Source organism: Paenibacillus sp. J22FR5 (assembly GCF_059691975.1).
Window position 1 is genome coordinate 57,202 of record NZ_JCAUAN010000005.1, and the last position, 115,343, is coordinate 172,544.

At 44.8% G+C, this 115,343-nt stretch carries 104 protein-coding genes, 1 pseudogene and 2 other annotated features (3 of these 107 cut by a window edge); of the genes and pseudogenes, 62 read left to right on the plus strand and 43 right to left on the minus strand.

The features are described from left to right. Positions 1-4: the end of a cache domain-containing sensor histidine kinase gene (locus AC58P7_RS09650; RefSeq protein WP_497342176.1), read on the plus strand. The gene continues 1,715 nt to the left of window position 1, outside the view; 4 of the gene's 1,719 nt are visible here — the last part of the coding sequence; the start codon falls outside the window, past its left edge; it ends in the stop codon at positions 2-4. After that, on the plus strand, positions 1-1,565 hold the 3' portion of the coding sequence (locus tag AC58P7_RS09655; protein WP_497342178.1) for a response regulator. 4 nt of this gene lie to the left of the window's left edge; only the last 1,565 of its 1,569 coding nucleotides appear in the window; the start codon falls outside the window, past its left edge; the stop codon is at positions 1,563-1,565. The genes AC58P7_RS09650 and AC58P7_RS09655 overlap by 8 nt, the downstream gene beginning before the upstream one ends. Positions 1,566-1,771: 206 nt before the next feature. Next, positions 1,772-4,522: a CBM96 family carbohydrate-binding protein gene (locus AC58P7_RS09660; RefSeq protein WP_497342180.1), complete on the plus strand. Its 2,751-nt coding sequence runs from the start codon at positions 1,772-1,774 to the stop codon at positions 4,520-4,522. 248 nt (positions 4,523-4,770) lie between these two features. After that, positions 4,771-6,111: an ABC transporter substrate-binding protein gene (locus AC58P7_RS09665; RefSeq protein ID WP_497342182.1), complete on the plus strand. Its 1,341-nt coding sequence runs from the start codon at positions 4,771-4,773 to the stop codon at positions 6,109-6,111. Between the two features lie 83 nt (positions 6,112-6,194). After that, positions 6,195-7,100 (plus strand): carbohydrate ABC transporter permease, encoded by a 906-nt coding sequence (locus AC58P7_RS09670; RefSeq protein ID WP_497342184.1) that lies wholly within the window; start codon positions 6,195-6,197, stop codon positions 7,098-7,100. A gap of 1 nt (position 7,101) precedes the next feature. Beyond that, positions 7,102-7,950, plus strand: coding sequence for a carbohydrate ABC transporter permease (locus tag AC58P7_RS09675; protein ID WP_497342186.1), 849 nt, complete (start codon positions 7,102-7,104; stop codon positions 7,948-7,950). Between the two features lie 44 nt (positions 7,951-7,994). Further along, positions 7,995-10,796, plus strand: a complete 2,802-nt coding sequence (locus AC58P7_RS09680) for a DUF8487 domain-containing protein (RefSeq protein ID WP_497342188.1) — start codon at positions 7,995-7,997, stop codon at positions 10,794-10,796. A 689-nt stretch (positions 10,797-11,485) separates the two neighbouring features. On the opposite strand, the gene AC58P7_RS09685 is transcribed toward AC58P7_RS09680, so the two are convergent. Genes AC58P7_RS09685 through AC58P7_RS09695 form a run of 3 tightly spaced genes read right to left on the minus strand, consistent with a single transcriptional unit; the run spans position 11,486 to position 14,361 of the window. Next, the gene (locus AC58P7_RS09685; protein WP_497342190.1) at positions 11,486-12,163 is read right to left on the minus strand and encodes a TIGR00266 family protein; all 678 of its coding nucleotides are present in this window, start codon (positions 12,161-12,163) and stop codon (positions 11,486-11,488) included. A 48-nt stretch (positions 12,164-12,211) separates the two neighbouring features. After that, positions 12,212-13,411, minus strand: a complete 1,200-nt coding sequence (locus AC58P7_RS09690) for an MFS transporter (protein WP_497342192.1) — start codon at positions 13,409-13,411, stop codon at positions 12,212-12,214. A gap of 59 nt (positions 13,412-13,470) precedes the next feature. Next, positions 13,471-14,361, minus strand: a complete 891-nt coding sequence (locus AC58P7_RS09695) for a helix-turn-helix transcriptional regulator (protein ID WP_497342194.1) — start codon at positions 14,359-14,361, stop codon at positions 13,471-13,473. Positions 14,362-14,520: 159 nt separating this feature from the next. On the opposite strand from AC58P7_RS09695, the gene AC58P7_RS09700 reads away from it, so the two are divergent. Beyond that, entirely contained in the window at positions 14,521-15,918 is a 1,398-nt protein-coding gene (locus AC58P7_RS09700) for an MATE family efflux transporter (RefSeq protein ID WP_497342196.1), read from the plus strand. Positions 15,919-15,993: 75 nt separating this feature from the next. Continuing rightward, positions 15,994-16,506 (plus strand): DUF1003 domain-containing protein, encoded by a 513-nt coding sequence (locus AC58P7_RS09705; RefSeq protein ID WP_497342198.1) that lies wholly within the window; start codon positions 15,994-15,996, stop codon positions 16,504-16,506. 65 nt (positions 16,507-16,571) lie between these two features. Here AC58P7_RS09705 and AC58P7_RS09710 read toward each other — a convergent pair whose 3' ends face one another. Continuing rightward, positions 16,572-17,477 carry an ArsR/SmtB family transcription factor gene (locus tag AC58P7_RS09710; protein ID WP_497342200.1) on the minus strand — a complete coding sequence of 302 codons (906 nt, stop codon included), beginning with the start codon at positions 17,475-17,477 and terminating at the stop codon, positions 16,572-16,574. A 168-nt stretch (positions 17,478-17,645) separates the two neighbouring features. Between AC58P7_RS09710 and arfA the strand changes: the two genes are divergently transcribed. From arfA to AC58P7_RS09780, 14 genes are all read left to right on the plus strand, one after another. Beyond that, positions 17,646-19,157: an arabinosylfuranosidase ArfA gene (gene arfA / locus AC58P7_RS09715; protein WP_497342202.1), complete on the plus strand. Its 1,512-nt coding sequence runs from the start codon at positions 17,646-17,648 to the stop codon at positions 19,155-19,157. A gap of 219 nt (positions 19,158-19,376) precedes the next feature. Next, the gene (locus AC58P7_RS09720) at positions 19,377-19,709 is read left to right on the plus strand and encodes a c-type cytochrome (RefSeq protein WP_497342204.1); all 333 of its coding nucleotides are present in this window, start codon (positions 19,377-19,379) and stop codon (positions 19,707-19,709) included. A 98-nt stretch (positions 19,710-19,807) separates the two neighbouring features. Beyond that, complete coding sequence (locus AC58P7_RS09725) at positions 19,808-21,814, plus strand: LTA synthase family protein (protein ID WP_497342206.1); 2,007 nt, start codon at positions 19,808-19,810, stop codon at positions 21,812-21,814. 190 nt (positions 21,815-22,004) lie between these two features. Next, a complete protein-coding gene (locus AC58P7_RS09730) occupies positions 22,005-22,781 on the plus strand; it encodes an ABC transporter permease (protein WP_497342208.1) in 777 nt (258 codons plus the stop codon). Further along, the gene (locus tag AC58P7_RS09735) at positions 22,778-23,569 is read left to right on the plus strand and encodes an ABC transporter permease (protein ID WP_497342210.1); all 792 of its coding nucleotides are present in this window, start codon (positions 22,778-22,780) and stop codon (positions 23,567-23,569) included. The genes AC58P7_RS09730 and AC58P7_RS09735 overlap by 4 nt, the downstream gene beginning before the upstream one ends. A gap of 32 nt (positions 23,570-23,601) precedes the next feature. After that, the gene (locus AC58P7_RS09740; protein WP_497342212.1) at positions 23,602-24,642 is read left to right on the plus strand and encodes an ABC transporter ATP-binding protein; all 1,041 of its coding nucleotides are present in this window, start codon (positions 23,602-23,604) and stop codon (positions 24,640-24,642) included. A 4-nt stretch (positions 24,643-24,646) separates the two neighbouring features. After that, entirely contained in the window at positions 24,647-26,995 is a 2,349-nt protein-coding gene (gene helD / locus AC58P7_RS09745) for an RNA polymerase recycling motor HelD (protein ID WP_497342214.1), read from the plus strand. 403 nt (positions 26,996-27,398) lie between these two features. Continuing rightward, the gene (locus AC58P7_RS09750) at positions 27,399-28,334 is read left to right on the plus strand and encodes a hypothetical protein (protein ID WP_497342216.1); all 936 of its coding nucleotides are present in this window, start codon (positions 27,399-27,401) and stop codon (positions 28,332-28,334) included. An 83-nt stretch (positions 28,335-28,417) separates the two neighbouring features. Further along, on the plus strand, positions 28,418-29,155 hold the full coding sequence (locus AC58P7_RS09755; RefSeq protein WP_497342218.1) for an ABC transporter ATP-binding protein: 738 nt from the start codon (positions 28,418-28,420) through the stop codon (positions 29,153-29,155). After that, the gene (locus AC58P7_RS09760) at positions 29,148-29,903 is read left to right on the plus strand and encodes a DUF2705 family protein (protein ID WP_497342220.1); all 756 of its coding nucleotides are present in this window, start codon (positions 29,148-29,150) and stop codon (positions 29,901-29,903) included. Before AC58P7_RS09755 ends, AC58P7_RS09760 begins: the two co-directional genes overlap by 8 nt. Positions 29,904-30,060: 157 nt before the next feature. Beyond that, positions 30,061-31,164, plus strand: coding sequence for an IS200/IS605 family element RNA-guided endonuclease TnpB (gene tnpB / locus AC58P7_RS09765; protein ID WP_497342222.1), 1,104 nt, complete (start codon positions 30,061-30,063; stop codon positions 31,162-31,164). A 91-nt stretch (positions 31,165-31,255) separates the two neighbouring features. Next, positions 31,256-32,764, plus strand: coding sequence for a sensor histidine kinase (locus AC58P7_RS09770; RefSeq protein WP_497342224.1), 1,509 nt, complete (start codon positions 31,256-31,258; stop codon positions 32,762-32,764). Beyond that, positions 32,761-33,450 carry a response regulator transcription factor gene (locus AC58P7_RS09775; RefSeq protein WP_497342226.1) on the plus strand — a complete coding sequence of 230 codons (690 nt, stop codon included), beginning with the start codon at positions 32,761-32,763 and terminating at the stop codon, positions 33,448-33,450. Before AC58P7_RS09770 ends, AC58P7_RS09775 begins: the two co-directional genes overlap by 4 nt. A gap of 144 nt (positions 33,451-33,594) precedes the next feature. Then, a complete protein-coding gene (locus AC58P7_RS09780) occupies positions 33,595-34,281 on the plus strand; it encodes an MgtC/SapB family protein (RefSeq protein ID WP_497342228.1) in 687 nt (228 codons plus the stop codon). A 92-nt stretch (positions 34,282-34,373) separates the two neighbouring features. Here the strand turns inward: AC58P7_RS09780 and AC58P7_RS09785 are convergent, their stop codons facing one another. Continuing rightward, positions 34,374-34,817, minus strand: a complete 444-nt coding sequence (locus tag AC58P7_RS09785) for a flavodoxin (protein ID WP_497342230.1) — start codon at positions 34,815-34,817, stop codon at positions 34,374-34,376. Between the two features lie 296 nt (positions 34,818-35,113). Here AC58P7_RS09785 and AC58P7_RS09790 point away from each other — a divergent pair, with 296 nt between their 5' ends. The 6 genes from AC58P7_RS09790 to AC58P7_RS09815 all read left to right on the plus strand — a co-directional run bounded on the left by AC58P7_RS09790 (position 35,114) and on the right by AC58P7_RS09815 (position 40,993). Continuing rightward, a complete protein-coding gene (locus tag AC58P7_RS09790) occupies positions 35,114-36,100 on the plus strand; it encodes a TrmB family transcriptional regulator (protein ID WP_497342232.1) in 987 nt (328 codons plus the stop codon). 56 nt (positions 36,101-36,156) lie between these two features. After that, positions 36,157-36,849, plus strand: a complete 693-nt coding sequence (locus AC58P7_RS09795; RefSeq protein ID WP_497342234.1) for an HD domain-containing protein — start codon at positions 36,157-36,159, stop codon at positions 36,847-36,849. A gap of 162 nt (positions 36,850-37,011) precedes the next feature. Next, on the plus strand, positions 37,012-38,304 hold the full coding sequence (locus tag AC58P7_RS09800) for a DUF445 domain-containing protein (protein ID WP_497342236.1): 1,293 nt from the start codon (positions 37,012-37,014) through the stop codon (positions 38,302-38,304). Between the two features lie 112 nt (positions 38,305-38,416). Continuing rightward, positions 38,417-39,256, plus strand: coding sequence for an ABC transporter ATP-binding protein (locus AC58P7_RS09805; protein ID WP_497342238.1), 840 nt, complete (start codon positions 38,417-38,419; stop codon positions 39,254-39,256). Next, on the plus strand, positions 39,189-39,953 hold the full coding sequence (locus AC58P7_RS09810) for an ABC transporter permease (RefSeq protein ID WP_497342240.1): 765 nt from the start codon (positions 39,189-39,191) through the stop codon (positions 39,951-39,953). Before AC58P7_RS09805 ends, AC58P7_RS09810 begins: the two co-directional genes overlap by 68 nt. A 14-nt stretch (positions 39,954-39,967) precedes the next feature. Beyond that, complete coding sequence (locus AC58P7_RS09815; RefSeq protein ID WP_497342242.1) at positions 39,968-40,993, plus strand: ABC transporter substrate-binding protein; 1,026 nt, start codon at positions 39,968-39,970, stop codon at positions 40,991-40,993. A 181-nt stretch (positions 40,994-41,174) separates the two neighbouring features. Here AC58P7_RS09815 and AC58P7_RS09820 read toward each other — a convergent pair whose 3' ends face one another. Beyond that, entirely contained in the window at positions 41,175-41,609 is a 435-nt protein-coding gene (locus AC58P7_RS09820) for a bactofilin family protein (protein WP_497342244.1), read from the minus strand. Between the two features lie 14 nt (positions 41,610-41,623). Further along, positions 41,624-42,640: a peptidoglycan DD-metalloendopeptidase family protein gene (locus AC58P7_RS09825; protein WP_497342246.1), complete on the minus strand. Its 1,017-nt coding sequence runs from the start codon at positions 42,638-42,640 to the stop codon at positions 41,624-41,626. 184 nt (positions 42,641-42,824) lie between these two features. Between AC58P7_RS09825 and AC58P7_RS09830 the strand changes: the two genes are divergently transcribed. Continuing rightward, on the plus strand, positions 42,825-44,009 hold the full coding sequence (locus tag AC58P7_RS09830) for a WD40/YVTN/BNR-like repeat-containing protein (protein WP_497342248.1): 1,185 nt from the start codon (positions 42,825-42,827) through the stop codon (positions 44,007-44,009). Positions 44,010-44,196: 187 nt separating this feature from the next. On the opposite strand, the gene AC58P7_RS09835 is transcribed toward AC58P7_RS09830, so the two are convergent. The 4 genes from AC58P7_RS09835 to AC58P7_RS09850 form a co-directional block, all read right to left on the minus strand. Further along, positions 44,197-44,697, minus strand: coding sequence for a hypothetical protein (locus AC58P7_RS09835; RefSeq protein WP_497342249.1), 501 nt, complete (start codon positions 44,695-44,697; stop codon positions 44,197-44,199). A 27-nt stretch (positions 44,698-44,724) separates the two neighbouring features. Further along, positions 44,725-45,903 carry an MGDG synthase family glycosyltransferase gene (locus AC58P7_RS09840; RefSeq protein ID WP_497342251.1) on the minus strand — a complete coding sequence of 393 codons (1,179 nt, stop codon included), beginning with the start codon at positions 45,901-45,903 and terminating at the stop codon, positions 44,725-44,727. A gap of 84 nt (positions 45,904-45,987) precedes the next feature. Next, positions 45,988-46,563, minus strand: coding sequence for a thymidine kinase (locus AC58P7_RS09845; protein ID WP_497342253.1), 576 nt, complete (start codon positions 46,561-46,563; stop codon positions 45,988-45,990). Positions 46,564-46,631: 68 nt separating this feature from the next. Beyond that, a complete protein-coding gene (locus AC58P7_RS09850) occupies positions 46,632-47,612 on the minus strand; it encodes an HD domain-containing protein (protein WP_497342255.1) in 981 nt (326 codons plus the stop codon). A gap of 418 nt (positions 47,613-48,030) precedes the next feature. Here AC58P7_RS09850 and gltB point away from each other — a divergent pair, with 418 nt between their 5' ends. The 6 genes from gltB (at position 48,031) to AC58P7_RS09880 (ending at position 58,956) form a co-directional block, all read left to right on the plus strand. Further along, on the plus strand, positions 48,031-52,623 hold the full coding sequence (gene gltB, locus AC58P7_RS09855) for a glutamate synthase large subunit (protein ID WP_497342257.1): 4,593 nt from the start codon (positions 48,031-48,033) through the stop codon (positions 52,621-52,623). A gap of 26 nt (positions 52,624-52,649) precedes the next feature. Further along, a complete protein-coding gene (locus tag AC58P7_RS09860; RefSeq protein WP_497342259.1) occupies positions 52,650-54,134 on the plus strand; it encodes a glutamate synthase subunit beta in 1,485 nt (494 codons plus the stop codon). 169 nt (positions 54,135-54,303) lie between these two features. Continuing rightward, entirely contained in the window at positions 54,304-55,821 is a 1,518-nt protein-coding gene (locus AC58P7_RS09865) for a S41 family peptidase (RefSeq protein ID WP_497342261.1), read from the plus strand. Between the two features lie 5 nt (positions 55,822-55,826). Continuing rightward, the gene (locus tag AC58P7_RS09870) at positions 55,827-56,993 is read left to right on the plus strand and encodes a copper amine oxidase N-terminal domain-containing protein (RefSeq protein ID WP_497342263.1); all 1,167 of its coding nucleotides are present in this window, start codon (positions 55,827-55,829) and stop codon (positions 56,991-56,993) included. A gap of 282 nt (positions 56,994-57,275) precedes the next feature. Then, positions 57,276-58,097, plus strand: coding sequence for a helix-turn-helix transcriptional regulator (locus AC58P7_RS09875; RefSeq protein ID WP_497342265.1), 822 nt, complete (start codon positions 57,276-57,278; stop codon positions 58,095-58,097). A gap of 391 nt (positions 58,098-58,488) precedes the next feature. Then, positions 58,489-58,956, plus strand: a complete 468-nt coding sequence (locus AC58P7_RS09880; RefSeq protein ID WP_497342267.1) for a hypothetical protein — start codon at positions 58,489-58,491, stop codon at positions 58,954-58,956. Between the two features lie 439 nt (positions 58,957-59,395). Here the strand turns inward: AC58P7_RS09880 and AC58P7_RS09885 are convergent, their stop codons facing one another. Further along, positions 59,396-60,085, minus strand: a complete 690-nt coding sequence (locus AC58P7_RS09885) for a response regulator transcription factor (protein ID WP_497342269.1) — start codon at positions 60,083-60,085, stop codon at positions 59,396-59,398. A gap of 21 nt (positions 60,086-60,106) precedes the next feature. Beyond that, on the minus strand, positions 60,107-61,309 hold the full coding sequence (locus AC58P7_RS09890) for a sensor histidine kinase (protein WP_497342271.1): 1,203 nt from the start codon (positions 61,307-61,309) through the stop codon (positions 60,107-60,109). 156 nt (positions 61,310-61,465) lie between these two features. Here AC58P7_RS09890 and AC58P7_RS09895 point away from each other — a divergent pair, with 156 nt between their 5' ends. Beyond that, on the plus strand, positions 61,466-62,401 hold the full coding sequence (locus AC58P7_RS09895) for an ABC transporter ATP-binding protein (RefSeq protein WP_497342273.1): 936 nt from the start codon (positions 61,466-61,468) through the stop codon (positions 62,399-62,401). Between the two features lie 19 nt (positions 62,402-62,420). Then, a complete protein-coding gene (locus AC58P7_RS09900) occupies positions 62,421-63,329 on the plus strand; it encodes an ABC transporter permease (protein ID WP_497342275.1) in 909 nt (302 codons plus the stop codon). A gap of 47 nt (positions 63,330-63,376) precedes the next feature. Here AC58P7_RS09900 and AC58P7_RS09905 read toward each other — a convergent pair whose 3' ends face one another. The 3 genes from AC58P7_RS09905 to AC58P7_RS09915 all read right to left on the minus strand — a co-directional run bounded on the left by AC58P7_RS09905 (position 63,377) and on the right by AC58P7_RS09915 (position 65,689). Next, positions 63,377-64,111, minus strand: a complete 735-nt coding sequence (locus AC58P7_RS09905; RefSeq protein WP_497342277.1) for an HAD family hydrolase — start codon at positions 64,109-64,111, stop codon at positions 63,377-63,379. A gap of 83 nt (positions 64,112-64,194) precedes the next feature. After that, positions 64,195-64,647: a bactofilin family protein gene (locus AC58P7_RS09910; RefSeq protein ID WP_497342279.1), complete on the minus strand. Its 453-nt coding sequence runs from the start codon at positions 64,645-64,647 to the stop codon at positions 64,195-64,197. A 1-nt stretch (position 64,648) separates the two neighbouring features. Next, a complete protein-coding gene (locus AC58P7_RS09915; protein ID WP_497342281.1) occupies positions 64,649-65,689 on the minus strand; it encodes a M23 family metallopeptidase in 1,041 nt (346 codons plus the stop codon). A 195-nt stretch (positions 65,690-65,884) separates the two neighbouring features. On the opposite strand from AC58P7_RS09915, the gene AC58P7_RS09920 reads away from it, so the two are divergent. Next, positions 65,885-66,976, plus strand: coding sequence for a ParM/StbA family protein (locus tag AC58P7_RS09920; RefSeq protein ID WP_497342282.1), 1,092 nt, complete (start codon positions 65,885-65,887; stop codon positions 66,974-66,976). An 86-nt stretch (positions 66,977-67,062) separates the two neighbouring features. Here AC58P7_RS09920 and AC58P7_RS09925 read toward each other — a convergent pair whose 3' ends face one another. Genes AC58P7_RS09925 through AC58P7_RS09940 form a run of 4 tightly spaced genes read right to left on the minus strand, consistent with a single transcriptional unit; the run spans position 67,063 to position 71,354 of the window. Beyond that, positions 67,063-68,511 (minus strand): GerAB/ArcD/ProY family transporter, encoded by a 1,449-nt coding sequence (locus AC58P7_RS09925; RefSeq protein ID WP_497342563.1) that lies wholly within the window; start codon positions 68,509-68,511, stop codon positions 67,063-67,065. After that, complete coding sequence (locus tag AC58P7_RS09930) at positions 68,459-68,689, minus strand: hypothetical protein (protein ID WP_497342284.1); 231 nt, start codon at positions 68,687-68,689, stop codon at positions 68,459-68,461. Before AC58P7_RS09930 ends, AC58P7_RS09925 begins: the two co-directional genes overlap by 53 nt. 3 nt (positions 68,690-68,692) lie before the next feature. Then, positions 68,693-69,871, minus strand: coding sequence for a Ger(x)C family spore germination protein (locus AC58P7_RS09935; protein ID WP_497342286.1), 1,179 nt, complete (start codon positions 69,869-69,871; stop codon positions 68,693-68,695). Then, the gene (locus AC58P7_RS09940; RefSeq protein WP_497342565.1) at positions 69,858-71,354 is read right to left on the minus strand and encodes a spore germination protein; all 1,497 of its coding nucleotides are present in this window, start codon (positions 71,352-71,354) and stop codon (positions 69,858-69,860) included. Before AC58P7_RS09940 ends, AC58P7_RS09935 begins: the two co-directional genes overlap by 14 nt. A 378-nt stretch (positions 71,355-71,732) precedes the next feature. Between AC58P7_RS09940 and cls the strand changes: the two genes are divergently transcribed. Beyond that, positions 71,733-73,160, plus strand: coding sequence for a cardiolipin synthase (cls, locus tag AC58P7_RS09945; RefSeq protein WP_497342288.1), 1,428 nt, complete (start codon positions 71,733-71,735; stop codon positions 73,158-73,160). A gap of 28 nt (positions 73,161-73,188) precedes the next feature. Here cls and ligD read toward each other — a convergent pair whose 3' ends face one another. Next, on the minus strand, positions 73,189-74,079 hold the full coding sequence (ligD, locus tag AC58P7_RS09950) for a non-homologous end-joining DNA ligase (protein WP_497342290.1): 891 nt from the start codon (positions 74,077-74,079) through the stop codon (positions 73,189-73,191). Positions 74,080-74,226: 147 nt separating this feature from the next. On the opposite strand from ligD, the gene AC58P7_RS09955 reads away from it, so the two are divergent. The 3 genes from AC58P7_RS09955 (at position 74,227) to AC58P7_RS09965 (ending at position 77,462) form a co-directional block, all read left to right on the plus strand. Then, a complete protein-coding gene (locus AC58P7_RS09955; RefSeq protein WP_497342292.1) occupies positions 74,227-76,026 on the plus strand; it encodes a hypothetical protein in 1,800 nt (599 codons plus the stop codon). 142 nt (positions 76,027-76,168) lie between these two features. Next, positions 76,169-76,735, plus strand: a complete 567-nt coding sequence (locus AC58P7_RS09960) for a sigma-70 family RNA polymerase sigma factor (protein ID WP_497342294.1) — start codon at positions 76,169-76,171, stop codon at positions 76,733-76,735. A gap of 4 nt (positions 76,736-76,739) precedes the next feature. After that, entirely contained in the window at positions 76,740-77,462 is a 723-nt protein-coding gene (locus AC58P7_RS09965; RefSeq protein WP_497342296.1) for an anti-sigma factor domain-containing protein, read from the plus strand. Between the two features lie 13 nt (positions 77,463-77,475). On the opposite strand, the gene AC58P7_RS09970 is transcribed toward AC58P7_RS09965, so the two are convergent. Continuing rightward, positions 77,476-78,768 (minus strand): arsenic transporter, encoded by a 1,293-nt coding sequence (locus tag AC58P7_RS09970; protein ID WP_497342298.1) that lies wholly within the window; start codon positions 78,766-78,768, stop codon positions 77,476-77,478. Between the two features lie 673 nt (positions 78,769-79,441). On the opposite strand from AC58P7_RS09970, the gene AC58P7_RS09975 reads away from it, so the two are divergent. Further along, on the plus strand, positions 79,442-80,017 hold the full coding sequence (locus AC58P7_RS09975; RefSeq protein WP_497342300.1) for a hypothetical protein: 576 nt from the start codon (positions 79,442-79,444) through the stop codon (positions 80,015-80,017). Positions 80,018-80,020: 3 nt separating this feature from the next. Beyond that, complete coding sequence (locus AC58P7_RS09980) at positions 80,021-80,605, plus strand: hypothetical protein (protein ID WP_497342302.1); 585 nt, start codon at positions 80,021-80,023, stop codon at positions 80,603-80,605. A gap of 202 nt (positions 80,606-80,807) precedes the next feature. Here AC58P7_RS09980 and AC58P7_RS09985 read toward each other — a convergent pair whose 3' ends face one another. From AC58P7_RS09985 to AC58P7_RS10025, 9 genes are all read right to left on the minus strand, one after another. Next, positions 80,808-80,972 (minus strand): hypothetical protein, encoded by a 165-nt coding sequence (locus AC58P7_RS09985; RefSeq protein WP_497342304.1) that lies wholly within the window; start codon positions 80,970-80,972, stop codon positions 80,808-80,810. A gap of 199 nt (positions 80,973-81,171) precedes the next feature. Beyond that, a complete protein-coding gene (locus tag AC58P7_RS09990; protein WP_497342306.1) occupies positions 81,172-81,360 on the minus strand; it encodes a hypothetical protein in 189 nt (62 codons plus the stop codon). Positions 81,361-81,445: 85 nt separating this feature from the next. After that, positions 81,446-81,976 carry an RNA polymerase sigma factor SigZ gene (gene sigZ / locus AC58P7_RS09995; protein WP_497342308.1) on the minus strand — a complete coding sequence of 177 codons (531 nt, stop codon included), beginning with the start codon at positions 81,974-81,976 and terminating at the stop codon, positions 81,446-81,448. A gap of 141 nt (positions 81,977-82,117) precedes the next feature. Then, entirely contained in the window at positions 82,118-82,552 is a 435-nt protein-coding gene (locus AC58P7_RS10000) for a protein-tyrosine phosphatase family protein (protein ID WP_497342310.1), read from the minus strand. A gap of 10 nt (positions 82,553-82,562) precedes the next feature. Next, positions 82,563-83,039, minus strand: a complete 477-nt coding sequence (locus tag AC58P7_RS10005; protein ID WP_057304221.1) for an ArsI/CadI family heavy metal resistance metalloenzyme — start codon at positions 83,037-83,039, stop codon at positions 82,563-82,565. A 1-nt stretch (position 83,040) separates the two neighbouring features. After that, on the minus strand, positions 83,041-83,463 hold the full coding sequence (gene arsC, locus AC58P7_RS10010; RefSeq protein WP_497342312.1) for an arsenate reductase (thioredoxin): 423 nt from the start codon (positions 83,461-83,463) through the stop codon (positions 83,041-83,043). A 14-nt stretch (positions 83,464-83,477) separates the two neighbouring features. Then, a complete protein-coding gene (locus AC58P7_RS10015) occupies positions 83,478-84,119 on the minus strand; it encodes an MIP/aquaporin family protein (RefSeq protein WP_497342314.1) in 642 nt (213 codons plus the stop codon). A gap of 12 nt (positions 84,120-84,131) precedes the next feature. Further along, positions 84,132-84,455 (minus strand): ArsR/SmtB family transcription factor, encoded by a 324-nt coding sequence (locus AC58P7_RS10020; RefSeq protein WP_057304224.1) that lies wholly within the window; start codon positions 84,453-84,455, stop codon positions 84,132-84,134. A gap of 11 nt (positions 84,456-84,466) precedes the next feature. Next, positions 84,467-84,889 (minus strand): arsenate reductase ArsC, encoded by a 423-nt coding sequence (locus AC58P7_RS10025; protein ID WP_497342317.1) that lies wholly within the window; start codon positions 84,887-84,889, stop codon positions 84,467-84,469. A gap of 450 nt (positions 84,890-85,339) precedes the next feature. Between AC58P7_RS10025 and AC58P7_RS10030 the strand changes: the two are divergent. Then, a pseudogene (locus AC58P7_RS10030) lies at positions 85,340-85,641 on the plus strand (IS5/IS1182 family transposase); the annotation flags it as partial. Positions 85,642-85,656: 15 nt separating this feature from the next. On the opposite strand, the gene AC58P7_RS10035 reads toward AC58P7_RS10030, so the two are convergent. The 3 genes from AC58P7_RS10035 to AC58P7_RS10045 form a co-directional block, all read right to left on the minus strand. Next, positions 85,657-86,748, minus strand: coding sequence for a GerAB/ArcD/ProY family transporter (locus AC58P7_RS10035; RefSeq protein WP_497342319.1), 1,092 nt, complete (start codon positions 86,746-86,748; stop codon positions 85,657-85,659). A gap of 249 nt (positions 86,749-86,997) precedes the next feature. Next, positions 86,998-88,152, minus strand: a complete 1,155-nt coding sequence (locus AC58P7_RS10040) for a Ger(x)C family spore germination protein (protein ID WP_497342321.1) — start codon at positions 88,150-88,152, stop codon at positions 86,998-87,000. Next, complete coding sequence (locus AC58P7_RS10045) at positions 88,139-89,620, minus strand: spore germination protein (RefSeq protein ID WP_497342323.1); 1,482 nt, start codon at positions 89,618-89,620, stop codon at positions 88,139-88,141. The genes AC58P7_RS10040 and AC58P7_RS10045 overlap by 14 nt, the downstream gene beginning before the upstream one ends. 472 nt (positions 89,621-90,092) lie before the next feature. Between AC58P7_RS10045 and AC58P7_RS10050 the strand changes: the two genes are divergently transcribed. The 5 genes from AC58P7_RS10050 (at position 90,093) to AC58P7_RS10070 (ending at position 95,688) form a co-directional block, all read left to right on the plus strand. Beyond that, positions 90,093-90,434: an ArsR/SmtB family transcription factor gene (locus AC58P7_RS10050; protein WP_497342325.1), complete on the plus strand. Its 342-nt coding sequence runs from the start codon at positions 90,093-90,095 to the stop codon at positions 90,432-90,434. Positions 90,435-90,769: 335 nt separating this feature from the next. Next, positions 90,770-93,454, plus strand: coding sequence for an MFS transporter (locus AC58P7_RS10055; protein WP_497342327.1), 2,685 nt, complete (start codon positions 90,770-90,772; stop codon positions 93,452-93,454). A 48-nt stretch (positions 93,455-93,502) separates the two neighbouring features. Then, positions 93,503-93,958, plus strand: coding sequence for a MarR family winged helix-turn-helix transcriptional regulator (locus AC58P7_RS10060; protein WP_497342329.1), 456 nt, complete (start codon positions 93,503-93,505; stop codon positions 93,956-93,958). A 159-nt stretch (positions 93,959-94,117) separates the two neighbouring features. Then, positions 94,118-94,603, plus strand: a complete 486-nt coding sequence (locus tag AC58P7_RS10065; RefSeq protein ID WP_497342331.1) for an arsinothricin resistance N-acetyltransferase ArsN1 family A — start codon at positions 94,118-94,120, stop codon at positions 94,601-94,603. A gap of 44 nt (positions 94,604-94,647) precedes the next feature. Then, a complete protein-coding gene (locus AC58P7_RS10070) occupies positions 94,648-95,688 on the plus strand; it encodes a flavin-containing monooxygenase (RefSeq protein WP_497342333.1) in 1,041 nt (346 codons plus the stop codon). Positions 95,689-95,820: 132 nt separating this feature from the next. Here the strand turns inward: AC58P7_RS10070 and AC58P7_RS10075 are convergent, their stop codons facing one another. The 3 genes from AC58P7_RS10075 to AC58P7_RS10085 all read right to left on the minus strand — a co-directional run bounded on the left by AC58P7_RS10075 (position 95,821) and on the right by AC58P7_RS10085 (position 98,129). Further along, positions 95,821-96,477, minus strand: coding sequence for a hypothetical protein (locus tag AC58P7_RS10075; protein ID WP_497342334.1), 657 nt, complete (start codon positions 96,475-96,477; stop codon positions 95,821-95,823). A gap of 275 nt (positions 96,478-96,752) precedes the next feature. Beyond that, positions 96,753-97,697 (minus strand): ATP-dependent DNA ligase, encoded by a 945-nt coding sequence (locus AC58P7_RS10080; RefSeq protein WP_497342336.1) that lies wholly within the window; start codon positions 97,695-97,697, stop codon positions 96,753-96,755. An 84-nt stretch (positions 97,698-97,781) separates the two neighbouring features. Further along, positions 97,782-98,129 carry a helix-turn-helix domain-containing protein gene (locus AC58P7_RS10085; protein WP_497342338.1) on the minus strand — a complete coding sequence of 116 codons (348 nt, stop codon included), beginning with the start codon at positions 98,127-98,129 and terminating at the stop codon, positions 97,782-97,784. Between the two features lie 139 nt (positions 98,130-98,268). Here AC58P7_RS10085 and AC58P7_RS10090 point away from each other — a divergent pair, with 139 nt between their 5' ends. Continuing rightward, positions 98,269-99,261, plus strand: a complete 993-nt coding sequence (locus AC58P7_RS10090; protein ID WP_497342340.1) for a DGQHR domain-containing protein — start codon at positions 98,269-98,271, stop codon at positions 99,259-99,261. A gap of 219 nt (positions 99,262-99,480) precedes the next feature. On the opposite strand, the gene AC58P7_RS10095 is transcribed toward AC58P7_RS10090, so the two are convergent. From AC58P7_RS10095 to AC58P7_RS10110, 4 genes are read right to left on the minus strand one after another with little or no spacing between them, the layout of a single operon-like run. Beyond that, a complete protein-coding gene (locus AC58P7_RS10095; protein ID WP_497342342.1) occupies positions 99,481-99,867 on the minus strand; it encodes a DUF6262 family protein in 387 nt (128 codons plus the stop codon). A gap of 58 nt (positions 99,868-99,925) precedes the next feature. Further along, positions 99,926-101,719, minus strand: a complete 1,794-nt coding sequence (locus AC58P7_RS10100) for a tyrosine-type recombinase/integrase (RefSeq protein WP_497342344.1) — start codon at positions 101,717-101,719, stop codon at positions 99,926-99,928. A 13-nt stretch (positions 101,720-101,732) separates the two neighbouring features. Continuing rightward, positions 101,733-103,607 carry a tyrosine-type recombinase/integrase gene (locus tag AC58P7_RS10105; RefSeq protein ID WP_497342346.1) on the minus strand — a complete coding sequence of 625 codons (1,875 nt, stop codon included), beginning with the start codon at positions 103,605-103,607 and terminating at the stop codon, positions 101,733-101,735. Then, complete coding sequence (locus tag AC58P7_RS10110) at positions 103,604-104,692, minus strand: tyrosine-type recombinase/integrase (RefSeq protein ID WP_497342348.1); 1,089 nt, start codon at positions 104,690-104,692, stop codon at positions 103,604-103,606. The genes AC58P7_RS10105 and AC58P7_RS10110 overlap by 4 nt, the downstream gene beginning before the upstream one ends. 127 nt (positions 104,693-104,819) lie before the next feature. On the opposite strand from AC58P7_RS10110, the gene AC58P7_RS10115 reads away from it, so the two are divergent. After that, positions 104,820-105,704, plus strand: coding sequence for an ATP-dependent DNA ligase (locus AC58P7_RS10115; RefSeq protein WP_497342567.1), 885 nt, complete (start codon positions 104,820-104,822; stop codon positions 105,702-105,704). 102 nt (positions 105,705-105,806) lie between these two features. Here AC58P7_RS10115 and ku read toward each other — a convergent pair whose 3' ends face one another. Continuing rightward, the gene (gene ku / locus AC58P7_RS10120; RefSeq protein ID WP_497342350.1) at positions 105,807-106,688 is read right to left on the minus strand and encodes a non-homologous end joining protein Ku; all 882 of its coding nucleotides are present in this window, start codon (positions 106,686-106,688) and stop codon (positions 105,807-105,809) included. A 159-nt stretch (positions 106,689-106,847) separates the two neighbouring features. Between ku and AC58P7_RS10125 the strand changes: the two genes are divergently transcribed. The 7 genes from AC58P7_RS10125 (at position 106,848) to AC58P7_RS10155 (ending at position 112,749) form a co-directional block, all read left to right on the plus strand. After that, the gene (locus AC58P7_RS10125) at positions 106,848-107,033 is read left to right on the plus strand and encodes a hypothetical protein (RefSeq protein WP_497342352.1); all 186 of its coding nucleotides are present in this window, start codon (positions 106,848-106,850) and stop codon (positions 107,031-107,033) included. Next, positions 107,030-107,212 (plus strand): small, acid-soluble spore protein, H family, encoded by a 183-nt coding sequence (locus tag AC58P7_RS10130; RefSeq protein ID WP_497342353.1) that lies wholly within the window; start codon positions 107,030-107,032, stop codon positions 107,210-107,212. The genes AC58P7_RS10125 and AC58P7_RS10130 overlap by 4 nt, the downstream gene beginning before the upstream one ends. A 157-nt stretch (positions 107,213-107,369) precedes the next feature. Next, entirely contained in the window at positions 107,370-107,876 is a 507-nt protein-coding gene (tsaE, locus tag AC58P7_RS10135; protein WP_497342355.1) for a tRNA (adenosine(37)-N6)-threonylcarbamoyltransferase complex ATPase subunit type 1 TsaE, read from the plus strand. Then, positions 107,857-108,666, plus strand: a complete 810-nt coding sequence (tsaB, locus tag AC58P7_RS10140) for a tRNA (adenosine(37)-N6)-threonylcarbamoyltransferase complex dimerization subunit type 1 TsaB (protein WP_497342357.1) — start codon at positions 107,857-107,859, stop codon at positions 108,664-108,666. The genes tsaE and tsaB overlap by 20 nt, the downstream gene beginning before the upstream one ends. Before the next feature lie 2 nt (positions 108,667-108,668). After that, complete coding sequence (gene rimI, locus AC58P7_RS10145) at positions 108,669-109,172, plus strand: ribosomal protein S18-alanine N-acetyltransferase (protein WP_497342359.1); 504 nt, start codon at positions 108,669-108,671, stop codon at positions 109,170-109,172. A gap of 64 nt (positions 109,173-109,236) precedes the next feature. After that, positions 109,237-110,283 carry a tRNA (adenosine(37)-N6)-threonylcarbamoyltransferase complex transferase subunit TsaD gene (gene tsaD, locus AC58P7_RS10150; RefSeq protein ID WP_497342569.1) on the plus strand — a complete coding sequence of 349 codons (1,047 nt, stop codon included), beginning with the start codon at positions 109,237-109,239 and terminating at the stop codon, positions 110,281-110,283. A gap of 73 nt (positions 110,284-110,356) precedes the next feature. After that, positions 110,357-110,608 (plus strand) — a binding site (T-box leader). 61 nt (positions 110,609-110,669) lie between these two features. Next, positions 110,670-110,930 (plus strand) — a binding site (T-box leader). A gap of 241 nt (positions 110,931-111,171) precedes the next feature. Further along, positions 111,172-112,749, plus strand: coding sequence for a 2-isopropylmalate synthase (locus tag AC58P7_RS10155; RefSeq protein ID WP_497342361.1), 1,578 nt, complete (start codon positions 111,172-111,174; stop codon positions 112,747-112,749). 541 nt (positions 112,750-113,290) lie between these two features. Here AC58P7_RS10155 and AC58P7_RS10160 read toward each other — a convergent pair. Next, complete coding sequence (locus tag AC58P7_RS10160) at positions 113,291-113,911, minus strand: GntR family transcriptional regulator (RefSeq protein ID WP_497342363.1); 621 nt, start codon at positions 113,909-113,911, stop codon at positions 113,291-113,293. A gap of 310 nt (positions 113,912-114,221) precedes the next feature. Here AC58P7_RS10160 and garR point away from each other — a divergent pair, with 310 nt between their 5' ends. Continuing rightward, positions 114,222-115,115 carry a 2-hydroxy-3-oxopropionate reductase gene (garR, locus tag AC58P7_RS10165; protein WP_497342365.1) on the plus strand — a complete coding sequence of 298 codons (894 nt, stop codon included), beginning with the start codon at positions 114,222-114,224 and terminating at the stop codon, positions 115,113-115,115. 3 nt (positions 115,116-115,118) lie between these two features. Next, positions 115,119-115,343: the 5' end (the start) of a four-carbon acid sugar kinase family protein gene (locus tag AC58P7_RS10170; protein WP_497342367.1), read on the plus strand. Its footprint extends 1,206 nt past the window's final position; 225 of the gene's 1,431 nt are visible here — the first part of the coding sequence; its start codon is at positions 115,119-115,121; its stop codon lies beyond the right edge, outside the window.

Sequence of the window (115,343 nt, forward strand, 5' to 3'; positions counted from 1 at the left end):
ATAAGGTTCTATTAGTAGACGACGAGAAGTTATCTAGAGACAGTATAGCGAGTTTAGTCGAATGGGATCAACACGAACTTCAATTAATCGGAGCAGCTAAGAACGGGTTCGAAGCGTTGGATTTGGTGGATAAAGAGATGCCGGATATCGTGATTACAGACATCAAAATGCCTGTTATGAATGGTCTTGAACTCATTGGGAAGATCAAAGAAAAAAGAAGCGATATCGTAGTTGTCGTCCTTTCTGGCTATGACGAGTACGAGTATATGAGCGAAGCCATGCGTTACGGCATCAAGCATTACCTGCTTAAGCCATGTAATGAGCTTCAAATTATCGAGGTTTTGAACGAAATTAAACAGGAAATCGCTAGTATGAGTAGGGAACGCGAGTTCTTCACGAAGTTGAATAGCAATTTTAATCGGGTGCTGCCTCATGTGAAGGAACAGTTCCTAAGGGATATTGCGCTAACAGGCACCTATAATCAACGTGATTTTGAAGAGTTTATGGCGATGTTTCAAATCCATGTTCAGTCGTTTCAGCTTGTTTCTGTTCAGTTTGGTGAGAACTGCGGTTACTTAGGGAAGTTCGCTTTGAAAAACATTGCCGAAGATTTGTTTACTTCAGAGAAGCTTTATCTAAGCACAGTTGTTGAAGAAAGTGTACTGCTACTCGTGCAAGGCATGGAATTTCGGGAGCTAACTCAGATTTTAAATGAAGTCCGGGATATCTATAAGTCCTTTTACCGGATGGAACTTTTTATGGGTGTCAGCGGAGTCGGAGGCTTCAAGGATATTCGGAGTATGTATAAAGAAGTAAATGACGTCCTGCGCTATCGTTTCTATTTTACAGAAGGCTGTATTCTCACCCGTGATGATGTCCAGGTGAGCACAAAGGCAGCTTGGCAAGTCGATTTTAAAGTGCTCTTCGAAGACATCGCTGCATCCGTTAAAGCAGGAGATATGCAGGATCTGTCCCATCAATTCCAGACTCTCTTCGACATTTTTGAGCATCATCGGATGGAGATCAACGAGGTCAAATCGCATTGTATGGAATTGTACATGATGGTTATACGCCAAGGACAGCAACCACCTTCGTCAGAAAAGATGTTCCAAGTCGTCAAATTTCAAGAATTAGATACACTGCATGCGGCTTTTGAGTTCCTGCGTTCGATATCGGAAGAAGTGGCCTTATCCAATTATCAAGAATCGTCTACCAGTCAGAACAAGATGATCTCGTCCGTAGTACGAATTGTTGATGAGCATCTAAGCAACCCCGAGCTATCATTAACTTGGATCGGGAAAGAACTTCTTTATATGAATGTGGACTATTTGGGACGATTATTTTCCAAAGAGACCGGGGTTAAGTTTTCGCAATATGTCCTGGAACGCAGAATGGAGCAGGCGATCCGTTTGATTGAGCAATCGGTTGATTTAAAAGTATACGAAATATCCAAATTAACCGGCTTCAGAGAAGACACGCAATATTTCAGCAAAGTGTTTAAAAAATATACGGGGTTCACGCCATCTGAGTACAAACGGAATTTTGATGAAGGTATGCGAACGTAGTTGTCGGACAAGTGGAGGAAGTAGAATTTTTGTATAGAGGTCATCGAGTTATTGCATTGTTCCCTGTGTTTTACAATGGTACGCTTCGGATGTAGCAGGTCGGTTGGCATTTAATCCCAAGGGCCCGGGATAGCATTCATTTGCCGATGTGTCTGCTACTAAAGAGACTTATCCTTGCTAGGCCAAAACGATGGGAGGCAAAAATAATGTTTAACCGTATTCGTAAAAAAATAGGGTTGATTCTAGGCGTGGTGATTCTGCAAACAACCTTGTTGTCAATTCCTGCGCAGGTGAATGGGGCAACACCGATTTCCACCATAGACAGCTCAATGTCCACCTATGACAAAACGGTCATGAAGGTTAATGGAAATCCCTTTTTCTTTAATGGCATCCAGATTAGGGACGATAAAATCGCGCAAAGGTTTCATTACACCGATGCTCAGTTACAAAACGTATACCAATTGGCCGCAGACAATGGCTTTACTGCTGTAAACTCTCAGATACTTTGGTCGATGATTCAGCCGGACCAGATTTTCCCGACAACTGAAACGACCTATATCTCCGGCGGCAGCAATGCCAATACGAATTTCTCGTCCAGCAGTTCCATGAAGGCCAAGTATGATTCGACAGATGCTAGCAATCAAGCGTTAACTTACATGAAATTTGATTTTTCTAGTATTTCTGGTACATCTGCCGATGCTGCAAAAATAAGAATCTATGTCAATAATATGGATAGCGGAACCGCTAATCTACATCTCTATGGCATTGCTAACGACACATGGAATGCTTCCACAATGACTTGGAATACGGGTGCACCTAACCATAGTGGTTACAATCTGAACGGGACCTTGGGTGTCGATTATTTTGATTTAGGCGTAACGCCTTCTTACGACCCTGTGAATCAGGTAGCAGCGTATGACTTTGATGTGACGGATTTTATCAAAAATCATGCATTTGGGGACGGGAAGAAAGCGAGTTTCATCTTAAGTACAGATACGATCAATAACATTGGCGTTACAATGGATGGGGCATCGGGAACGACATTTTCGCCAAAGCTTGTCATTTCCAGAGCGAATGTGTGGGACTATTCCTGGGTTGACAAGGTCATCGGTTGGGCAGAAGCGGCAAATCTAAAAATGGATTTGCTATGGTTTGGGACGGATACCACAAAACAGACGAACGATCACAGAGTACCGTACTACGTGATCAGAAATTACGAAAAGATGCAGACGGTTACGGGCAACGTACTAATCGGCAAAGCAACGGGCATCACAAGCTTAACAGATGAGGCTTTGTATACTTTCCGTATGTCCAAAGACGACCCCAACCTGAGGAGTCTGGAGTATACGGCCTTGAAAAATATGTTTGATCATATTGCCGTCTATAACAGTACGCATGGTGATAAGAAAACAGTAATTGGATGCGATATCAGTAATGAACCAACGAATGAAATTGGTAATGACCGCTCACACTCTCCGTATAGCGAAGCGGCCTATACTGCAGGTGGATTTACATCAGCTACCAGATTCGAATGGGATTCTTACTGGCAGTGGGCCCAAAATCTGGGTGCCGCTGTGAAACAGTCCAACTATCCGGTATGGACTCGAATCAATTTTCATAGTGAGCAGTTCAACTTTGTTTACAGGAACGAGGAAACGAAGGCTAGTGGGGGTACCACCAATGTTGATTTTGTAGGTTATGACCCCTATATCGGAGATACCGATGAAGGCTTCCGTTATGGGCAGGGACTTTGGAATGAGTCAGAATATGTCCCTTATAGCTACGGAAAAAATCTTCCCATGATTATGGAAACTTCCGCCTCACGCTCCACGTCAGACTACCTGGATATTGCGACGATTGCAGGAGGAGCCATCTATAATCTTTATAATATGATGGCAAACGATGGCAACGATATGTATAACAATGGTGCGGGTAATGTTCCGGTAGCCAACAATACGAACATTGCCGGCATTAAAAGTACGAACCTCTGGCTAAGCACACTTGGGTATGATTTGGCAACCAAAATGCCGGATGGTGCTGGTGGCACCAAGCTCAAGTTCTTTAACGAGCATGGGGATGCTGCGGCTACTATCACAATGAAAATACGCAGTCTCGATGTCAACTACAACACCAGTAATAAAGGTGTCGGAATCGCTGTAGAGGAAAGTGATAAATCCATTGCGATCGCGAGTAAAACAGCCTCTACATTTACGCTGAAGGGTCTGCTTTCCTATGGTACGATTACCATGACTACGGGGTCTTTTGATGCCAGCAACAATTGGGTGTCGACGGGGAGCAAATCTTTTACTAGCAGCGGAAGTGATGCAATCGTCAATATGAATGCGTATGAGACGGTAAGGGTGATGGCGACCACTTCCATTCCTGCTCTGAGTACAACTTATGCCATTAACGATGATTACAACAGCCAAACCACGGGAAGTGCGCCTTCGGGATGGACGACGACCGGTACTACCGGAGGAACCGTTAATATTACAGAGAAACCTGGTCTATTGGATAAAAGTCTTCGAATCAATCGGACGGCTACCACGACTGGGAAGTCCTATGCCGAAAAATCGTTCACACCACTTAGCGGTATTGTAAAGCTGGAGACCAGAGTGCGGAAAGATACGATAACAGAATGGTTTGGTGCGCCTTATATATATGACAGCTTGGGAAATGCTGTAATTAGATTGGCTTTTGATGGTACCGGCAATATTGTCTTTAAAAACGCCAGCGGTACTTGGATTACGTTACAGACCTATACAGCCAAGACTTTCTATAAGCTAGAGCTCGAAGCCAATACAAGCACAGATACCTTTGATCTCTATATTAATGGGATTAAGAGATTGAGCCAGCAGCCATTCACTGTTGCAGCATCGAATATTGCAAAGGTACAGTTTTATACCGAGAATGTACCCGGTGCAGCGGATTTTGATAACGTAAAAGTGTATCAATAGTTCACGACTAGCTCTTTCTTTTAAGGCTAAGCAAGATCGCCTCCTATCCTGCCATCTTGGCGAATAGGTAGGCGATCTTCTTTCTACTAAAACAAACAGGGAAGTAGACTTTTTACCCGTAAGTTCTCGAGTTATTTCATTGTTGGTAAACCGGATGGAAAGTACTATGGTAGTAAGACGATTAAGCTCACAGGGCCCTGGAGTTAGGCGTTTCTCAGTCGAAGAAAACATACAGGAGGGGTTAATATATGAAAAAGAAATGGATAGTACCCATGACGGCGAGCGTGGTAGTCGCTATGGCGCTAGCTGGATGTTCTACGGGAACGAAAGAAAGCAGTTCATCTGCGGTACCTAGCGCAACACCTGCATCAACTTCTGCACCAAAAGCAAAGGATGCAACCTTGCGTGTTTATTGGTGGGGGAATCAGCCGAGACACGATGCGACAAACAAAGTGTTGGATATGTACAAGAAAGATCATCCGAACATTACGTTTCAACCAGAATTTCAAGCATTTGATGGCTATTATCAAAAGCTTACTTTACAGGCTGCGACCAACAATATGCCAGATGTCTTTTCGTTCTACGTTGGAGCGGGGGACGCACAGCAATTTATGGATAAAAATTTGATTGCTCCACTTGACGATCTCGTAGCCAAAAAATTGATCGATACGGGCGATATTAGCGAAAGTGCAATGGCTAGCGGGAAAATTAACGGCAAGTTGTACGGTATACCGCTTGGGGTGAACGCCAAAGGAATGGTGGTCGACCCCGAAGCCTACCAGAAGGCAGGACTCACGATCCCAGAAAACGGCTATGCCACTTGGGAGGATCTTGGGAAAGACCTAGTTAAGCTAAAAGCGGTAACCGGCGCTTATGGTGCAGATGATGTGTTGACCGAGAATTTCACCTTGTCTTACTATGCGAGACAGTTTGGGCAGGTTATGTTCGTAGACAAAACAGGCATCGGAATTGATGAGAAGACATATGTCGACTTCTACACGATGAAGAAAAATTGGATGAAGGACGGTTTGATTCCGCCTGTTGACGTCATCCTTTCGATAAAATCGCCTGAAGAATCCATGTTGACGAAGAAGAAGTCAGCGATCAACACTGTCTATACGAATCAATTCCCTAGTATCTCGAAAGCGGCTGGCAAAGAACTGAAGTTAATACCTCTACCAGGGCCAAACGCAACGAAAGGGATGGATCTTCGTCCTGGCATGCATTTCGGTATTTTCGCCAATTCGACGAATCAGGAAGAAGCAGCGAAGTTTATCAGTTATTTTGTTAATAGCGTTGAAGCGAATAAAGTCCTTAATGCTGAACGCGGAATGCCGGTCGCCGGAAAGGTTAGAGAAGGGATTAAAGATGGATTCACGCCAGAGCAGAAGATCGTCTCCGCTTACATCGATAAAGTAGCGAAAGCCAGCTCCCCAATGGATCCGCAAGCTCCTGCTGGTGCGACGGAAATTGATAAGCTCATGATCGATCTGGAGCAGCAAATTTTGTACAACAAAGTAACGCCTCAGCAGGCTTATGCAACTTTGAAAGCGGAATCCCAGAAGATTATGGACAAAAATAAAAAATAGTGATGGCAGAGCGGGAGGATGCGGTTGCAAAGACCCATGCTTCCGTTTTTTACAAGTAAGTGCCCGGAAGAGGTGGATGAGAAGTGAGCAAAACAACTATACGCTCGGATTATGAGAATAAGGCAGGTTATCTATTTATTTTGCCGTGGATTATTGGATTTCTAGCTTTTACATTAGTTCCTTTGATTTGTCTGTTTTACTTTTCATTTACGAAATATGATTTACTATCTTCGCCCAAATGGTTGGGCTTCGACAATTATATTGAAATTTTAGCTCATGATACTAAATTTATACAATCCTTGAAAGTTACCTTCATTTACGTACTCATTGCGATTCCAGCTAGACTGATCGTTGCATTGGGTATCGCCATGCTGCTCAATACCAAAAATCGTCTTGTTGGGGTGTATCGCACGGTGTTTTATATTCCATCGATTATTGGGGGCAGTGTTGCCGTTGCGGTCATGTGGAGATTGCTGTTCTCCAGAGATGGTGCCGTCAACTCACTCATTGGTTATTTGTTCGGTAAGACCCCCGATATATCATGGATTGGGGACCCGAGTACCGCATTAGGTTCCATTATACTGCTAGGTATGTGGCAATTTGGATCTCCGATGGTCATTTTTCTGGCTGGTTTAAAAAACATCCCAGTTTCGTACTATGAAGCTGCCGTTGTAGATGGTGCAAATGGCTGGCAAAGATTTATCCGGATTACTTTACCGCTGCTTAGTCCAGTTCTCTTCTTCAATTTGATTATGCAAATTATCGGCGGTTTTATGACGTTTACACAAGGCCTGATTATCACAGGTGGTGGTCCACTGGATAAAACGTTGTTCTACCAGCTGTACGTATACCGAAGAGGGTTCGAATTATTTGAAATGGGTTATGCTGCAGCGTTATCCTGCATTCTCCTGGTGATTGTGGCGATCCTGACGGCTATTGTATTCAAAACGTCAAATTCGTGGGTTCATTATGAATCAAAGGGTGAGTGAAATGACTTCAACTCAAAAATCGTTATGGCCTAAGATAAGTTTCCACATCCTATGCGCGGTCATTGCTGTGTTTTCGTTATATCCGGTTATCTGGATGTTTTCCAGTTCCTTCAAGGAAAGCGCAAGAGTTTTTGCCGAATCACACTCCTTGTTGCCGGAAGTATGGAACTTCTCTAACTACGTACGTGGTTGGAAAGGATTTGGAGGCATTTCGTTCGCAACCTTTTTCACGAATACGGTTGTGATCGTCTTATTATCTACGTTAGGCTCTCTGGTATCTTGTTCATTGATTGCCTACGGCTTCGCGAGAATCAAATTTCGGTTTAAAGGGTTCTGGTTTGCGACCGTAATGGTTACCATGCTGCTGCCATCGCAAATTGTATTAATTCCGCAGTATATCATTTTTTATAAAATGCATTGGATCAACACCATTCTTCCGCTAGTTGTACCTACATTCTTCGGAAGCGCGTTCTTTATTTTCCTCATCATGCAATTCATCCGGACCATACCATATGAACTGGATGAGTCGGCGAAGATGGACGGCAGCAATCGTTTCGGTATTTATTTCAAAATTATTATTCCCTTAATTGTTCCGGCACTTGTTACATCGGCGATCTTTGAATTCTATTGGACTTGGGATAAATTCTATGAGGCGATGATTTATTTAGGACAACCGAAGATGTATACCGTAAGCATAGCGCTGCGCATGTTTGCGGATCCTAGTTCGCAAACCGATTGGTCAGCCATGTTCGCGATGGCTAGCTTATCTTTACTTCCGCCGATTATCGTATTTTTTATTTTCCAAAGATATATTGTTGATGGCATAAGCACGACTGGGTTGAAAGGATGAAGATCGTGAAGGAGTTGAGACAATCGTACCCTGAAGTTATAAACATGGCTGGAGTCTGGCAAGTAAAGCTGGGAACTGTGGAGGGGCATGAGGGAGAGGTTGTACCAAAGGCATCGCTTTTGCCGGGAACATTGGACGAGAACCGAATCGGGATCCCATGCACCGAAATATCTTTGAATCACTTAAACCGTGAATTCACCTATGAGGGGCCTGCTTATTATGAGTCAATCCTTACGATTCCTGAGCATTGGGCTGGTAAACGGATTGTGTTGTTGCTGGAAAGAAGCCGCGAAACGGAATTGTATATAGACGGAGTCTTGGTAGCAAGGCGCAATAGCTTGAGTACTGCCCAGGTCTATGATGTGACTGCCTCTGCTACCCCGGGAGTGCGAAGAGTTACGATTAAAGTAGATAATGCGGCCGGGGTTATGGGCTGGGATACTGTCAGAAATTCGCATATTGCCACTGATCATACCCAGACGAATTGGAACGGGATACTTGGAAGAATGGAGCTTCAAGTGACAGATCCTGTATGGATAGAAGATTTGCAGGTATATCCCGATGTCGAGTCATCTACGGCTCTTGTTGATGTGCATGTGAAGAAATGCTTGGCTACGGATGTTTCCGGAAAAATCCAGCTTTTTTATGGAAATGATACTTCGGCGAAGCGTTTGATTGAGTTGCCGTTTCAAATCTCGAGTGGTGAAGTTGACTGTCATATTCAGGTGAACCTGGCATATGGATCACAGGCGAGGCTTTGGGATGAAAGTGACCCATTCCTTCATCGCATTGAGGTGGTGATGGAGGTCGGAAGCGAGAACGACAATGACAACGACAACGACAACGGATATGGTAACTATCAGGATGAGCGTGCTGTTTCGTTCGGCTTCCGAAGCTTCTTAGCAACCCGATTGGGTTTTCTGATGAATGGTAAACCAACGTTCTTGCGAGGCAAGCATGATGCGGCAGTATTCCCATTAACGGGTTATGCCCCTATGGAGCTAGATGCGTGGCTGCGCATTTTCTCCATTGCCAAGAGCTATGGCATTAATCACTACCGGTTTCATTCCTGGTGCCCCCCTGAAGCCGCGTTCCAAGCTGCTGATGAACTCGGATTATACTTGCAGCCGGAGCTACCACTGTGGGACCCAAGTGAAACGTTCAACGACGATGAGCATTGGCGCTATTACCGGCAAGAGGCTATCGAGATACTTAAGGCGTACGGTAATCACCCCTCCTTCGTTATGTTTGCTTGGGGTAACGAGCTAAAAGGTTCCATCCAGAGAATGGAGGAGTTAGTCGATGAATGCCGGCAGTTGGACCCTAGAAGACTGTATGCGATAGGTTCCAACAACTTCTTTTCCACGGCTGAGGTTCCGCGCAATTCCGACTACTGGACGACTTTCTGGACGGAGGGAACTTGGAATTTTAAAAAACCGGAGTATGGCGGCAAACACGTGCGTGGCTCAACGCCACATCCAACACGCGGGCATATTAATAATAATCCGCCGTCAACCTTAGAGGACTACCATAAGTCGATCGCACATGTGGGGATGCCGACAATTGGGCATGAAGTGGGACAGTTCCAGATTCATCCCGATTTTTCGGAACTCAGCAAGTACACGGGTGTCCTAAAACCGCGGAACTTAGAGGCTTTTTCCCAAATGATGGAGAGTCGTGGATTGTTGGATAAAGCTGAGCTGTTTAAGCAAGCCTCGGGACAATTGGCTCTGTTGTGTTATAAAGAAGAAATTGAGGCTGCTTTACGCACGCCGTATTTTGGCGGCTTTCAGTTGCTCGATTTGCAGGATTTCCCTGGGCAAGGGACAGCTCTTGTGGGCGTGCTGGATGCTTTCATGGAATCCAAGGGGTTAATTGTGCCGGCTCAGTGGCGTGAATTTTGCTGCGAGACCGTACCGCTGTTGCGTATGAAGAAATATGTCTGGACCAATGACGAAATGTTCAAAGGGATGGTCGAAATTGCGCATTATGGAGCGTCCGATAAGCCGGGGGCCAAATTGATCTGGTCGATTAGGGACGAAGAGAAAGGCAACTTTGAGTTCGCCTCAGGACGTTTCGAGATTCAGAGAGCGAGTGAGGGTGGTTTATGGAAGCTTGGAACCATCACTGCTGAGCTCAGTTGTCTGAACAGGCCGACGAAGCTCGTTGTGGAACTTCGCATTGAGGGGACAACCTATCGGAATCGATATCCATTATGGGTGTACCCTGAGAGGGTCGATATTGACTTTCCAGCTTCCGTCGCTTTGACACGTCAAATGGACGAAGATACGTTACATCGATTGCAAAATGGGGGGAGCGTACTCTTCATCCCTCATTTAGATGAACTGGAAGGTGCCACCTCAGGGACGTTCATCCCTGATTTCTGGTGCTACTCGATGTTTAAAAAATACGATGCCCCAGGCACACTTGGCATCTACTGCGATCCGGAGCACCTTGCTTTGCAACACTTTCCAACGGAGCTGCATGCCAACTGGCAATGGTGGTATTTGATGAGGAATGCCAAAGGCATGAATTTGGGCAACCTCCCGAATACGATTGAGCCAATTATCGGGGTTGTTGATAATATCTTTCGACAGTTCAAGCTAGGACTTTTATTTGAAGCTAATCTTGGCAATGGGAAGTTGTTAGTGTGTAGTATGGATTTGTTGAACCAGACGGACCGCCCGGAAGCCAGGCAGATGTTACATAGTCTATTGCAATATATGGATTCGGAAGCTTTCTCACCTTCAGTTGGGGTGACCCATGAGGAACTGAAGCAGCTATTTCATCAACCTGAAAGCGGAGACAATGTGTCTCTGAATCGAGATGCTGATCGGTACGGTTGAAGCGGAGATAGATTAAGGTGAAAGGATATCAGATTATCCTAATGCATTGAGTTACATGGTCGCCGAACGGTGGAACAGAATCTAAGCATTACAATTCTGTAGTCTGTTGAGCTAACGGGAGATTAATTGAATGACATAATCATTCAAGGCTTTAATGGAACTTTTTGGCATTCTTGCGTCTATTCCCATAAAAGGTTCGGGAGGTCGTGAGAAATGTTCATCAAACAACGGCGTTATTTACTATTCTTGCAATATTCCTGCTGACGGCAGGTTGTGAAAACAATCTGGCAACAATCCTTGGTCTCATGCAATCCTTTTCTCACCACTAACGGCTCTTTAGGTTGCCCTCATAGGGAAGCTTGTTCTTAGAAGAAGTCCATTCAAAGTAATTGAAAATGGCAGCATAGCTTTTTTCATCTGTCTGCTCGACAGGGATATGACCAGCCTCTTAGTTTTCATTCGGGCATAGATATCCCGTTAAAACATAAGAGTCCATAGGGTCTTGAACTTGAGCAAAGAAATAAATAATCTGCAGGTATTATCGTCCCTGGATGATCCGAAGCAATGGTGCATTACTTGGCGGGCGTATTTGAAAAAGACGCAACCGGAATAAGACCATCTCATATAAAAAGGGCTCTCCCCAAGTAGATTCATCTACTCGAGGAGGGCCCTCTTGGTCATATGGCTGCCTATCTACCCGGCAGTAATTGCTTAAGCCAACCGCCGAAGCTTTTCGGATTCCGGGTTTGGATGAGCACGACGCCTTCGCCGCGGAACCGGCAGACGACGCCTTCACCGCTGGTAAGGCTGGAAATCCAGCCTTTGGCGGCTTTTTCAATCGTATACTGTGTATAATCCGGCCAAGCGACAAGATGCCCGTTATCGATAAGTACTTCTTCGCCTGGTCCTAAGTTAACGGCATGAATTGCTCCGTAAGAGGAAAGGAACACCGTGCCTCTGCCGCTGATCTCAACGATGAAGAAGCCCTCGCCGGACATGAAGCCGCTCATGAGATTTTGCATCTTGGTATTCACTTGAATGCCGGAGGTGCCGGCAAGGAAGCCGTCTTTTTGAACATAGAGCTTGTACGAACCATCCAATTCGACTGCTTCAATATCACCAATCACAGCTGGTGCTAACAGCACCTCACCTGATCCGCGGTTAGGGGTCAATTCTTGAAAGAAGAATTTCTCCCCGCTCAGCATCCGGCCGAGTCCTTTCATAATCCCGCCATCAACCGTTCCTTTGAGCTCGATATTCGGGGACATGGAGACCATGGCTCCGGATTCTGCTTTAATGTTCTCACCAGCTTCAAGCTGAACGCGCAGCATAGGAAATGCGCCTTTATATAAGATTTCGTGTTTCATCGTAATCCTCCAATATCTTCTTTTTTTTAAAATGAGACGCTCTTCTTTTTACGCCGCTTTGGGTCTTATGGTTGCATCCAAACTACGATTCGCATACACGAAGCCGGCACAGATCAGCAAGATGCTCATCGTTACATAGAACACGGATGTAAATCCGTACGCAGCAGCCAAATGACTGCCGAGTAGAGGACCAATCAGATTGCCCAGGAACAGCGATGAGGTGTTAAACCCATACGCAGTCCCTTGAATCTCAGGTGGCGCCAGCTTCATCACGAGCGCATTTAACGATGGAATCATGCCGCCGATGAACAGTCCGAGCAGGAATCTGCCGACTAACAGCATGGAAATATTGGTGGCAAAAGCCTGCGGAATGAAGGCAACTGCCGCCATCGTCAGGGCAATAACCAGCGTCATGCGCTGCCCGATTCGGTCACCTAGCCTGCCCAATGTCGGTGCGCCGAACAAGTTGGCGATACCCGTGATCGCGACGATGAGTCCGGCAAAAAAGGCCAAGTGTGCCCCTGTGTATAAGGTTTTGGCATACACGGTTACGATTGGCTCGATGCTCATCATGCCGATCTGTGTGATCAGCGATGCGGCGAAGACGGGCAGCAAAGGGCGGAACAAACGCCACTGTGTCTTCTGTTTAACCTTTTTGTCAGAGGCGGGCTTACGCTCTTCCTTGATGAACACCATGACGATAAGGCTTGCGCATAGCATGAGCCCGCCTGTGAAGAAGAATACATGGTGGTAGCCGAGGAAGCTAGCCAGTACACCACCAATCAAGGGTCCGATGAGTGTGCCAGCTATTGCGCCCGTTTGCAGCGTGCCTAGCGACTTACCCGAATGTTCTCGCGGTGTCAGGGAGGCTTGAAGGGAAACGGCCATAGAGATGAAGCCAGAGAATAATCCGTTTAGCAGCCGCAGCGATAAGAGCTGCCAAGGCGATGTGACGATGCCCATGAGTGCTGTCACGATGGCCATCCCGAAACCTGCGCGAAGCAGCATAATTTTGCGTCCGCGTCGATCGGCAATGGCTCCCCAAAGTGGCTGGGTCAAAAAGGAAGTGATGAATTGGGCAGCTACGATCCAGCCTGTCCAACGGACAACATCGTCCAGGTCGTGAACCCCTAACTCTCCGATATAGAGAGGTAAGAATGGAAGGACCAGATTCATGCCACACGTAATGGAGAAGTTCGCACCCCAAAGTATCCATAATGACTTTTTCCAATGTAAGGGGGTTGCCATGATGAGGACTCCTTATCCTTTTTCCTCAGTATATCATAAATGAGACTATCCCCAAGCGTTTAGGTCCCTTGTGAAAACTGCTGTCGATAAGACCGAGGCGACATCCCTTCCAGCTTCGTGAAGCTTGCCGCAAAGTAAGCAGCCTGCTCGAAGCCAACCTCCTGGGCAATGTGAGCAATGGGTAATTCCGTTTGCAAGAGCAGCAGTTTAGCTTGCCCCACTCTTAATTTCAGGAGGTACGTAATGGGGGAGCAGCCGTACTCTTTTTGCATACAGCGAGCAATGTATACAGGATGGAAATTAAGCTCATCACCCAATTGCTTAGCGGAAATCGATTCGCGAAAATGCTGCCTTAAGTAAGAGGCTGCCTTCTCTGCACAAGCTCTTGAAGCAGATGCATGATCTGTTTCTGCGGAGGCAGTTAGCTGGAACAGGATTTCCTGAAATAATTGCTGCTGGGCAAAACGTACACTGCTCACATGCGCACGAGGCTGAAGCTGCTGAAGCTGATCGAAGACATCGTACATTTTCTCAGGGTGTTGCAGCGTCGTAAATTGTGGAATACGCATGGTGAATGGTTCCACAGCGAAAGCCTCCACCACATTGTGAAAGGGAGCGGGATCCTCCAAGATGACCTTCGAAACGGTAGCAGGTTTAATAAGCTCCCAAGTTCCGCCAACATGGAAATGAAGCCAGTAGGTGTGGGTTGTCTCCAAGCATACCTTTGTTGCAAAATGGTAGCGGTCTGGCCGCAAAATCACAGCTTGCCCAGTCCCCACCTCAAATCGCGAATCCTCCTCGCCGATGTAGAAGCATCCCGATGTTGTGACAAGGAGATCGAATACCTGTATGTTGCTTCGACTCGGATGTTGCCCGCCTTTGGGGATGGTGTTCAATCCACTTGCGATATAGTGGGGCAAGGGAGGAACGGTTATTTCAAGAAATGACACAGAAGCCACCTTCTTATTTTAGGAATGAAAAGTTGGAATTGTAAAAGTTTAAGTTGCGATGTTGATACATGAAATCAACTATAACAGCTATAATTTGAACTGACTACTAAGTTTCATTTTCATAATAAATAGAGAATTGTACTGGATGGTGAATTGATCATGACGGTTGAGAAAAATAAGTATTCCTTATGGTTTCTAGCATGGCCTATATTCGTCGAATTACTGCTGCAGCTGCTATTGGGCGCTGTCGATACGCTGATGGTAAGCCGAGTCTCGGATGATGCGGTAGCCGTAGTTGGTTTAGCGAACCAGATCTTTCAAGCGGTCATGATTTTATTTATGACGGTGGCCAGCGGCGCAGGCATTCTAATTGCTCAGAAGATCGGGGCCAAGCAGCAGGATTCTGCACGTACAGTGGGGGTTATGGCGGTCACAATAAGTGGACTCATTGGCGCAGTTCTTAGTGTGATCCTCTATGTAGAGGCCGTTCCGTTAGCGAGACTGTTTCATTTAGAGGCGCGTTTGCTTCCACTGGCTCATACGTATATTTCGATTGTCGGCAGTGGAATGGTGTTGACTGCATTAACGGCCACACTCAGCACAGCGATTCGGAATACAGGAAACACAAAGGGACCGATGATTACCGCGATCGGGATGAATGTGATCCATGTGGTGTTAAACTACGGATGGATTAATGGGGCTTTTGGATTCCCACAGCTGGGTCTAACAGGGGTAGCGATTTCAACGTTGGTAAGTCGATTACTTGCGACCTGCCTACTGCTTTATATGTTCGTTTCTGCGTTTGAGCGAAGAATTAGTTGGCGGGATCTTAAGGTTTTCAACCGCAAGCTGTTCGGGGAGATTATCAAAATCGGTTGGCCGCTTGGTATCAATATGTCCTCATGGGTTTTATCGCAGCTTGCGATTTATACGTTTTTGGCAACGATGGGGGCTACGGCGCTTGCAGCTAGAACCTACATGAATACGTTGGAATCCATCTGCTTCATGTTGGGCTACTCGATTGCTTTATCGGCCCAAATCCAGATTGCGCATCTGTTCGGTTCGGGGCAGACGCAGGCCGCGTATAAAGCGGGCTATCGTGGCACATGGATTGGACTCGGCTTAGTCGGGTGCAATAGTCTTATTCTATTGCTGATCGGAAAAAGCTTTCTCGGTTTCTTCACCTCAGACACAGCGATCATTCAGTTAGCACTTTCGTGCTTAGTGCTGACGGCGGTACTTCAGCCAGGCAGGATGATCAATATGGGCTTCGGCAATGCGCTGAATGCGATTGGCGATACACGTTTTAATATGGTGATCTCGCTGTTCTCCATGTGGGGCGTTGCTGCAGGTCTCTCTTACGTGTTGGGTCTGCATTTCGGTCTAGGGTTAGCAGGTATTTATGTGGCGATGATTTGCGATGAGTATTTACGCGGTATTCTTGTAGCGATCCGCTGGCGGAGAAAGAAGTTTCTGCGCATAGCAGAGGGGCAGACGAGGAGCGTGGAAGCCGCGGGTAGAAGTGAGGGCGGCGAATTGAATGTCCATAGTGCTTAATATCGATTACAATGGTGTAAGAAGATAAGAAGATGTAGAGGCCATTATAGCGAGTAGAGTAGGATGGGTGAACGAATGGACATTAAGAAAGCAACAGAAGTGAAAAGCTATGCAACAAGGATTCAAGGTTTCGTGGATGAGTTCAAAAGCAATATCCATGAGCAATTGAATGAGGATTATCAGAGATCGACCTCATGGTCAGATCGTCTTGCGGATCGTGTTGCAAGCTACGTTGGCAGCTGGCGATTCATTAATATGTTTGTTATATTTTTGGCAATGTGGATCCTCTTAAATACCTTGTCGTTTACGAAAATCATCCATTTTGACGAGCCGCCATTCATTTTATTGAATCTCTTACTATCGTTTCTGGCTGGTTTTCAGGCGCCTATTATTATGATGAGTCAGAACAGACAATCTGCACGGGATAAAGAAGAAGCCATCATTGATTTTGCGATTAATTACAAAGCAGAGAAGGAAATTGATGATATGCAGGGCCACTTACATCGGTTGGAGGCCGATTTTGCCGAGTTTAGGAATGAAGTCAGATCCGAGCTAGCTGAAATTAAAGGGTTGTTGAAGCAGAAATGAGGAGAGGGGAACGAGGTGATTAGTCACCTTCGTTCCCCTTTAGTATGCATACGGATATTCGCCTTCTACCTTCGGTAAGTACGAAACCGAATATCCTGGTTGTAGTTGCCGAAGCCATCCCCATAAAGCGTCAATCCACCGACATGCTCGGCATGCTCGGGTACTTCTAGCCGTAAAGTCCATTCGTTACGTGAGATCGGAAGGTCCCCAATCGTAACAGAGGAAAGTTGCTGTCCATCCAGGAATGTCCCTTCTTCAGTGATGCGGAGAACCTTCAGCCAACCGTATTGGTTGGTATGGTCTGACCACCAGGAAGGGGTAAGCTTTCCGCGGCCATGGCCTGAATCGCCTGGGCTTGTCCAGTAGCCTAGCAGCGTATCATTCACATAAAAGTGAATGTCGGACGGCCAATTTGCTGCGATACCTGGCGCTTCCGAGCCGATTTCCAGCGAGATTTCAATCTCCTCCAACGTTTGCCCCTGAAGCATGTAGTTGGGAACACGATACTCGACAAAGCCTCTGGCAAACCAAAGGATCTTGGCATGCATACGCTCCGGTTCAAAGAAAAACCGTGGATCATCGAACTGACCAATCAGATGCTCATCTGTAGCTAAACCACAGGTAGGATGGACCTCATAGCGTGTGTAGTGACCGACTGGAATGGATACTTCGTTGAACAATCGCAGCTGCTGGATGGACTGAGGGAGCTGAATGTCGATGCGAGACAGAGCCAACGTGCATATTTTGTGCGTGCCGCCTTGCTTGCGAACGAGCTTCGTATGAATGAGTCCGCCTGTCTCCAGCTTTTTGACATGCATTGTCACGATCGCACTGCTTAGCGAAAGCCGCTGAGCCAAATCCTTCACATTCATCTCTTCTTCAGCTAATATGTCCAATATGTTAAGCCGCACATCGCTAGCCAGCGCTTCATACAAAGGCAGCCATTTGCGGTCTGTTGTCGTGTGTATCATTTAGGTTATCTCCTTCTTTTCATTCGTCCAATTAATATAAATGTGAATGCAACGAAAACAGGTGAAAGGTCTTGAACTTCATCCTTTTTTATTGTTTAATAGGATCATTACGTAATAATATTATTAACTGATTCATATTTTTATTAATTATACTATGAGGTGATCGCTATGTCTATGAAAGCTAGCATGATTATTGACAAGGATTTTAAAGTAGGAGAAGTGGATCCACGTTTGTATGGTTCCTTTATTGAGCATCTAGGACGCGCGGTGTATGGCGGGATTTACGAACCAGGCCATCCTCAAGCAGATGAACAGGGTTTTCGCGGAGATGTGTTAGAGTTAGTTAAAGGCTTACACGTGCCAATTGTCCGATATCCAGGAGGGAACTTTGTATCTGGTTACAACTGGGAGGATGGCATCGGACCTATGGATCAGCGCAAAAAGCGCCTTGATCTCGCATGGCGAACGATTGAACCGAACCTGATCGGTCTGAATGAGTTTATGGACTGGTGCCGGAAAGCGAACACGGATGCGATGATGGCTGTGAATCTGGGGACCCGTGGACCTGATGAGGCAAGGGACATTATTGAATATGCCAACATCACAGGAGGCACTTATTGGAGTGATTTGCGAATTTCCCATGGCTATCGTACGCCGCATAACATCAAAACTTGGTGCTTAGGCAATGAAATGGATGGCCCTTGGCAAACAGGTAGTAAGACCGCTGTGGAATATGGTCGGGTTGCCTGTGAAACAGCAAAAGTGATGAAATGGGTCGACCCTTCGATCGAGCTTGTCGCTTGCGGCAGTTCAAGCTTGGCGATGCCAACGTTCCCGGATTGGGAAGCGACTGTTCTAGAGCATACGTATGATCATGTAGACTATATTTCACTACATCAATATTACGGTAATCGCGATAAGGATTCCGCCAATTTCCTAGCTCAATCTGTGGGCATGGATCAATTTATCCATACCGTGATCGCTACAGCTGACTTCGTTCAGGCGAAAAAGCGCGGCAAAAAGAAAATTAATCTCTCCTTCGATGAATGGAATGTGTGGTACCACTCCAATGATGCCGATCGTAAAATTGAGCCTTGGTCTATCGCACCGCCTCAACTGGAAGACATCTATAATCATGAAGATGCGCTTCTCGTAGGCTGTATGCTGATTTCTATGCTGAAACGTGCGGATCGTGTCAAAATGGCGTGTTTAGCGCAATTGGTTAACGTAATCGCTCCAATCATGACCGCAAATGGCGGCGCGGCTTGGAAGCAAACGATTTACTATCCGTATTTGCATGCGAGTGTGTTTGGCCGCGGAACGGTTCTCGTACCTCTCATTAAGTCACCGAAGTATGATGCTAAGGACTACACGGATGTTCCTTACCTCGAGGCTGTAGCCGTGCACAATGAGGAAACATCGGAACTAACTATTTTAGCAGTAAATCGCCATCTGGAAGAAGCACTCCCATTGGAGATGGATCTTCGCAGCTTCGGCGGCTTCCAAATCAAGGAGCATATCGTATTGGAGCATGATGATCTGAAGGCATCCAATACATTAGATAATCCTGATCGGGTTAAACCACATTCTGGTGGGAATGCTTCGATCTCTTCCAATGGGCAAATTGGGGCCGTTTTAGGGAAAGCTTCGTGGAATGTGATTCGTCTGAAATTAGCCTAAATATATCAGAATTTTTTCAAATATAAGCCTATAAAAAGTCGCGTTTCGCACCATAATAATCATAGGAGAACCCTCGAACGAGATCGAAAATCGAGGCTGCCCATGTGGTGGTGCCGCGGCTTTTTTTTATCTAATTAGATTGTAAAAGTTTTCTTCATTTTTCAATCTCTACTCTGCTCTGGTATGATGAGAGAAATGAGATTGAAGGAGTTTCGACGTATGAAGATGAGAGTTGGTTGGGTTGGAGGCTTGGTGCTGGTCGCAGCAATGAGTTTAACCGCTTGCGGAGATAAACCATCGGTGACACCGAGTGCGAGTGTTTCTGCTCAGGTAGATGTTCCAAAGCTATATCAAAATTATTGTATCTCCTGTCATGGTAATCAATTACAAGGCGGTCAAGGTCCCAATATTCAAAAAGTGGGAGAACGCCTGGGTGAGGCTGAAATCGTAAAGCGGATACAAAAGGGTGGTGGCGGGATGCCGCCGTTTCAGGTCACGATGAAAGAAGAGGAATTGAAAGCACTTGCAGCATGGTTAGCTGGATTGAAGTAGGTGGAAGAAAATGGGAGACTTAAGGTTCCTTTAAGGTAAGCTACATAATTCCTTCACAATTGACATTTACAATAGGGGCATAAGGAGAGTGATGTAACATGCACTTGAATTTGAAGCCCCGGAAACGTCTTTCGAGTAAAAAGAGCTCAAGCCGTCTGGGAGCATCGATTTCACTAGTTTTATTTATGATCGGTTTACCGATCTTGTCTGTCGTAGGTATGGAGTTTCTCGAACGCGGTAATCTACCTGAAACCATGCAATGGATGATAGGTAATCAACCTTTATTTTTACTGAATGTAGGGCTAACCTTCTGTCTTCTGGCCTTCATCTATGCCATTGTAGGATCTTTAGCGATATCTGGCTCCATCTCGACTTTAATTCTCGGTCTGATGTCAATTATCTCGTATATGAAAGTGAAAATGATCGGGGAGCCATTCTTCCCTTGGGATATATTGCTGAATAAAGAGAGTATGGATATTGCCTCGCTAGTCACGGGAAAAGCCGCGCTCATTCGAATTATCGCCGTTGCCGCAGCAATTCTGATCGTTCTTCTTCTAAGATGGGTGATTCCGCGTGTAACCTTACCTATTATCGCACGAATCGGTTTAGGGCTTTTTTCGCTCTATGCCTTGTATGCATTTGGGATCAAAACACCATTAGCAGGCAAAGTATTGGATCGCGCGGGCGTAGATGAAATTGTTTGGGATCAGCAGGAAAACTATGCGAATAATGGTCTCACGCTAGCGTTCACCCTGAATGTGAAAAACTCCATCGTTCAGAAGCCTAATACCTACAGTGAGCAAGCACTGGCTTCGGCAGCAACGAATATTCAAGAAACGGCTGTGCAGGATGCAGGTCTCAAAAAAGCGACCCTCTCTACTGGGAAAAAGCCGAATGTTATTTTCGTCATGAGTGAAGCTTTCTGGGATCCTACGCTGCTGACTAATGTAAAATTCAGTGAAGATCCACTGCCAACGATTCATCGTTTGCAGAAGGAGTCTAGCTCGGGTTATCTGCTCTCCCCGCAATTTGGCGGCGGTACGAGTAACGTGGAATTTGAAGTGTTAACGGGGAACTCAATGAGTTTCTTGCCTGGCGGATCCATTCCGTATCAACAGTACATTTCGAAGCCAGTTCCAAGCTTGGCGAGTTATTTTGCTGATCAAGGGTACAAGAGCATGGGGATTCACTCCTACGAAGGCTGGTTCTGGAACCGTAACACGGTGTATAAAGAGCTTGGTTTTGAATCCTTTAAAAGTAGTGAACACTTCGAGAACCCGGAAACAAAGGGTTACTTTATCTCCGATGCTGAAGTCGCAAGAAACGTGATTAGTGAAGTGGATAAAACGGAAAATCCGATGTTTATTTACACAGTAACCATGCAAAATCATGGACCTTATGATGATCTTCGCTATGGGGAAAATAAGTTCAAAGCCACAGGCGATCTTTCCGCGCAAGCGAAAAGTATTCTAGAAACGTACACGCAAGGTGCGCATGACGCGGATCAAAGCTTGCAAATGATGATCGATCATTTCAAGAATTCGGATGAACCGACGATGATCGTATTCTATGGTGACCATTTGCCGATGCTGGGGATGGATTATCAGGTGTATAAGGAAGCAGGCTTTATCTCAACAAGCGATGCTAACAAATGGTCCTTAGATGAAATCAAGAAAATGCACAGCATTCCGCTTGTGACTTGGTCCAATTTTGATATGCCGAAGCAAGACATTCCGCTGTTAAGCGATTCTTTCTTAGGCGCTCACGTTCTCGATATGCTTCATATGGAAAAGCCAGCGAATTTCGCCTTGGATGCTAAGTTGGCACAGCAAGTGCCTGGTCTGCTTAGCAACTTGATCGTCGATCAGGATGGGCAATTACATGCAACTGCACCGGAATCCGCAGTACCGCTTATCAATGACTATCGAAACGTGCAGTACGATTTATTGTTCGGTAAGCAGTACTTGGCCGAATATCTGGATCATGATTACTTGACCAAAGGCACGCAATCAGACTATAATGCCGAGTTTGGTGCCACGGAAGCAGCATCTGCAAAGTCCGAGGCTCAGGGGAATAAAGACTCGAAGCCGGCAAGTACGCAATAGGTAATGGACAAAGGCAGTCTCCAAGTAGATGATACTTGGGAGGCGGCCTTTTGTGTGTTTGGGTTGGGCAGAAATAACTGTTGCCAGCGGCAGGGTTATTTTGGTAATATGGGATTCCGTCTCTACGCGGCGACTGCACGAAATCGAAAAGGCTCTTACTGATCTTGAACGACAAAACAGGAGGTGTTTTATGCTTTTCGCGGTTTTGGCGCGCAAGGCGTACGCAAGAAACTTGCAGTATCGTGGCTCACATCTGCTGCATAATGCGGTGAGCGCGGTGTTCGGCTTTATCTATGCCAGCATATGGACCGGCTTAGGCAGCGACACATCGTTAGGCGAATACGGTGCCCAAGGCATCGTCGGTTATATTGCTTTTAACCAAGCGATTCTATGGATTACTCAGTTTACGACGAACGGGCTCGGACTCGAGCAAGCGGTTCGGACGGGTCAAATTGCGGTCGATCTGATGCGGCCGGTGCATTTATTTTATCAGGCGATGAGTCGTGAGTGGGGCCAAGTGTGGTATCAATTTTTATATAAAAGCATTCCGATTTATGTCCTCTATTATTTCATCTTCTCCTTACAGCTTCCCCAGCACGCTTCGGTGTATGGATGGACAGCTCTCTCGCTTGTCACGGCCTCTTATATTTCAATCTGCATGAATTACTTAATTGGCGTTGCCGCCCTATGGACGACCGAATCACGCTGGTTCTACTGGGTCAACTATTCGTTCGCTATGCTGCTTTCCGGCTTCTTCATCCCCTTGGAATGGCTGCCTAGCTGGCTCCGTACCATCAGCTTATACACGCCGTATCCTTATCTACTTTATTATCCAACTCGAATCTATCTTGGACTTCAACATGGAACTGTTGTGCTCGGCGCTCTCCTTTGGGGCATCGGGTTTACTTGTGTCTGCTTGGCCGTTACTGGGGTGGTTCGAAGGAAGCTGGAGGTGCAGGGCGGATGATGTCGATTCGATTGTTTACGCTACTCATTAAGGCAAGTTTGCGAAGTCGCATGCAGTATAAGTTTAATTTTGTCTTCTCGACCATCATGTCTTCGTTCATTCAACTTTCCGAATTCCTGATGGTGGCGTTGGTGATGATGAAATTTGGCAATATCAAAGGATGGACACTGTACGAAGTGAGCTATTTGTATGGTGTGATGATGATTTCCAAAGCGATCTATCGCACACTTGCTTCCGACGTGCATCATCTCGAAAAATATCTCGTTTCTGGTGATTTAGATGCGATTCTGATTCGGCCTGTTCCAGTGCTAGTGGCCCTGATGACACAAAATTCACGGATCCAATTTGCCGAAATCGGTCAAGGGCTGATCCTGTTAATTATTTCGATGAAAGCGCTTATCAGAACTGGGCAAATAGGGTGGATTGCCATCCCATTAACAGGGTTCATCATCCTCACAGGCGCTGTGATTTTATTCGCGATTGGACTTGCGACGGCTGCTGCCGGCTTTTGGCTTACGCGGATTGAGTCCCTGCAAAATATGACCGAAGACGCTTCCCAAACAGCCGCACGTTACCCGCTTAGGATCTATCCCAAATGGCTGCAAGGCGCGTTATTAGTGCTCGTTCCGGTAGGCTTCGTCAATTACATACCTGCTCTCTATGTGCTTAGGCATGAAGGAGGAGTCGGGCTGCTGTTTGGCACTTTGGCGGTCTCGGTTGCCGTATTGTGGCTAGCTATGCGCTTCTGGAAGCTAGGACTTTCTCGCTATCAAAGCACGGGAAGTTAATTTAATGTGATAAAAAGGAGGGCAAGCACCCGATGATAACGGTTCGGCATTTACGCAAAACCTTTCAATCCCCGGTCATTCAAGAAGGTAAGTTCTCAGGGATTCGAACCCTATTCTCCAGGGCATATAAAGAGAAAGAAGCGGTCCGCGATGTGAGCTTCGAGATTGAAACCGGCGAGTTCGTCGGGTATATTGGACCTAATGGGGCAGGCAAGTCGACAACGATCAAAATGCTCACAGGCATCCTGCACCCGACCTCCGGTGAGGTGCTGATTCATGGACGCAGTCCGCAAAAGCAACGAAAGCAGGTAGTGAGGCAGCTTGGTGTTGTTTTTGGACAGCGGAGCCAGCTGTGGTGGGATCTGCCCGTGAAGGATTCCTACGAAATCCTCATTGCGATGTATCGTGTGGAGGAAGCCACGGCTCGTCGCAGGTTAGGTGAATTGACTGAGCTCTTAGACTTAAAAGAGCTCTTAGACACGCCCGTTCGCAAGCTGTCTCTCGGTCAACGAATGCGAGCAGATTTGGCGTCGTCGATGCTGCATGATCCGGCCATTTTGTTCCTGGATGAGCCTACAATCGGCCTAGATGTGGTGGCAAAACGAAATATTCGCGGTTTCCTACAGACGTTGAATCGGGATTTCGGGAAGACAATTTTGCTAACGACGCATGATATGGACGATATCGAGCAGCTTTGTCCCAGGGTTATCGTCATTAATCATGGGCAAATTGGCTATGATGGTTCCATAGACAAGCTGAGGGAGCGCATTGGATTACCTACGATAATGAAAGTGTCCTATCGTGGTGAAATTCAAGTGCCCGAAAGTTGGGAGCTACCCTTTCGCGTGGTGGAGCAAGAAGCGAACCTTCTGACGATTGCTTGCAACCGCCAAGAACTCAAAGCGATGGATGTGCTGCGTATTGTGAGCAGCTGGGGCGACATGGACGATGTACATATGGAAGAGCCGGAATTTGAAGAAGTTATTCAAAACGTCTATTTACCACATAAGAATTTATATGGTTTCCGGTACTCGGAAGAACAAATTCTTATTGGCGATAAAGGAGTGGAATGAAATTATGGCGATAGGGAATGAAGAACGAGAGAAAGAATCGCAGCGCGTTTCTGTGGTGCGTGCCAATATTCAGAGACGTATTGTAGAACTGCGCCAAACCGTAGATGATCGCAGATCGGAAGCGACGGCCATTGGTCGAAGCTTCTGGGATGATATCTCCGTCAACGCAGACAATGCCGATGACATCATCGAGACCGCTGCAAGTATGGCTCAGCAGGAGCATGTGCTGCAAGGGCAGGAGCGCAGCTATCGACTAGCGCAGGATGCACTGCGTAAGCTGGAGCGTGTCGTCGATGCGCCCTACTTTAGCCGTATTGATTTTCAGGAGCGCGGCGAGCAGGAGCGGGAGAAAATCTATATCGGGTTAACGTCGTTCATAGACAGTAAGACCGATGAAATCCTGATCTATGATTGGCGAGCACCCATTGCCAGCGTGTTCTATGATTATCCGCCTGGCCCGGCGACGTATCGGACGCCAGAGATGGATGTAAGCGGCGAGCTATGGCTTAAGCGCCAATACATCATCAAGGCTGGCGAGCTGCAGGATGTGTTCGATACCGGTATTTCCATCGGTGACGAAATGCTGCAGAAAATGCTCAGCCGCAGTGCGGACGAGAAAATGAGCTCCATCGTGACGACGATTCAGCGAGAGCAGAACCAGATCATCCGCGATGATCAGTACAAGGTGCTGGTCGTCCAAGGCGCGGCTGGCAGCGGTAAGACGTCCGTTGCGCTGCAGCGAATCGCGTACTTGCTCTATAAGTATCGGACGACGCTGAGCGCCGATAATATGATCCTCTTTTCGCCGAACTCGCTGTTCAGCGATTACGTGTCTCGCGTCCTGCCGGAGTTGGGCGAAGCGACGATGCAGCAGACGACCTTTCAAGATTATTTGACTCATAAACTAACGGATACCGGGCTGAAGCTGGAGGATCCGTATGATCAGTTGGAGTTTATTTTGACAGGTACAGAACAAGATCCGATTTACGCTGCACGCTTGCAGAGCATTACCTACAAAACATCCGAAGCTTTCCTAAGCGTAATCGAAGCCTACGGAGAGAAGCTGAAGGAGGGCGGCATTCGATTCCTCGATCTAGCGGTGGGTAAAAAGGTGTTGATCACGGCAGACGAGCTGAGTGAACGTTTCTATGGCAAGCCTTCGATTCTTGCCATCGGCGAACGCATGGAGCAGCTCTCCGAGTGGATATTGGAGAAGCTGGATGTGTTCCAAGTCGATGTGGAGAAACGGTTCTATCGCAAGCTCGTGCGCGAACCGAAGTACATGGGCACCGAACCGGAAATGAAGAAAATGAGCCGTGTCAAAGCCCACAAAGCGATCACTCCGCTCAAGGAAAAAGCGCAAAAACTAGCCTATGTCGATGTATTGGGAATGTACATGGAGCTGTTTACGGATATTAGCTTGCAGCAGGAACTCGTAAAGCTTGCTGGGCAGCCGCTCCCTGAAGCGTGGGCGATGATAAGCGACTTCACTGTGGAGGTGTTGGAGCAAGGCCATCTACGCTACGAGGATGCAACGCCACTTGTATATCTCAAGGGGCTTGTCGAGGGTCAGCTGCGTGTGGGCACGATTCGTTATTGTCTCGTCGATGAAGCGCAGGATTACTCACCGTTCCACTATGCGTACCTGAAAAAACTGTTTCCACGCGCCCGTTTCACACTTCTGGGCGATTGGAATCAAGGGATCTTCACGCATGCGAACGCGAATGTGAGCGTGAGCGTGGGCGCAAGTGCGGGGGCTAGTGCCAGCGGCGACGCAAGATCAGGCGCCGCACAGCAAGAGCATGGCTACAGCTCGATCAGCGAGCTGATGGGGGAAGACGAGACGGAGACGATTCGTCTCGTCAAGAGCTACCGCTCAACACGCGAAATCACGGAGTTCGCGTGTCAGGTCCTGCCCGGCGGCGAACCGGTGGAACCGTTCAGCCGCAGCGGCGAGGAGCCGCGCCTGCTGCGCGCGACCGACGAGCAAGAGCTGAGCCGCCTCGTCGCAGAGGCGGCTGCTCTAAGACGCGACGGCGGCGCAAGCTCCGTCGCGATCATTTGCAAGACCGAGCGCGAGACGGAGCACGCGCACGGACGCTTGAAGCCGCTGCTGCCGGAGCTAGCGCGGATCAGCAAAGATACGCTGCACTACGAAGCAGGCGTGATGATCCTGCCGGCGTACCTCGCCAAAGGGCTCGAGTTCGACGCGGTTATTCTCTACGATGCCGGGGCGGCTGTCTACGCAGAGGCGAAGGAGCGCAAGCTGTTCTACACGGCTTGCACGCGGGCTCTCCACCACCTGGATGTCTGTTATCTAGGTGATTTAACCCCTTTTCTTCCCGGCAAATAGACATTCGTCCATACCCATCTGCCCTGCCTAACATAGGATATATGGAGCAACCAAGATTAGGTTATCGCAGGCGGAAGGGGGAACTAACCATGTCACACGTTGGATACTCCAGCACAGCTGTTGTTCTGGTATTGTACATTTTGTTGGTTATCATTTTGGCAACATTCTAATATAGCGTGGAGCTTCAGGAGCCGTCTTCCGATTCGCGGGAGGCGGCTTTGTTGCGTCTATATGCATAATTTTCCTGCCCACCTCCAGTTTAGAAAAATTTAAGAATTGTTTTAGACGTTGTTAATAGGCGCTTTAGTGGCAATTAAGTCTCGAGGGCTAAGATAGTCAATATGGAAGCGCAGAGCGCAGCCAAATTAGAGAAAGCGTATGAATTACGCGGAGGCAGGACGAGATGAATAAAAAGTTAGCGATGTTGGGTTTAGGTGTAGCGGTTGGCAGCATGATGCTAGTGACCTCGGTATATGCAGGTGTGGGAGAAGCTCCCGGGTATGAAGCGTTCAAAACAGCGGTGAAACAAACAGCAACTATACAGAATGTAACGCGTCAGGTGAATGTGTCCTTACAGGATAACGGAGCTTCTCTACTTCAGGTGAAATCGACTATTAAAAGCGGTGGCGTCGATCACGCGGGGAGCGCGCAAGTGAAGGTACAGAGCGGCACTGATGACGAACAAACGATTCAATTCTACAGCCAAGATGGTAAGCAGATTATCAAAACAGCTGATTCCGATGTGTACAAAGTTCTTGAAGGAGACGGAGGACCTTCCAAGTTTAAAGGTCATGACAAAGGCAACCATACCCCAGACCCACAAACGATCAGCGAAGTGGAAAATGTCGTGGATGCCCTCGTCGGCAACTTGAAGAACTATGTCACGATGGACGAAGCCGCAGGTAACGGTAAGGAAATTCATTTTAAACTATCGGGCAGCCAGATTTCTCCGGTTGTAAACACCGTAGGCTCACTCGTTATCAAACATGGAGTGATGGCGAAAGATCAGCCAGTCCCTGCCAAAGCCAATACGTTGGGAATTGACCTTTCAACCTTGCGGAACAGTCTGCCGCAGCTTTCTTCCGACATTTCGATGGATGAAGTAGAAGTGAATGCGAGCGTGGACGGGGATGATCACATTACGAGTCAATCCGCTCAAATTCATTTGTCTGGTAAAGATGCGCAAGGAGCCGAGCATGATGTCGTACTAAGAATTGATATGACGCTCTCCAGCTTGAACTCCACAACACCGGATACCGTAGATTTGAGCGGGAAGCAAGTAGAGAACGTGAATTTTGATGAATTGTCCAACCATGAAAACTGGGGCGGCAAGCACTAAGCGCTGCAAGTACCTTACGAACCGAAGAGGAGACGTCAACCTCGGTTGACCTCCTCATTTCCCTTTTGAAAGGCGGAAGCAGCATGAAACACGTCGTTGAACTGAACAATGTGACGAAAATATTCAGTAACCTGCGCGGTATCCATCAAGTTAATATGACGGTGCAGCGCGGCGATATTTATGGTTTTTTTGGACCAAATGGTGCGGGGAAAACGACCGTCATGAAGATCATGACAGGCCTATCCCAGGCGCAGCAAGGCGAGGTGAAGCTGTTCGGCTACGATGTGAAAACACAGTATGAGCAAGCGATGGCGAAAGTCGGCGTTTTGATCGAAACGGCAGAAGCATATTCGTACATGAGCGGCAGAAGGAATCTGGAGCAAGCGGCGAGATTTTATCCAGAGGTGAGCAAACAGCGAATAGACGAAGTGCTTGAGATCGTAGACTTAACCCCCTTTCAGCATGAAAAGGTAGGAGGCTACTCGCTAGGTATGAAGCAACGACTAGGACTGGCGGCCGCGATGCTGTCTAAGCCAGAACTTTTGATTCTCGATGAGCCAACGAACGGGCTTGATATCGAAGGCATGGTTCACATTCGTGAAATCATCCTGCGATTAGCACGTGAAGAGCGAATTACGTTCTTGATCTCTTCCCACCTCATCCACGAAATGGAGCTCATGTGCAATCGCATTGGCATCATCCATCAAGGGAAGCTCGTTCGTGAGGGGCTCGTTTCCGATTTGATCAAAGGCAGTGCATCCTTGGAAGCCGCCTACCTACGTGAAATTCAAGCAGTTAGGGGGCTTGCCGCTCATGCCTAGCATTTTAACCGCTAACGTCTGGAATGAGACGCTGAAATTAGCCTATAAGAAGAAGACAATTTTCTTCCTAGCCGTAACCTTACTGCTCCCGATTCTGGCAGGTATCTTGCTTTCCAGATTTCAGCACGGCATTGGCATCGGCGCGATCGCTGCGAAAGATTTCCCTATTGTGATGCTCAGTTTGTTCACGAGTATTTTCCTACCCTTGTTCGTGTTCATGGGTGCCGCGGATGTGTTCTCCGGTGAAATGGGTGACCGCACAATGAAAAACATCCTAACCCGTCCACTCTCAAGGTTCAAAGTGTTTGCCTCCAAACAACTGGCACTCGCCATCTATATTGCACTCTATTTGGTCGTAGCCCTAATCGCATCCATGCTCTCAGCTATGTTGTTTCAACATTTCGGAAGCTTAGGGACGCTCTCCACATGGATACTTGCTTACGGAGCGGCTTTCGTACCCTTGCTAGTGCTCAGTATCGCAGCGGTATGTTTGGCACAGTTTTTCTCAAGCAGCAGCTCGGCACTAACCGTCAGCATTCTTTTATATCTCGCTTTTAAAGTGGCAGCTTTCTTATTACCGCAAATCGCAACCTACTCGCCGACGGCTTACATGGATTGGCATATGCTTTGGGTTGGCGGCTCGATCGTGACGAGCAAGATCTTCTCGATCTTTATGTTTTTAGTAGCGTGCAGTATACTATTTTTTACAGCAGGTTATTATTTGTTTGATAAAAAGGATTACTCGTGACTTCAGTCGCAAGCTTAGAAAACTTCAGATATGGCGTAGCTTTTGCTTCGTTAACAATCCGACATATGTTGTAAAAAAAGGACAAACAATACATTTTTGCGAACGTACGTGCTATAATGGATGTATATGCCAAGATGAAAGGAGGCCTATTTTCGTCATGCTGCATCATAAAACTTACAAGTTTCGCATTTACCCTACGCCAGAACAAGCAACACGTATTAACAAGACGATTGGATGTAGCCGCTTTGTGTTTAATCATTTTCTAGCCCTATGGAACGACACATACAAAGAGACAGGTAAAGGTTTAAGTTATGGAGCATGTTCCGCACAACTCACAAAACTAAAACATGAAATAGATTGGTTAAACGAACCAGACAAATTTTCGCTACAAAATACACTGAGGAATTTGAGTGATGCGTTCAATCGTTTTTTCAAAAAACAAAGCGATGCGCCTACGTTTAAGAGCAAGAAGAATTCTGTACAGTCGTACCAAACCAACTACACAAATGGAAATATTGAAATTGTTAACAATCAGATCAAGTTGCCTAAACTGGGACTTGTGAAGTTTGCTAAAAGTCGTGAAGTCAAAGGTCGTATCGTCAACACTACGATTAGACGCAATCCATCAGGTACATATTTTGTATCTGTACTTGCGGAAGTTGAAATCCATGAGTTGCCCGAAACAGGCAAAGAAGTTGGCATCGATGTTGGCTTGAAAGATTTAGCGATTCTATCCAGTGGCGAAGTGTTTGGCAACCCTAGATTCTTTCGCATACTTGAAGAGAAACTGGCAAGGGCACAGCGTAAACTTTCACGTAGGATGAAAGGCGGCAGCAATTGGAAGAAGCAGCGCATGAAAGTAGCGCGTATTCACGAGAAGATCGCGAGTGCTCGTACAGACTACTTGCAAAAAATTTCAACGCATATTGTCAAAAACCACGACATCATTGCGATTGAAGACTTGCAAATAGCCAATATGATGAAAAATCACAAATTAGCTAAGGCAATTAGCGAAGTATCCTGGTCGATGTTTCACTCCATGCTGGCGTATAAAGCGAAATGGTATGGTCGCATAGTTGTGGCTGTGGGTAAAACATTCGCATCTTCACAGCTATGCTCTTGCTGTGGTTATAAACATAAAGATGTTAAAGACCTAAAGTTGCGCGAGTGGATTTGTCCCGATTGTGGAGCGAATCATGATAGAGACTCCAATGCAAGTCTAAATATTCTTGCCGAAGGCAAAAGACTGCTTACTGTGTAATTCCATTACACGAACTGTCGGAACGACAGGGTTAGCTTGGTAAATTTCTCTTCGTTAGAAGGGACTACCCAAGAATCTCATGACTTTAGCCATGAGAAATTCAAAAAAAGGAGCTCTGAACCCGATGTCGATCCGCGTACGGCTAGTACTATCCTATATTGCCATGCTGCTTGTACCGCTTGTGCTTTTTGGGCTAGCCGTCATTCTCATCAGCATCGCCACCTTCGGCAGCTTGAAATCCGGCTTCGAAGTGGATTTCTCCCACGGCAATCCCATCAAGCGTGTGGTTGACCAGGAACTCGAAAATGTCGCTTACATGAAGGCGAAGACAGATACCGACCCAAATGCTTTTCTGAATGATGTGTTTGTGAAGGATCTGGAGCAGCGCTTCCATAAAATCAATATGGGTTTGATCATCCGTCAGGATCAAACGATTAAATATATCTCTCCTTATATCAAAGTAGGTGAGGCAGGGGATACCTCAAAGCTGCCGGCTTTTGGCACATCATCGGGACAATTCCAGCGTAATCAAGGTTCTCTGTGGATAACCAGGCAGCAGGATTTCTTATTTTCCGATAAAAGTAAAGGTACCGTGTTCGTATTTCTAGACGGAGGTCCTTTTCAGAAATATTTGCACCAGTTCTCAAAATCTGTGATCTTGACGTTTCTTTTCATCCTCATCGCCACCAATGGCGTGCTGACCTATTTCGTATCCCGCAGCATTATTCGGCCTTTGCGAGCACTAAAGCGTGCAACAGAGGAAATCAAAGAGGGTAACCTCGACTTTGAAATCGTGCCCCACGGGAACGATGAGCTTGGCGAGCTAAGCGTTGCTTTTGAAGAAATGCGCCGTAAACTCAAGAAATCTGTTGAACTTCAGTTCCAATATGAAGAGAATCGCAAGGAGCTCATTTCGAATATTTCCCATGATTTGAAAACACCGGTCACCGCGATCAAAGGTTATGTTGAAGGCATCATGGACGGTGTTACGAATTCGCCGGATAAGTTAGACAAATACATTCGAACCATTTATAACAAAACGGCGGATATGGATCGGTTGATTGATGAGCTGTTTCTATTTTCCAAGCTGGATCTGGGCAAAGTTCCTTTTCAATTTGAAACCGTGGATCTAGGGAACTACGTGCAGGACTGCGCGCAGGAATTGCAGTTTGATATGGAGAAAAAAGGGGTTCAGTTTACACTTGCCGACCTGCTACAAGAGCCGATTCTGGTGACGGCAGATCGTGATAAGCTTCGACGTGTGCTTCTGAATATTATAGAGAATGCGATCAAATACAGTGAGGCAGGTAACTGCCGCATCGAATTAAGCGTTCAGAAACAGGGCGACTTCGCCGTCATACAAATTAAAGATAACGGCCAGGGCATCTCGGAAGAGGCGCTTCCGCATATATTCGACCGCTTCTTTCGCGCAGATCCTTCACGAAACACGGCAACGGGAGGCAGTGGGTTAGGGCTTGCTATTGCGAAGCAAATCATCGAGGAGCATGGCGGGCGCATTGGCGCAACAAGCGTGCTCGGGCTGGGCACAACCGTGTACATGGCCTTACCACTTCATCAGGAGAAGGGAAGCGAAGCATGAGTCGGATTTTGATCGTAGAAGATGAACAAAGCATTGCTGAGTTAGAACGTGATTACTTAGAAATTAGCGGATATGAGGTTGATATCGAGACTAGCGGCGACCGTGGACTGGAACGGGCTTTAACGACAGACTATGACCTGGTTATTCTAGACCTCATGCTGCCAATCGTTGATGGCTTTGAAATTTGTCGGCAAATTCGTAGTAAGAAGGACATTCCGATCGTCATGGTTTCTGCCAAAAAGGAAGATATTGATAAGATTCGCGGCCTCGGACTTGGAGCCGATGATTATATGATCAAGCCTTTTAGCCCAAGTGAGCTGGTGGCTAGAGTGAAAGCCCATTTGGCCCGCTATGAGAGGCTGATGGGGCGACGTGAGGCGAAGAACGACGAGGTACGCATTCGTGGTCTGATGATAGATAAAACGGCGCGACGCGTGTTTGTGAATGACAAAGAGGTCATGTTCACGACCAAAGAGTTCGACCTGCTGACCCATCTGGCGATGAATCCGAATCGAGTATACAGCAAAGAGCAGCTGTTTGATCTCCTGTGGGGCATGGATGCCATGGGGGAAATTGCTACCGTGACTGTGCATATCCGCAAGCTGCGTGAGAAAATTGAGCAGGATCCATCGAATCCGCAATATATCGAAACGATTTGGGGAGCGGGCTATCGTTTTCGGATTTAACCAGATAAGCTTGGGGGAGTTGCCTAACTCGTCTCAGGCTTTTTGGCTATAAGCATAAAGATGTTGGTAATTAACGAATGGTTATTTACTTCCTCGCTTTGTTAAGATATTGTAAAGGTTACTTAACTAGAGGAGTCAACAACGATGCTGTTTACTGTGGATCTGCATATTTTAATGAAATTAGGGATTTCAGCTATTTTTGGGTTAATAATTGGGTTGGAACGGGAAATTAGGAATAAACCGCTAGGCCTCAAAACGTCGCTCGTTATTTGTTTAAGCAGCTGTCTGCTGACAGTCGTGTCCATCGAATCTGCGAATAAATATGCCGTAGCTGGGTTGCACGTGATGGATCCCATGAGGCTGGCGGCGCAAGTGGTGAGCGGGATCGGTTTTCTCGGAGCCGGGGCCATTCTTCGTAAGCATAATGATGTCATTATCGGTCTTACGACGGCGGCCATGATTTGGGGCGCTGCGGGACTTGGTATTGCGGTTGGCGCAGGATTCTTCGTTGAAGCTTTTTTTGGACTTCTTCTTATTCTCATTAGCGTCATCGTGCTGCCTTATTTTATTAAGAAAATGGGACCTAGACCGCTGACGATGAAGGATCTGCGCGTACGCCTGATCGTCTCCCATGAAGGGAATTTAACCACAATCATCAAAGCGATTATTGCCAAAGGGTACAAAATGAAAAGTGTCCATATTAAAGAACTGAACAAAGAACTGCAGGAGCTGAATTTCATTGTTTTCGTTGATCGGAAATATGCTTCTGAGGTCTATGATGAGTTGAAGAGCATGGCATACATTGAGATTGCGGAAGTGGAGACGTTGTGAAAAAAGCTAAACGGCGTTATTAAACCGCTAGAGAAGGACCGAAGGTGGCAAGTAGCGCTGCCTTGCGGTCCTTTTCGTTTAGAACGAAACGCTTAGCCTAGGGATGCTGCGAATTTAAGCCCTAGCTCACGACACAGCTGCTTCTCTTCTTTGGATGGATTCAGTTCAACCTTCAGACCTTCAAACACTTTCTCAGCGCCAAGCTCAGCAAGCTTCGCTTCAAGCGTATCTACCGCAGCGCCAAACTCTGCATAAGCGGAGTCAGCAGAACCGAATACGCCACACTTGCGCCCTTGCAGGTTCACATCATCCATTTCCTCGTAGAAATCTTCGAATTCATCTGGCAAATCGCCATCGCCCCACGTATAAGATCCTAGTAGAATCCCTTCGTAGTTCTCGAGTTCACTCGCATTGGTGTCCATCACGTATTTGAGATCAGGCTCGATCCCTGCCTCTTGAATGCCGACTGCAATCGCCTCGGCGATTTCTTCTGTATTTCCAGACATGCTTGCGTAAACGATGATGATTTTGGACATGGTGGACCTCCTAATGGTGATATATTATTTTCGCGGAAATAAGAGTGAGTAAACAACACAGATTTAACAGCGCAGATACAACATTGCAGATACAAACACTCGGTACATGCACCATTGACCCATTAACTTCCATCATATTAATTGATAATGATTATCATTGTCAATAATTAATTTTCAATGATAATGTACGGTGAACTGATATTACTTGGGCGGAGGATCATGCTACAATAGGGATATGAAGTGATCTCGGGCCCAAATAAACGTAATCTGATATCTTGAAAAAGAGGAGCTGCGCCATGGAAAATGTTCATCTGCATTTGAAAAACCTTGGCTTCACAGAGCTGGAAGCCAAATGTCTGCATATGCTAGCGGTGAGCGGCACGCAAACGGGCTACGAAATCGCCAAGGGGCTGGGCGTATCACGCTCTAATGTCTATGCGGCATTGCAAAAGCTCGCGGAAAAAGGCGCCGTGCTCACCAGTCATGGTGAACCCACGGTGTATCAAAGCGTGCCGATCGAGGAGATCGGCGAGCGTATGGAAGCGGAGCTGCAGGCTTCGATCCGCTACGTGAAAGAGCATTTGCCGAAGCAGGATGCGCATCGGTCGGAGTACTTCAGCTTGGAAGGCGATGCCAAGGTAATTGAGCGTGTTCGCTCGGAGCTGAGGAAAGCGAAGGAAGAGGCATTCTGTGATCTGTCTCCAGAGGATGCGAAGCTGCTCAAGGAGGATATTCGAGCGACGGCTACACAGGGCGTGCGCGTATTGATAGCGCCGACGCGAGAAGCGGGGGCTGGGTTTTATCCTTTCGTTCGAAAACGTAGCGAGGGTTTGAAGGGGCTGGAAGCACGAGAAGGGCGTAAATTCACGATTCTCATTGATCGTAAACTAGCCATTGTTGGTACACGGGGCGGTGACGAGACGACGCTGGCCATGCTAACCGAGCACCCAGCGATGGTAGAGATGATGTACAATCATTTTTGCAGCAGTGTCGTGTTACATGAGCTTCAGCAGGATATGGGCACCAAGCTTGAGGATAAATATGGGAAGAATTTCAAGAAAATCATACAGAAGCATATAGATGGAAAAGTGCCTGAACCAAAGCGAGTGGACGAAGGTAAATTAATTGCGGTAAAGCTCCATGCGGAGAGTGAGATTGCGAGTGATCTAGGGAATGACGTTGAGAATTCTTCTGGAGAAGAGGATTTGAATGATAAGAAGGCTACAATAGGGAAGTCCGAGCAAAGGAAATCTGGAGAAGGAAAGAGGAAGAAAAAGAAATGATGCAGCGGAATGGGGAGCACCTAGAGGGAGTAGATCAAGAGCAGAGTGGCGAGCACATGGCGGGAGTAGATCAAGAGCGGAATGGCGAGCACATAGTGGCGGCAGATCAAGAGCGGATATTACTCGCGGCTGAGGCGCTCGTCAAAGAAAAGCTTGAGCGCGATAGCAGCGGCCACGATTGGTGGCATATTTATCGCGTGGTGCAAACGACGAAGCGAATTGCCGCCCAGGAGGGCGCAAACGGCTTCGTCTGCGAGCTTGCGGCGCTGCTTCACGACGTCGTCGATGAGAAGCTGAACGCCGATCCAGCTGCAGCGCAGCGCGAGCTGGAAGCTTGGCTTGCCGCCAGCGGTACGCCGGCGGCGCAGGTGGAGCACGTGCTGGAGATTATCAGCACGATGTCGTTCAAGGGCGGCGCGCGGCCGCCTATGCGCACGCTCGAAGGCCAGGTCGTGCAGGATGCCGACCGGTTGGATGCCATTGGCGCGGTAGGCATCTCGCGCGTGTTTGCCTATTCGGGCTGGAAAGGCCGCCCGATTCATGATCCTTCCGTCATCGTGCGCGAGCACATGACGGCGGAGGAGTATCGCGGGGGCAATGACACCGCGATTAATCACTTTTACGAGAAGCTCCTTAAGCTGAAGGAGCTTATGAACACATCCTACGCGAGGCAACTCGCGGAGGAGCGGCATCGCTTCATGGAGCTCTATCTGCAGCAGTTTTATGCAGAATGGGAAGGCGAGCGGTAGGGCTGTTTGTTGGGGAGAGAGCCACGGTGGCTCTTTTTTTTTTGTGCAACTAGGGCACCTAGCACCTAGGCATCAAGCACACATGCAGCTTTTTCACCCATTCCCACGCTCCTTCCAACCCCGCTACCACGTTTCTTGCCAATTTGTGATAATATAGAAAGAATGATTCATCAACCTCACGCGGAAAGAGATGTTACGACGATGAAAAAAGAAGCAAAGTATATAGCAACGGTTTCACTGGGTGTCATGGGAGCGGGCTTTCTAGCTACGCTGCCAACGGCGGTTTCGGGGGCGGTATGGGGCACATTCCTGCAAGGCGGGTTTGAAGCAGGAGTTGTCGGCGGCTTGGCCGACTGGTTTGCAGTTAGCGCCTTGTTCCGTCATCCACTGGGGATTCCGATCCCGCACACAGCGTTATTGCCAAACAATCGGGAGAAGATTACGAAGGCGCTCGTCTCCACTGTGCAAAATGAGCTTCTCTCCAAAGAGACCATTCGTGCTCGCTTGCAGCAAATCCGTTTTCTTGAACGCGGCCTAGAGATTGCAGACAAGCAACTGGACAACGCGTCCCTGCACAAAGGGCTCACAACCCTAGCCAAGCAAGCACTACAAGCGATTGACCTAGAGAAGTTAACCCCTCTCCTAGCCGAGGAGATTCATAAAGCACTGCAAGATGTGGACACAAGCCGTCTCGTACGCACGCTCATAGACACCATCGAAGATGGCGGCTACGACGGTAAAACCTTAGATTTTGTTCTGGATAAAGCAGCGGCCTGGGTGATCAAAGCGGATACGCGGGATCAATTAGGTGCCATGGCGATCAAAGCGTTCGAGGGACTGCAGTCCAATGGCTTCATGGCTTTTGCTGTGAATGCGTTTATCGGTATGGTGAACGAGGAGAAAATCGGTGGTATCATTCAGAATTTCGTGCTGTCTTATATCGATCAAATGCGCATGAACAAGCATCCGAAACGAGAAGCGGTTCTCACTTTTATTCGGGGCGAGCTCCACAAGCTGGAGCGCAATCCACAGCTTCTAGCAGAGTTGGAGAAGTTGAAAACGAAGCTTCCTGAGCTCTTCGACCTCGATGAGAAGCTAGCTCTTCTGCTTACAAGGTTAAAAGAAAAGGCCGAGAACTTCGTCGATCAACCAGATTTTATCTCTGTCCATGTGGTGCCAATTATTCGTAAAATGCTCATTTCCATACGTGAAAATCCCGATATGATTAAGAGAGGCGAGGATTGGATTCAAGAGCAGATCGCGTCCTATGTGGAACAAAATCACAGTAAAATCGGCCAACTGGTAAAAGAGAACTTAGATAAACTCGACAACGAGAAGTTAACGGTTTTGATGGAAGAGAAAATCGGCAGCGACCTACAATGGATTCGGGTGAACGGGGCAATTTGTGGATTCATCATCGGTTTAGGCTTGGCAGGCTTGAAAATGTTATTCTAGTAGATTTGAAAGTTAGACTTTTGCTTCGCATCTACCGTGGTAAACGCGCTCGTCCTTAAAGGACGACGGATTCGTTTATCCTGGGAAGCGACAACGTGGGGGATGAGAGAGCTTGATCGAGATTAAGGGAGTCAGCAAGACGTTCGTTCAGCGCATCGGCGGCAACTACAAAGCACTGGATGACATCACATTAACGATAAATAAAGGGGAGTTCGTCTCTCTGCTAGGCCCTTCAGGCTGCGGAAAATCGACGGTTCTGAACCTCGTAGCGGGCTTTGATACGCAATCTGAAGGCATCATTCAGGTTAATGGGAAAAAGGTAACAGGCGCCGGAGCGGACCGCGTCGTCGTTTTTCAGGAGCATGGGTTGTTTCCATGGCTGACCGTTCTAGACAATGTAGCCTTCGGTCTCAAGCAGAAAGGGATCCCCAAGAAAGAACGCCACGAGATGGCGATGGAGCAGATCAAGGCCGTGCATTTAAGCCGCTTTGCGGATCGTTATCCACATGAGCTTTCAGGCGGGATGAAGCAGCGGGCAGCCATTGCTAGAGCGTTGGCGATGGATCCGGAAATTTTGCTCATGGACGAGCCATTCGCTGCCCTAGATGAGCAGACACGCCTTATTTTACATAAAGAGCTGGAAGAAATATGGATGCGTACGCGCAAAACGATTCTCTTCATTACCCACAATATTCGCGAAGCGGTCATTCTTTCCGATCGGGTCTTGGTGATGTCCACACGTCCCGGCACGATCAAAAAAGAATTCGCTGTCAAAGCAGCGAGACCTCGCGATAGTAGCGATTCCGTGCTCCATCATATGGAGGCGTTGATTATGGACGCGCTGGCGGATGAGCTGGAGAAAGTTGTGAGAGAGGAGACTGGCGATGAGTACAGCATTAAGAAGAACGATTTTTCTGGTACTGCTTCTGATAGCTTGGGAGGCGGGATATAGGATTTTTGGCTGGGGATGGAAATTTCCTTCTGTTTCGCAGACGCTGCAAGCCTTCTATGACGGTATCGTGCATGGTGAGCTGCTGCAAGCTGCTGGGGCGAGTATGCTGCGATTACTCATTTCCTTCGCACTATCGCTGGCCATTGGGATGACATTAGGGTTTCTGTTTGCCCGATATCGCATTCTAGATGATACGCTTGGCTTCCTGGTTGTTTCCTTGCAGACGATACCGAGCATTGCGTGGTTGCCTTTTGCTATTATTTGGTTCGGACTCAACGAATCTTCGGTTATTTTTATCACCACACTCGGGGCTACTTGGACCATGGCATTAGCGAGTAGAACGGGTATCAAGAATATCCCGCCAATCTATTTGCGCGCTGCGCAGACGATGGGAACGGGGAATGGTTTCAATCTTTTTATCCAAGTGATGATTCCAGCTGCTTTTCCTCACTTGATCAATGGTGTTCGTACAGCTTGGGCGTTCGCATGGCGGGCACTTGTTGCAGGTGAGCTAATCGCGAAAGGTGCGGGATTGGGCCAGCTTTTGCAGGACGGACGGAATCTCGGGGACACCTCGTTGATGCTGTGCATCGTGATCATCATTGCCGTGCTCGGCACAGTGTCAGACCATTTCTGCTTCAAAAAACTAGAAGATAAAGTGCTAGAGCGCTACGGCCTCGCTGGCTCCAAGTCGTAAAGGGAGTGAGTCAGATGAGCAAACGCTTCAAAGTACTTCTACTCCTACTCCTTGCTATTACACTTCTGAGCGCATGTGAGGAGAAATTGACGGCAACAGGCAAGCCACAGGTCGTTCGGGTGGGTGTGTTCAAAAATGTAACCCATGCCGCCGCTTATATCGCGCTGGAAAAAGGCTATTTTACCCGCGAATGGGGCGATGAGGTGCAGATCGAAGTTACGCCCTTCGACAATGGGGCGGATCTGTCCATCGCGATGGCGACGGGAGATATCGATGTGGGTTTCGTAGGTCCAGGACCTGCGACGACCTTTTATCTAAAAAGTGGAAATTTCCGCGTCGTATCGGGCTCTAACAATGGTGGTGCCGTGTTGGTCGCCAGAACGGGCTCGGGCATCAACACCATCAAGGATCTCACAGATAAAACCGTCGCGATTCCCGCCAAAGGGAACACGAATGAAATTTCGCTGCGCATGCTGCTGCAGCAAGCCGGCATCTCACTCGGGAGAAACGCTGATAACGCACATCTCATCGTTCGTTCCCCAGCGGATACCTTGATCTCTTTCCGCCAAAAGGAAATTGACGCTGCGCTTGTTCCTGAGCCATGGGGGACTCAGATCGAGAAGGCCGGACTCGGTAAAGTCGTCGCTGATTGGAAGGACATCCCACCGAATCATGGAGATTACCCAACGGTTATCATGGTGGCGAGCGATAAGTTCATCGAGCGCCACAGAGACATTGTTAAAGGTGCGATTAAGGCGAATATGGACGGCATCGCGTTCATTCAGAACAGCCCCGACCAAGCTTATGACCTGATCAACAACCAGCTGAAAAAATACAGCGGCAAAGGCATGGACAAAAGCCTGATCAAAGCCTCGCTTAGTCGCTTGAAGCTGACCACCGACGTGGATGTCAAGGTAATGGAAGAGATGGCGAAGGTATCCATCGGCGCTAGATACATCAAAGGCATCAAACCAGAGGAGCTGGATCTGCATCCATTCGTGGATCTCTCCATGCTGGCTGAAGTGAAAGCAGGGAAATGAGAAAACCTCTATCGAGGCCATTCAAAGATGAGCGACCGCGTTTAGAGGAAAGTTTTATCGCCAAATAGAAAGACATTTTCGGGAACCGAAAACTTATACTTTCTATTATGGTAAGAAAGAGCTCGTCGCATCTCCCTAATGAAAGGAGATGAAGACGAGCTCTTTTTATGCACAAGCCCTGTTAATTGCCGCCCGAAGCAGCCTGCTGTTCGCTTTTTTGCTGTTTATGCGCTTTGGCATCGATGACTTTGCCGCCACCGTTTTTTTCGCTTTGTGTGGCATTCTCATTCATCGCGCTGCTCCCCTGGAAAATCCCGCCCTCCTCAATAATGACGGAACGTACATCAATGTTCCCGATCAACACGCCGGAACTGGTTACGATCAGCTTGCCTTTCGTATGTATATTGCCTTTCACTTTGCCGGCTACAATCACATCACGCGCGTGGATATTGGATTGTACGACAGCGTTCTCACCAATCGTGATGTCACCGGCACATTCGATATCTCCATTCATTTGGCCTTCAATGCGAAGGCTGGCCTCTGAAATAATTTTACCCTCACAAATCGTGCTGCCTCCAAGTAGCGTGTCCGTCGTTTTCGTATCGATTCGTTTCAATTTCGAGCTTCCTATCATTTGCGTTCATCCTTTCGATCTGAAATGAGATAAGGTTTAGGGTCAATCTGGATACCATTTTTATGAACTTCATAATGAAGATGGGAGCCCGTGCTGCGTCCAGTAGAACCGACGAGGCCGATTTGCTGACCTTTTGTTACAGATTCTCCGCGTTTTACAAGCATTTTATTCAAATGCATATATTCGGTTTCGATACCCCGCGAGTGGTCAACGATGATATAGTTGCCGTGCTCGTCATCATAGCCCGCAGCGATGACTTTACCTGCTGCAGTGACATAGACGGGGTCATTGATTTCGCCATCGATATCATATCCGGTATGCATGGAAGGCTTTAATGTAAAAGGGTCCATGCGGATGCCGAATCCGGAAGTGATACGATGCGAGGCGATGGGCCAAAGCGTTGGCGTAATACTGCGTATGCGCTCAGCTTCTTTAATTTTGGCTTCCGATTCATTTAAATTGTCGAGGAGAGCGTTGATATCCCCAACTAATGAAAAAAGCCCTTGCTTGGTATTGCTCACGAGGGAGGATACTTCTTCCGAAGTGACAGGAACATCGCTGCCGCCAACATCAAGGTTCGTTCCATGAACTGGCGTGGCGCTTGAGGTGCTCACTGCTTTTTTGCTTGTCCCGTTTACGCTTTCTGGCTGACTCATGAGCTCTATCACATGATCCAATTTCTTGATTTCCTCTAGCTTTACCTTAAACTCATCTGCCTGCTGAGCTAAGGCAATCAAATCAATTTGCAGCTGTTCAAGCTCACTTGTTTTATGTGTAATTTGATCAACTAACTGCCGTTCTTGTCCATCGAAAGCTTGCTGCATGCTGTCTCGAGTTTGATGGGATCGGGTATTCATCAAGTAAATCGTCACAAAGAAACCGATCAGCACAAGCAGGATCACGCTAGGCACAATATAGAGACTACTGTGCGGAAGCTTGAATCTTACGGTATGGCGGTTGGCACCCGGAATGATCATGAAGGTGAGCTCTTTTTTGCCCCAAATGAATTTCAACAGATCCTCCTCCCTTTCCGTAACAATGTCCCCCTTCTTGTTTACGATTGTATTCCACAGTGGGATGAGTCATGCCTAATTTCTCGGAAAATGGGGATGATGGTAGGATTAGTGCTCAACTTTTCTCACCGAGTTAACGTCTATGAAGTATCAACGAAACAAGAAAGTGAAGGGAGTAATGATCATGTTAAAAAGAACACTGCTGTTGTTGGCCATAACAACCCTCGCGTTAACTGGGTGTAAGTCTTCGGGGCAGACAAGCGGCAACGTGACAGTCTCTGAATCGCCGATGCCCAGTGCGGTGGCCTCGGCGGGGCCATCAGCAACGACAACACCTGGATCAGAGCCTTCAATTGTGCCTACAAAAGGCAGCGATGGCTCATTGGCCCCTTTCATGCGTGGGATAACAGCCTTAAGGTTAGCGGATGCTCAAAAGGGCTGGATTGGCGGCAAAGGGTGGATCGCTCGTACGGATGATGGTGGTATGAAGTGGAAGGTACAATACACGGGGGCTGGGGAAATTAGACAGCTATTTGCCCTGAATGAGCAGGATGCGTGGGCGAGTGAAGGCGAAAAGTTATTAGGAACTTCAGATGGCGGTGCTCATTGGTCGGCGGTTGGTACCGTTCCGAATCAAGCATTCCTCCATTTTGTATCGAAGCAGGAAGCTTATAGCGGCAATGCCCAAACCATGGATGGTGGTGTTAAATGGGTAAAGCTGTCTGTACCTGCAGGTATTCAAGGGGATGCCTACTTTCATGATAAAAAGAATGGCTGGGCCGTTCGACAAGTGAAGGATAAGATCGAAGTGCTCCGAACACAGGATGGCGGGCAAAATTGGCAACCCGTCATGTCACGTCAAACCGTTGCGACATTAACAGGCACCGTCATTCGTTCCGCTGGCGTGGATGACGCGTGGATCGAGCTGATTGGGGAATCGGGGATGACGCAAACCTCGTATTCGCTGTTTCACACGAAAGATGGTGGAAAGACTTGGCAGACCGTGCTGGTGAACAGCACGGCTGGGGGCGGTCCGGCCCCTGGCTTCCCTAACGGGGAGAATGCGGGGCCGAAGAACACGGGCTCGAAGCCCGGCCCTCTCTACGTCGTGAACACCGACGTAGCCTTCATGGGCGGCAGCTGCCCGGCCTGCGACAAGCCGGGCTCCGTCGGCTGGACGAAGGACGGCGGTAAGACCTGGGTGAACGGCACCGAGACGTTCACGGGGTATGGCGAGCTGCTGCTCGGCATGGCAGACGCGAATAGCGGCTGGCTCATCACGAATGATAATGAGCAGCCGAGCGTGATGTACACCACCCGTAACGGTGGTGTGAACTGGAACAAGGTGCATACGTTTGATGCACCATAAAGACGAGGGACACCGCCGAAGTACTTGGCGGTGTCCCATTTTTGTAAGCAGCCTATTACGAGGAATAGGATTCCTCGAGTACAGATACGAGAGTTCATACGTAACCATGTATAGGTGATCCGTGTACCGAATCCGCATACTCAACCGTGCAATCGTTCGCTCGCAGAATAAATGGCTCCACACCAACTCATTTCGTAGGCGTATCACTCCCTTTGCCATTTCCGTTCTCGTTCGTGCCATTCGTATTCTTCCCGTTGAAGAACGTCGAGGTGAGATCCCGCAGCTTCTCCATGAACTTCCCGTACCCGTACCCAGTCAGAAAAGCAAGACTTATACGTGCCGACATCGAGTCGTCCACTTGCAGCAGCATAATCCCGCTCTCGAATAAGATGATCGTGATGATGGCAGAGCCGAAACAAAGCACAGGCCGCATGAGGTACCAGTAGATCCACTGTGTGGTGAGCTCTTGATAATGCTCGTGGAACATCCGCAAGCCGTATAAAGCACCACCAAGCGCACCTGCGAAGCCAAAGCAGGCATACTCGTGATAGAGGACGAAATCAACGCCCATCATTTTTCGCTGAAAAGATCCGCTGCCAAACACGGCCATCATCCATAGGCTCCCGACAAACCAGATTACTAAATAGATAAAAATAGCCTGCTTGCCGAATCGGTGAATGGGATTCATAACAAAACACCGCCCTCACAATGGATACTACCATTGTATGAGCGGTGTTTTTGATGATGCCTGAATATAGGAACGCTTATCCGACTGCTCTAAGTACGCTATGATGGCTGCTGCACAGCTTCGATCTTCATCATTGTGGCACTCACGAATGTCGGTTCTTCGCTGGGTGAGCTCAGGGTATTGCTCGAGCAGCAGCTTAAACCAGTGGTCAATCATCTCGAGAGATGTGATGCGTTGACCGTAGCCATTTTCCTGGAAGTAGGTGCAGTTCTTCTCTTCCTGACCGGGAATTGGGCTGTAGAACAACATCGGAATGCCTTTGGCCATTGCCTCGGTACAGGTCATTCCACCTGGCTTCGTAATGAGCAGATCAGAGATATCCATCAGCTTGCTAATCTCTGTTGTATAGCCTATGAGATGGACATTCGGCTGACGGAAAGCTTCTTCCTCTAGAAGCTGGCTGCGTGCTTTCTCATTGGTTCCGAGGCAGATGAGCAGCTGAATGTCCTTGCTCCAGCTCGCCAAGTAGGTCAGCAGCTCTTCCTTTTCTTCCTTCTTGAACACGCCCCAACCGCCGCCCATGACCATGACCGTTGGCATATCTTTGAGCCCGAATTCCTGACGAATATGTTCCTTACTATGGGCTTTGCGGAAATTAGGGTGAATTGGAATACCTGTCACCTCAATATGCTTATCCGGTACGCCACAGTCCATGAGACGTTCTTGGACAAGCGGTGTGGACACCAAATATTTGTCTACAGCCGAGTCCATCCAAGTTCCATGAACATCGTAATCCGTGATTACTGTGAAAAGAGGAACATCGAGTCCTGCACGCTTCAGCCTAGAGACAATAATGCTTGGGAAAGGATGTGTACAGACGATCATATCCGGTTTTAACTGTTTAATAACCGCCTTCGTCTGAGAGTAAAAGATGCGATGCAACACAAGACTCGCAACGCGGCTCGGCCTTTTATCATACTGATTTCGGTACAGCATACCATACAGTCTGGGTTGTGAAGTCACCGTGCGGCGGTATGCCGAGAAGACCCAAGGCGCTAAGGTAGGATGCAAAAAAGCGCCAAGCTCAATCACGCGGGTAATGATGTCAGACGAGGATTGCCGAAGCTCGACAGACAACGCATGAGCAGCTTGTGTATGACCTTTCCCGAAGCCCTCAGATAATAGCAAAATCCGTTTTTTACGCAAGGAACTCACCTTTCTTTGTAAATACCATATCAATTGTCTACCCTAATTATTTCTAATATATAAGAGGAATAATGCCTTTTATCTTTAAATTTGTGTGGTTTTCTTTTTGGACGCATAGCATTTGCGGCATACAGGAACGTAACTTTCGTTCCCGCCGATCTGAATCTGCTCGCCATGGAAAATCGGAACACCATCTTTGCAGCGCATATTCATAATGGCTTTCTTATCGCAATACCAACAAACGGTTTTGATTTCCTCGATCGTATCAGCCACAGCTAGAAGTGCATTGCTGCCTTCGAATAATTGTCCCATGAAATCAGCTCGAAGCCCATAAGCGATAACTGGAATATCCAGCTCATCGACGACTTCAATCAACTGAGAGACCTGAACTTTATTTAAGAACTGAGCTTCGTCGACCAAAATACAATTCGGACGCTCGGCCTGCGCGAGGGCGACCATATCCAAGTGCTCGTCTACGACGATTGCCCCTTTTTGCATACCGATGCGGGAAGCGACCTTACCTACGCCGAAGCGATCGTCCATAACGGAAGTGAGGAGAAGCACTTTTTTGCCCTGCTCCTCATAATTATGAGCAACGCGTAAAACTTCAATCGATTTACCGCTGTTCATCGTGCCATAACGAAAGTACAATTTAGCCAAGCTGGGACAGTCCCTTCTGCGGATGTAAGATAAAGTTGCTCATATAAATGGAAACAAGGGGTCATCATTTAGATTGTGAAAAAGTAGGTTGCGGCCATGCTATCCAGCTCTGCCAGTTTGACGGCAACTTGAAAGCTAACCTCTGAGGCGAGTTTATCGCCGATTAACGGTTGTTTTTTGTAAACCTTCCCGATCTTGACTTCGATACTGCCAGGAACCGGTTGCTGAGTAATTTGAATGCGATGGGGCTCATACATGAGCACATGAATGGTTTCTTTTGCCGTCTCATTGTTGCTCTGCAGCAGTTCTTGAATCAATTCATGATCCATAAGCGTTGGAATCCGATCTCTCATGCCTGGGTTTGATTCGCAGTGATGTGCCGTCGCTTTCGCAAGCAGTGCGTCCATAGCCAGGAACTGTGGATGTAAGAAAAGTCGGTGATCTTCCACAATCGCATCAACAAGTGCCGCGGCTGACGACTCATTCGCTTCGATGAAAGGTCCGCGTAGGCGAAGTCCTTTTACAAGCTCTGAGGGAGGTAACGTCGTCATCAGACCGGCATAATACGTGTCGCGAAGAAAGCTATCCAAATGATCGAGTCCGAGAATGGTTGATTTGTTCGTTAGCGGTGTTTCCTGTTTCAAAAGATCAATAATGGACGGCGGTGAAATGCCGTGTTTGATCAAAATATCAGCGATGACGCCTTGCCCAATCAACTGCTCGGTATGTCGGTGATGATTGTACCCAAGTGTTCGCTCCACCGCATGGGAGAAGGGCAGGTGCCCGATATCATGGAGCAACGCCGCAATGCGCAGAAGTGGTTCTTCTGGGCAAAAGTGAGCCATGAGTGACCAAACGCCAACCGTATGTTCGAAACGTGAATGTGTAAGTGGTGAAAACAGAGCAGATGCTCCAAAATGATGTAAAAACTTCAGGCGGCGTACCGGCTTTGAGCGGAAAAGCTCAATTTCAACCGGATTGGCCTGTGTTTGCCATTGATAAAGAGGCTCCCTAATCATGCCGCCCCCAAAAGTATGCTGTATACTCAAACAGAGCTCCTCCTAAGATGTGGAATCTGGATGTATGTTCTTGCAGCGGTATTAGCTATCATAGCATGAAACATAGAAAGTTTGCTATCACATGCGCAGCGGCTGCGACATATATAGGAAATGAAATAATTGCACGCACTTTTACACTATGTTTTCTTGGCCGAATCTATTAGAATGAAAACCTTTTCAATATAAATATTTTTAAATTGAACTATAGGAAACCAAGTGTTAATATAATATAAAAAATATTGAGAATATTTCTTCTACTTAGGGCTTGCTGAAAGCAAGAATCGTTCAGCAAGCCCTGTTTATTACAGTTGTAGTCGAAATATGTAACAGTGAATTTTTACTTTTTAGCACTTTAAAGCAGGCGTCTAACAAAGTCCAGCGAAAAACGAGGGAAGAAAGGTTGCACAACATGACTATTAATGGATTACCTCCCAAACAGGGATTGTACGATCCGAGGAATGAGCATGATGCTTGCGGTATTGGCTTTGTAGCCAACATTAAGGGTGTCAAATCTCATGCTATCGTCAAGCAAGCACTTCGTGTACTTTGCAATTTGGATCATCGCGGCGGGCAAGGCTCTGATCCGAATACGGGAGACGGAGCAGGCATTTTGATGCAAATTCCAGATGCGTATTTCCAATCCGCGTGTGAACAAGAAAACATGAAACTACCGAGCGCAGGCTGCTACGGTGTAGGTATGGTGTATTTACCTCAGGAATTAGAGGCACGCCAAGCTTGTGAAAGTACGATTGAGCGAATTGTCAAACAAGAAGGGCAGCAATTCCTTGGATGGAGAACCGTTCCAACAAATAACAGTTCACTAGGAGATTCCGCAAAGTCTGCTGAACCTTATGTTCGTCAGGTATTTATCGGCCAAAGTGCGGATATCGCAACGAACCTAGATTTTGAGCGCAAATTATATATCATCCGTAAATTGTCTGAAAACGCTATCAAATTATCTCACGCAGGTTCGCAATTTTACTATTCTAGCTTGTCTAGCAGAACGATAGTTTATAAAGGTATGTTAACACCTGAGCAAGTTGATGCCTATTACGTGGAATTACAAGACGAAAAGGTAATCTCTGCCTTAGCGCTTGTTCACTCCCGTTTCAGTACGAATACCTTCCCAAGCTGGGAACGTGCGCATCCTTACCGCTATTTGATCCACAATGGTGAAATCAATACGCTTCGCGGAAACGTCAACTGGATGCACGCGCGTCAAGCGATGTGTGATTCCGAATTATTTGGCGAAGATTTCAAACGCATTCTTCCTGTTATTGATACCGATGGTTCCGACTCCCAAATGTTTGATAATACACTAGAGTTCTTGATGCTCTCAGGTCGCTCCTTACCGCATGCTGCTATGATGATGGTGCCAGAGCCTTGGTCTAAACATGAAGGCATGGATGATGACAAGAAAGCATTCTACGAGTATCACAGCACCTTGATGGAGCCGTGGGATGGTCCTGCAGCGATTGCATTCACAGATGGCAGTCAAATTGGCGCGATTCTGGATCGTAATGGCTTGCGTCCTTCCCGATATTATGTCACGACGGACGATTTGATCGTGCTTGCATCCGAAGTAGGCGTTCTGGATATCGAACCTGAACGCGTGTTGTACAAAGATCGCTTGAGACCTGGGCGTATGCTGCTTGTAGATACCGTAGAAGGCCGCATCGTAACGGATGAAGAGATCAAGAGCGGCATCGCGAGCGAGCAGCCTTATCGGGATTGGCTGAATGAGCATCTCGTATCCTTAGAGGATTTGGAAGATGCACCGATCGTACTTGGTTCTGACCATGACACGATTCTTCAGCGTCAGCAAGCGTTTGGTTATACATTTGAACAGCTGCGTAAAACCCTTGAGCCAATGGGCAAAACAGGTGTGGATCCGATTGGTTCCATGGGTACGGATGCTCCGCTTGCGGTGCTTTCAGATCGTCCGCAGCTATTATATAACTACTTTAAACAATTATTCGCACAAGTGACGAACCCGCCAATTGATGCGAATTTTGAGGAAATCATTACGGCACAGGGTACGACAATTGGACCTGAGCGCAATCTGATTAAGCCTGAGCCAGAGAGCTGCCGTCAAATTCGTTTGAAATCGCCGTTCCTCTCCAATGAAGAGCTGGCGAAATTGCGTCATATCCAGCGCGATGGATTCAAAACAGTGACGTTGCCAACGCTTTTCGAAGCATCGGCAGGCACAGCTGGGCTGGAGAGTGCGATGCAAACTTTGTACGCAGCTGCGGATCAAGCGATTGTGGATGGAGCTACGCTGCTCATTCTGTCAGACCGTGGCGTGGATAGTGTGCATGCACCAATTCCGGCACTGCTTGCGACATCAGGCTTGCATCACCATCTGATTCGTCAAGGCACTCGGACGAAAGTTAGTTTGCTGGTGGAGTCGGGTGAACCGCGTGAAGTGCATCACTTTGCCTTGCTGCTCGGTTACGGCGCAGGCGCAATTAACCCTTACTTGGCGTTAGAAACGCTAGATGACATGATTCAGCGTAAGCAGCTTGTTGGCGTTGATCATGAGAAAGCAATTTACAACTACATCAAAGCGGTTACGAAGGGTGTAGTTAAAGTGTTAGCGAAAATGGGGATTTCCACCATTCAGAGCTATCGCGGTGCGCAAATTTTCGAAGCGATTGGCTTGAGCCAAGAGTTGATCGATGCTTACTTTACATGGACGTATACGCCAGTTGGCGGTATCGGTATCGATGTGGTTGCGAAGGAAGCGCTCATGCGCCACAACCGCGCGTTCTCTGAGCAAGAAGGGCGCGATCGTGTGCTTGATACGGGCGGTGACCTGCAGTGGCGCAGAGACGGGGAAGATCACATTTATACCCCAGAAACTGTGCACGCCTTGCAATCTGCTGTTCGCACCAACAATTATGCAACGTACAAAAACTTCTCCAAGCTCGTCAAACGTGAAGATGAGAAATATATGGCTTTACGCGGACTGCTGAGCTTCAAAGAAGGACGGACACCGATTCCGATCGAAGAGGTTGAGCCAATCGAATCGATCTTCAAACGCTTCAAGACGGGAGCCATGTCCTACGGCTCCATCTCCAAGGAAGCGCACGAAACCATCGCGATTGCGATGAACCGCATCGGCGGCAAGAGCAATACCGGCGAAGGCGGGGAGCATCCGGAGCGTTTCACACCGGATGCGAACGGCGATCTTCGCCGCAGTGCCATTAAGCAGGTGGCGTCCGGCCGCTTCGGCGTTACGAGCCACTATCTCGTCAACGCCGACGAGATTCAGATCAAGATGGCGCAGGGCGCCAAGCCCGGCGAGGGTGGTCAGCTTCCGGGAACGAAGGTGTACCCTTGGGTAGCCGAGGTTCGCGGTGTTACGCCAGGCGTAGGCTTGATTTCGCCGCCGCCGCATCATGATATTTATTCGATCGAGGATCTAGCTGAGCTGATCCACGATCTCAAGAATGCCAACCCACGAGCACGGATCAGCGTGAAGCTGGTATCCGAGGTCGGTGTTGGCACCATCGCTGCCGGCGTAGCCAAAGGGAAAGCGGACGTTGTCCTCATCTCTGGCTACGATGGAGGAACAGGCGCGTCGCCGCAGACGAGTATTCGTCACGCGGGACTGCCGTGGGAGCTCGGTCTGGCGGAGACGCATCAGACGCTCGTGCTGAACAACCTGCGCAGCCGTATCGTTGTCGAGACGGACGGCAAGCTGATGACAGGGCGCGACGTTGTCGTAGCTGCCCTGCTCGGTGCCGAGGAGTTCGGCTTTGCGACAACTCCATTGATTACGATCGGCTGCGTGATGATGCGCGTCTGCCACTTGGATACGTGTCCGGTTGGGGTCGCTACGCAAAATCCGGAGCTTCGGAAGAAATTTGCTGGAGATCCGCAGCATGTTGTGAATTTCATGACGTTCATCGCCAACGATGTGCGTGAGATGATGGCAGAGCTGGGCTTCCGCACGATTGAAGAAATGGTTGGACGTACTGATATCTTAGAGTCCAAGCAAGCGGTCGAGCACTGGAAAGCCAAAGGCGTCGATCTTTCGCCGCTGCTGCACCAACCGGATATGGGCGAAGAAGTCGGTCGCTTCTGCCAAATGGCGCAGGATCACGGTTTAGATCGTTCCCTTGACGTGACGAAGCTGCTCGATATTTGTGAGCCGGCGATTGAGCGCAAAGAACACGTTCACGCGATTCTGCCAATTACGAACGTCAACCGTGTTGTCGGAACGATCGTCGGCAGCGAAGTGACACGTCGTCACGGCGTGGAAGGCTTGCCGCACGATACGATTCGACTTCACTTTGAAGGTTCCGCTGGTCAAAGTTTTGGTGCGTTCGTACCGAAGGGGATCACACTCTCCCTCGAAGGAGATGCCAATGACTACGTTGGGAAAGGATTGTCCGGCGGTAAGCTGGCCATTTTCCCATCAAGCAAGTCGACTTTTGTACCGGAAGATAACGTCATTATCGGCAATACAGCCTTATATGGCGCAACAGACGGGGATGTTTACATCCGTGGTATTGCTGGCGAACGCTTCTGCGTAAGAAACAGTGGTGTGCGTGCCGTCGTTGAGGGTGTTGGCGATCACGGCTGTGAGTACATGACAGGTGGACGCGTCGTTGTTCTCGGTCCAACAGGGCGTAACTTCGCAGCAGGTATGTCAGGCGGTATCGCTTACGTATTGGATGAGAATGGCGACTTCCAAAGCAAAGTGAATAAAGAGATGGTTTATCTGGAACAGCTGGAAGAAACGTATGAGATGAATGAATTGAAAACGATGATCCAGCATCATGCCACATTTACGGATAGCAGCGTTGCCCACCAAGTTATTCAGCACTGGGATGAGTACGTTTGGAAGTTCGTGAAGGTTATACCGAAGGACTACAAACGGATGTTTGATGCCATCGAGAAGGTGAAACGCTCCGGTCTAAGCCAACAAGAAGCGGTCATGGTTGCTTTCGAGGCGAATATGAGGGATGTTTCCCGCGTTGGTGGAAATTAACGAAACTCAGGAGGGATTAAACGTAAATGGGTAAACCAACCGGTTTTATAGAACACGCTCGTGAAGTGGCATCCGAAGCTTCTCCACTGGTCCGAATCGGCCATTGGAAAGAGTTTGCAACACCACTTACTGAAGATAAATTACAAACGCAAGGCTCCCGCTGTATGGATTGCGGGATTCCTTTCTGCCACACTGGGTCATTAATCAGCGGCATGGCCGCTGGTTGCCCCGTGAACAATCTCATTCCGGAATGGAATGATCTCGTGTATCGCGGTCAATGGCGCGAGGCGCTAGATCGTCTGCACAAGACGAATAACTTCCCGGAATTTACAGGCCGTGTTTGTCCAGCGCCGTGTGAGGGATCTTGTACGGTAGGTCTTAAGGATACGCCAGTTACCATCAAAAGCATCGAGAAAGCGATCATCGATAAAGGGTTCGCTGAAGGCTGGATCACACCTGAGCCGCCAGAAACGCGCACAGGTAAGAAAGTTGCGGTTGTCGGGTCAGGTCCGTCCGGACTTGCGGCAGCAGCGCAGCTCAACAAAGCTGGACATTGGGTTACTGTTTTTGAACGGGCAGACCGTGTCGGCGGTTTGCTGATGTACGGCATTCCGAACATGAAGCTGGACAAAAAGTATGTTGAGCGTCGTGTGGAACTGCTTGAAGCTGAAGGCGTGGCTTTCGTTACAGGGGCGCATGTCGGTGTGAACTATCCGATTGAGAAGCTGCAAGAGGAATTCGATGCCATCGTCCTGTGCGGCGGGGCTACGAAAGGCCGCGATCTTCCGATCGAAGGTCGTGAGCTCGGCGGCGTCCATCTGGCGATGGAATTCCTAAGCAAAAACACGAAGAGCTTGCTTGATTCCGAGCATGCCGATGGTGAATTCATCTCCGCCGAAGGTAAAGACGTTATCGTCATCGGTGGTGGTGATACAGGAACTGACTGCGTAGGGACCTCCATTCGTCATAAATGTAAGAGTGTGACGCAGTTCGAGATCATGCCGAAGTCGCCTGAAACGCGTCCAGCGAACAACCCATGGCCGGAATGGCCGAAGGTGTTGAAAGTGGACTACGGTCAACAAGAGGCGGCTGCACTTCAAGGCGAAGATCCGCGCACGTACTTGATCAACACGAAGAAATTCGTAGGTGATGAGAATGGCAACTTGAAGGAACTGCACACCGTTCTGATTGAGTGGCAGAAGAACGAGAAGGGCGCGTTCGTGCCTGTAGAAGTACCAGGTAGCGAGAAGGTTTATCCAGCGCAGCTTGTTCTGATCGCTATGGGTTTCACGGGACCCGAGAGCACCGTATTAGATCAGCTTGGCGTTGCCAAAGATGAGCGTTCCAACGCGAAAGCGGAGTACGGGAAGTTTGCTACGAACGTAGAGGGTGTTTTCGCAGCTGGCGATATGCGTCGCGGCCAAAGCCTCGTGGTATGGGCCATTAACGAAGGCCGTGCGGTAGCGCGTGAAGTAGATCGGTTCTTGATGGGATCGTCGAATTTACCATAAGATGTTAGTGAGACTGCTTGCAGGTAGAGATTCTACTTGCAGGCAGTTTTTTTGTATTCTAGCTGCTCGCTCACATTGATATATCCTATATAGGATATATCCGTTAAGCAGGATATCTCGTAAAATGGGATTTATTGTTATTTTATCAGCGAACTAGGGAGAGGGGAAGGTGAGTATCGTAAAGAAATATCCAAAATTAATTGTCACTGTTGGTCTGTCTCTTACACTCTTATTAGCGCCAATTTCAATGAATGCCGCCGCCGTTGCAAATGATGCTGATAAAGCTGTCGCTACCCAAGACGATGGGTCCAAATCTAAATCCAAGTCGTCCTATCGCTTCGATGAGGTGTTGAGTCTTCTCAGTTCCTTACATATTAGCGGTGCGACAAAGGATGAGCTGTTGGATGCGGCATTGCAAGGCATGATTGAATCTCTGGATGATCCATATACGGCGTATTATGAACCTGCCAAAGCCAATGAATTCCAAAACGCGGTCAACGGTCAAGGTGTAGGGCTAGGTTTCCGTGTAGCTTTTAATGACAAAGGCATTTATGTGAATCAAATATACCCTGGGACTCCCGCGGAGCAATCGGGATTACATACGGGAGATTACTTAATAGCAGTTGGCGGTCAACAAGATACCGAACTTTCGCAGATTACCTTAATTAAAGCGTTATCGGGTAAAAAAGAAGGCGACTCCATTGCGCTTACGATCTTACGTGGCGAAGAAAAGATCGAGATCACACTATCTTTTAAACGTATTCAATACCCTATTCTCACCCACCATTTGTTCGATGGAAAAGTAGGTTATATCGCGTTGTATTCCTTCTCGTGGAACGCAGAGCTCGAGTTTGCGAAAGCTTTGGTCGATTTACAATCGCAGGGAATGACTTCTCTAATCATTGATCTGCGTGATAATGGCGGAGGTTATGTAGAGGCTGCTCAGAAATTGGCGGGGCATTTTATTGAGAATGGGACCTTTATGTATGAAAAGAAGCAAGGTACGTCTGAACCGCACCCTGTGGAAATCAAGGAAGGACACAATCTGGACTTGCCGGTGACTGTTCTCATTAATGGCTCTAGTGCTAGCGCTTCTGAGATGTTCGCAGGCTTTATGCAGGATCACAAGCTCGCGACGATCGTTGGTACCCGTTCTTACGGCAAGGGCGTAGCCCAACAGGTAATCCCTCTGATCAGCGGCGGAACTCTCAAGGTTACGGACATGGAGTGGCTGACACCAGGGCAGCACAAAGTGAATGAAACGGGGATTAAGCCTGATATCGAAGTTAGCGGTAATATAGAGCCCCTTATCCGAGGGATGCTAGCCCTGCATACGAGGCAAATTGATTTGGAGCTTACGGAGACGATGGCGCGTCTGAATCAGGTTGAATTACCTGCAAATGCTCCTTTTAAACAGGTGGGGGAGAGCTACTATGTACCAGCCCGTCTATTAGCAGCTTTGGCAGAAGCAGATATTCACTGGGACTCAGCGAACCAAGAGGTATCGTTCAAAACAAAGACCTTGGAATCAAGTTATCATGTGTCCTCTGAGTTAACTGGAGATGCATTTCTTATAAATGGGACTAGTTGGATTCGACTTGAGGCATTCCAGAAGCAGCTACCGGGTTTATCGTGGACAGTAGTAGCCCAAGGATTACAAATACATCTAAATACAGAAGAGGAGTGATTGGTTTGAAAAAGTGGTTCGTATCAGGTATGGTGGCTTTTTCGTTGATGACAGGAGCGGCTGGAGTAAGCGCGGCCGATGGGCAGGGCATTAAGGTGTTGGTTGACGATAAAGCGTTATCCTTCGAGGTGCAGCCGTATATTACCGAAGGTAACACGTTGGTGCAGTTCCGCACGGCATTCGAAGCCCTTGGGTTGAAAGTAGACTGGGATGCCAACAAACAAGAAGTAACAGGTGTTAACGATAAAATAAACGTCAAGCTTGTTATTGGCAGTACAACAGCGTGGGTGAACGGTAACCAAATTCAGCTTGAGGTAGCTCCGGTTATCAAGGACAATGTGACGTTTATCCCGCTTCGATTCGTAGGAGAAGCTTCAGGGCGTGAAGTTAGTTGGGACGGCCTGAGTCGAACGGTATACATTGCGAAAACAGAGCAGCAGATTAAGCATGTTTTGCAACGTCAGCTGGATGGTAGTGTAAGCGAAGATGTGGATGCGGTATTGGCAACAATTGATCCAGCATCCCCAATCTATGAGAACAGCAAAGCTGTCTTGACGCAAACTTTCGCCTTGTATGATCTGGCTTATAATTTAAAGGTCAGCGATACTGTCCAAGTGGATAAAGATAGCGCGAGTGTTGCTTTTACCCAAACAACGAAGAAGGTTAAAGGACCTGAATATGAAAACAGCCAAATCGAAGCAGTGGCCCTTTTAAGACGAGTTAATGGCGAATGGAAAAATAGCCAAACGGTCATAAATAAAATTGATTACCTGAAGGCAGATCAGTACAAAGAAGATAAGATTGACTTGTCGACCGATGAGCAGTCGAAAGTTCTTGCTGTAATTGAGAAGGATCGCCAGCTTTCCGAAAAAGAAGATTTTGAAGGGCTTCAGGCTCTGTACGACAGCACGTACCCGAATTTGTCTCAATTAGTGGTCCAATGGAAGCAATTGAGCTCCGTATTTGATTTTAAATCAACATACACCAGTGTCAAACTTATTAAGGCTAGTGATAAAGAAGCTTATGTACGAATAATGAGTAAGAACGAAAAAGTCAGTGGACCTGAGTTTAGAAACTTTAATGCTGATGGTGTAACCGTACTGAAAAAACAAACGGATGGTACGTGGAAAATAGCAAACAGTATTCAATTATCAGTTGAGTTTATTAAATAATGCTAGACCAAGATCAGTTCCTCACAATGAGGAATTGATCTTTTTTTAGTGAAATTTAGGTATGAGTTAAGGTGATTCTACATTTTTCGACACGAAAGATAAGGATTATTTTGTATAATTGTTGATATTGTAAATTGGATATATAGATCATTGTAATTGTGCAAGGGGCTTTTAGTGTGTTATTCGATATTGACAATACCCTGGTTAAGGTGAGAATTACGGATCTCTATATGTGGATGAAACGCAATGAATTTACAAGCATTCTGTGAGAGGACTTGATCCATGAGTGTCTTTACTGAAGTGAATATTAGCCCGAAAACTTGGGTTCACTATAATGATTTACCTGCGAGAGAAAAAAGTAACTTACGACAACTTGTAGATAATTACGGAGTTGTGAAATCTGCTACAACATTGCCTCACGATTTAGAGGAAAAAGGTTTGGTTGTAAGCACAGGATATCAAAAGCTTATAAGGGAGGAAATCAGAGCATTCTCGATCTCGATTCCTTTCACCCATTTTTTTCTGTTGACGAATTCAGATGGTGCAGTTGTCCACATTGAGGGTGCTGAGCCTATTCTTCATGCTCTTGAGCGGTACGAGATTATACCAGGGTGTTCGTTCGCCCTTCATGCCGCTGGAGTCAATGGGATATCTTTAGCTATACATACAGGCTCAGCAGTAGTTGTTGAAGGAGGAAATCATAGCTTACAGATGTTTTCCGATTGGACTTGCATTTGTAATCCAATTAAGGTTAATGGTGAAACTATTGGTTATCTGGATTTGTCGATGAGGGAAGGGATAGAGGTTAGTTTGGCTTGTGTTTTGGTCGAGAGATTAGTGAATAATATTGTACATATATATGAGCAATTCAATCCTGAAATTAAAAAAGAAATAGTAGACAAACAGTTTCAAATGTATCAATTGACACCTAGAGAAAGAGAGGTCGCATATGCTTGGTTGTCCAATCAGAGTGCTCTGCAAATTGCCAATAACTTGGGGATTACTGAGGGCACTGTTCGTAATATGCTGAAGAAAGTATATGCGAAGACAAAGGTAGGGGATAAAGGGCAGTATTTTAGGAAGTTTATGATACTTATGAATTAGTTTTATGTCCTATATGGGATATATTATATGTAAATGTACTACTAGTATTATATCAAGTAAAATTCATCACTTGGTCCCAGCGTCTGCCCCTGTGTCTGTTGTAATTGCTAGAAATGTTGCGCTTCCAATAATAATAAACGGAGCTACAAATGGTTTCAAATATCCAATCGTAGAGATGAAGATTTTTTTTCTCAGTTCAACCATTCAGGTGATTATCCAGCTGAATGTATTTGATGAATATAAGGGACATAGAAAATTAGTAACTTCTAACCCGGTAAGCTGGTATGGCTCATTGGAATAGATAAACGTGAACATTTCTGAATTCTCATGTACAATAAGAGAAAGCGTAGTCCAAGCATGGACGCAAGATGTACGGAATGGAGGAAAGCACATGAGGAAAGAAGATCTTCTTACAGCTGAGGAGTTACAAGCGTTGCTGGTTGAGAATGAGGAGTACTCTGAAGAGATTGAGCGCGATGAGCCGCTCAAGGCACAGGATCTACATTCTTTGCAAAAGACCGTTATGCTTCTTTCCAAGCAGGTGGAAGAGCTCCAAATGCAACTTCATGAGCAGTTTGAACTCCAGAATAGACAACAAGAGCAGTTTCTAAGGCTATGTAGACACCAACTTGAGAACAAGCTGCATGAGCAGCTCGTCAATACGATTGTTGTCCATCAGCAAGCGGCAAATCAAGAAGATACCATGGAACTTCAGAATGCTTCCAAAGATGCAATGCAACATGTAGTAAACATAGCAGAGTCGAAAGAGGAGGATACGCAGCTATCGTTCTCTAGAGTGAAAAGCTATAGCAAAATTCGCAAACGAAAAAAGGGCTTTCTCGAGAAGCTTTTTGAATAGTGTAAACAAAGACCAGCATCTTCCTAAAGGAAGAGTGGTCTTTTTTAGAAGCAAGCATCGATGATTGGATGGAGTGGTGTCAAAGCTGATGATGAATAAGTCAGAGCGGGTAGCTGGGAGTGATTGATCGAGATTAGAGCAGATTTCCGTCATGAAACGGAACCAGAGGGCGCTATTTAGGGGGAATGAGTAAGTTTGGAAAAGTTGCGGAACGAGGATCCTCTATTTCGTCGCAAACACCCGTAATTGCCAGGAAATGAACTGAATAGCGCACTCACGTTCCGTTTCTCCCAGAAAACGGCTAATTTCAGGAGAATAGCGGAACTAGGTTCCGCAACTGACTTCAATTGCTCTCACAACTCAATTCGCTCCCCGAACTGCTCCCCGAACTGCTTCCACGAACTTCGCCACAGACGTTCCACAGTTCTACTCCACCAGCCTACAACATCCCTTCCTCATGCGCTTTCTTCGAAGCTTGAACGCGGTCACGGACGTCCATCTTGGAATAGATGTTGGAGATATAGTTCTTCACAGTGCCTTCGGACAAGAACAGCTTCTCGGCGATTTCACGGTTGTTCAGGCCATCGGCGATACTGTGCAGCACCTGCAATTCACGTTCGCTAAGCCCGTAAGTCTCTGCCCGGACGCTCTCTTCCTTATCTTCAGAAGAAGCGCCAACGCCTTTCTCCGTCCCGCCCCGCGCTTGCTGCACGAGCATCTTAGCAATGTCATGCGGAATTAGTGTGCCGCCTTGATGCACCCATTTTATTCCTGTCGCCAGTTCTTTTGGATGAATGGCTTTAAGCAAGTAACCTTCAGCTCCAGCGCTTAATGCATCTACGACATAACCAATCTCCTGAAAGGTAGTCAAAATAATGACGCGGATGTGCGGCCAGGTAGCCTTAATCAGACGAGTGGCTTCAACGCCATCCATGATCGGCATATGAATATCCATGAGTACAACATCGGGCTGATGGTCTTCGCACAGCTTGACCGCGACATGTCCGTTTTCTGCTAAGCCAACGACTTCAATATCAGGGTCCATACCCAGCACGATGTGTAAGCTTTCACGTATTAAATCCTGATCATCGACCAGAAGTAGTTTGAGCGGTGATTGGTTTGTAGTCATAGGGAATCCTCCTCACAGCGATTAAAAGGTTGAGAAACGTTTTACGGGAATGAAACAATGGACAACCATCCCTTGCTCTGGCAGAGAGCGAACCTGCAAAGTACCTTGAAGCGCTGTTATACGCTCTTGCATCGCATTAATGCCGAAGCCCATTTTCAATTGCTCCGTTCCGATGCCATCATCTTCAATGCGAAGGGAGATTTGGTCCTCTGCATAGGTCAGGACAATCTCGATGGAGGTTGCTTTTCCATGGCGCTTGGCATTCGTTAACGATTCCTGTAGACAACGAATGAGTGAAAGCTTGGTTTGTTTGGGAATCTCGAATTCTTCACTAACCGTCGTGAAGTGAATCTGAGTCCCAGTGTGCAGTGCGAATTCATTCGCAAGACGGGATAGCTGCTGGGATAACAGCATGTCTCCCTCTTGGGGGACCATTTGATGAATACTGCGGCGTACTTCTTCAAGACCACCGCGCGTCACATTGCGCAGAACATCGAGTTTCTGTTTGGCCTTCTCAGGCGAAGCCTCAATGAGATACGAGATGGCATCCATCCCCATAATCACAGATGTAAACGTATGGCCTACCGTATCATGTAATTCGCGAGCCATACGATTGCGCTCCTCTACCAAAGTAAGCTGCTCAATCTGATTAGCGTATTGCTCTAGCACGTTATTTTGCTCATGAATCAAATGATACTGACGTTGGTTTTCTTCTAGCAGCTTCTCGGTCTTCTCATTAGAGGTAACAGCGCGTTGTAAGCTTAATCCGATAGCAAAGAACAGGACAGCGTTCAGGATAAAACTAAATAATTGCCCGACACCCATCCCGCTATGCAGAAGGAAAAAGTAGGTGACAGGCATCCCCACCATGAAGATAGGGGCGGTCCACCAAGCATTTTTTCGATCAGTGAGGAATCCAATGACCATGATTGGGCAATTAATGGTAAGTAAGGCGTCTTGCTCCATCCAAGCCAAGTAAATTTGCAAGGGAATGCCTGTCACTAGGACAGCAATGGGATAACATGTCGTGTTAATGTAGTGAGGTCGCCAGAATAAAAAAGGAGCCCCATAGGAAAACAGAATAGCCAATATGGTTAACAGGATGTGGGAGAATGGTTGTTCATAGAGGTGAAGGCAGCTATAAAGTAAACCAAGCAGTGCAGCACCGGTCAATACGATAAACAGCGACCATTCTACACCATGCCACGGTCTTCTTTGAATCATAGATGAGCTCCTTTACTAACAGGTCTTATCTTCCATTGTACATAAAATCAGGAAAAAGCCATAGTGAGCGCAGTCATATGATTTTTATCACTAGGCATGACAGCGGAAGTAAGGTAGGATTGGATTATATTGGATAAAAAAGTGAGGAGATGTCGAATGTCAGCATCACAAGAGGCTCATACGCCCATTGTACAGGTAGATCAAATTTCGAAACGCATTGGTTCCAAGACCATTATTGATAAGTTAAGCTTCGATGTGCCGCGCGGCGAGGTTTTCGGATTTCTCGGGCCGAATGGAGCGGGCAAAACGACAACCATCCGCATGATGGTTGGACTTATGTCGATCTCCGAGGGAGATATCCGCATTGGCGGGTATTCCATTCGGTCCCATTTTGAGCAAGCGATTCGTCATATTGGGGCGATTGTCGAAAACCCGGAAATGTATAAATTTCTGAGTGGTTATAACAATTTGGTTCATTATGCCAGGATGATACCAGGCATTGGAGAGGATAGGATTCAAGAGGTTATTGATCTTGTTGGGATGACGAATCGTATACATGACAAGGTGAAAACGTACTCCCTGGGGATGCGGCAACGATTAGGTATCGCGCAAGCACTTTTACATCGACCCTCGGTCCTTATTCTGGACGAGCCCACCAATGGGTTGGATCCAGCGGGTATACGGGAGCTTCGAGATCACCTACGGAAGCTTACCCGAGAAGAGGGGATTTCCGTTATCGTTTCTTCTCACTTGTTAGCAGAGATGGAGCTAATGTGTGACCGAGTTGCCATTATTCAGAATGGAAAGTTAGTTGATGTTAGGCTCATTAAGGAATTTGTACATGAGGATGGCAAGCAGCGAGTCGTCTTCGAGGTGGAGGAGATTGATCAAGCAGTACAGGTAGCTTCCGCACAAGGTATAGCCGTTGAAGTGATCGAAGATCTCCTAGTCATGAATCTCGACAAACAAGAAACAGCTTTGTGGAATCAACGATTCGTCGAGGCAGGGATTGCTGTATATAGCATACGCAAAACGACCAAGTCGCTTGAAGATCAATTTTTAGAAATGACAGGAAGTGATCCTATTGCTTAATCTCATCAAGAATGAGCATATGAAAATTTATCGCAGGCTTCGAACATGGATTCTAGCCCTCTTGTTAATTGTCATTGTAGTGCTCACTGGCGTGTTATCTCATTCGGATTATCACAAAGACGATAGCTGGAAAATAAGGGCCACAGAAACCATCGAGCATAATAAGACAGAGCTTGCTAATCCTGATATTCCGGACAATTTTAAGAAGCAAATGCGGGAAGAAAGTGCCCTGCAGCAATACATGCTAGATCATAATTATCCCCCTATTGATAACACGTTATGGGGAGGCATGCTCACTGCGTCGGGATTGATCATTCTGGTTACCTTGTTTACTGTCATTATTGCAGGGGATATGGTAGCAGGGGAGTTTACTTGGGGAACGATCAAGCTGCTGCTTATTCGTCCTGCTAGTCGGTCCAAGATTTTATTGTCGAAGTATGTGACAACACTGCTTTTCGCGGCAACGCTACTAGTCATCTTGTTCATCACGGCCTTGATTGTAAATGGCTTCTTGTACGGCTTCGAACGGCTGAGTCTTCCACATCTAACTGTGAATGCAGCGGGGCAGGTTCAGGAGAAGAACATGCTGTTCTATGTGTTTGCGACCTATGGACTCAAATTAATCGAGCTTGTGATGATTGTCACGTTAGCTTTTATGATTTCGACCGTATTCCGCAGCGCTTCCCTCGCGATTGGCCTCAGCATTTTCATCATGTTCGCAGGACAAGTGATAACGTTATTGTTGATGCGGTATACGTGGGGCAAATATTTCTTATTCGCCAATACGGATCTTACTCCGTACCTGGAGGATAGGCCATTAGCGGAGGGAATGACGATGGGATTCTCCATCACCGTGCTCGTTTTCTATTTCTTATTATTCAATGTCCTTTCCTGGGGAATATTCCGCAGACGCGATGTAGCGGCGTAACAACAAAGAACGATCCTTCCGGTACCAATACCGAGGGATCGTTCTTTTCATTTTTGAATATATGTGTGTATGGTATCTGGTACTTCCAGAAGCGAAGGCAACTGATAGAACGCACCCTTAGGCGTGACATCAATCGTTCCATTGTTAAATATCCAGTCATCCTCAACTGGAATGTGAATAGCGTGGATACCTGCGTGCAGTGCAGGTAGAACGTCAGTGGTGATCGAGTTTCCGATCATCCAGGTATGCTGGCGGTCAAATTGTTGTTCTTTCATCAGCGTATCCATAAACTCACGCGTCTTGTGCACGGTGACGAAGATCCGATCCTGGAAAAATTCGTCGAGGCCGACATCCTTAATTTTCTTCATTTGGATGGAGACATCTCCACCTGTGTATAGAAACAATTGGTGACCAGCTTGCCCAAGCTTCTGAAGGGTCTCGTTCATCAGCGGATAAGGTTCAACGGTGTAACTATAGACGGTGTGACCGAGCTGCATAAGCCAGTCCTGTTCTTTGCTACTAACAGGACGGTTGTAGTGATGTGCGAACCATTGATAGGTTTCGACGAATGATTGGGGAAAACGTTCCGGCATAAAGCCATGAATCTGAATGCCAGCTAAGTCGATATCGAGTTGCTTTTTCTTAATATCTTGTTTGCTAAGGCCATGTCCAGCATACCAAGTCAGCATGAGATCGACGAACTGATCAATCACGAAATCAAAATATTTATTGCAATGCACCAACGTGTCATCAAGATCAAATAAGATGGATTGTTCTCTCATAGTTTCCATATCTCCTGCATCAGTTAGAAATGAATTTCCAACTAGTATACCATGCGGATAGCTTCAATCCTAGCTGAATGGAGCTACATGGCGACCGTGTTGCCTTTATACATGCTTTCAGATGCAGCGACAGGCTTATTCCCGGTTTCAGGTTCAGTGTTCGGAACGGGCACAGGAGCGGTTGCTTTAATATCCATTTTGCTGCTGCCTTGGAACACACCGCCCTCCTCAATAATGAAAGAGGCTGCGCTAATATTGCCGTGCAGGGAGCCTGTGGAGGTAATGGTTAGCTTGCCTTTGGTCGTAATATTGCCCTGTACGCTTCCAGCCAAAACGACATCTCGCGCTGCGATATTGGATTTCACGACACCGTGCTCACCGATAATCACATCACCAGCACAATCGATATCTCCTGTAATTCCGCCTTCGATGCGGATACTAGCCTCGGATTTGATGCGGCCTTCAAAGCTGGTTCCCTCACCTATCAGCGTATCGGTTGTATTTGGATTCATGAAGTTTTTGGATTTTTTGAACATGTTAGTTGTCATCCTTTCGAATCGATTTAAGATAAGGTTTGGGGTCGACACTTTCTCCGTTTTTGAGTACCTCATAATGGAGATGTGCCCCCGTGCTGCGGCCAGTGGATCCGACTAAGCCAATCGTGCTGCCTTTTTCGACGGAATCACCTTTGTTTACAAGAATCCTATTTAAATGCATATACCAGGTGCGTAAGCCCTTGGAATGCTCAATCACGATATTATTGCCGTGGTAAATGTCACTCCCTGTGGAGACGACTTTACCAGCCGCGGTTGCAAATACCGGATCATTCTCATGAGCACCGAAATCTATGCCAGAATGATAGCTCGGTATTTTCGTAAATGGATCTGAACGGTATCCAAAAGGTGAAGTAACAACCTTCGTGGTCGTTGGCCACAGCGTTGGAGTAATGCGAAGCTGCTGCTGTTTGTCGGCTACCTTCTGCTTCGTTTCGGCTAAATTGGATTGGAGTTGCTGAACTTCACCGTTAAGGGCTGAGAACGAAGCAAGTGTATCTTGACCAAGCTTGAGAATGATTTCTTGGGAAACGGGATTCGGGCTTCCGCCCACACCCGTTGAAGCTCCAGACTCATCGGCTATTGGCTGCTGCGCATCTTTCTTCGCATTACCTTCGGTTGTTGCGTTAGCAACAGCAGTGTTACTTGGATCTGGATCGATCCCGGCTATAGACTTGAGATCACTCTCGAGCTTCTTTACTTCTTCGACTTTTGTTTTCATTTGTTCTGCTTGCTGGGACAATTGAATCACTTCATTTTGCAATTGTTCGATGGCTTCATCCTTCGAGGTTAGGGCCGCGCTCCATTGCTCGTTGGCACCACTCAGCTTGGATTGTAAATCGCTTGCTTGTTTCAGGGTATGTGTATGTAAAATATAAATCGTTATGGAAATCAGCATTAGCAAGGAAAAACATGCTGCAGCGATATAGGCAAATAAATGGGGAATACGAAACCTGACAACGGATTGATTCGCGTCTGGAATGATAACCAGTGTCAGTTTTTTTGGTTTCCACTTGAACTTCATAAGGGCTTGATTATCTCCTGTCGTGGTTGAATTTGGTAAAGGTCTGTACATCATTCGTCATATTGCGATAAAAACCTGCATTACTACCTACTAGTCCTAGGAAAATGAGTCTAAAGTAGGAAGGAATCCTGTCGTATATGATCGAATGTACTAACTCAATTACAGAAAAGCTGTAGATTTGGAGTGGAGGCACACATGATAAAGCTTGCAGGTATTGACATAGGGAACGATAGTATTAAGCTGGTGCTAGATGGGTCTAGAGAACCGCTAGTGATTCCGAATATCATTGCTCCTGGCTACGAAAGACACATTTTGCAAGAAGAAGATTCACCTTGGAAAGCACTGGATGTTGTTATCTACAGTCCGAGTCTTTCACAAAGGAATCAGCGTTATTTCGTAGGGCAGCTAGCTCTAGAGCATGAAGATAACCTGGAGCTAGAGGACACAGATAATAAAGCGCTATCTGATCAATCCCTCATTGTTGCACTGACTGCACTTGCTTATCAGGGGCTCACGAACCAAGCGGCTAACCCTGGCTACGGCAATGTGGACGAGGTTGAATATACGCTGGGAACGGGATTGCCTGTGCGTTCATTTGCGAAATACAGCCAAACCTTTGAACATCGACTTCTTGGCGAACACGAAGTGACGTTCCTTTCCACACCACAGTTCCATAATCGTAAAATTAAAGTCTCGATCCGCAAAGTCGCTGTCTCCATTGAAGGTGCTGCAGCTATGTTCCACATGGCAACACACGACAGCCTGCAGGTCAAAGACGAAGAAATATACAACGGCTGCATAGGCGTTTGCGAAATCGGCGCACTGACGACAGATTTCCCGGTCATCAAACGCATGGCGATAGATAATCATTTCAGCCATGGGGAGCAAATCGGGATCGCCACTTACTTGGATGCGATCATTCGCGACGTGGAAGATGCGTATGGCCACTTGTTCCCAAGCCGCGCGAAGCTCGCGCAACGGGTGAAGAATCGTCAATTTACGATTCAGCTGCCAGGGGAAGGCCAAGTGGATATTCGGCCGGTCGTGGATCAGCATTTCCGTCGGGCAGCCGTTCGCATGGTCGAAATGATCAAAAAGCGTTGGCGCAAATGCCCGGATATTCAATGCTTCTACGTCATTGGAGGCGGAGCAACAGCGCTAAAGCCATACATACAAGACGCTGCTGGAGCCATGAAATTGCGCTTCACTGCGGATAGCGAATACTTAAATGTGCATGGCTACTTGAAAGTAGCAAAAAGCCGTTTAAATCAATCAGTTCCTGTTTAATTTTTGCGAGGCACCCGCTTAGGCGGGTGCTTTTTCATTTGTGAATAAGCATTCCTCCAAATTAAAATTCACGATAGCAGTTCACATTAGTTACTGCTTTCGGCTTGTTTCAGCTTGGTAAGTTCCATGTAGGTAGTCAAGATCGATAGAAGCAGACAACTGCCGAAGCCTACCGCGCAAATCGAACCCATGATGGGTGCTGTCTTGCCAAAGATGAGGCCTATTAGGATCCATGCAAAGCAAGAGACCAATAAGAAATTTCCTCCCCACAACCATTGGGAATAGCTCAAACGTTGACTGAGTTTACCAGCGTTCTGTTCAGGCTCTTTCTGAGATTGCGTACCTTCTGTGGAAGGCGGTGATATGCTTTTGCCTTGTGATTTGCGCTTCTTCCTCAGTCCTATCATAAAGAGTAGAAACATGATGATCGGCTGGTAAGCAAGTACAATAACCGGTGAACTGAAGTTGGAGAAGGACAGCAGCTCGGTGGTGCTTTTAAAGGAAAAGCAAGTACTCATGGTTATTAACAGCGCGATGGGCTTGTTGATCATCGGGTAATTACGATCCTGAAAAAGGGAGGAAATCCCGACCAGAAGCGCCAAATAAATAGCAATGATTTTACACGTAATCGTGGGATACCAAATCATGAGCATGATGAGATCAATGCGATCTAGAAAGTCTGTGACATGTATCATTTGGACCAAATTATAGGTAGGATAAGAGAAATTTGCGGGCATTTTAGGACCAAGAACGGCAATAATTAAGAAAAGAATAAGGGTCAGCAGGACAAAACCAAGCAGAGAGCCATGGCGAATCGCGGATCGAACATGATTAGGATTGGACAGCAAATGTAGAAAGGCCCCCAGAATGAATACATCGCCAGCGCTTCCGAGTGTCAGAACGGAACTTGCCGTCCAGTTTTGGAGTGGCATCGTTAGGATGGGCGTCGCAAGCCGTAAAAAAAATTCGTTAGATAAGAGCAGTGGCATAATCGCAATGGTGACAACAAAAAGCGGGTAGAACAGGTCATTGACACGAGCAATGACCTCTATACTCGTTTTGCCAAAATACATGAGTAGGAGGCAGGTTAGCAAAATTAAAACTTCCAAAGGTGTTTGATGGAGTAACAGGCTTGAGCTAAATCTCGATAACGAAGAAATGTCACGAACAACAATTTGCCAGAAATGAAACAAGATCAGCAAATTGGCACAAGTGCCAGCCCATTGTCCAAGTATTTCTTTGGAAATTTCAAAAATATGCTTCTGCGGGTAGAGCATTGACATGTAGCCGAAAAAGCCAGCAATCAGGAAGACGTAGAACATCGAGAGTAGATAACTGAACCAAGCATCCATATGATTGATATGAATCAAAACATTTTGTAAGGTGAGAATACCTCCGCTTGTAACAATGGATGAAGCTAGCCAGGAAAGCTGACGATGGTTAATGACTTGCTTTTTATCGATGGGAAATACCTCCTTTCTGTTATATTCCGAGAACTTGAATAAGCCAAGGGGAAACCTTTTGTATGAAAAAATAAGTTGGCATCGGTAAAGTCATGTGGAAATAGGTACTGAGAAGACAAACAAGAATTAAACCAATCGCCACACCATAAATCATCTTGATCCCTGTATTCGTTTTCTTCAGCATTTTGCGATCGATAAAGAAAGAGCCTGCCAATATGATGAGAAATCCGATGATAAAAATCCCATTCATGTTTTACTTCCCTTCCTTTGTTACGTTACGGTTAATCACACCTGTATCAGGAATGGAGGCATTCACGCGAATGTTGAACTCGGCTTCTTTGAAATAATGCTCCCAATCTTTCTCGAACTGTGCTTTCCATCTCTTAGGATGGGTTCGCCAAACCATTAAACCAAGTTGAGCCGAATCTGTGCCTTCCTTTTTCATTTGTTTGATCGCAGTAATCATAGATGCTTTGATTTGCTCAGCGAATTTGTCCTCGACTTTATGCAGGATGGCAGATTGGTACAGATCATAATTGGACAGATCCTCGCGCACAGAGCCATAGGCTTCCACGGTAATTTCAAAAATAACTTTGTCATCCTGCAGCTTGGGGGTGATGGCCGTCTTGCCGTCCATGACAAGAATGGAGATATTTTTACCTTCCTCCACGGCGAACGTGAGCTGCTGCGATTTCACTTGATTACGTAGCCACATGAGTCCGTTTGCTTCTTTCTTCTTATAAATGCCAACCATGCGATCCCCTTTAAATTGGGCATAACCAATTAACTGGACTTCATGAGAGGGTTCTTTAGCTCCTTTCGACTCGCGGGGCTCCAAATAACTTATGATCGGATCGCTATTAAAGCTCAGTGACATACCCACGTCTTTCATCGATGTGGGCATCGCTTGTCGTGACTTAGCTAGCTCACGAAACACCTCTGCCGGAAACCGTTCGAATTTCGGTTCTGTATTTAGTAGGTCATAGCCTTTGCCTTTGGTGGTAATAAGGAAGGTCGTCATCCGATTTTCGGACGAACGCGGAAGGACATCGAATAAGGAATCGATGCCAGCTGCAGCGAGCTTCTCGCCGATAATGATTGTTCTTCGGTGGGAGAGGAAGATTCGCCTTGCCATGCGTAATTGTAGCTTGCCGAAGGCATCTCGAAAGGTAGCTCCAACCTCGGAATCAATGTAATAGCTTTTGCCTCCTGCTGTGCCGCCGCCGCCGCCGCTGGCTCCACCCATGGATCCGGGCAGAGGAAACATATAGGCAACGCGGTAGCTGCCATCATCATCTAAATCAACCGATGACGTAACGACGAAGGCGATATCATTCGTCTCGGTACGATCCCAGCACCCCGTAAGGAGCGTCGTAGAAAGCAGTAAGGCTGCCACTAACCCGAGCCTAAGGGGCTGCTTAGGATGACCCATTCGATTGTTCCTCCTTGCTGGCTTTGTGTACGTGATCGATGTTACTGCCGTCTAAGCCTCCATGTTTTTTGATTTGCTCCGAAATTGCACCATCTTGATTGGTATTATCTTGCATAGCCATGAATTCAGGACGCTTCAGCATTTGCCACAACGGCGCACGGACAAGTACATCCTTCATATCTTTAGCTGATAAAGGGCCAACTGGTGATAAGTAGGGAACTCCGAAAGATCGGAGATTCGCCATGTGCCCGATAAGAATCATTAAAGAGAAGAAAATACCGTAGAAACCAAAAACGGATGCGGCTATTAATATAGGAAAACGCAGCATTCGAATGGCAATTGCGCCGTTAAATCGCGGGATGGTGAAGGACGCAATCCCTGTAATAGAGACAACAATAACCATCGGAGCCGAAACGATCCCTGCTTGAACCGCTGCTTGCCCAACGACGAGCGCACCTAAGATTGAAACCGCGGAACCGACCGCCTTGGGGAGCCGGATGCCGGCTTCTCGCAAGGCTTCAAAAGTAATTTCCATGATGAAGGCTTCAACAACAGCAGGAAATGGGATTGCCTCCCGGGAAGCAGCAACGCTAAGCATTAAGGTTGTAGGTAGTAGTTCTTGATGATACGTCGTTATGGCAACGTAAAGAGCCGGCGTCGTTAACGATAGAAACATGAAAATATAACGAAGTATTCGTAAGAGACTGCTAATTTGGAATCGCTCATAATAATCCTCGCTCGTTTGCATGATCTGAACGAACACGAACGGGACGATAAGTGCAAATGGGGTACCATCAGTTAAGATCGCGACCCTACCTTGAAGTAAAGCGGATGCAACCACGTCAGGACGTTCGGTATATTGCATTTGTGGAAAAGGCGAATAAGCATCGTCTTGGATGAGCTCTTCGATCATGCCTGATTCCAAAATAGCATCAATTTTGATTTGCTCCAGTCGTTTGACGACTTCTTCAATCAAAGAAGGCATCGCTAGATCATCCATATAGCAGATGACAAGATTGGTATTACTTGCTTTGCCGACACTCATGGATTTCATTTTGAGTCGAGGGGTCTTTAGCTTACGACGGATCATAGAGGTGTTCGTACGGATGCTCTCTACGAAACCCTCCTTCGGTCCACGCACGACAGTTTCTGTCTCTGGCTCACCAATGGAACGTTTCTCTGTACCACGAATACCGAGCAAAATGGCTTTCGCGTTACCCTCAACAAGCAGCGCAGCATCACCGCCTAAGACGGAAGTCAGCAAATCTCCGTAATTATCGGAAATTTGTGTCTGTGACACCGGCAGAATGACATTCGCGATGCGCTCAATAGAGGTTTCTCCACCTCCGATGAGCATCAGCGATTTCATCGTATCATTCAGCAGCTGCGTATTCGTTAGACCGTCCACGAATAGAAGTAGTGCTGGAATATGCGGATCGATCTCGAATTCACGGACTACAACATCGGAGCATTCCTGAAACATGTCCTTGATGAACTTATGATTCTCATCAAGCAGCAGGGAGAGCTTGGTCTTCTTAAGATCCTCGATAAAGGAGTAATCAAGAGCTAGATCTAAATCGGAGGGAGGATCCACTTCGCTTGATTGTGCAGCAATACGCTTGTGCAGGATGCTTCTCATCAAATATTTGGGTGTTTTGGCCAAGCGAAAGGCACCTCCTGCCGCGATCAAGCTGAAGAAATAAGAATGTGTAGATTATGTTCTGCGAAATTGCAGGATTTTATTACGAAAGTTGGAAAATTTTATTTGTGCAGGTACCTTTGGTAAGAAAAGGTATAGTCGCGAAGACCTTAGCAAAAGCTATCTCAGCATGCAGATGCAGGGATAGGAGCTGTTGTTTTTTTGGGATGGATTATTCTACTACTGATACTATTCATATTTCAGGCAGCTACAATTCTAATTATCGAATACAAAAGGCCGGCAAAGTCGGTAGCATGGCTGAGCATTTTATTTATTTTTCCAATCATTGGATTCATTATGTATTATTTCATTGCTAGGGAATATTCAAGGCGGAAGAAGGTTCATGGACATAGCATAGAAGGTGTCGAGAGGTTACAGATCTCGAAGACTCCATACCAATCAAGTTCGAGGTCAAAAGGAGTTGAGGACAGCTTCTTGTCGGGAAACACGCGTTTTCGTGATTGGCTGCTTCATGTGCCAGATGCTCCGATTACTGTGCACAATCGGGTTGAGGTATTGACCAATGCTGATGCCACGTATGAGGCAATGCTTACGGAAATAGGGAAAGCCAGAAACCATATACACTTCGAATTCTATACGATTCGCGATGATGCGATTGGCAGAAGATTTCAAGAGGCCTTAATTCTCAAAGCCAAGGAAGGCGTGGAGGTCAGAGTCATTTATGATGGCGTAGGCAGCCACTCGCTTTCAAGGGCTTATATTAATACTTTGAAGCAAGCGGGCATTGCTGTGAAGCCCTTCTTAAAGCCGCTGATCGCTTTTTTTGAGAAACGCTTAAATTATCGCAATCATCGCAAAATTGTCATCGTGGACGGTTTCGTTGGTTTTGTGGGTGGCATTAATATTGGCAATGAATATGTAGGTGGGGATCCCAAGCTAGGCTTCTGGCGAGACACCCACATGATGCTGCATGGGGACGCGGTATACGATCTGCAGAGCTCTTTTCTATCGGATTGGTATTTCGTTAGCGGAGAAAGTTTGGATGGGAGGAGCTATTATCCAGCCCATGGGGAGAAGAATTCTTCGTTCGTTCAAGTCATTTCGAGTGGTCCTGACGCCAGATGGGATGCTATTCAGGAAATGTATTTTGCCGGATTGATCGCAGCTAAGAACCGCATTTGGATCACAACGCCCTATTTTATTCCCGATCCGAGCATCATCATGGCGCTCAAATCAGCAGCCATCAGTGGCGTTGATGTGCGTGTCATTTTACCGTATAAGGCCGATTCTCGTATTGTTCAATACGCATCGCGGTCTTATCTGCATGAGTTAATGCAGGTGGGAGTACGTTTCTACTTGTATCGGAAAGGTTTCATTCACGCCAAAATCATCCTCGTGGATGAAATCATGGCCACGGTAGGAACCGCAAATGTAGATATGCGCAGCTTTTTCAGTAACTTTGAGCTCAATGCCGTAATGTTTGATCGAGAGGTGATCAAGCGGCTAGACGCTGATTTCCTTATGGATCTAGAGGAATGCACGGAAGTACAGCTTCATGAGTTTGCGATGAGGTCTAAAATGGAAAAGAGAAAAGAAAGAATCGCTCGATTGTTATCTCCATTATTCTGAGAACTTAAAAGAGTAGTTCTATACGGAACTACTCTTTTAAGTTTGACAGGATAGCATCTAGATTTTGAGGCGAAACTCGGTCGATCAAGTCGCCATATGTTCGAAGTCGATTCATAATGTTCAGTTGATTGAATTCACGAGGACTTGGATTCATCTCGACCTCTTTCCATAGTAAGGGCGTCGAGACGGTTGCGTCTTTCGTGGCTCGTGGGGTATAGGGGGCTGAAAGTGTTTTTCCATACCAATGCTGCAGATAGTCGATGTAAATTTTATCACCGCGATTTTTCTTGAACCGCTCAATGGTGAACAGCCTCGGATGCATCTTAACCGCATACGCAGCGATAAAATGACCGACTTTTCTGAGCTCCTCGAACGTATAGCCGGGCTGAATGGGGATGTAAATCTGTACGCCTGTCGCACCAGAGGTTTTGGGAACTGATTGAATACGCAGCGAATCCAGCACCTCACCGATGATATGAGCAGCCTCCATGATGCGAGGTTCTTCCTCCAGGCTCGGATCGATATCGATGAGCCATTCAGCAGGTAGCGTCTCTCCGACATGGTGGAAGGAAGGATGAAATTCCAAGCAAGTAAGATTTCCAAGCCATATGAGTGTAGATAATGAATCCAGATTCACGTAGTTAATGCCATCGAGTGGAGCCAGATTAACAAAGCTAGGCACGGGATCGGGGGCATTTTTTTGATAAAAGGACTTATCATGATAGCCGTGTGGATATCGAATGGTGGTAAGGTGGCGATTACGGCAGTAGCGCAGGAGGTAGGGAGAGAGCTCACTTAATTTAGTGAGATAGTCGGCTTTCGTGATACCTAAATCGGGCCATAATGGCTTATTCGGATTGGTGATGGTCAACTCGTTACCTTCAACGAGCAGTGTGCCTTTCTCTGCTTTGAACGCCATTGGAACCTCCTTCTGAGCTGTTGTCGTATCTCCAATTATTTCCTAGGAGAGGCTTTCTCAAACTGGGTAAAAAAGCTTTCTCTACACGCAAACCGTTGGGACCTAGCCTTCGTTTCCTTTATTAGAAACTTGAAGGAGGCAATGTGCATGGGCAATTATGAGAAAAACTTTTATCGAAGTACTTCGAGGATGAGCGACCGCGGTTTAGATGATGATTTTATCGCCAATAAGAATTCGTTCTTCCGATTACCGGAAGCTTATAAATTCTTATGGGGTAAAAAAATATGGTTATCATCATTGGTGCTGCTTGGTGTTGTAACAGGAGTGACCGCTTTATCAGCCATAGCGGCTGAACCGCTGAAGGTCCAAAGTGAGACAGACGTTGCCGGAGATTTAGGTATTCTGCAAGGCGAAGGCAATGGGCTGACAGCAGAGTACTTGAACAAATCAACGACTAGGCTGCAAGCTGCGGTAATGTCCCTCCGATTGCAGGGGTTAGAAGCGGAGGCACTGGCTTATAAAGGAACATCTAGCTTTAAAGATGCAAGCAGTGTATCGGCTGCGAATCAGGCTATACTTGGTTATTTGAGCGCGCATCCTGAGCTTGGCTGGCAAGGGACAGAGGATCATAGCTTTAATCCGCTTAGCAGTGTGACCTCACAGCAGTTTTATAAAGTTCTTTTAGAATCCCTTGGCTATAAGCAAGGAACGGATTTCGAATTTGCATCTGTGTTCGACTTTGCTGCTAAGCATGGTTTATCCAAGCTTGCGACTGTTAAAGACTTCAAAAACTTACATATGGCAACTGCAACGATTGAAGCGTTAAATGTACCTATGAAAGGGATGGCCGGAACGTTCGCTGCGGATCTGGCTGGCAAAGGAAAGCTAGACAAGTCGAAGTTAGATGAGCTTGCCAAACCAGCATTGAAGCTAGTGCAAAGCGAAGCACTAGGCAGCTATCTCACAGACGATAAAGGTATGACGCTGTACTATTTCACAAAAGATGTGGCAGATGTCAATTCATGTGTGGGACAATGTCTGACGAACTGGCCGATCTTCGATGCGAATAACTTTACCGTACCTGCAGAGTTTCAAGCGTCAGATTTCAGTGCCTTCACACGTGCGGACGGCAAAAATCAACTCACCTATAAAGGCTGGCCATTATATTATTTTATCAAGGATGTAAAACCAGGAGATACCACGGGAAATAACGTTGGCAAGGTCTGGTTTGTCATCAAGCCGTCAAACGGTGGCGTTGCCTTAGGTACGAAAACGGATCTTGGCAATTACTTGACCGATGCGAACGGGATGGCGCTCTACTACTTCGATAAGGATACGAAAGGTGTAAGCAATTGTTCAGGCAAATGCTTGGAGAAATGGCCTGTCTTTTATGCCCCTTCGATTTCTGCACCAACTGGTGTGAACTCCGCTGACTTCGGCACATTGATTCGTTCGGATGGCAGTAAGCAATCCACCTATAAGGGCTTCCCGCTGTACTACTGGGTGGATGACAAGAAAATGGGTGACACTTTAGGTCAGGATGTTGGTCATGTCTGGTACGTGATTGACCCAGCGAAATTTGTGGGGACCAAAGCTTCGAATACAGCTGTGAAAACAAGTAAGTCCGACGCGTTAGGCACTTATCTCGTGGATGCCAATGGCATGGCACTATATATGTTTACGAAGGACAAAGGGGATCCGAATTCATGTGTGGGCGCTTGCATTGTCAACTGGCCGATTTTCTACGATGCGAATCTGACCGTTTCCTCGGATCTTCAAGCAAGTGATTTTGGCGTATTGACACGTAAGGATGGTACGCTGCAAAGCACCTATAAAGGTTGGCCGCTGTATTATTGGATCAAGGATCAACATCCTGGCGATACGACGGGACAAAATGTAGGTAAAGTTTGGTTCGTTATTGATCCATCTCAATTCACTGCGAGATAACCATCGAAGCAGGGTACTCCAACAAGCTGGAAGGTCCAGACATGTTGGAGTGCTTTTTCGTTTCAACTATTGCCAAGACTTCCCGCTGAGGATATGGTAGAAAGAGAATAAAAGTCATTTCGACTCGGGGTGTACCTGAACAATGCGGAATCGAACAGATGGAGAGCTTATGAAGCTGGTCATGAGTAAGCATCATCCAGCCTTAGAGGAACTATACGATAGGTATGCGAAGCTTGTATATTCTTTCGCAATGAAATCCACCAAGGAAGAACAAGCAGCTAGAGAAATTGTGCAGCTCGTATTTACACGTTTGTGGACGACAGAGAAGGGGTATGATGCGAGCAAAGGAGCATTCGTGAATTGGATGATTACGGTAACTCGCAACATCACGATTGATTGTTTGCGTAAGAAGCGAAGGGTCGATCAAGATATCCATATTGATCCCAATACATGGGAACAATCGTTCATTTCTAGCGATCCTGATCCGGAGACAGCTATGTCTCATAAATGGGTTGGAGAACAAATTCAAGAGGCGTATGTTCATTTGTCTGAGAGTCAGATCCAATTGATTAACCTAATGTATTGGCAGGGTTATTCCTTGAGTGAAATTGCAACACAAACGAATGAGCCGATCGGAACAATCAAAAGCAGGCTGCATCAAGGTTTGAAAATACTTCGCAAACATTTGACATCACTGAGGGAGGGATGACGTTATGGAGGAACGGGAGACTGTAGATTGCAGTTATCTGGTCAATTATTTGACTGGCGACTGCACAGAGTGGGAACGCGCTGCTTTCGAACGGCATCTTCGTACCTGTGTCAACTGCCGTGAAGAGTTAAACGAGCTGCAGGCGGTCTGGGAGTCGCTGCCTTTTGACATGGAAGAAGTTGAAGTACCCGCTGATTTGAAGGCGCAGGTCATGCAATCCTTACAACCGAATAATAAAGAGCCAATGAAGCTTAAGAAAAAGCGCTCTTTCATGTGGATATATGGCACTTCTGCTGCGATTGTTCTTGGGTTTGCAGTAGGTATTTGGTGGAATAGTCAGCAAAAAGTCACAATCCCTATTCCTTCAGTGGCATTAAATCAACCCGCAGAAATCGTGCATACCTATCAATTGAAATCCTTTGATACCACCATGCCGGCTGCTTCTGGTACTGCGTATGTGCTGCAAAATGGTGATAGCCACAATGTGGTCATTAATCTGCAAGGGCTTAAGGAAACGCAAGGGGACTGGACCTATCAGGTGTGGTACAACAAAAGTGGGAAGCGATATAATTGCGGAACGCTGCGCGTGGATGAGAGAGGCACAGGCGTACTTACTTATGCCATCCCCGTGAAGTTGAAGGATGCTCAAATCGACTCGTTTGGGGTGACCTTAGAGCCAGATCCGAATGGGAGCACGCCGCGCGGGAAGAAGATACTAGGTACTTAATTTGTGCCGCGTATCAAGCGACCACATGCAACCACAAATAAAGGCCAATTAACGTGATAAGCAAGGTTGGAATTGTCAGGATAACGCCTGCTTTCATGTAGCCGCCCCAAGTGATTTTCACACCTTTTTTGGCGAGCACATGAAGCCAAATCAGCGTTGCTAATGAGCCGATAGGTGTCATTTTAGGACCTAAATCAGTACCAATAACATTTGCATAAATGAGGGCCTCTCTCAGGATGCCCTCTGTTTGTGTTCCCTGAATCGCAAGTGAGTCGATCAATACCGTTGGCAAGTTATTCATGATTGAGGACAAAATCGCAGCTAGAAAACCCATGCCAATAGTTGCGGCAAGCAGGCCTTTACCAGAAATAAATTCAATGAGATCCCCGAGTGCATCGGTCAGTCCGGCATTTTTCAATCCATAGACAACCACGTACATGCCAATCGAGAAAATAACAACAGCCCATGGCGCTTCCTTCACAATTTTCTTCGTATCGATCACAGCACTCGAACGGGCAGTAAGTACGAAGCCTATTGCTGCGGTCCCAACAAGTATGGATACTGGAATTTTGATAAAACCACTGCACATATAAGCGACCAAAAGGATGCCTAGAATCCACCAGGATAGTCGAAACAGCCCCAGATCCCTAATCGCGTCAGATGGGCGTCTCAACTCAGCCATATCATAATTCTTAGGAATTTGTTTGCGATAAAAAAGGTAGAGAACAAGCAAGCTCGCTCCTAACGAGAATAGACTCGTCACGAACATGCGGCTTGCATAGGTGACAAAATCAATCCCGAAGAAATCGGCAGATAAAATATTCACCAAGTTGCTAATAACAAAAGGAAGTGAAGTCGTATCCGCGATAAAGCCACTCGCCATAATGAACGGGAGAATGGTGTGATCCGGTAGCTTCATGGCTCTGACCATAGCCAGCACGATGGGTGTCAGAATCAAGGCCGCGCCATCGTTGGCAAAAAAGGCTGAAACCGCGGCGCCGAGCAGGATCACGTAGATGAACATGAGCTTGCCATTGCCTTTGGCGAGGCGTGCCATATGGAGAGCGGACCATTCGAAGAAGCCAATGCCATCTAAAATAATCGAGATTAAGATGATGCCCACAAAAGCGAGCGTTGCGTTCCACACGATTCCTGTTACAGTGGCGACATCCTGCAGTGATACGACTTGGAAGATGAGGGCGAGCAAGGCTCCCGCCAATGCAGACCAGCCTATACTCAAGCCTTTTGGCTGCCAAATGATAAAGGTAATCGTAAGTAAAAAGATGATAATAGCTAAATAAATCATGTGATCCTCCTGATAGCAAACATATAAATCCGATGTTAATATCTCAAATTTATGGAGGTATGTATAGATAAAAATTATAGGAAGGGATTGACTAGCTGAAAGTTTGTAGTCATTTCAGAATGGCAAGACTAGATAGCAAGCGACAATTGAGGGAGGATACACATCTCAGATCAGAAGAAAATTATGAGGGAGAATCAGGGTGAATGGAGCTTAAGCCGGTATTTCCTTTTGAGCCGATCTCAACGGAAACAATTCCAACCGCTACCGATTGGATTGCAAGCATATTATCAAGAGTAATAATTAAAAACATTAGATTTTACATAGTGTTTACTTTGATTATATATATTTATAGTAGATATATTTATAGTAGATATATTTATTGTAAAAAAGATAACTCTTTATCTTAACTCTGTAATGGAACAAGTTCATTAAAAATAAAATCCGAATCGAGTTCATCCTCGGTTGGTCTATAATTATTGGGTTATTATCGGCTAAAATAGCAGAAATAATGGGGGTATTGAAAGCTGTCTACGCTCGAATAGATTGGGTAAATGGCGGAAGCTTGTGTGGGAATTTAAAGTCGTATGGAAGGAACAAATAGCTCGAAATAAATCTATCCTTGTCCTAATCCCCCTGTTATAATATGGATAATAATTGTAGGGGGATACGAACGGTGCAAAAAGGCAGAATGATCCAAGGATTGAGTTTACTTGACAGCGCCATAGAACGCGACCAATATAATAAGTTTGTGATAACGAAATTATTGGACACACACTTTAAAAGTAATGGAAGTTACTCTGAATTATACAATTCATTAGATCATTTATACGGAGAATTTGTAGGTTCGGCTATATTTTTATTGTTAAATGTGCCTGAATTGGGTTATGAAGTAATGGATGAATGTAATTTTAATAATAGTGTTTTTTTTGGATCACTAATCCAATTATACAAACACGACGCGAACAGACTTTCATTATTGGAAACCAGCCCCCTATATCTAGAAAAATTTATCTTGCTTACTTCAACCTACACACCCGAGTCTGATATCATTAGGGTAACAAGGGCAGATGGTGATTATTTTGATTTTCTGCTTAATGAACAAACAGTTGTATATATAATGAATCAATTGTTAGGCATCTTACAGAAGAAAAATCGAGACAAGCTTCCAAATGCAGCAGAAATTAAAATCGACTTTACAGATATAATCAAAAAGATGCATGATTTATCAGGCGATATTGAGGGTAAATAATTTATGACCAATAATCCAAATACCCCAAATACTCTTCCCAAAAATAGATTAGAAGATTATTACTCGGGCACTTCCCAAAAAAAACGAGTTATTTCGAATGTTGTTGATAATTTATCTTATACAATTACCCAACGAGACTCCTTATATTCTTACACGGACTATTATAATCAATTACCGCCATTAACTGATCAAATTGGTGAGTTTAAAGACTTAAGTCGTGATATCGAAGAAATAAAAAGGACTTTAGAAGTGTTCCATCAATTGTCAGCAGGATGGGAATCATTTATGGAAGGTGAGAATATGGAAGATATAAAAGAGATTAAGAACAGCCTTTCTTCGTTGAACGAAAAAGTTAGCCAAATAAGCTCGAAATTGGATGTACTGACAGAAAGGGTTAATGGAACTGTTGATTCTAAACTTAATGGGCTTTCAGACAAAATCGATAGCAAGTTTTCATTAATTGAAGATAAGCTAAAAAATATTAATGATAAAATTGACTCAAAAAAAGGTGATACAAGATACTGGATAACAACTGTAATTGCAACACTTGCTTTAATTCTCACCTCAGTCAAGGTGTTTTTTTTCTAAAAACTTTCCAAATACGATTGAACCAATCTTTGGAAGGTAAATGAGCAAAGAAGCATGAACTGTGAAAATCCCCCACTGGCCGTATTAGCTCGTGGGGGATATTTTTGTTTTATTTTGTTTTAAATCATGAACGAGCATAAGCCAATTAACGGAGCCGTATCAGCTTTATCGACTTGGAAGCAACCCACTGTCTATTGGTCTATTAGAAGTCTTGCTCAGTGAGCTCCTCATAAAGAGTCAGATTTCCTTGCTCGAGAGCGTCCCGTTGCTCCTGGAGCCGCCGGATTTCGTCTCGTAATCGTTCAATCGTCGCGTCCATTTCTTCTATGCCATCACCGAGTTGTTTCGAAGCTATCTTATTCCTCATGTGAATCCTCCATTTCTATTTAAATCCCTATACTGTACCGGTTAATATGGTGAGTAGACTATGATTTTGTATAAACTTAGGCACTACTCCTTTTTAGTTGCTTTCGTAATTTTTTGTTTTCAATCTCCAATGTTTTTTACTTGTTTTGAGGTGGGTGCCACGTGTATATTTTAGCCAGTTCTAGTTCCTACAGCAATTACTAGCAACAGGAACTTGAAACAGTCTTTGTTGCAACTGAATTCGAATCACAACCACAACCATCCTGCCCAGCGGCCTTTGCTTTTGCATCATCTGAACAACAAGCGCTTGTCTCAGTTGGTGCAGGTCCCCCACAACAGTTTTCATTCTTAAAATCGCTTAGTTCGTCCTTTTTTATTTCTTTACTCATATTCTTTTCCTCCCTAATGATTAAAGTGTGTTACATATCTGTAGACGCACGATAATACGTAAGGACGCAATATGCTTTCATCTAATTAACAACAATCCGATGTGCTACAGCTTGGTTTGTTATTACTTCGAGAAGTGTAATCAATGATATTACCTAGCCGGTCAAATTCAAAATTACAACAATTAAGCAAAAGCTCTTTTAGCTTCTCCCGGCCACGCTGCACTCTAGATTTTGCTCCAGAAAAAGAAATACCTTCGGTTAGTTCAAGAGCATGCTTATAATTATCGGAGAGTTGCTGAACCATTGGTCTGATACAAGAGGCTATTTCCTTAATAGCCTCATTTAGATCTTCAGTTTCCTCTAAAGGTAAATCTGTTGGTAATTCAACCTTCAGTTGGAATTGCTCTCTTCTGTAATAATCAATGATGCTATTTCGAGTAATTTGATATATCCAAGATTGCAGTTTCTGATCATCTTTTAATGTATCTAAGTTAGCGTGTATTTTCATAAAAACATTCTGTAGAATGTCGTCAGCATCATGCTCACTTTTTACCCGTTTAATAATGAAATTCCGCAAAGGGCTATAAAATGATCTCCACACTTCCTCGGTGTTCATACTCTTCCCTCCAGAATAGTTTTATTACAGAGACGTACGAATTTGCAAATGGATGCAATTTTCGAGAAATTTTTATGTCCTTTAAAATAATATAGGCCCCGCTAGCAAAAATATTTGCCAGGGAGCCGAAATTAATTTAGATCACTTGCTAAATAATTTCTCCAATGCCTCACGCTGAGGTTGCTTAATACTAACAACAGGCCGAATGCTTTTCGCCAATCTCTCAGCTTCTTCGATGGTTTGGCTTTTACCTAAGGCTAACAACGTGCCAATGGCCACAGCGCCAGTGCGACCTTTTCCACCACCACAATGGAACCCAACCTTCTTACCGCCTCTATAAGCCTCTACAACGTGATTAATAGCTTGTTGGAATAGTTGGTCCTGTGGTCCTTCTGCATTATCTCCAAGGGGGACTTGGAGCCATTCTACGTTACCTGCAGGATAGGCACACTCAGTAGCTTCTCCACGCAAATCCACAATTACTTCAACGCCTTCATTTTTAACCATATCCTCGACGTCAGAAGCTCCGCCAAAATAAATTTTATCTTCAACTAAAGCTTGATAGTTTTTTTGCATAATGAACTCCTTATTTTTTCTTAAAAGATGTGAATTCAATCGTTACAGGTGTGGATGGCGCGGAAGGTGGAGCGCAACATAATGACATATCCTGCAAATCTCCTGCAGATTCAAATTCAGAATCTTCTTTTGTGTAGAATATTTCCCATGCGTTTCCATCTGGGTCATAAACCCATACTTTATCTTGAACTGCATAACAGCAAGTCGTATTCATTTCATCGATGAGAAGAAGCCCGCTTTGTCTTAAACGCTCACCCATAGCCAGAACCTCTTCGGTGTTATCCACTTGAAATCCCAGATGATTGAGGACGCCTTTTTTCTCAAAAGGGCGTACATTTAAAGAGAAGTGAAGGGATGGATCGTCTAACTCGAATTTAGCATAATTGTCTTTTACTTTAGAAGGCTCCGCACCAAAGAAAGCACGATAAAAATCGAGCGACTTTTGAAGGTCTGTACAGTTAACTGCAACGTGCATTCTTTTGATCATATTACTTGCCTTCCTTCAAGAATTGCTCAATTCGGCTCTTAATGGAATCACGCACTTCACTGAATTTAGCTGTAATTTCTTCTTCTGTTCCGGTTGCTTTTGCAGGGTCATCAAAGCCCCAATGCCATCTTTCAGCCTTATCGTTACGTACAACTGGGCAGTGTTCGTCAGCATGACCACACAAAGTAATAATGTAATCAGCGCGGCCTAAAATCTCAGTGTCAATCACGTCAGATGTATTGTTCGAGATATCGATTCCTGCTTCTTTCATTGTTGCAACAGCACGTGGATTCAAACCGTGTGCTTCTAGTCCTGCACTTTTAACTTCATATTTGTCACTACCTAGTGCTTTTAAATATCCGTCTGCGATTTGGCTTCGGCAAGAGTTACCTGTGCAAAGAAAATATACTAATTTTTTGTCCATCTTCGAACATCTCCTTATTCCTGTATTGTTTTATAAACTAGTGAAGCAAAGACAGCTCCAAGAACTGTTGCAACTAGGTATAACCATAAGTGTTGTGTTGCACCTGAAACTATAGCAGGTCCAAGGGAACGTGCTGGGTTCATGGAAGCTCCGCAAATCGGACCTGCAAACATAGCCATTAGACCAACGGTACCTCCAATAGCAACACCAGCAAATTCTTTAATCGCTTTACCATGTACAGCAGAACCCAAAATAACCATCATTAGAACAAAGGTTAAAATGAATTCCAGAATGAAGGATTGCCCTTCCGAAAAGCTGGGAAGAGTTGCCCCCAAGTTGGCGACATTGCCAAAAAGAAGCAACGTTGTAAAACTCGCAAAAAGAGCCCCTGCAAATTGTGTGACAATATAATAGATGCTGTCTCGCAAAGAGATATCTCCTCTAACCAAAAAGCCAATAGTGACAGCAGGATTAAAATGAGCGCCTGAAATATGTCCAAACGTATAAATCAGAGCCATAACGACAAGTCCAAAGGTAATTGCGACACCAACATGGGAGATGCTTTTCGTGATATCGTCAATAACCATTGCTCCTGGACCTGCAAAAACTAAAAAATAAGTACCAATAAACTCAGCAATCAACTTCTTTTTTAACATTCAATTATCCCCTTAATCACAGCAGTTTGAATCTTCACAAGTTAGCTTCTCCACTTTATCTTTTTGGGAAGGGAGGTACTTGAATAAGTCAGTTAGGAAAGGCTTATCCTGGGTAGCAAGTGAATAATACACCCACTGACCTTTTTTTGTTTCTTTAACGAGACCGCCATCTTTTAATTTGCGCATATGCTGGCTAATATTTGGCTGGCTGGTCTGCAATATTTCTACAAATTCGCATACACATAGGTCTCTTTCTTGTAGCAATAGAAGGATAGATAGTCTACATTTATCACCAACTAATTTTAAAGTATCGACCATATTTTCAATTTCAATCATCATTAGCCTCCTTACAATGTTACATTCATGCCTTTTAGCAGATCGATAACTTTTTTCTCAATTTCATCCCTTGTTTTGCGCAGTTCCTCATTGTCTCCATCACTATGTACTAAAGGATCTAGGATATTCCATTGTACATTCGTGATCCCAAAAGGAACAACAGGACAACGTTCAATTAAATTCTCGCACAATTTAACAATGACATTGGAGTCTAAAAAGGTCTTCATATCAATCTTTTTGGAAGCATGATCTGAGATATCAATGCCGACTTCTTTCATAACTGCTATAGTCAGGGGATGTATTTCACTCGCTTCAAGTCCAGCACTTTCAGCAATGACATTCTCTTTACCGTAATGTTTGGCGAATGCTTCAGCAATTTGACTTCTACAGCGGTTTTGAATGCACAAGAAGTAAATACGTACAGGTTTCTTCACGATAATCAACCCCTTCCATTTGTTTATTATTATATAATTATTTGATTATGTTAATAAAGTTAAGAATTTGTAAAAGAACAGAGAAATCAATGCAACAAATCGCGGGAAGCAAAAAACAACCCTTGAACAGAGTATCTGTTCGTGGATTGGAATTGTAGCGTTTTTTAGAAATGCCTGTAAGATAACCATATCTCGTCTAAATGTTTTGATTGTAAAAGTGATGTCCAATTACGACTCTGGTTGCAACATCAATGATGACTAAATAACCATAGTTAATCCAGGGGTACCGCCAACAAAACGCGAAAAACGTATGCTAAGCGAAAGCTTACAATAGTGCAACGCGCTAGGGGAGATCAACCTTTAAACTGTATTGTTTTTTAGCTTCCTCGCCGGTTATGAAATCTTGCTTATAATATGAAGGGTATCGGCAAGCTCGTACAAGGGTTCAACAATGCTACCCACACGAAATCACTATTCAATCAGCAATCACAAAGAAAGATATTGATGGAGAAATCCAAACTTTTACGAAAATCTGTTTACCAGATCGATGAAAACATGAAAGAAAAGTTCCCACCAAAAACAACTACTAACGAATTAGCGGATGAATGGGACTATTGTCAAAAAGTAATTGAAGCCGTTGAAAAAGAAGAAATCCTCCGCGAATACCCAAAGGTAAAAGAAATCTAAATTACTTGAAAAAAATCGTAGAAGATCACATGGAGCACCTTCAACTCTCGAATGATCCTGACGCACTCGCTTGTACTATGTCAGGTCGGTCTCGACTTGTGCTTGCTCACCCAGGTTAGGATCACTAATAGCAGGGTAACGCTAATGACCGGCAAAATAATTGAGAATGGAAGGATATCAGTGTCGTATGCAATCAAATCTGTCAGGTGCAGAAAACTTTTCATGGTTATAGCAAAAAGTAAAGCCCCTACAGGTAAAATGAAGGATTTCGTATCCTTTAACCCGAATATTTTGCTCAATATTTTTACAACAACATATTGAACAATAATGATCTCAAAAAGTGTCAAAATGGTCCAAATGCTGATAATGATAATCTCAATTCGTTCCAGGTATTCTCCGAACTTGACCAATTGAATGGATTGAAAAAAAGGAAAATAGGATATTTTGAACAGATTAAAGCCTAAAGTACCCAAGGATAAATACGTCGACACAAGCAGATACACGCAAGAAAGCACCACTCCGACACTACAGCTTACGAATATTTTATTTTGGTTCTTAACTTCTGAGAAGAGAAAAATCAATACGGCCGTTTTTCCGAAGGGAAATCCAAAGGATATCAATGATCCGTAAAGCATATCTGAAAAGTGGCTTTGGAATTGCGGAAGTAACGGATTGATGTCCACATTAGGGATGATTAATACGCAGATTATCAATATTGAAGCTAAAAAAAACGGGAGAATCACGAGGAGGGACCGAACGATTGATCCGAGGCCGAGTGAAACTGCATAGGTGGTTGCGATTATTATCATAAGTATGATTAAGGTGGGGGACGTTTTTGGGAGAATAGCAGTTGTATAAAAAAACGAAAGAGATCTAAGGGATAATACCCCCAAACCAATAATGTTCAGTAAGATGACTGAAAGCACGAGTTTACCCAGCCACTTCCCAAGCAAGATTTCGATAATATCGACCATGTTTAAATTCTTAAAGTTTTTTTGTACATAGGTTGTCATCCACAATACGAAGATAACGGCGATCATGGCAGAAAGATTAGCGATCCAGACATCCTGCAAGATCAATTTCGCTTCTAATAAATATAAAGTCGAAAATCCTGAAATAAACGTAAAACAGAGGCATCCTAGCTGGAAATGTGATATTTTTTCTTGATTCACGATGAATGAACCTCCGAATTGACATTCATAAATTCTTGTAGATACTCAGAAAGTGATTCGAAAACAAATGTATTGATGGATTCCGACGTTGGCATTATATCTCCGATGACAGGAATAAACCAACAGATGATACAAGCAGAAAGGACCGAAAGAACGACGGCTTCGCGTCGCTTTCGTTGTTTCCAAAGTTGTATCATTATCATTATTTCGTAACAAATGTAAAAAACGCAAATTGTAGGGATAAGCATTTCATTTCCCTCCTAAAGTTTCACTCATTCCAAGTGTGAAGATATTTACAACAACATTTACTTTAATTGGAATCGAGGGATATAAGTTTTTCCATTCATTTTTTATTGATTTCCACTCTTTAGGGTCATACTGCCTAAAGTAATCGGAAAAGCCGACAACATCAACCTTCAACTCGCGCTGGAAATACGCTAGACTTTCATTTACATTATCCTCAATATGCTCGGCGGCAGCTCTTTCTAATTGTCTTAGTGTCATTGGAACGGTAACTGGCAACGATCGGTTCATATTGACCATGGTTCCTCTTAAATAAATATCAATCTCCAACATGGGCTTTCCGTCAGAATGGCTAGAATGAATCGTTTTTTTGGTTACGTTTAGAAGCAGCGTAACTTTAGATGAGTTAAACGACACGATTTCAGGGAATTCAAGATTTTTTGATTCTTTTTTCCTCGTAAGTATTTGAAGCGAAAGGACGTCTTTGCCCTTCAACCAACCTACCAATTTTCCCTTGTTAAAAACGGATCCCCCGCTGAGGATGAGAGTTTCACGGGTACTCTTTATCGGCTTGGAAGTGCTTAACCTGCTTGTTACAAAGCCCCTGTAAGAATCATTATAACAATTGGCTATGTCTTTAAGCTTTAACGATACGCTTTTACCCCATACATTTTCATTCAGGATTTTCCCGAGAAATTCGTTTGAAACCAGATCGCCGGTTTCGGATTTGAGCATCATTTTGTCCGCCGCCATTCCCTCGCTAATAATCACGTAGCTGGACATTCGAACTTCACGCGAGCGGGTTAAATAATCCACTATTTCATAAAAAGAGTGACGGGCAGCACTCTCCCCAATTAAAAAAAATTTATCATGCTCCCCAATCAAGATTTTCCCGGAACGTCCTCCCAAATTTCGAGCGGCGTCCATGATGGAATCTCCCGATGCGCTTGCAATCCATTCCGCATTATCCGTCTTATTCGTGTTTTTAGTCGTTGATTGGATGCAATACATGGTGAGAATATATTTGTTTTTCTGCTCATCATAGTCAATACCCGTTATCATTACGAGCGCTATATCACTAATTTCACGAACATCAGGTGAGCAGCCTGTAATAAGACACAAAAGCATGCTCCACACTAAATGCATTTTAATGTTCTTCATGTTCCTGCCCTTCCATCCATGTAATTAATGTATCTTTCTTCGAGACTCTTCTGTGTTTAATCGGGAGAAGAACATAATGTTCGGTTATATCTTTCCAGTGTTTGGTATCAAACGTGGGTAAGTAAAGCTTGCCGAATGATCTCAAAGAGCATAAATGCAGGATAATGATAAACATACCGAGGGCAAGTCCTAAAACGCCAGTCCAAGCAGCGAAAAAAATGAGCGGGAAGCGAAGCATTCGCAACGAAATTGCCGTATTAAACGAGGGTATTGTAAATGATGCGATTCCCGTCATGGCTACCACAATAACCATCGGTCTGGACACGATTCCAGATTGTACTGCGGCTTCCCCTATAATGAGTGCCCCTACGATACTTACGGATTGCCCCACGGAACGAGGGAGCCGCACGCTGGCTTCTCGTAGCACTTCAAAGGCGACCTCCATAATGAATGCTTCCAGAAAAGTAGGTACTGGTATGCCGGCTTTGGTTGAGAGGAAAGCTTGCATCAACGGCGTCGGAATCATTTCTAAATGAAATGTTGTAAGTGCAATATATAAAGAGGGGCCAAATAAGGAAACAAATAGCGTGAAAAACCGTAATATGCGCAAGAAATTAGCAAAATAAAACTTTTCGTAGAGATCCTCACTTGGATGCAGAAAGTCGGTAAATAACGCAGGCGCCAGCAGCGCATTCGGGCTCCCATCTGTCAAGATCGCAACTTTTCCCTGATTCATAGCGGTAACGACCCGGTCAGGTCGCTCCGTATTCTGTATTTGAGAAAATGGGGAATAAGGGCTGTCCTGAATCCACTCTTCGATTTGAGCGTTATCCACGACTACGTTAAGACGGATGGATTCTATTCTTCGCTCAACTTCACTCAATACGGTTGAGTCCACTTGATCCTCGAGATATAAAATCATGACATTGGTCTGACTTTGTCGACCAATGATATAAGATTTCGATTTTAGCTTCGTGGTCTTCAGCCGGCGATAAATCAATCCCAAGTTAACCTGAAGATCTTCGATGAACCCTTCTCGAGGCCCACGCACGTTCGGCTCCTGTATAGGCTCCTCAATCGCACGCTTCGCATAGCCTGGTAAAGATATCCCATACGCTTCGGATCGCCCCTCAATAAACAAAACGATGCCCGCACCAGAAATAAAATCTGATACCGAACTCATACTTGGCAAAGTGGACACCAATCCCAACGAGCTTATTGACTCAAAAATTGTTTCGTCCGCGCGTTTCGTATGCAGGTGAAGATCTTCATGAATTTTCGGGACAATAAATTGGTGTAATCTTTGTTCATCGACTAGAACGCTTAAATAGGCAACTGATCCGAATCGTTGGCCCTCGACGTTAATGAAATTATGGAAGCTAATTAGTTCGTTATCCGAAAATAATTGCCGAAGATTGGTCACATTCCGAGCAACTGAAGGATCAATTGTATCCGATTTCATTAACATTACAGTTCCTCCAGAGTGATTCTAAGTTCTTTATGGGAGTATTTACTAGTTGAACTTAATTTATTCAATATAATGTCCCGACCACGATGTGGCTAACGATAAATTCACAATTTAAAAAACTACGACTGACCAATTAACGCACAGTGCTTATTCTCTCTCTCTAAGGTACTTTGCTGGATTTCTTCTGAATCAACGACGCTTCGTTGTTTCCTGTAACCGTATGGACTATCTTTGTTTTTCGGTATGAAAGGTTTCATAGCTCACACTTTGGAGTCTGCCTATGCAGTCTAGGACTTTATATTAGCATCCTAGCCATGCCGCTGGTTCGTTCTTTTATTGGGGTCAGTCTAAAATTATATTACGAGACCCCTATCGTACTTCCAACTCTTAATCTGGTGGTAGTAGGCTACGAAAAGGTTTCAACGAATATTTGTTCATCAAAAAAAATTGATTAATGAACCGGGTGAAAACAATGAAAACCATAATCCCAATACATGAAGTAAAGATAACTACTGCACCGGACGATTCTTTTTTTGAAACGTATGAGGCAAAGTTTAAAGCCTTGGCGGATCACAAGAGACTGCAAATAATGTATGAGTTAACACAGCGGGGAAAAACTTGCGTTTGCGACCTATGCGATATCGTGGAAATGGCTCAATCCAAGTTATCTTATCACTTGAAGATCCTTTTAGACGCCAATCTAATTACAAAAGAAATGATTGGCACCTGGAGCTATTACGAAATCAATACTTCTGCAGTGAACGGATTGCTATCAGAAGAGCTATGCTGCATTTTTAGACCGAGTCGCTCTTAAATTTTTTTAAAAATTACATCAATTTTTTTGATGTATATATCAATATATTTTGATTAAGGAGTGGTTTTACATGTTATTTCATGATATCAATCCCCAACTGATGTACGTAGAAAAGCAAGGTAAACAAGTAATCATAGGGAAAGCAGCTCAAGGCCAGGGACAAAAACAAATAAACTTTAGTCTCAAAAAGTTCGTAAGGTTATTCCGGATTAACAAAAATCAAACTGCTTGCTGTGCATGTGCTTGCTCTTAAGAGTGAGTAAGTTTGCGTCTTTCGAAAATAGCTTACGTCTTAAATGGATGATAAAGAAATCTATTTTATGGAGGTATCTTCAATGAGTAAAAATATAGTTCTATCTAAAGCGAAATTACCTGTAGCGATCATAGGTGCTGGTCCTGTTGGCCTTGCCGCAGCGGCACATTTAGTTACACGAGGAGAATCTTTTGTATTGTTTGATGCAGGGAATTCGGTGGGGGCCAGTGTCCTTAAATGGGCTCATGTACGTCTCTTTTCTCAATGGGAATACAATATAGATAAAGCAGCGCGGCAGCTGCTTACTTCACATGGTTGGATAGCACCGAATGATTCGGAAATCCCTACTGGATTAGAGATGGTTGAGAACTATTTTAAGCCTTTCGCCGAGTTACCTGAAATCAAACCTTTCATAAACCTGAACACGGAAGTGACCGCTGTGAGCCGCAAAGGTTTGAACAAGGTAAAAACGCATGGCCGCGACGATCTTCCGTTTGTCTTACATGCAAAGAGAAATGGAGAGCGCCTCGTGGTTGAGGCTAAAGCTATCATTGATGCTTCGGGTACTTGGACAAATCCGAATCCACTCATTTCTGAAGGTGTATGGACAACTGAGGAACAGTATTTAAGTAAACAAGTATTTTATGGTATACCTGATGTTCTAGGTAAGCATAAAAATCGCTATAGTGGAAAGAAAGTTCTTGTTGTTGGTAGCGGTCATTCCGCGATCAATACACTTTTGGAACTCGGAGAGCTTAAGGGGCAGCTACAGGAGACTGAAATTGTCTGGGTACTAAGAAAATCTAGACTAGAGGATGTTTACGGGGGGCGGGATCAAGATCAGCTAGCTGCGAGAGGAGAACTCGGAACGCGTATTCAGAAGCTAGTTGAATCAGGTAAAGTTAAAGTGATGACGCCATTTCATATTCAAGAATTAAAAAAGGACGGGGAAAAAATTCGGATTATTGGTTCTTTAAACAGCGAATTGGCCCATATTGATGCGATTGATGAGATCGTTTCGAATACAGGTTCCCGTCCTGATTTTTCCTTCTTAAGAGAAGTTAGAGTGATAGCAGATCCAGGCCTGGAAAGCGTTTTGGAGTTAGCGCCTCTAATAGATCCGAATGTTCATAGCTGCGGTACGGTTAGACCACACGGGGAAAATGAGCTAAGACAACCAGAGAAGGACTTTTATATTGTTGGATCGAAGAGCTACGGTAGAGCACCGACTTTCTTGATGGCGACAGGGTATGAACAAGTGAGATCCGTTGTTACAGCTTTAGTTGGCGATCGTGATGCAGCTGAGAGGGTTGAACTTGAACTGCCTGAAACTGGGGTATGTAGTATCAAAAGTAGCTCGTGCTGTGAACCTGAAAAAAGTGAAACAATGGTAGTAAAATCTGATGAAGTAAGTTCTTGTGTTCACCAATTACCAAACCGGTGGCATCGACATCTTCATGCTGCAGCTAGATTACATGGGCGTTGTCTTAAGGGCAATGCCGCTTTTTATTTTGAAAGGAGAAGTTCGTTGATCAGAGAGCAGACAAAAGAAAGTGCAGATCTCAAACCTATTATTTTTTTGGCACTTATCACAGCTGTCTCACTATTTGGTGATTCGATGCTATACGTTGTATTACCGATTCATTGGAACGATGTGGGACTAACGTCCCTCATTGAAGTTGGGATTTTACTCTCGGCAAATCGTTTTGTGAGATTACCGCTCGGCCCCTTGATTGGATGGTTGTACAAAAAAATCAGCATCAGAAATGGTGTGTTTTTGGCCGTATTCATAGCAGGAATGACTACATTACTTTACGGATGGGTAGATGGTTTTTATAGTTGGCTTATTCTGCGGTGTATTTGGGGTGTAGCTTGGTCGTTATTTCGTTTGGGCTCTTACTTCATGATCCTCGAACTATCGGATGACCAAAACAGAGGTTACTTCATGGGGACTTACAATGGGCTTTACCGAATAGGCAGTTTAGTGGGTATGCTTGCTGGTAGTATCTGTGTAGAATTGTTTGGATTACGGGCTGTTGCTACAACTTTTGGTATTCTGGCATTCCTAGTACTTCCTGCTGTTTACAGGTTTATTCCCAAGGCGAAAAAACAAATTAAATCCGAAGATGTTCCACTCCAAAAGAGGGTACTTATAAAACTTCCAGCATTGCAAGGGACTTTAATTTCTGTGTTTCTAGTTGGCATGTGTCTTGACGGCATGCTCACTGCAACGTTAAGTCACCTGATTGATATTCACCACAAGACGTCGTTTATATTTTATGAAATAGTTATTGGAGCTGCCACCCTAGCCGGCGCTCTACAGGCCGTACGATGGGCGTTGGGCTCATTTATGTCTCCTTGGTTTGGTCGGCTATCTGACTGCAAGTGGGGACGCAGACCGTTTCTTATCGGCTCACTTGCTTTGGCTGCGATATTTATGGCTATGACAAATTTTGAGATTCCTTTTGGCCTTTGGTTACTTGATCTACTAGCACTGCTCATAGTTACAACTTTATTATCTACAATTATGGATGCAATGGTTTCGGATATTGCAATCGGAACTGCTCGAACATTTATAATGACCATCTATGTAGTCGTATCCGATGTGGGAGCATCAATGGGGCCGTTGTTTGGTTATTTATCTGAGCATTTCATTGGTTTAAGTATGACTTATTGGCTTTCTGCAACGCTTCTATTGCTGCTAGGTATCATTTGGTTTATGAAAGGTAATGTAGGAATGAGGAAGGATACCACCGTTAATCAATAGTTGCATTTATCAATTAATGTGTGTTATAAAATAGTTAGGTGATTTAATATGAATAATAATCCACAATTCCCAGATGTGAGAGAAGTGCTGCAGTTACTTGTTCGGAGATTCGGACTGCTTCAGAAAGATGGCGCACAATGTTGCGGTATTTCGGTCATACAAAGTCATATCATTTACGAGCTAATGAAGCACCCTAATATTGCTCTAAATGATTTGGCCCAAAATCTCTTCACCGATACAAGTACAATTAGCAGGCAAATTCAGCAATTGGTCGAGTTGGAAATGGTACGAAGGACTCCTGATTCTAAAGATCGGCGTTATGTGGTACTTTCTTTAACCTCAAAAGGGGAAGAACAGCATCAAGCTATATCCAAAACAATGGAGAATTATGTTCAAGGGATTTTACAACTCATACCGGAAAATAAGCGGGATCAAGTTGTCGAAAGTTTAGGCCTTTTGAGTCAGGCTATGAATCAAAATGAAAATTGTTGCTCCTCCTCTTAAAAGAGGAGATTATTTTAGGTGATAGTTGCAAAAATCAATTATTTCATAATGAGTTTAATGATTTGGATAGTTTCAATTCTCCTCTTAGGTGAGGAGTTCTTTTTAGGGTATTAGTTGCAAATATCAACTATTATAAAATTCATTTAATGAGGTGTTCGCATGATCATTCGAAATGCAAAAATAAGCGACATTAACGCGATTCTTGATATCTACAACCAAGGAATTGAGGATAGAATCGCAACCTTAGAGGAGGAAACAAAGAACTTTCGTTATATGCAAAGTTGGTTTCAAACTCACGCAGGCAGATATACTGTTTTGATTGCAGAAGAAAATGAGCAAGTTGTCGGCTGGGCTTCGATAAACCCATACAGCACACGTTGCGCCTATAACGGAGTTGGAGATATATCCATCTATATTGACCGTGAATACCGCGGTAAAGGGATTGGGAGTAGCCTTTTGAAAGAGCTAGAACGTGTGGGTAAAGAAAATGAGTTTTATAAGTTTGTACTTTTTACATTCCCTTTTAACGAATTAGGTCAAGGGCTTTACCGTAAATCGGGATATCGTGAAGTTGGCATTTTTCAGAATCAGGGCGTTTTAGATGGGAAATATGTTGATGTTATGGCGATGGAAAAGTTGTTATAAGGAGCATGTATTAAAAAAATGAAGAGTAAGGTTGTGAGATAATTATGTATAAAACCATTGTAATCGGTGGAGGGCAAGCTGGACTTGCTGCGGGATATTACCTTAAAAAATATGGACTGTCATTTCTCATTTTAGAAGCCGGTCCTGAAGCAGTTGGATCATGGCCACATTATTACAATAGCCTAAAGCTGTTCTCACCCGCTAAGTACTCTTCTTTGCCAGGTTTCCCATTCCCAGGTGGGGGCGATCGTTATCCCTCACGGGATGAAGTGATTTCATACCTTCTAGAATATGCATCTAAGTATAATATGTCGGTGAAGACAAACACACGTGTTGAAAAAGTAGAGAAATTTAATGGGAGGTTTCAAGTTACCACAACAAGTGGAGAGGTTCTTGAAGCTGGATCTGTTATAAGTGCAACAGGCTCATTTCACAGACCCTATATACCTGATATTCCTGGATTAGCAGAGTTTCGAGGTGAAGGTATTCATTCATCTGCGTATCGAAATACCAAGCCTTATCAAGGTCAACGTGTGATTGTTGTCGGGAGTGGGAACTCAGCAGTTCAAATAGGTGTTGAAGTCGCTGAGGTATCCACTACGACCCTAGCGGTTCGAACACCGGTTAAACTCCTACCTCAGGTCAAGTTTGGGCGCGATCTGCACTTTTGGTTAATTGCTACCGGGTTAGATAAATTCCCTTTTCCTTTGTTTGGCCGTCCAGTACCGGAGCCAACTACTGTTATTGATTCGGCAGGGTTTAAACAACTATTAGAGAGTGGAAAGCCAAATCAAAGACCAATGTTTACTTCGATGTACGAGGATGGTGTTGTTTGGGGGGATGGGGAGAGAGAGCGCGTTGATGCGATCATTTTTGCTACTGGGTTTAGGCCAAATTTATCTTTTTTATCGGAATTGAATGCTTTAGATGATCGTGGATTTCCAAGACATAAGGTTGGAGTGAGTAATGTTACGGATGGGTTATATTTTGTTGGACTTTCTGGGCAAAGATCGTTTGCCTCTGCAACACTACGTGGAGTCGGGGACGATGCCCGATATGTTGTTAGAAAATTAATGAAAGCATGAATATATTCTTATCTGTATGGAGGATATTAGATGATGAACGTTAAGTTAGTAAGTACCTAGATGAAAACTGCTAGGGTGATTAAGCTAAAACTATCACAATATACATCGGCAGCATTCTACGCTAACGGGCATCTAGTTTATGATTTCACGAATTAACTCTATTATCAACTTGTAATGGTTATCGAAAAAATAAGGATCGATAGTTTGTTTTGAGTGTGTCCTTGATATTTTTTGATATAAGTATACAAATTCACGGATAACAAAATAACTGTTATTTACTGTAGTTGATGAAGCAAAACCGTCACCACTGTATAAAGAGTGAGTCTGCTCAGTTTGTATAATATTATGGTGCTTTGTGAAATTACAAAAATCTCGGACGTACTCAGATGAGTTATATAAATCATTACTTTGTTTCTTAATATGGCGGTCATTGGTACTAACTTGAGCAAAATTTCTTGTCAATTCGATTGATGATTGTAATGTTAACATCATAGCTATTACTTCACACGTCAAAGTTAGTAACTGTTCGTCCAGATCATTAAACTGATCGGGGTTGTACAAACTGAATTGAGCTCTGTCATGGTGATATTTTGCAGCGTGTAGTTTGAATTGAATGGAGTCTAATAACTTTTCGACAATATTTTCCACCTCAACCTTTACTTGTTTATTTATCTGCCACTTAAGTTCATCTGTAATTTGGCAATAAAGTACTTTGCAAAAGTGTCGATAGGAACATACCAATGGCCAAACCGCCAATGCGACCTTTTCAACCACCGCAAATGTACCCACCTTTTTTGCAGTCTCTATAAGCTTCTACAACGTGATTAATAGCATGTTGGGAAGTTGGTCTTATCATCTCTGAAAAATCTTTATAGTGAGACTTGGAGCCCTTCTACGTTGACTGCAGACTAGGCACAATCCCTATCTTCTAGATGTAAATCCACAATTTCTAAAACGCCCTTCATTTTAACCTATCTTACAGGAGGTACGCCAAAACATTAAATGCAGAATCCGCTATTTCCTAGTCTGCATTTTTTTGAATACACCAATAAGGTTCTATTCAACTAATTCTGATTTAAGTTACAATCTTTTGAATCCATATTCATAAAAGATTGAATACTTGGGTGTCTTAGAGTCTTGTTTGGGGTCCATTCTAAAAAAGTTACTTTAACAACTAAAAGGGGTTCTATCCATACTGCTTCTCTCGCTCTTTCGGGTTCGTTAATAAAAGGACGTTCTATCGTTTCTATATCTTGAACTTTTTCAGTTACGTTCTGCCAATCTTTTAATGTGAGTTTACCAGTGCCTGCATGACCAATGTACCATAGTTGATCCTGATCATCATACAATCCTAATAAAAGTGAGTTCACTATTTTATCCCTGTAAGTAACTCCACCTATAACTGCAAATATGTCTTTAAAAATCTTTTTCTTAAGCCAGCGCTTGTCCTTACCATTTATTAAGTAGCTACTGTTCAGGTCCTTTATTAATATACCTTCTAGTTCATGCTGTACCACTACTTTAAAGAGAGTTTCAATATCCATATGGTTAGTAACTAATTGAACTTGTTCATTAGGCATAATGATTTTTTCTAGTATTGCTTGTCTTTCTTTAAGACTTAAGTGTGTAAGCCAATTTCCATCAAAGTAAAGTATATCAAATATCATATATGTTATTGGAACTTGCTGCATTACTTTAGTTACTGTGCTTGATTTTCTAGCGCTGTCACGTCTCATAATCTCATAAAAAGAGGGTTTTCCTTGAGAAAGTGCAATAATCTCACCATCTAATATTACAGAATTAGCTGAGCAGAAAACCTGTGGATGGGTTAATTCAGGATATTGCATTGTTCTATCATTGCTTCTTCGATTTATTAGTTTGGTTATGCTTCCATCAAAGTATAGTAGCATTCTCACCCCATCCCATTTGATTTGGCTAGTAAAATGATCGCCAGAAGGCAATCTATCAGTACTAATTGGCTCAAATGGGATTATTGGTACAAAATCCAATTGTAATCCCCCCATTAAATTGTTGTTATAGTAACATTCTTAACAATTTAATGGATATTATTTCAACTCAAATTATATTTTTGTTTATTTCTGAGATATTGATGAAATCTCATCAAAAATTTTCATGTAGGTTTTAAGTTCCTGGGTATTTTTAGTAAGTAGTTTTGAAAGTAATACTTCAGCGATTAATTCTGAATTATTAGTACGACTAACAGGGATTTCAGTAAAATGAAAAAAAGTTGTGGGTGACATCTCTAGAGCAGTAATGATTTTATCAAGTGTTTCAAGAGAAATATTTCGATCCCCTCGTTCAACTCCACCGATATAAGAACTTTGTAATTGAGACCGTTCGCCTAAGAGCTCTTGAGTCATACCTTTTTGTTTCCGTAATTGTCGAATACGTGCACCGACAATTTTTTTTAAGTCTACCATTTGACCACCACCTGAGATCAGATTAGACAAGTCAAATGATTACTGAAAGATCAACATACTATATATTCCATTGTAAAAAGAACTTATAAGTACTATTATTATTTTTGAATTGATTTAATATCTTGGGGTGAACATAATAATGCAGGTTTTAGCGAGTCAAATGGTGATTGAAAACGTGTTACAAACTAAAATGCGAGGTAAGGTGGTCTATCAAAGCCAGCTTCCAGCTTCGTTAGCGCTAAACCTTACTTTTGTAAAACCTTACGATGATCCTTCGGGTAAAGGATATCAAAGACCAGTGGATCCAAAAAGATGTCATGATTTTGCTGTATATTTATCCAAAGGTGAGGATGCACTCTTTACTCCTATTCTTCTTAATGCTTGCTCAAATTGGGAGTACGTGGCTTATGATAAACATAGATCAAATTTCGGGAGATTATTATGTAAGGGAAAGGCCTCATTAATGGATGGTCAGCATCGATTGGGGGGAATTAAACGTTACATTCAAGAAACAAATTCTGAGATAAATATTCCTTTTCTTGCATTTCATTGTTTAGATGAAGATGAAGAGATTAAGCTCTTTGACACAATTAATACCAAAGCAAAGGGAATTGGCCCTTCGTTAAGTAAGTATTTAAGACGAGATTCTGACGAGTTAAGTTGGATTGCCACTGAGTTACTTTTACGTAAAGAAAGCCCTTTTCATAATATAAGTAGTATTATTGGAAAACGAGTCAAAGGACGTCACATAACACTGCAAAATCTTTATCGTACGCTATATTTCCTTTTTAAGAACCCAAAGCTATCTGTTTTTAACAAAGAGGAAAAGTTAAAAATAGCTTTAATATTTTATACAGCAATAAAAGATAGTTATCCTCATGAATGGCTTGACTATAGTGGACATCGTATTACACATATAGTTTGTCTTGATGCTTTATCTATGACTGGCAGCATCATACTTCAAAGGTGTGTAGGAGAAGAGAAGCGCAATTTCAATTATGAAGGAATTATTAGAGCAATAAAAAAATTAGATAGAATTGATTGGTCGACAAATGGTCATTTAAAATATTTAAAAGGATTAACCAGCTCAAGATCACTTTCCAACGACCTAATCTCTATAGTAGAAAATTAAAACACTAGCCATTTTGGCTAGTGTTTTTTTTCAGTACGCCCAGCATGGGCGTTATCTTTAGGATGAAATTCCCGATCGGATCCTGACAACTTCCAGTGAGCAAGAGCATGGTGTCACTATGAGGTGGGATATGAAGGAAGCAATTTTGTGAATGCGGGCGAGAGCGCGACAAAAAGATTTAGAAGTTAAAAAGAAAAATTCCCCAAGCTCTTTTCAAAATCAATCTTTTTTTGAAAGAAGTAATTGCGAATACAACACTTCTATCTGCTGCTTTTGCTGTTTAATTTCTTTATCTTGTTCTTTAACTCGATTCTTAAGAGTAGAAATGAGACTATCTTTTGAAGAGTCTGTTATAGTCTTAGTTATTCTCTTTTTATTAATAATTTGCTGACTTCTCAGATGTTCAATACGCTCTCTTGCATCAACATTCTTATAAAGCCATGCTGGAGATAGATCTCCTTCTTTAGAAACAGTATTGAAGTTGATAGGACTGTTTTGATTTAAAAGAATTCTGATAGCCTTATCGAACCGCTTTTTACACTCTTCTTTCTTTTTAACTGCATGATTTCTTAAACCTTCAACGTTCCTCGCATGCAAATTCTTCATCTTTCTACTCCTCCTAAGAAGTAAGAGTTTGAAAATGAGATTCAAACTATTTAAATGATTACTCCATAGTATGTTCTAATGAATCAACTATCTTTGACAAATTTATCATAATTTCTTGGTTCACTTGTAAATGTCTTTCCATTCCATAACTTTTTGCAATCTCAATATTTTTGCTTGTTTCCTCTATTTGTTTTAAGTGTATAGGTAAAAAGCTTATATCGGTCCTAAAATGAGTACAACTCAAACATGCATTGGAATGAGGACATTGTAAACTTACTGATAATGCACAATATCCATTGGGCAAAGTTAGACTTACACCTTCATTTAGAGTATCCAATTTAGGATCAACCAGAAGTTCTCCTTTGTAGTTAATTAGTATTTTTTGTTTTTCACGCAACTCATTTTTTAATGTTGAATTATGAATGTGAGCATATGTGTCAGTAGTTTTTGGATTTTGATGACCTAAAAATTGCTGAACAAACCGATGAGGGACTCCGGAATTTATCATTTGTGTACCCACAGTATGTCGGAACTCATGTGCTCTAAAACGATAAAATGTACCATCTTCGTATCTTATCCCCTTACTAGTTGTAAAAGTATTAATTACTTCTGATATTAGTCTTTGCTTATGCGGAAGGCCTTTATTATTAACAAATAAGTATTTTGAATTTGGCCAAAACAATGTTACTTCATCCTGTTGTTGCTTTATTATTGTAGTCAATTCCTTCGTAATTGGAATCATATGCTCTCTCATCGTTTTGTTTTGAAAATATTTTAAGTATGAATCACCTTCATTATCAACTGATATACAATTAATGGGTATTTGCAATAACTCTGAATAACGCATACCACTATGTTGCAAGATTTTCAAAATACGCATTATTTCTACTGGAAGCCCGTCCATATATAAATTAATTTGATTAAGTACATACTCAGGTATAAACCTCGGATGTTTTCTACTTTGAGGTGGCAGGTCATCGTCATAAATCAATATGGAATCACGAAACTCTAATACTTTATTTATAGAACAATATTCAAGAAAGCCTCTTAAGTTAACAATATACGATAGTGGAACTGATTTAAGTTTGCTTTTTATATGGAACAAAAACTTAATAATTACTTCCCTTGTCACGTCAAAGCTATTCTTGATATCAGGTAAGTTTTTATAAAGAAAATTAGAGAACGATTTAATAACAAGACAATACTTATTTAATGACACTGGTTTTATTAAGTGCAAATTGTTCTTTATGAATACTTTTAATGCATCTTTTAACCATGAGTGTTGAATCTGCCAGAAAGTGAAGTGGGAAAAATAATATGTTGGATTTGATTCTAACCCCAATTTCTTCAAATCCCAGATATCTTTTTCGAATTCAGGTCTATCATCATAATAATTGATTATGTAAGAATAAATTCTTTTTAACATAGAAAGTACTATTTCTTTTGCTGTCTTCGAAGACTCAGCCAATCCTTTTAAAACTACTTTTCGCCAATACTTATATCCTTTAATAGTTAAGCTTTTATCATTCGTAGTGATCGATTTTGCAAGAATAGTTAGTAGCTTATTCAAATAGTTTAAAATTGATGTGAGATATGAGTCTGTGTTTATAATTTTTTTTCTGATGAAATTAAGTATGCCGTACTTTAATTCAATGTTGATCCTATAATTATTTGTAAATAGAATTGATTTATTATTGATAATTAAGTTTTTTTCTGCATTTAAAACTGTTATCATTCCTTGAGATAATTCATCATTCATCACCCATTCGAGTGGTAGGTGCTTTTGCATAAGCTCTTGTTTTGAAAGAGACCATATTAAATTTCCCTTAACTGGATTAATAATGATAGACATAATAAAAATTAAATCATTCCTTTGATAGTGAATTTACAATGTTATTAAGGGTATTTATAACTTTTTCGTTTAATTCGATCTGTCTGATCCATTTATTTTCTTTTGATACTTCCAATAAGTTTTGCGTAGTTTCTAATTGATGTAAATGAACATTTAGGAAGGATTTATCTGTTCTGAAGTGTTCACAGGTTAAGCAAGCATTTGAATGAGGACAAGGACCAGCAATAACAGGAATCGAACAAAAACCGTTTGGCAATGCTTGCGATAGTATGTTTTTTTTCAGCCATTTTAGATCTTTTAGATTATCATCATTAGATTCGGAGATTTCTTTTCCGTTGATATCTATTAATTTACCTTTAAAGTCATAGAACTTTTTTTTAAGAGAAATATCATAAATATTAGCATACCTGTTGGTCATTTCAGGTGAATCATGACCTAAGTATTTTTGTACAATATTCTGGGGTACGCCCATGTTTATTAGTCTAGTACCGACGGTGTGGCGGAACTGGTGAGATTGAAAGTGAAATATCTCACCGTTTTCATCGCAAATACTGTACTTGAATGCAAGTCTATTAATATTTTCATTGACGTTTTTTTGAAGGATAGGGTTTCCCTTATTATTTGGGAATAATATATTTACAGCATCTCCGCATAATTGCCTTGCGAAAAGCTGTTGTTCCTTTATCACTTTAACAATCTCAATAGGAATTGGTATTTCGTGATCTTTTTTTAATTTAGATTGATAGCTCTTCAGGAAATAATCTCCTTCTTTATCCTTAGAAATACAATCTGATCTCAAGGTGATAACTTCACTTATCCGCATCCCACATACTTGTTGAATAAGCAACAACCTCATAATATCTGGTCTAAGACTCTCGAGCTTATCGTTAAGTTGCTGTAATATAAATTCAGAAATATATCGGGGTTGAGCATCATAAAAAACATTTTTGAACTTTTCGAAATATATAGGCTCGTTAAATTTGACCCATTTCTCTCTAGTACTAATAACAAAGAAGTCTTGGATAGCACAAAAATATACTTGTTTGGTTCCTTGAGATAACTGAGTTTTATTCAAATGATCTATAAATTCATGTATTAGTTTGCGAGATATATCTTCGAATTTTATATTTGGATATTGACTGGATATAAAATTTGCGAAAAACTTTAGTCCAGATGATTTATTCATTGCCGTCGAGAAGCTTTGTCGAGTTATTATTTGAAAAATAAATCGTTTAGCATAATCTTTAAGCCACGGGAGCTTAATTGCTTCAAAAGATATTTTGTATGTACCTGTTGTCTCGTTATAGGGAATTCCTAAGTTTCTGACATCCCAAACATCTTTATCAATTTCATTTCTTTCATCATAAAACTCAGTAGCAATTTTAATGAATTGATGCAATATATAAATCCCATCGTGTTCTTTTTTATAAACTTTAACTTCATGTTTTGAATCAAGCATAGTACGCGTGGAAGTTCTGTACATTCCCTTTCTAATTAGAAAATCTTTTAGACTTGCCTCTAAATTCTTTTGGTCTATAAGCATTAACATGTTGAGATTATAGTTATTTTCTTCTAGCCACTCTACGATAGCTTTTATTCGACTTAACTTCGCGGCTAAAGATTGTACGCACCATATCCTGTCGTTTAAGATCTTCCATAATATTAATTTCATCTCTATTGATAAGCTTGATGTAGAATCTGGAAATTTAATATATCTGGCTAAATTATTTCGTATTATTTTATCAATATCTTTTTGAGTAGTTGCTGGGAGTTCAAATAACTTCCATACATCCTGCTTATACACATGATCAATTCGATTGAAGATAGGTAATAATTTATTTTCCTTGATCTCAGTAACTTCAGAAATCAATGAGAGTAGTGGAGTCAATTTTTATCCCCCATTTTTTTTCTATACTTTTCAAATTCAATCTTCATATCTTCGTTGCTAAGGTGAGTATACGTATTTATAGTTGTTTGGATCTGTTTATGTCCTAATCTTTTTTGTACGAATGACATATCCCATCCACTCCTAACTAAATCTGTGGCATGAGAATGCCTGAACATATGTGAGTGGAAAAAAATACCGGTCTTTTTTTGAATCCCCTCAATAATTTTTGCTACAGATTCGTAAGTTAGAGATTTACCCACTTGTCCACTCCATAGATTAATAAACACGTAATCACTTTCAATTTCATCGAGATCATAAACTACATAATCGGTATATATTTTCATTAGTTCTTTTGAAACATGTACCGTGTATTCGTTATCCGTTTTTTGCCTTGCAAAGTTTGTATTGTCATCACGTGGGACGATGTTTATTTCGTTGTCCATAGATTTAATGTCTGCGTGGTGCAACCCCAAAGCCTGTCCAATTCTCATTCCTGTTTCAAATAGTAGAGAGAATAAAAGCTTGTCTCTCCGGTTATTGCATGAATTAATAATAAGGTTTATCTGTTCATGTGATAAAACTTTTGGTAGTAGTTTCGGAGATTTGAGTTTTATATTTTTAGTTCTAATTGGTCGAGATCTCTGTATGTGGTGTAAAAATGATTTGAACCCTGATCTTCTATGACCTGTATTTAGAACCAAGGGGTTTGCTTCAATTTCCCCATTCTTGTAGTGGAAATCATAAAATGAGGATATAGAAGCCAGGTATAAATTTATTGAACTTTCTTTTCGTTTGGCTTCTTGTTCCAATAGAAGTTCAGCAAACGGTTCCGGTGTCTTCAGGAAGTGTATGTAATCCCCAATTGTTTCTAATTTAACTTTTCTCCAATCTAAATTCTTATGATTTAAATACCTCCAATAAATTGTTAAGCCATTAGCATATGTTCTAATTGTGTTAATTGAATAATTAAAGTTTGATAAATATTTAAGATAAGAACTTATTGGCTCAATAGGTAGAAAATCCTTACCAATAACTATATATGTTATTCCCTTAGTGCTAATTTTCACTTTCTGTACCTTTATCATATCGTCTCCTTTATAAAAAACACTTTGTGGAATTGCTCCAGATAAATCGTATACAATGTAAACTTAGTGTGACTCTTTGATACGTTAAATAGATTAACACTATTAATTATTATACTCCAGATAACAAATTAAATGGGATGGCGTTCGCATGCTAACCTATTATAACGGCAAGGAGGTTCGGCTGTGGAATCGCCGTTGCCATGAAAGGACGGAGCAGTACCCCGAGCTGTTGGATATTCACTCCTACTGTACAGCATCTTCTATCATTTTGGATGGGGAGATTATTGCTTTTGATGATAAAAAGCCGACATTCCATGAGATTATGAAGCGGGAATCGCTTCGTAAAAAACAAAGCATTGACCGAGCGGTCAACCAGACACCGATTACGTATATGATTTTCGATATCCTGATGTGTAACGGAAAATGGCTGCTAGATGAGCCTTTGTCTGTTAGACAGAAAGTCCTGCGGGACGTGATTACGCAGCAAGCACATTTTCAACTGACACCGAATATGACCGATGGTCACCAGCTCTATGAGGTCATGAAAGCACATGGGATGGAAGGGATTGTGTGTAAGGATCTGCAAAGCACCTATGCGTTAGGCGGGAAAGATCAGCGTTGGTTGAAAAAGAAGATATTCCATGACATCCATGCGGTTATGGGAGGAGTTACGTATCGCGCAGGTATCGTCAATGCGATTCTGCTGGGGCTTTTCGATCGGGAGGGACGATTCATATATATCGGTCACGCGGGGACAGGCAAACTAACTCGCGAGGAGTGGCGACAGTTGACTAAGCTCGTCGAGCCACTGATGGTGAAGGAGAAACCTTTTGCCAACGAGCCGGAACGGAGCAAAGATGCGACTTGGATCGAGCCGAAGCTAACCGTCAAAATTCAATACATAGAATGGACCTCAGGCGGAACTATGAGGCACCCGAGCATTCAAGCGTTCACGCAGGTGGGGCTGGCGGAGTGTACGTTTGATCAGATTGGGTATATATCCAATGAGTGAGAGCTAGAGCAGCTTCATTCTGAATATCCCTGCCCAACCAATCCAACCACAAAAAATGCCCCATCTTGGAAGCCAAGATAGGGCATTTTTCATTTCACTGCTTCAAGTCACTGGCTCCTTCGCCTTTCTCGCTCGTGGCTTCGCCGCGGGCTTCTTCTCTGCTGTCTGCTCTAGTGTAACCGAAGCATCCTCTCCAAGTGTTACTTTGCCTTCGGACGGTTTGGTCGCATTTAAGCTCGCTTGCAGCGCAGCCATCAGGTCGATAACGCTTGTCTTTTGCAGAGCAGGTGCGGACTGGATTTCTTCGCCTGCCACTTTACGCTCAATCGCATCAAGTAGGCGAGCGCGATACTCATCCTTATATTTTTCGGGTTCAAAAGGGGTGGAGAGCTGGTTTATCAGCATTTTCGCCATCTCCATCTCCCGCTCATTCACCGTGACCTTCTCGGGAAGGTTGGGTACTTGCGAGATTGGACGAATTTCATCGGGATAAAATATCGTTTCCATCGCTAAGCAATTCTCAATAACACGAATCGCGGCTAGCGAGCTTTTGGAGCGGATCGACACCTTGGCGATACCGATTTTGCCTGTCTGACGCATGGAATCGAGCAACAGCATGTAGGCGCCGGCGCCCGTATCACCAGGGCCGAGATAGTATGTTTTTTGAAAATAGACCGGATCGATGTCCGTTAAATTTACGAAGTCTAAAATCTTAATTTCCTTGTTCGCTTCTCCGGAGATTTCCTCAAGCTCGTCCTTTTCAAAAAGAACAAATCGCCCTGGCTCATACTCATAGCCCTTCGAGATTTCCTCCCACTCTACTTCTTTCTCGCAAGTCTGGCATTTCCGAACATAGGATAGCGGGGTAATACAAGTTTTGTGAATATAGCGCATAGAGATATCTTTATCCTCTGTGGCCGAAAACATTTTAACAGGAACATGAACAAGTCCGAAGCTGATCGCGCCTTTCCACACGGTATGCATGGATAGCATTCCTCCCCTAACATACGTAATTGTACTAGTATTCTCTTGATGCATTCCCTTTATACGGCAGTCATTTAAGAGAATGGTTACAGGAGAGATTGGAGACGTTATTAAATGCAACATGATAACCCAAATAGCGAACCTAAGGAGGGATTACGGATGGCATCAGAATCGAATTTGTCGCAGGATTCGAGCAATGAAGGTAAAGATGATTGTTTCATGGACATTGATCGTATGATTAATGAGGGGCTTGGAGGCGGCAACGTCACCATGCATAATGGTTTAATTGACGAATTCACTACGGATACGATGGCTGCTCCGGAATCCGTACTGGATGAACCATGAATGTTCACCGCGCTCAGGAGATTTTAGCTGCTGATGAGAAAATTGAGGTAGACCTGGATGGGATGGCTGTCTGGATTGATAGTGTAGATGCCGGTAAAGGTCTCGTCAAAGTGCATGCGGAAGGCAATCCCGCAGATGCTCGGGTCGTGCCAGCTGGGGAGCTCGAAGAGGTACACTAAAGGTACGCGTGGGCCAAATAAGCCTTCTCCGATGTCGAATCGGGGAGGGCTTTTTCCATCTCTATTTAGCCTAAATAGAGGTTTTCTTAGTGACAGGTTGCTGTCACCTGCTGGCGAGGACTATAATAGAACCAGCACGCGCACGCGGAAGAAAGGGATGAGATCATTGACTCAATCCACATTTTGGTTCCATTCTCTGCATGAAGCAGATACGGATAAGTTGGGAACCCTATTGTCTAAGTATCTACAGCCAGGGACAGTCTTAACGTTAGACGGTGATTTGGGTGCGGGAAAAACGAGGTTCTCCCAAGGCTTTGCTAGGGCAATGGGAATTTCGGAGCATGTTAATTCGCCTACATTTACCATTATTAAAGAATACGAGGGAGCTGGTCTCCCTTTCTACCATATGGATATGTACCGCATTTCGCAAGAGGAAGCAGATGAGTTGGGTTTAGAAGATTACTTCTATGGGGCAGGGGTTACGCTGATCGAATGGTCAAGCTTAATTGAGGATTTGCTGCCACCCGACAGACTAAGTATTACGATCACCCAAGAGGTTGATCAGACCCGCGTATTTCACCTGACTCCTTACGGTTCGCCGTATCTGAGCTGGTGTTTACAGATGAAGGAGAACGGACATTTACATGACGGAACGGATAAATAATTCGGGTCGATGCTTAGCGATCGATACCTCAACATCAGCAATGACAGTTGCTATTTTGGAAAATGGCAACTTGCTCGGAGAGATTAGTTCTCATGCGGAACGAAATCATTCTCTGGGATTGCTTCCCCACATTCAAGATTTACTCAATCGCTTAGGAATGAAGCCGCGAGATCTGCGTTCAGTTGCTGCAGGTCAAGGACCTGGCTCGTATACGGGCGTGCGGATCGCTGTTTCCGTAGCCAAAACATTTGCATGGTCGCTAGGGCTCGACTTGATCGGTGTATCCAGTTTAGAGGCTATGGCAATTGGTGGTTCTGTACAGAACGACTATAAGGGGAGTGCTCTAACATGGGTAGTACCTCTAATGGATGGAAGGCGCAGACAAGCATTTACAGCTGTGTATGCTTTTGAAGGGGGAACTGCCATTACGGCTCAACGAGAACCAGATGCTAGTTGGCGTGAAGTGTTGCCAGACGGTATTCGGGTTATCGGTGCCTGGACGGAGCAAATCCTCTCGCTAGCTAGTACTTTGGTGCCTGAACAAATTCTGTTCGTTGGTGAAACAGCAGGCTTTACAGCTGAGCTTGAACAGTTTGAGAAGGATTTTGCTGGCAGCGTGAGTGTAGTTCCTTACGGCATTGAAGCTGAGTATATTGGATTGCTGGCCTATCCGAGATTAGCGAGTGGCGAGAAGGCTGACGTGCACACCTTTGTGCCGAATTACACAAGGCTTCCAGAAGCAGAAGCCAATCTGCTGGCTGGCCTGCAGACGAAGAAAGGGGAGCATTAATCATGGAACAGAGACAGCCGCATGCCATAGAAAATTCATTGGTATTCCGCTCAATGACCATGGAAGACATTCCTTTTATTTGTGAGATCGAGCAGGAAGCGTTCACGACACCTTGGACTAGAGGGGCGTTTGAGAATGAGCTGACGAACAACCAGTTTGCCCATTATATGATTATGGACATCGAGGGTGAAGTCGCCGGATATGGCGGTATGTGGCTTATCATGGAAGAAGCGCATGTCACGAACATCGCAGTCAAAGACACCTATCGAGGTCGCAAGCTCGGAGAACGACTGCTTCGTGAGTTGATGAAAACCTCAGCTTTCCTTGGTGCAATTCGAATCACGCTTGAAGTGAGAACCTCGAACTATGTAGCACAAAATTTATACGAAAAGCTAGGCTTCCGCTCCGTTGGGGTGCGTAGAGGCTATTATACAGATAATCGCGAGGACGCTGTCGTCATGTGGGCAGACCTGCCCAAACGTAGAAAGGATGGTCTCAGTGACTGAGACTTTCAGATAGGTGAAGAATGTGAGTGAAGAAGTACAGATGCAACAAGATAGACAAGAAGAAATGGTGGAAAATGGTCAAAAGGAAACTGCCGCAACAAAGCCGGTGTACATCCTCGCCATCGAAACGAGCTGCGATGAGACTTCCGTGGCTATTGTTGAGGATGGGAAAATCATTCGTTCAAACGTGATTTCGAGTCAAATCGAAACGCACCAACGTTATGGCGGGGTTGTGCCGGAAGTGGCTTCCCGTAAGCATGTGGAGTCGATCACATGGATGTTGGAGGAAGCCGTCACGGAAGCGGGAATCTCGCTCCACGAGCTCTCCGCCATTGCCGTAACCGAAGGCCCCGGATTGATCGGGGCCCTGTTAGTCGGCGTCGTCGCGGGCAAAGCGCTCGCTTGCGCCCTAGACCTCCCGCTGATTGGTGTTCACCATATCGCGGGACATATCTATGCCAACCAGCTCGTCCATGAGCTGGTGTATCCTTCGATTTCGCTCGTCGTGTCCGGCGGACACACCGAGCTCATTCTGCTCGAAGGCCCCGGCCAGTTCCGTATCATCGGGCGCACGCGCGATGATGCGGCCGGCGAGGCCTACGATAAAATTGCCCGGGCAATGGGATTGCCTTACCCGGGCGGACCACACGTGGATCGGCTTGCTCAGGAAGCCGATTCCGAAATCAAAATGCCTCGCTCCTGGCTCGAGGCAGACTCCTACGACTTCAGTTTTAGCGGATTGAAATCCGCGGTGCTGAACGTCGTCAACCAAAGCAAAATGCGCGGTGAAACCGTTCAGGTCGCGCAGATTGCGAAGGGCTTCCAAGCATCCGTCATCGACGTGCTTGTGGAGAAAGCGAGCCGCGCCGTGCGGGAATACGGCGCGAAGCAGCTTTTACTCGCGGGCGGAGTTGCCGCGAATAAAGGGCTGCGCAGCAGGCTCGCCGAGCGCTGCGAGCAGCTGGATGTGCCGCTGCTGGTGCCGCCGCACCGGCTTTGCACGGACAATGCGGCGATGATTGGCGCCGCCGCATTCCTCAAGTGGGACAAGCAAGAGTTCGACTCCATGGAGCTGAAAGCTGAACCCCAACTCAAGCTGGAAGAGTGGTAAGCGAATAAAATAAATTTTCAGACAGGTGTATTGACTTTGGAAATTGTGCATACTATAATCACAATCAATACTTTCAAACGCAACGAACGGGAATAGTAAGGCATGATCAGTTTCGCTCAGAGAGCTGTGCGCTTGGTGAAAGCACAGACGAAACGTCACCTGAACTCGCCCGGGAGCGGTAGGACTGATAAGGATGCCAAGGATCCAGCACCCAAGTAGGTCTTGACGGTTGACCCCCGTGATCAGGTACATGAGTGGTTTCGAGCGTAATAGCTCGGATCAATTAGAGTGGTACCGCGGAAGGTTCAAGCCTGTCGTCTCTTTTATAGAGATGGCAGGCTTTTTTGGTTGTTCTGAAACTGATTTAATCGAGGAAAACACATATAAAAAACGCGATGAACAAGAGTAGTAAGGGCTCACGTCTACGGTACAGAAAGCTGCGGGTTGATGCGACGCAGACCGAGAACGCCCCGAACTCGCTTGGAAGCGGTCATCTTGATCAGCTGGTGTACAGCTGCTAGGGATGAACGGATGACCTCCGTGATCGGGTGATATAGCGGGCAGAATGCTGGCTATATCTGAGGTGGGCTCCATGACGGAGTCAACAAGAGTGGTACCGCGCTGGGTGAAGACCCGTCGTCTCTTATGTGGAGATGACGGGTCTTTTTGTCGTCTGTGGATAGTGCGCTGCAGCCACTAATCATACATTGGTGAAAAGACGTCGCATCCCACTAATCACACGCAGTAGTGATGAAATTTATCACTACAGCAGCGGAAAAGCCAGAATCTCGAACTATAGCGATGATATCACGCTTACAGCGATGAACTCACGCAAATACAAATTTCAAACCACCGCCCCATACGGGCTACCTTGAGGAGGAACTAACTATGGAAAAGAACACAAACACTAATAGACGTATTCGCATTTTTGATACCACACTACGAGATGGCGAGCAGGCTCCGGGCGCTTCCCTATACCCAGAGGAGAAGATTCGCATCGCAAGACAACTTGCTCTAATGGGCATCGACACCATTGAGCCGGGCTTCCCGATCTCAAGTCCTGGTGATTTCCAGGCAGTGCAGCAAATTTCGCGCGAACTGCAAGGCATTGAGATTTGCGGCTTCGCCCGCGCCGTCAAAGCGGATATTGATGCAGCCGTCAAAGCTACTCAGGACGCTGCTTCGCGACGTATTCACATGTTCCTGTCCTCGTCGGACATTCACCTAGACTTTCAGCTTCGTAAATCGCGTCAACAAGTCGTAGAAATGGCTCGCGCCATGGTCGGCTATGCGAAACAATTCGTCGATCGGATCGAATTTTCACCGATGGACGCCACGCGTACGGGCGATGAGTTCCTTTTCGAAGTGCTTGAAGCGGTCATCGCTGAAGGTGCCACAATTCTTAACATCCCCGACACAGTGGGCTATGCGCTTCCTGAAGAGTATGGCGCGATGTTCCGCAGAGTGCGCCAAAGTGTAAGAGGCGGTGATACCGTGGAGTACAGCGCACATTGCCATAATGATCTTGGGCTCGCTGTTGCGAATAGCCTTGCGGCAATCGCTGCGGGAGTCACGCATGTGGAAGTAACCGTGAATGGGGTCGGTGAGCGCGCAGGCAACTGTTCACTTGAAGAGCTAGTCATGGCGATTGAGACGCGCAAGCATTCAATGGGCGTGGAAACGGGCATTGTGACGAGTGAGATTTTCAACACATCCAAAATGGTCAGCCGCATCATGGGCTTCCCAATTGCCTATAACAAACCGATTGTCGGCCGTAATGCCTTCCAGCACGAAGCGGGCATTCATCAGGATGGACTGCTCAAAAATCGTAACACTTACGAAATTATGGATCCAGAAAAGCTAGGTATCCCGCGTTCCATGATCATTCTTGGCAAGCATTCGGGCCGTCACGCACTGAAGCATCGTGTTGGACAATTCGGTATCGAGCTTACAGGCGAAGAACTGGATACACTTTATACACGTTTCAAAGAAAAAGCGGATGAGCAAAAAATGGTCACAGATGATCAACTGATGGAGCTTGTAGGCACAACAGTTGATGGGCAAATGGAGCCATTCACCCTGACACATATGCAAGTCGTCTCGAGCAGTGATCGCAATCGCGTTGCCTCTGTATCGGTTAGAAATAATCAAACGGGCACAGAGAGCGTCTACTCCGGTACAGGAGAAGGTCCAATCGAAGCCATCGTTCACTGTCTGCAGCAAGCCATCCCGATGAATGTGGAGTTCTCCGATCTTGAGCTGCACTCGTTGTCCACAGGTGAGAAAGCGACCGGCGAAGCAGAGGTCACGATTTCGGTGAATGGCCAAACCTTCAAAAACACAGGGATCGACCAGGATGTCCTTGTTGCCGTAGCTAAAGCGTTCATCTCAGCCTGTAATCAAGCCATTCGCATGCAAAATAGTGTGACGTCCGAAGCACCTTCGACCGTGACAACAGCTTCGTAATGAATAGATTTCAAGGTATACAGCTAAATTGTAAGAAAACTTAGATATATACACACCTTGTGAACAAGGTTATACACATACCCTGTGTACAATGTGCATAACTCAAAGAAAACCTGATCTATCAACCTTTTTGAATGGGATATGTGAGGGATAACTTTTTTACAAAAAAAATGTGGGTAATGTGGATAACTTTGTGGAAAAAAGGGGAAAAGCTTGAAAGGGGGCGGAATTCGCCTCCCTTTTTCTGTGGATAACAATGTGTATAAGTAAAACAACAAAAAATATCCCCGTTTAAATTATCGGAACAATCCGGCAGTGGATAGCTTTTCTATTGGATGAAAATACTCAAAGGAAAACTATGGCGGGGAAAGCGATTGAAACTTATAAAAGCTGCCTCAGCTGTGGGTATCTTGACTTCTTTGTTGGAGTTGTCCACAAGTGTGCTTTCACAGCTAAGGAAATTTGCAAGATAGTCTCGATTTCTTTATCACAGCAAAAAAAGCAGCTCATTTTGAGCTGCTTTTGCTTTGCAATGTTTAGATTAGCAAATTAAGTGCAGGCAAAAATCTAAATCCGCCTGTAAATGTTGTTTCATTAAAACTTCAGCTTGGTCCCCATTTCTTGCTTTAATGGCCTCATAAATATGCTCATGTTCATCAATTAAGAAGGGGCGATTGTAGTAGACAACGGTACGACGAAACAGATAGATGATGGATTGCATACGATCAATGATATCAATCATGAACGGATTATTGCTTGCCTGTACGATGATCTCGTGAAATTTCTCATTGGCCTTCATAATTTCATCAAGTGTTCCAGTTCTGCCAATCTGGACACATTCAAGAAGCGATTGAAACTCGCTTTCGGGAAGATAAGTCGCGGCATACCTGGCAGAATGTCCTTCTAACAGCATGCGTACTTGGAACGTATTTCTCAAATCCTTCTCAGAAGGATTAATGACCATTTTATTTGCTATTAGTCCTTCTTGCTCCAATTTACGTATGGATTCACGGATAGGGGTTCTACTTACTCCTAATTCAGAAGCTAGCTTTTCCTCAACAATTTTGGTTCCGCGAGGAATATCGCCTTGTAAGATCATATCACGAATAATTTCATAGGATTGGTTGTAAGCGGGACGAGATTTTTCATTGTTCTTGGCCAAATTGTCCACCTCTTTGAAGGTCCAAAATCATAAACTAAAATATTAATTATACTACTTTTTTTCGGAAAAGTATAGACTAGCACTTTATTTGAAATAATATTAAGATATTCGTATCCGAAAGTAGTTAAATTGTATACAAAAAATATATGAATTGAATACATTTCGGTGTTTCATAGTTAGAATAATCGCATTCTGTTACTGAATTCAGGCTTTGATTTATATCATAAACACATGTTTGCCAAAACATTCATGAGAAACAAGAAGCTAATTAGGGCACATGTGAAAGCGCAATCAATAGGAGGGAATAGAAATGAGTAATAAAATTGGGTTTATAGGCTTAGGCATCATGGGGAAACCAATGGCAATTAATCTTTTGAAGGCCGGATATAAGGTAACCGTTACCGATTTAAATCAAGAGGCTGTAGAGCAAGTTGTAAAGTCCGGTGCACTTGCTGCTGCAACTCCCCAAGAAGTAGCGGAGAATGTCGACGTTATTATCACCATGCTTCCGAATGCGAACATTGTCAAAGGCGTTATTTTTGGAGAAAACGGGATTTATAAAAGTGCAAAAGAAGGTACGGTAGTTATTGATATGAGTTCCATCTCACCCGTAGTTTCCAATGAAATTGCTAGTGAGCTGGCTAAACAAGGGATTGAAATGTTAGATGCGCCTGTAAGCGGAGGAGAACCCAAAGCTGTAGACGGTACCTTGGCCATTATGGTAGGCGGTAAGGAAGAAGTTTATGAAAGCGTGAAAGATGTGCTTTTCAGCATGGGAAGCGCTGTAACCTTAGTAGGCGGAAACGGATGCGGCTCTACGGCTAAATTAGCCAATCAAATTATCGTTAATCTCAATATTGCCGCGATGTCGGAAGCGCTTGTTTTGGCTGCAAAAGCCGGAATTGATATCGATAAAATGTATCAGGCGATCAGAGGCGGACTTGCTGGAAGCGCTGTACTGGATGCAAAAGTTCCGTTGATTCTTGATAGAAATTTCGTTGCCGGAGGCAGGATCGATATTAACCTTAAGGATATTACCAATGTCATGGAAACAGCTCACGCAATCGGTGTTCCACTGCCGCTATCCAGCCAGCTTCTTGAAATTTTCCACGCGTTGAAGATCGATGGCAAAGCTAGTCATGATCATGGCGGTATTGTTCAGTATTATGAGAAACTTGCACATGTTGAAGTAAGGAGGGCATAACAAATGAGTGCGAGCACAATAAGTGTCTCATTCCTCGAATCGCAATTGCCGCCGGAATGGAAAGGCAACGATCTCCGTGGGCAAATCAAGCAAATCAACCAATCCCGCAACAAGAAGATTATTGTGCTGGACGATGATCCGACAGGTGTTCAAACCGTACACGACATCGATGTATTGACGCAGTGGGACAAGGAATTATTGCGTGAAGCATTCAATCATCCGGAAACG

What these genes read in the sequence shown, in the direction of transcription:
- AC58P7_RS09660 (WP_497342180.1), top strand. Translation starts at nt 1,772, where the DNA reads ATGTTTAACCGTATTCGTAAAAAAATAGGGTTGATTCTAGGCGTGGTG.
- AC58P7_RS09665 (WP_497342182.1), top strand. Translation starts at nt 4,771, where the DNA reads ATGAAAAAGAAATGGATAGTACCCATGACGGCGAGCGTGGTAGTCGCT.
- AC58P7_RS09675 (WP_497342186.1), top strand. Translation starts at nt 7,102, where the DNA reads ATGACTTCAACTCAAAAATCGTTATGGCCTAAGATAAGTTTCCACATC.
- AC58P7_RS09680 (WP_497342188.1), top strand. Translation starts at nt 7,995, where the DNA reads ATGGCTGGAGTCTGGCAAGTAAAGCTGGGAACTGTGGAGGGGCATGAG.
- AC58P7_RS09685 (WP_497342190.1), bottom strand. Translation starts at nt 12,163, where the DNA reads ATGAAACACGAAATCTTATATAAAGGCGCATTTCCTATGCTGCGCGTT.
- AC58P7_RS09690 (WP_497342192.1), bottom strand. Translation starts at nt 13,411, where the DNA reads ATGGCAACCCCCTTACATTGGAAAAAGTCATTATGGATACTTTGGGGT.
- AC58P7_RS09700 (WP_497342196.1), top strand. Translation starts at nt 14,521, where the DNA reads ATGACGGTTGAGAAAAATAAGTATTCCTTATGGTTTCTAGCATGGCCT.
- AC58P7_RS09705 (WP_497342198.1), top strand. Translation starts at nt 15,994, where the DNA reads ATGGACATTAAGAAAGCAACAGAAGTGAAAAGCTATGCAACAAGGATT.
- AC58P7_RS09710 (WP_497342200.1), bottom strand. Translation starts at nt 17,477, where the DNA reads ATGATACACACGACAACAGACCGCAAATGGCTGCCTTTGTATGAAGCG.
- arfA (WP_497342202.1), top strand. Translation starts at nt 17,646, where the DNA reads ATGTCTATGAAAGCTAGCATGATTATTGACAAGGATTTTAAAGTAGGA.
- AC58P7_RS09720 (WP_497342204.1), top strand. Translation starts at nt 19,377, where the DNA reads ATGAAGATGAGAGTTGGTTGGGTTGGAGGCTTGGTGCTGGTCGCAGCA.
- AC58P7_RS09725 (WP_497342206.1), top strand. Translation starts at nt 19,808, where the DNA reads ATGCACTTGAATTTGAAGCCCCGGAAACGTCTTTCGAGTAAAAAGAGC.
- AC58P7_RS09730 (WP_497342208.1), top strand. Translation starts at nt 22,005, where the DNA reads ATGCTTTTCGCGGTTTTGGCGCGCAAGGCGTACGCAAGAAACTTGCAG.
- AC58P7_RS09735 (WP_497342210.1), top strand. Translation starts at nt 22,778, where the DNA reads ATGATGTCGATTCGATTGTTTACGCTACTCATTAAGGCAAGTTTGCGA.
- AC58P7_RS09740 (WP_497342212.1), top strand. Translation starts at nt 23,602, where the DNA reads ATGATAACGGTTCGGCATTTACGCAAAACCTTTCAATCCCCGGTCATT.
- helD (WP_497342214.1), top strand. Translation starts at nt 24,647, where the DNA reads ATGGCGATAGGGAATGAAGAACGAGAGAAAGAATCGCAGCGCGTTTCT.
- AC58P7_RS09750 (WP_497342216.1), top strand. Translation starts at nt 27,399, where the DNA reads ATGAATAAAAAGTTAGCGATGTTGGGTTTAGGTGTAGCGGTTGGCAGC.
- AC58P7_RS09755 (WP_497342218.1), top strand. Translation starts at nt 28,418, where the DNA reads ATGAAACACGTCGTTGAACTGAACAATGTGACGAAAATATTCAGTAAC.
- AC58P7_RS09760 (WP_497342220.1), top strand. Translation starts at nt 29,148, where the DNA reads ATGCCTAGCATTTTAACCGCTAACGTCTGGAATGAGACGCTGAAATTA.
- tnpB (WP_497342222.1), top strand. Translation starts at nt 30,061, where the DNA reads ATGCTGCATCATAAAACTTACAAGTTTCGCATTTACCCTACGCCAGAA.
- AC58P7_RS09770 (WP_497342224.1), top strand. Translation starts at nt 31,256, where the DNA reads ATGAGAAATTCAAAAAAAGGAGCTCTGAACCCGATGTCGATCCGCGTA.
- AC58P7_RS09775 (WP_497342226.1), top strand. Translation starts at nt 32,761, where the DNA reads ATGAGTCGGATTTTGATCGTAGAAGATGAACAAAGCATTGCTGAGTTA.
- AC58P7_RS09780 (WP_497342228.1), top strand. Translation starts at nt 33,595, where the DNA reads ATGCTGTTTACTGTGGATCTGCATATTTTAATGAAATTAGGGATTTCA.
- AC58P7_RS09785 (WP_497342230.1), bottom strand. Translation starts at nt 34,817, where the DNA reads ATGTCCAAAATCATCATCGTTTACGCAAGCATGTCTGGAAATACAGAA.
- AC58P7_RS09790 (WP_497342232.1), top strand. Translation starts at nt 35,114, where the DNA reads ATGGAAAATGTTCATCTGCATTTGAAAAACCTTGGCTTCACAGAGCTG.
- AC58P7_RS09795 (WP_497342234.1), top strand. Translation starts at nt 36,157, where the DNA reads ATGGCGGGAGTAGATCAAGAGCGGAATGGCGAGCACATAGTGGCGGCA.
- AC58P7_RS09800 (WP_497342236.1), top strand. Translation starts at nt 37,012, where the DNA reads ATGATTCATCAACCTCACGCGGAAAGAGATGTTACGACGATGAAAAAA.
- AC58P7_RS09810 (WP_497342240.1), top strand. Translation starts at nt 39,189, where the DNA reads ATGAGTACAGCATTAAGAAGAACGATTTTTCTGGTACTGCTTCTGATA.
- AC58P7_RS09815 (WP_497342242.1), top strand. Translation starts at nt 39,968, where the DNA reads ATGAGCAAACGCTTCAAAGTACTTCTACTCCTACTCCTTGCTATTACA.
- AC58P7_RS09830 (WP_497342248.1), top strand. Translation starts at nt 42,825, where the DNA reads ATGTTAAAAAGAACACTGCTGTTGTTGGCCATAACAACCCTCGCGTTA.
- AC58P7_RS09835 (WP_497342249.1), bottom strand. Translation starts at nt 44,697, where the DNA reads ATGAATCCCATTCACCGATTCGGCAAGCAGGCTATTTTTATCTATTTA.
- gltB (WP_497342257.1), top strand. Translation starts at nt 48,031, where the DNA reads ATGACTATTAATGGATTACCTCCCAAACAGGGATTGTACGATCCGAGG.
- AC58P7_RS09860 (WP_497342259.1), top strand. Translation starts at nt 52,650, where the DNA reads ATGGGTAAACCAACCGGTTTTATAGAACACGCTCGTGAAGTGGCATCC.
- AC58P7_RS09875 (WP_497342265.1), top strand. Translation starts at nt 57,276, where the DNA reads ATGAGTGTCTTTACTGAAGTGAATATTAGCCCGAAAACTTGGGTTCAC.
- AC58P7_RS09880 (WP_497342267.1), top strand. Translation starts at nt 58,489, where the DNA reads ATGAGGAAAGAAGATCTTCTTACAGCTGAGGAGTTACAAGCGTTGCTG.
- AC58P7_RS09885 (WP_497342269.1), bottom strand. Translation starts at nt 60,085, where the DNA reads ATGACTACAAACCAATCACCGCTCAAACTACTTCTGGTCGATGATCAG.
- AC58P7_RS09890 (WP_497342271.1), bottom strand. Translation starts at nt 61,309, where the DNA reads ATGATTCAAAGAAGACCGTGGCATGGTGTAGAATGGTCGCTGTTTATC.
- AC58P7_RS09895 (WP_497342273.1), top strand. Translation starts at nt 61,466, where the DNA reads ATGTCAGCATCACAAGAGGCTCATACGCCCATTGTACAGGTAGATCAA.
- AC58P7_RS09900 (WP_497342275.1), top strand. Translation starts at nt 62,421, where the DNA reads ATGAAAATTTATCGCAGGCTTCGAACATGGATTCTAGCCCTCTTGTTA.
- AC58P7_RS09905 (WP_497342277.1), bottom strand. Translation starts at nt 64,111, where the DNA reads ATGAGAGAACAATCCATCTTATTTGATCTTGATGACACGTTGGTGCAT.
- AC58P7_RS09910 (WP_497342279.1), bottom strand. Translation starts at nt 64,647, where the DNA reads ATGTTCAAAAAATCCAAAAACTTCATGAATCCAAATACAACCGATACG.
- AC58P7_RS09915 (WP_497342281.1), bottom strand. Translation starts at nt 65,689, where the DNA reads ATGAAGTTCAAGTGGAAACCAAAAAAACTGACACTGGTTATCATTCCA.
- AC58P7_RS09920 (WP_497342282.1), top strand. Translation starts at nt 65,885, where the DNA reads ATGATAAAGCTTGCAGGTATTGACATAGGGAACGATAGTATTAAGCTG.
- AC58P7_RS09930 (WP_497342284.1), bottom strand. Translation starts at nt 68,689, where the DNA reads ATGAATGGGATTTTTATCATCGGATTTCTCATCATATTGGCAGGCTCT.
- AC58P7_RS09935 (WP_497342286.1), bottom strand. Translation starts at nt 69,871, where the DNA reads ATGGGTCATCCTAAGCAGCCCCTTAGGCTCGGGTTAGTGGCAGCCTTA.
- AC58P7_RS09940 (WP_497342565.1), bottom strand. Translation starts at nt 71,354, where the DNA reads ATGTTTCAGGAATGCTCCGATGTTGTAGTCCGTGAATTCGAGATCGAT.
- ligD (WP_497342290.1), bottom strand. Translation starts at nt 74,079, where the DNA reads ATGGCGTTCAAAGCAGAGAAAGGCACACTGCTCGTTGAAGGTAACGAG.
- AC58P7_RS09955 (WP_497342292.1), top strand. Translation starts at nt 74,227, where the DNA reads ATGGGCAATTATGAGAAAAACTTTTATCGAAGTACTTCGAGGATGAGC.
- AC58P7_RS09960 (WP_497342294.1), top strand. Translation starts at nt 76,169, where the DNA reads ATGCGGAATCGAACAGATGGAGAGCTTATGAAGCTGGTCATGAGTAAG.
- AC58P7_RS09965 (WP_497342296.1), top strand. Translation starts at nt 76,740, where the DNA reads ATGGAGGAACGGGAGACTGTAGATTGCAGTTATCTGGTCAATTATTTG.
- AC58P7_RS09970 (WP_497342298.1), bottom strand. Translation starts at nt 78,768, where the DNA reads ATGATTTATTTAGCTATTATCATCTTTTTACTTACGATTACCTTTATC.
- AC58P7_RS09980 (WP_497342302.1), top strand. Translation starts at nt 80,021, where the DNA reads ATGACCAATAATCCAAATACCCCAAATACTCTTCCCAAAAATAGATTA.
- AC58P7_RS09985 (WP_497342304.1), bottom strand. Translation starts at nt 80,972, where the DNA reads ATGAGGAATAAGATAGCTTCGAAACAACTCGGTGATGGCATAGAAGAA.
- AC58P7_RS09990 (WP_497342306.1), bottom strand. Translation starts at nt 81,360, where the DNA reads ATGAGTAAAGAAATAAAAAAGGACGAACTAAGCGATTTTAAGAATGAA.
- sigZ (WP_497342308.1), bottom strand. Translation starts at nt 81,976, where the DNA reads ATGAACACCGAGGAAGTGTGGAGATCATTTTATAGCCCTTTGCGGAAT.
- AC58P7_RS10000 (WP_497342310.1), bottom strand. Translation starts at nt 82,552, where the DNA reads ATGCAAAAAAACTATCAAGCTTTAGTTGAAGATAAAATTTATTTTGGC.
- AC58P7_RS10005 (WP_057304221.1), bottom strand. Translation starts at nt 83,039, where the DNA reads ATGATCAAAAGAATGCACGTTGCAGTTAACTGTACAGACCTTCAAAAG.
- arsC (WP_497342312.1), bottom strand. Translation starts at nt 83,463, where the DNA reads ATGGACAAAAAATTAGTATATTTTCTTTGCACAGGTAACTCTTGCCGA.
- AC58P7_RS10015 (WP_497342314.1), bottom strand. Translation starts at nt 84,119, where the DNA reads ATGTTAAAAAAGAAGTTGATTGCTGAGTTTATTGGTACTTATTTTTTA.
- AC58P7_RS10020 (WP_057304224.1), bottom strand. Translation starts at nt 84,455, where the DNA reads ATGATTGAAATTGAAAATATGGTCGATACTTTAAAATTAGTTGGTGAT.
- AC58P7_RS10040 (WP_497342321.1), bottom strand. Translation starts at nt 88,152, where the DNA reads ATGAAGAACATTAAAATGCATTTAGTGTGGAGCATGCTTTTGTGTCTT.
- AC58P7_RS10045 (WP_497342323.1), bottom strand. Translation starts at nt 89,620, where the DNA reads ATGTTAATGAAATCGGATACAATTGATCCTTCAGTTGCTCGGAATGTG.
- AC58P7_RS10050 (WP_497342325.1), top strand. Translation starts at nt 90,093, where the DNA reads ATGAAAACCATAATCCCAATACATGAAGTAAAGATAACTACTGCACCG.
- AC58P7_RS10055 (WP_497342327.1), top strand. Translation starts at nt 90,770, where the DNA reads ATGAGTAAAAATATAGTTCTATCTAAAGCGAAATTACCTGTAGCGATC.
- AC58P7_RS10060 (WP_497342329.1), top strand. Translation starts at nt 93,503, where the DNA reads ATGAATAATAATCCACAATTCCCAGATGTGAGAGAAGTGCTGCAGTTA.
- AC58P7_RS10065 (WP_497342331.1), top strand. Translation starts at nt 94,118, where the DNA reads ATGATCATTCGAAATGCAAAAATAAGCGACATTAACGCGATTCTTGAT.
- AC58P7_RS10070 (WP_497342333.1), top strand. Translation starts at nt 94,648, where the DNA reads ATGTATAAAACCATTGTAATCGGTGGAGGGCAAGCTGGACTTGCTGCG.
- AC58P7_RS10085 (WP_497342338.1), bottom strand. Translation starts at nt 98,129, where the DNA reads ATGGTAGACTTAAAAAAAATTGTCGGTGCACGTATTCGACAATTACGG.
- AC58P7_RS10090 (WP_497342340.1), top strand. Translation starts at nt 98,269, where the DNA reads ATGCAGGTTTTAGCGAGTCAAATGGTGATTGAAAACGTGTTACAAACT.
- AC58P7_RS10095 (WP_497342342.1), bottom strand. Translation starts at nt 99,867, where the DNA reads ATGAAGAATTTGCATGCGAGGAACGTTGAAGGTTTAAGAAATCATGCA.
- AC58P7_RS10100 (WP_497342344.1), bottom strand. Translation starts at nt 101,719, where the DNA reads ATGTCTATCATTATTAATCCAGTTAAGGGAAATTTAATATGGTCTCTT.
- AC58P7_RS10110 (WP_497342348.1), bottom strand. Translation starts at nt 104,692, where the DNA reads ATGATAAAGGTACAGAAAGTGAAAATTAGCACTAAGGGAATAACATAT.
- ku (WP_497342350.1), bottom strand. Translation starts at nt 106,688, where the DNA reads ATGCATACCGTGTGGAAAGGCGCGATCAGCTTCGGACTTGTTCATGTT.
- AC58P7_RS10125 (WP_497342352.1), top strand. Translation starts at nt 106,848, where the DNA reads ATGGCATCAGAATCGAATTTGTCGCAGGATTCGAGCAATGAAGGTAAA.
- AC58P7_RS10130 (WP_497342353.1), top strand. Translation starts at nt 107,030, where the DNA reads ATGAATGTTCACCGCGCTCAGGAGATTTTAGCTGCTGATGAGAAAATT.
- tsaE (WP_497342355.1), top strand. Translation starts at nt 107,370, where the DNA reads ATGAGATCATTGACTCAATCCACATTTTGGTTCCATTCTCTGCATGAA.
- tsaB (WP_497342357.1), top strand. Translation starts at nt 107,857, where the DNA reads ATGACGGAACGGATAAATAATTCGGGTCGATGCTTAGCGATCGATACC.
- rimI (WP_497342359.1), top strand. Translation starts at nt 108,669, where the DNA reads ATGGAACAGAGACAGCCGCATGCCATAGAAAATTCATTGGTATTCCGC.
- tsaD (WP_497342569.1), top strand. Translation starts at nt 109,237, where the DNA reads ATGGTGGAAAATGGTCAAAAGGAAACTGCCGCAACAAAGCCGGTGTAC.
- AC58P7_RS10155 (WP_497342361.1), top strand. Translation starts at nt 111,172, where the DNA reads ATGGAAAAGAACACAAACACTAATAGACGTATTCGCATTTTTGATACC.
- garR (WP_497342365.1), top strand. Translation starts at nt 114,222, where the DNA reads ATGAGTAATAAAATTGGGTTTATAGGCTTAGGCATCATGGGGAAACCA.